The organism is Agrobacterium sp. BT-220-3, assembly GCF_025910175.1.
In the GTDB taxonomy this organism is placed as follows: Bacteria; Pseudomonadota; Alphaproteobacteria; order Rhizobiales; family Rhizobiaceae; genus Agrobacterium; species Agrobacterium oryzihabitans.
The window spans coordinates 169,776-282,693 of sequence record NZ_JAPAIX010000003.1 but is presented as its reverse complement, the minus strand read 5'-3'; the positions used below and the strand labels follow the sequence as shown (position 1 = coordinate 282,693).

General features: G+C 59.4%; 104 protein-coding genes and 1 tRNA gene (2 of these 105 only partly in view). 48 read left to right on the top strand and 57 right to left on the bottom strand.

The genetic code is table 11. The annotated features are described in order from the left end of the window. From OK142_RS11720 to OK142_RS11710, 3 genes are all read right to left on the bottom strand, one after another. Positions 1-732 carry the 5' portion of a DUF4159 domain-containing protein gene (locus tag OK142_RS11720; protein ID WP_498682882.1) on the bottom strand. It extends 2,079 nt beyond the left edge of the window, so 732 of the gene's 2,811 nt are visible here — the first part of the coding sequence; it begins with the start codon at positions 730-732; the stop codon falls past the left edge of the window. Next, entirely contained in the window at positions 729-1,643 is a 915-nt protein-coding gene (locus tag OK142_RS11715) for a DUF58 domain-containing protein (RefSeq protein WP_498682880.1), read from the bottom strand. The genes OK142_RS11720 and OK142_RS11715 overlap by 4 nt, the downstream gene beginning before the upstream one ends. Positions 1,644-1,735: 92 nt before the next feature. Then, on the bottom strand, positions 1,736-2,746 hold the full coding sequence (locus tag OK142_RS11710) for an AAA family ATPase (RefSeq protein ID WP_498682878.1): 1,011 nt from the start codon (positions 2,744-2,746) through the stop codon (positions 1,736-1,738). Between the two features lie 175 nt (positions 2,747-2,921). On the opposite strand from OK142_RS11710, the gene OK142_RS11705 reads away from it, so the two are divergent. Genes OK142_RS11705 through OK142_RS11695 form a run of 3 tightly spaced genes read left to right on the top strand, consistent with a single transcriptional unit; the run spans position 2,922 to position 5,439 of the window. Continuing rightward, positions 2,922-3,551 (top strand): DUF1285 domain-containing protein, encoded by a 630-nt coding sequence (locus OK142_RS11705; RefSeq protein ID WP_498682876.1) that lies wholly within the window; start codon positions 2,922-2,924, stop codon positions 3,549-3,551. Next, positions 3,548-4,186, top strand: coding sequence for an NUDIX hydrolase (locus OK142_RS11700; RefSeq protein WP_216330071.1), 639 nt, complete (start codon positions 3,548-3,550; stop codon positions 4,184-4,186). Before OK142_RS11705 ends, OK142_RS11700 begins: the two co-directional genes overlap by 4 nt. Next, complete coding sequence (locus OK142_RS11695; RefSeq protein WP_498682874.1) at positions 4,183-5,439, top strand: CCA tRNA nucleotidyltransferase; 1,257 nt, start codon at positions 4,183-4,185, stop codon at positions 5,437-5,439. The genes OK142_RS11700 and OK142_RS11695 overlap by 4 nt, the downstream gene beginning before the upstream one ends. A gap of 26 nt (positions 5,440-5,465) precedes the next feature. On the opposite strand, the gene OK142_RS11690 is transcribed toward OK142_RS11695, so the two are convergent. The 3 genes from OK142_RS11690 to hemF form a co-directional block, all read right to left on the bottom strand. Then, positions 5,466-5,651, bottom strand: a complete 186-nt coding sequence (locus OK142_RS11690; protein WP_003513537.1) for a DUF1059 domain-containing protein — start codon at positions 5,649-5,651, stop codon at positions 5,466-5,468. Positions 5,652-5,771: 120 nt separating this feature from the next. After that, entirely contained in the window at positions 5,772-6,038 is a 267-nt protein-coding gene (locus OK142_RS11685) for a hypothetical protein (RefSeq protein WP_082182725.1), read from the bottom strand. A 122-nt stretch (positions 6,039-6,160) separates the two neighbouring features. Further along, complete coding sequence (gene hemF / locus OK142_RS11680; RefSeq protein ID WP_498682871.1) at positions 6,161-7,072, bottom strand: oxygen-dependent coproporphyrinogen oxidase; 912 nt, start codon at positions 7,070-7,072, stop codon at positions 6,161-6,163. A 129-nt stretch (positions 7,073-7,201) separates the two neighbouring features. On the opposite strand from hemF, the gene OK142_RS11675 reads away from it, so the two are divergent. Then, on the top strand, positions 7,202-7,477 hold the full coding sequence (locus OK142_RS11675; RefSeq protein WP_035242123.1) for a hypothetical protein: 276 nt from the start codon (positions 7,202-7,204) through the stop codon (positions 7,475-7,477). Positions 7,478-7,578: 101 nt separating this feature from the next. On the opposite strand, the gene OK142_RS11670 is transcribed toward OK142_RS11675, so the two are convergent. The 3 genes from OK142_RS11670 to OK142_RS11660 form a co-directional block, all read right to left on the bottom strand. Continuing rightward, positions 7,579-9,231: a Na/Pi cotransporter family protein gene (locus OK142_RS11670; protein WP_498682868.1), complete on the bottom strand. Its 1,653-nt coding sequence runs from the start codon at positions 9,229-9,231 to the stop codon at positions 7,579-7,581. A 172-nt stretch (positions 9,232-9,403) separates the two neighbouring features. Then, complete coding sequence (locus tag OK142_RS11665) at positions 9,404-9,877, bottom strand: tRNA (cytidine(34)-2'-O)-methyltransferase (RefSeq protein ID WP_498682867.1); 474 nt, start codon at positions 9,875-9,877, stop codon at positions 9,404-9,406. Positions 9,878-9,913: 36 nt separating this feature from the next. Beyond that, positions 9,914-10,138, bottom strand: coding sequence for a hypothetical protein (locus OK142_RS11660; RefSeq protein WP_139009065.1), 225 nt, complete (start codon positions 10,136-10,138; stop codon positions 9,914-9,916). On the opposite strand from OK142_RS11660, the gene OK142_RS11655 reads away from it, so the two are divergent. From OK142_RS11655 to OK142_RS11645, 3 genes are all read left to right on the top strand, one after another. Beyond that, entirely contained in the window at positions 10,112-10,987 is an 876-nt protein-coding gene (locus OK142_RS11655; protein ID WP_498682863.1) for a metallophosphoesterase, read from the top strand. The two genes, OK142_RS11660 and OK142_RS11655, sit on opposite strands and share 27 nt — an antisense overlap. Before the next feature lie 383 nt (positions 10,988-11,370). Next, on the top strand, positions 11,371-13,221 hold the full coding sequence (locus tag OK142_RS11650; protein ID WP_498682861.1) for an ABC transporter ATP-binding protein: 1,851 nt from the start codon (positions 11,371-11,373) through the stop codon (positions 13,219-13,221). 332 nt (positions 13,222-13,553) lie between these two features. After that, positions 13,554-15,422 carry an ABC transporter ATP-binding protein gene (locus OK142_RS11645; RefSeq protein WP_498682858.1) on the top strand — a complete coding sequence of 623 codons (1,869 nt, stop codon included), beginning with the start codon at positions 13,554-13,556 and terminating at the stop codon, positions 15,420-15,422. A 9-nt stretch (positions 15,423-15,431) separates the two neighbouring features. On the opposite strand, the gene OK142_RS11640 is transcribed toward OK142_RS11645, so the two are convergent. Beyond that, positions 15,432-16,364 (bottom strand): endonuclease/exonuclease/phosphatase family protein, encoded by a 933-nt coding sequence (locus OK142_RS11640; protein ID WP_498682856.1) that lies wholly within the window; start codon positions 16,362-16,364, stop codon positions 15,432-15,434. Positions 16,365-16,672: 308 nt separating this feature from the next. Here OK142_RS11640 and petA point away from each other — a divergent pair, with 308 nt between their 5' ends. The 4 genes from petA (at position 16,673) to OK142_RS11620 (ending at position 20,215) form a co-directional block, all read left to right on the top strand. Continuing rightward, positions 16,673-17,251, top strand: a complete 579-nt coding sequence (petA, locus tag OK142_RS11635) for a ubiquinol-cytochrome c reductase iron-sulfur subunit (RefSeq protein WP_216330064.1) — start codon at positions 16,673-16,675, stop codon at positions 17,249-17,251. A gap of 14 nt (positions 17,252-17,265) precedes the next feature. Beyond that, entirely contained in the window at positions 17,266-18,549 is a 1,284-nt protein-coding gene (locus OK142_RS11630; RefSeq protein WP_035220197.1) for a cytochrome b, read from the top strand. 22 nt (positions 18,550-18,571) lie between these two features. Continuing rightward, positions 18,572-19,456, top strand: coding sequence for a cytochrome c1 (locus OK142_RS11625; protein WP_035220199.1), 885 nt, complete (start codon positions 18,572-18,574; stop codon positions 19,454-19,456). Between the two features lie 216 nt (positions 19,457-19,672). Continuing rightward, positions 19,673-20,215 (top strand): adenine phosphoribosyltransferase, encoded by a 543-nt coding sequence (locus tag OK142_RS11620; protein ID WP_003494623.1) that lies wholly within the window; start codon positions 19,673-19,675, stop codon positions 20,213-20,215. A 273-nt stretch (positions 20,216-20,488) separates the two neighbouring features. Here the strand turns inward: OK142_RS11620 and OK142_RS11615 are convergent, their stop codons facing one another. From OK142_RS11615 to ychF, 3 genes are all read right to left on the bottom strand, one after another. Then, positions 20,489-20,956 carry a MaoC family dehydratase gene (locus tag OK142_RS11615; RefSeq protein WP_498682853.1) on the bottom strand — a complete coding sequence of 156 codons (468 nt, stop codon included), beginning with the start codon at positions 20,954-20,956 and terminating at the stop codon, positions 20,489-20,491. After that, complete coding sequence (locus tag OK142_RS11610; protein ID WP_498682851.1) at positions 20,953-21,426, bottom strand: MaoC family dehydratase; 474 nt, start codon at positions 21,424-21,426, stop codon at positions 20,953-20,955. The genes OK142_RS11615 and OK142_RS11610 overlap by 4 nt, the downstream gene beginning before the upstream one ends. Positions 21,427-21,650: 224 nt before the next feature. Next, positions 21,651-22,754, bottom strand: coding sequence for a redox-regulated ATPase YchF (ychF, locus tag OK142_RS11605; protein WP_137038030.1), 1,104 nt, complete (start codon positions 22,752-22,754; stop codon positions 21,651-21,653). Between the two features lie 253 nt (positions 22,755-23,007). Here ychF and clpS point away from each other — a divergent pair, with 253 nt between their 5' ends. After that, positions 23,008-23,319, top strand: a complete 312-nt coding sequence (gene clpS, locus OK142_RS11600) for an ATP-dependent Clp protease adapter ClpS (RefSeq protein ID WP_035242132.1) — start codon at positions 23,008-23,010, stop codon at positions 23,317-23,319. A 221-nt stretch (positions 23,320-23,540) separates the two neighbouring features. Here the strand turns inward: clpS and OK142_RS11595 are convergent, their stop codons facing one another. The 5 genes from OK142_RS11595 to OK142_RS11575 all read right to left on the bottom strand — a co-directional run bounded on the left by OK142_RS11595 (position 23,541) and on the right by OK142_RS11575 (position 28,783). After that, positions 23,541-23,993 (bottom strand): GNAT family N-acetyltransferase, encoded by a 453-nt coding sequence (locus OK142_RS11595; RefSeq protein ID WP_498682848.1) that lies wholly within the window; start codon positions 23,991-23,993, stop codon positions 23,541-23,543. Between the two features lie 7 nt (positions 23,994-24,000). Continuing rightward, positions 24,001-24,717 (bottom strand): aminoacyl-tRNA hydrolase, encoded by a 717-nt coding sequence (gene pth / locus OK142_RS11590; protein ID WP_498682846.1) that lies wholly within the window; start codon positions 24,715-24,717, stop codon positions 24,001-24,003. A gap of 99 nt (positions 24,718-24,816) precedes the next feature. Next, positions 24,817-25,530 (bottom strand): substrate-binding periplasmic protein, encoded by a 714-nt coding sequence (locus tag OK142_RS11585; protein ID WP_498683229.1) that lies wholly within the window; start codon positions 25,528-25,530, stop codon positions 24,817-24,819. Positions 25,531-25,546: 16 nt separating this feature from the next. Then, positions 25,547-27,934: a putative bifunctional diguanylate cyclase/phosphodiesterase gene (locus OK142_RS11580; protein WP_498682843.1), complete on the bottom strand. Its 2,388-nt coding sequence runs from the start codon at positions 27,932-27,934 to the stop codon at positions 25,547-25,549. Between the two features lie 240 nt (positions 27,935-28,174). Beyond that, positions 28,175-28,783 (bottom strand): 50S ribosomal protein L25/general stress protein Ctc, encoded by a 609-nt coding sequence (locus tag OK142_RS11575; protein ID WP_004430287.1) that lies wholly within the window; start codon positions 28,781-28,783, stop codon positions 28,175-28,177. A gap of 305 nt (positions 28,784-29,088) precedes the next feature. On the opposite strand from OK142_RS11575, the gene OK142_RS11570 reads away from it, so the two are divergent. The 3 genes from OK142_RS11570 to adh all read left to right on the top strand — a co-directional run bounded on the left by OK142_RS11570 (position 29,089) and on the right by adh (position 33,982). Further along, on the top strand, positions 29,089-31,170 hold the full coding sequence (locus tag OK142_RS11570) for a putative bifunctional diguanylate cyclase/phosphodiesterase (protein ID WP_498683226.1): 2,082 nt from the start codon (positions 29,089-29,091) through the stop codon (positions 31,168-31,170). Positions 31,171-31,278: 108 nt separating this feature from the next. Further along, positions 31,279-32,238: a helix-turn-helix domain-containing protein gene (locus tag OK142_RS11565; protein ID WP_137038685.1), complete on the top strand. Its 960-nt coding sequence runs from the start codon at positions 31,279-31,281 to the stop codon at positions 32,236-32,238. A 226-nt stretch (positions 32,239-32,464) separates the two neighbouring features. Then, entirely contained in the window at positions 32,465-33,982 is a 1,518-nt protein-coding gene (gene adh, locus OK142_RS11560; RefSeq protein WP_498682841.1) for an aldehyde dehydrogenase, read from the top strand. Positions 33,983-34,167: 185 nt separating this feature from the next. Here adh and OK142_RS11555 read toward each other — a convergent pair whose 3' ends face one another. Continuing rightward, a complete protein-coding gene (locus OK142_RS11555) occupies positions 34,168-36,429 on the bottom strand; it encodes a methyl-accepting chemotaxis protein (RefSeq protein WP_498682839.1) in 2,262 nt (753 codons plus the stop codon). A gap of 191 nt (positions 36,430-36,620) precedes the next feature. On the opposite strand from OK142_RS11555, the gene OK142_RS11550 reads away from it, so the two are divergent. From OK142_RS11550 to OK142_RS11535, 4 genes are read left to right on the top strand one after another with little or no spacing between them, the layout of a single operon-like run. Further along, positions 36,621-37,460, top strand: a complete 840-nt coding sequence (locus OK142_RS11550) for a glycosyltransferase family 2 protein (RefSeq protein WP_498683223.1) — start codon at positions 36,621-36,623, stop codon at positions 37,458-37,460. A gap of 20 nt (positions 37,461-37,480) precedes the next feature. Further along, positions 37,481-37,768, top strand: coding sequence for a lipid-A-disaccharide synthase N-terminal domain-containing protein (locus tag OK142_RS11545; RefSeq protein WP_003494659.1), 288 nt, complete (start codon positions 37,481-37,483; stop codon positions 37,766-37,768). Beyond that, complete coding sequence (locus OK142_RS11540) at positions 37,743-39,251, top strand: ArnT family glycosyltransferase (RefSeq protein ID WP_498682837.1); 1,509 nt, start codon at positions 37,743-37,745, stop codon at positions 39,249-39,251. The genes OK142_RS11545 and OK142_RS11540 overlap by 26 nt, the downstream gene beginning before the upstream one ends. Further along, complete coding sequence (locus OK142_RS11535; protein ID WP_003494663.1) at positions 39,241-40,089, top strand: phosphatase PAP2 family protein; 849 nt, start codon at positions 39,241-39,243, stop codon at positions 40,087-40,089. The genes OK142_RS11540 and OK142_RS11535 overlap by 11 nt, the downstream gene beginning before the upstream one ends. Positions 40,090-40,318: 229 nt before the next feature. Here the strand turns inward: OK142_RS11535 and OK142_RS11530 are convergent, their stop codons facing one another. The 6 genes from OK142_RS11530 to lgt form a co-directional block, all read right to left on the bottom strand. After that, positions 40,319-41,251 carry a ribose-phosphate pyrophosphokinase gene (locus OK142_RS11530; RefSeq protein WP_035220711.1) on the bottom strand — a complete coding sequence of 311 codons (933 nt, stop codon included), beginning with the start codon at positions 41,249-41,251 and terminating at the stop codon, positions 40,319-40,321. A 220-nt stretch (positions 41,252-41,471) separates the two neighbouring features. Next, positions 41,472-42,221, bottom strand: coding sequence for a hypothetical protein (locus OK142_RS11525; RefSeq protein WP_498682835.1), 750 nt, complete (start codon positions 42,219-42,221; stop codon positions 41,472-41,474). 90 nt (positions 42,222-42,311) lie between these two features. After that, the gene (locus OK142_RS11520) at positions 42,312-43,463 is read right to left on the bottom strand and encodes a M24 family metallopeptidase (RefSeq protein ID WP_498682832.1); all 1,152 of its coding nucleotides are present in this window, start codon (positions 43,461-43,463) and stop codon (positions 42,312-42,314) included. Further along, positions 43,464-44,258 carry a peptidoglycan editing factor PgeF gene (gene pgeF / locus OK142_RS11515; protein WP_498682830.1) on the bottom strand — a complete coding sequence of 265 codons (795 nt, stop codon included), beginning with the start codon at positions 44,256-44,258 and terminating at the stop codon, positions 43,464-43,466. Between the two features lie 150 nt (positions 44,259-44,408). Then, positions 44,409-45,509 carry a class I SAM-dependent methyltransferase gene (locus tag OK142_RS11510; RefSeq protein WP_498682826.1) on the bottom strand — a complete coding sequence of 367 codons (1,101 nt, stop codon included), beginning with the start codon at positions 45,507-45,509 and terminating at the stop codon, positions 44,409-44,411. A 15-nt stretch (positions 45,510-45,524) separates the two neighbouring features. Next, positions 45,525-46,337, bottom strand: a complete 813-nt coding sequence (gene lgt / locus OK142_RS11505; protein ID WP_318283592.1) for a prolipoprotein diacylglyceryl transferase — start codon at positions 46,335-46,337, stop codon at positions 45,525-45,527. Positions 46,338-46,467: 130 nt separating this feature from the next. On the opposite strand from lgt, the gene OK142_RS11500 reads away from it, so the two are divergent. The 5 genes from OK142_RS11500 (at position 46,468) to OK142_RS11480 (ending at position 49,018) form a co-directional block, all read left to right on the top strand. Continuing rightward, positions 46,468-46,626 carry a hypothetical protein gene (locus tag OK142_RS11500; RefSeq protein WP_003494678.1) on the top strand — a complete coding sequence of 53 codons (159 nt, stop codon included), beginning with the start codon at positions 46,468-46,470 and terminating at the stop codon, positions 46,624-46,626. A gap of 20 nt (positions 46,627-46,646) precedes the next feature. Further along, a complete protein-coding gene (locus tag OK142_RS11495) occupies positions 46,647-46,910 on the top strand; it encodes an accessory factor UbiK family protein (protein WP_216330051.1) in 264 nt (87 codons plus the stop codon). A 433-nt stretch (positions 46,911-47,343) separates the two neighbouring features. Next, entirely contained in the window at positions 47,344-47,844 is a 501-nt protein-coding gene (locus OK142_RS11490; protein WP_003494682.1) for a type III secretion system chaperone family protein, read from the top strand. Between the two features lie 2 nt (positions 47,845-47,846). Beyond that, a complete protein-coding gene (gene proC / locus OK142_RS11485; RefSeq protein ID WP_082182704.1) occupies positions 47,847-48,665 on the top strand; it encodes a pyrroline-5-carboxylate reductase in 819 nt (272 codons plus the stop codon). 11 nt (positions 48,666-48,676) lie between these two features. Then, a complete protein-coding gene (locus OK142_RS11480) occupies positions 48,677-49,018 on the top strand; it encodes a tRNA-binding protein (RefSeq protein ID WP_035242149.1) in 342 nt (113 codons plus the stop codon). A gap of 125 nt (positions 49,019-49,143) precedes the next feature. Here the strand turns inward: OK142_RS11480 and OK142_RS11475 are convergent, their stop codons facing one another. From OK142_RS11475 to OK142_RS11460, 4 genes are all read right to left on the bottom strand, one after another. Then, complete coding sequence (locus OK142_RS11475; protein WP_003494688.1) at positions 49,144-50,523, bottom strand: ATP-binding protein; 1,380 nt, start codon at positions 50,521-50,523, stop codon at positions 49,144-49,146. Between the two features lie 30 nt (positions 50,524-50,553). Further along, complete coding sequence (locus OK142_RS11470; RefSeq protein WP_003494691.1) at positions 50,554-51,267, bottom strand: response regulator; 714 nt, start codon at positions 51,265-51,267, stop codon at positions 50,554-50,556. 2 nt (positions 51,268-51,269) lie between these two features. Continuing rightward, positions 51,270-51,797, bottom strand: coding sequence for a MarR family winged helix-turn-helix transcriptional regulator (locus tag OK142_RS11465; protein ID WP_035242756.1), 528 nt, complete (start codon positions 51,795-51,797; stop codon positions 51,270-51,272). Between the two features lie 213 nt (positions 51,798-52,010). Continuing rightward, positions 52,011-52,616 carry a DUF1236 domain-containing protein gene (locus OK142_RS11460; RefSeq protein WP_003494694.1) on the bottom strand — a complete coding sequence of 202 codons (606 nt, stop codon included), beginning with the start codon at positions 52,614-52,616 and terminating at the stop codon, positions 52,011-52,013. Between the two features lie 233 nt (positions 52,617-52,849). Between OK142_RS11460 and OK142_RS11455 the strand changes: the two genes are divergently transcribed. Next, positions 52,850-53,494: an MBL fold metallo-hydrolase gene (locus OK142_RS11455; protein ID WP_035242151.1), complete on the top strand. Its 645-nt coding sequence runs from the start codon at positions 52,850-52,852 to the stop codon at positions 53,492-53,494. An 88-nt stretch (positions 53,495-53,582) separates the two neighbouring features. Here the strand turns inward: OK142_RS11455 and OK142_RS11450 are convergent, their stop codons facing one another. From OK142_RS11450 to OK142_RS11435, 4 genes are all read right to left on the bottom strand, one after another. After that, complete coding sequence (locus OK142_RS11450; RefSeq protein WP_003494703.1) at positions 53,583-53,798, bottom strand: cold-shock protein; 216 nt, start codon at positions 53,796-53,798, stop codon at positions 53,583-53,585. Positions 53,799-54,242: 444 nt separating this feature from the next. Next, complete coding sequence (locus tag OK142_RS11445; RefSeq protein ID WP_082182702.1) at positions 54,243-55,145, bottom strand: DMT family transporter; 903 nt, start codon at positions 55,143-55,145, stop codon at positions 54,243-54,245. Positions 55,146-55,328: 183 nt separating this feature from the next. Beyond that, positions 55,329-55,640: a hypothetical protein gene (locus OK142_RS11440; RefSeq protein WP_080600265.1), complete on the bottom strand. Its 312-nt coding sequence runs from the start codon at positions 55,638-55,640 to the stop codon at positions 55,329-55,331. Between the two features lie 146 nt (positions 55,641-55,786). Beyond that, the gene (locus OK142_RS11435; RefSeq protein ID WP_498682819.1) at positions 55,787-56,716 is read right to left on the bottom strand and encodes an EAL domain-containing protein; all 930 of its coding nucleotides are present in this window, start codon (positions 56,714-56,716) and stop codon (positions 55,787-55,789) included. 210 nt (positions 56,717-56,926) lie between these two features. On the opposite strand from OK142_RS11435, the gene OK142_RS11430 reads away from it, so the two are divergent. Beyond that, on the top strand, positions 56,927-58,129 hold the full coding sequence (locus OK142_RS11430) for a pyridoxal phosphate-dependent aminotransferase (RefSeq protein ID WP_004430390.1): 1,203 nt from the start codon (positions 56,927-56,929) through the stop codon (positions 58,127-58,129). Between the two features lie 217 nt (positions 58,130-58,346). Here the strand turns inward: OK142_RS11430 and OK142_RS11425 are convergent, their stop codons facing one another. Further along, the gene (locus OK142_RS11425; RefSeq protein WP_137038011.1) at positions 58,347-59,453 is read right to left on the bottom strand and encodes a calcium:cation antiporter; all 1,107 of its coding nucleotides are present in this window, start codon (positions 59,451-59,453) and stop codon (positions 58,347-58,349) included. A gap of 195 nt (positions 59,454-59,648) precedes the next feature. Between OK142_RS11425 and OK142_RS11420 the strand changes: the two genes are divergently transcribed. Continuing rightward, positions 59,649-59,915: a DUF2188 domain-containing protein gene (locus tag OK142_RS11420; RefSeq protein ID WP_003494712.1), complete on the top strand. Its 267-nt coding sequence runs from the start codon at positions 59,649-59,651 to the stop codon at positions 59,913-59,915. Between the two features lie 14 nt (positions 59,916-59,929). On the opposite strand, the gene OK142_RS11415 is transcribed toward OK142_RS11420, so the two are convergent. Then, positions 59,930-60,874 carry a LysR family transcriptional regulator gene (locus OK142_RS11415; RefSeq protein WP_003494713.1) on the bottom strand — a complete coding sequence of 315 codons (945 nt, stop codon included), beginning with the start codon at positions 60,872-60,874 and terminating at the stop codon, positions 59,930-59,932. Positions 60,875-60,963: 89 nt separating this feature from the next. Between OK142_RS11415 and OK142_RS11410 the strand changes: the two genes are divergently transcribed. Together OK142_RS11410 and OK142_RS11405 are read left to right on the top strand one after the other, a co-directional pair. After that, positions 60,964-62,001, top strand: a complete 1,038-nt coding sequence (locus OK142_RS11410; RefSeq protein WP_498682816.1) for an NAD(P)H-binding protein — start codon at positions 60,964-60,966, stop codon at positions 61,999-62,001. Next, positions 62,001-62,390 (top strand): DUF6220 domain-containing protein, encoded by a 390-nt coding sequence (locus tag OK142_RS11405; RefSeq protein ID WP_498682815.1) that lies wholly within the window; start codon positions 62,001-62,003, stop codon positions 62,388-62,390. The genes OK142_RS11410 and OK142_RS11405 overlap by 1 nt, the downstream gene beginning before the upstream one ends. Before the next feature lie 58 nt (positions 62,391-62,448). On the opposite strand, the gene OK142_RS11400 is transcribed toward OK142_RS11405, so the two are convergent. The 4 genes from OK142_RS11400 to trxB all read right to left on the bottom strand — a co-directional run bounded on the left by OK142_RS11400 (position 62,449) and on the right by trxB (position 66,479). Continuing rightward, positions 62,449-63,561 carry an alkene reductase gene (locus OK142_RS11400; protein ID WP_137038007.1) on the bottom strand — a complete coding sequence of 371 codons (1,113 nt, stop codon included), beginning with the start codon at positions 63,559-63,561 and terminating at the stop codon, positions 62,449-62,451. Between the two features lie 130 nt (positions 63,562-63,691). Beyond that, entirely contained in the window at positions 63,692-63,982 is a 291-nt protein-coding gene (locus OK142_RS11395; RefSeq protein ID WP_137038006.1) for an ArsR/SmtB family transcription factor, read from the bottom strand. 601 nt (positions 63,983-64,583) lie between these two features. Beyond that, complete coding sequence (locus OK142_RS11390) at positions 64,584-65,480, bottom strand: LysR family transcriptional regulator VtlR (protein ID WP_035242757.1); 897 nt, start codon at positions 65,478-65,480, stop codon at positions 64,584-64,586. 24 nt (positions 65,481-65,504) lie between these two features. Next, the gene (gene trxB, locus OK142_RS11385; protein WP_137038005.1) at positions 65,505-66,479 is read right to left on the bottom strand and encodes a thioredoxin-disulfide reductase; all 975 of its coding nucleotides are present in this window, start codon (positions 66,477-66,479) and stop codon (positions 65,505-65,507) included. 266 nt (positions 66,480-66,745) lie between these two features. Between trxB and OK142_RS11380 the strand changes: the two genes are divergently transcribed. After that, on the top strand, positions 66,746-67,213 hold the full coding sequence (locus OK142_RS11380) for an Lrp/AsnC family transcriptional regulator (protein ID WP_003494724.1): 468 nt from the start codon (positions 66,746-66,748) through the stop codon (positions 67,211-67,213). Between the two features lie 187 nt (positions 67,214-67,400). Here OK142_RS11380 and OK142_RS11375 read toward each other — a convergent pair whose 3' ends face one another. Further along, positions 67,401-68,456: a glycosyltransferase family 4 protein gene (locus tag OK142_RS11375; RefSeq protein ID WP_498682811.1), complete on the bottom strand. Its 1,056-nt coding sequence runs from the start codon at positions 68,454-68,456 to the stop codon at positions 67,401-67,403. A 93-nt stretch (positions 68,457-68,549) separates the two neighbouring features. Beyond that, a complete protein-coding gene (gene greA / locus OK142_RS11370; protein ID WP_010972123.1) occupies positions 68,550-69,026 on the bottom strand; it encodes a transcription elongation factor GreA in 477 nt (158 codons plus the stop codon). Positions 69,027-69,247: 221 nt separating this feature from the next. Here greA and OK142_RS11365 point away from each other — a divergent pair, with 221 nt between their 5' ends. The 3 genes from OK142_RS11365 to OK142_RS11355 all read left to right on the top strand — a co-directional run bounded on the left by OK142_RS11365 (position 69,248) and on the right by OK142_RS11355 (position 73,217). After that, positions 69,248-70,480, top strand: coding sequence for a putative DNA modification/repair radical SAM protein (locus OK142_RS11365; protein WP_498682809.1), 1,233 nt, complete (start codon positions 69,248-69,250; stop codon positions 70,478-70,480). After that, the gene (locus OK142_RS11360) at positions 70,480-71,928 is read left to right on the top strand and encodes a UdgX family uracil-DNA binding protein (RefSeq protein ID WP_003494732.1); all 1,449 of its coding nucleotides are present in this window, start codon (positions 70,480-70,482) and stop codon (positions 71,926-71,928) included. Before OK142_RS11365 ends, OK142_RS11360 begins: the two co-directional genes overlap by 1 nt. A gap of 149 nt (positions 71,929-72,077) precedes the next feature. Further along, positions 72,078-73,217, top strand: coding sequence for a GGDEF domain-containing protein (locus OK142_RS11355; protein ID WP_498683221.1), 1,140 nt, complete (start codon positions 72,078-72,080; stop codon positions 73,215-73,217). A gap of 39 nt (positions 73,218-73,256) precedes the next feature. Here the strand turns inward: OK142_RS11355 and OK142_RS11350 are convergent, their stop codons facing one another. From OK142_RS11350 to OK142_RS11340, 3 genes are all read right to left on the bottom strand, one after another. Then, positions 73,257-73,469 carry a type II toxin-antitoxin system antitoxin gene (locus OK142_RS11350; RefSeq protein ID WP_137038000.1) on the bottom strand — a complete coding sequence of 71 codons (213 nt, stop codon included), beginning with the start codon at positions 73,467-73,469 and terminating at the stop codon, positions 73,257-73,259. A 307-nt stretch (positions 73,470-73,776) separates the two neighbouring features. Next, positions 73,777-77,265, bottom strand: coding sequence for a carbamoyl-phosphate synthase large subunit (gene carB, locus OK142_RS11345; protein WP_498682806.1), 3,489 nt, complete (start codon positions 77,263-77,265; stop codon positions 73,777-73,779). Positions 77,266-77,421: 156 nt separating this feature from the next. Then, positions 77,422-78,243: a LytTR family DNA-binding domain-containing protein gene (locus OK142_RS11340; RefSeq protein ID WP_498682805.1), complete on the bottom strand. Its 822-nt coding sequence runs from the start codon at positions 78,241-78,243 to the stop codon at positions 77,422-77,424. 85 nt (positions 78,244-78,328) lie between these two features. Between OK142_RS11340 and OK142_RS11335 the strand changes: the two genes are divergently transcribed. After that, on the top strand, positions 78,329-78,817 hold the full coding sequence (locus OK142_RS11335; RefSeq protein ID WP_498682803.1) for a DUF2306 domain-containing protein: 489 nt from the start codon (positions 78,329-78,331) through the stop codon (positions 78,815-78,817). 87 nt (positions 78,818-78,904) lie between these two features. After that, positions 78,905-79,837, top strand: coding sequence for a KPN_02809 family neutral zinc metallopeptidase (gene ypfJ / locus OK142_RS11330; RefSeq protein ID WP_498682801.1), 933 nt, complete (start codon positions 78,905-78,907; stop codon positions 79,835-79,837). Positions 79,838-79,873: 36 nt separating this feature from the next. Here the strand turns inward: ypfJ and OK142_RS11325 are convergent, their stop codons facing one another. Both OK142_RS11325 and mcpU read right to left on the bottom strand, forming a co-directional pair. Next, positions 79,874-80,353 carry a DUF2938 domain-containing protein gene (locus OK142_RS11325; RefSeq protein WP_082182688.1) on the bottom strand — a complete coding sequence of 160 codons (480 nt, stop codon included), beginning with the start codon at positions 80,351-80,353 and terminating at the stop codon, positions 79,874-79,876. 276 nt (positions 80,354-80,629) lie between these two features. After that, positions 80,630-82,720 (bottom strand): methyl-accepting chemotaxis protein McpU, encoded by a 2,091-nt coding sequence (gene mcpU, locus OK142_RS11320; protein WP_498682798.1) that lies wholly within the window; start codon positions 82,718-82,720, stop codon positions 80,630-80,632. Between the two features lie 341 nt (positions 82,721-83,061). On the opposite strand from mcpU, the gene OK142_RS11315 reads away from it, so the two are divergent. Then, positions 83,062-84,462 (top strand): MATE family efflux transporter, encoded by a 1,401-nt coding sequence (locus OK142_RS11315; protein ID WP_498682796.1) that lies wholly within the window; start codon positions 83,062-83,064, stop codon positions 84,460-84,462. Between the two features lie 129 nt (positions 84,463-84,591). Here the strand turns inward: OK142_RS11315 and carA are convergent, their stop codons facing one another. Next, a complete protein-coding gene (gene carA, locus OK142_RS11310; RefSeq protein WP_035242183.1) occupies positions 84,592-85,797 on the bottom strand; it encodes a glutamine-hydrolyzing carbamoyl-phosphate synthase small subunit in 1,206 nt (401 codons plus the stop codon). 336 nt (positions 85,798-86,133) lie between these two features. Between carA and OK142_RS11305 the strand changes: the two genes are divergently transcribed. From OK142_RS11305 to OK142_RS11285, 5 genes are all read left to right on the top strand, one after another. Beyond that, positions 86,134-86,586 carry a GatB/YqeY domain-containing protein gene (locus tag OK142_RS11305; protein ID WP_035242758.1) on the top strand — a complete coding sequence of 151 codons (453 nt, stop codon included), beginning with the start codon at positions 86,134-86,136 and terminating at the stop codon, positions 86,584-86,586. A gap of 241 nt (positions 86,587-86,827) precedes the next feature. Continuing rightward, a complete protein-coding gene (locus OK142_RS11300; protein ID WP_082182686.1) occupies positions 86,828-87,337 on the top strand; it encodes a GNAT family N-acetyltransferase in 510 nt (169 codons plus the stop codon). A gap of 425 nt (positions 87,338-87,762) precedes the next feature. Continuing rightward, positions 87,763-89,748 (top strand): DNA primase, encoded by a 1,986-nt coding sequence (gene dnaG, locus OK142_RS11295; RefSeq protein WP_003494759.1) that lies wholly within the window; start codon positions 87,763-87,765, stop codon positions 89,746-89,748. Positions 89,749-90,142: 394 nt separating this feature from the next. Next, the gene (gene rpoD, locus OK142_RS11290; RefSeq protein WP_003494761.1) at positions 90,143-92,197 is read left to right on the top strand and encodes an RNA polymerase sigma factor RpoD; all 2,055 of its coding nucleotides are present in this window, start codon (positions 90,143-90,145) and stop codon (positions 92,195-92,197) included. A 195-nt stretch (positions 92,198-92,392) separates the two neighbouring features. Beyond that, positions 92,393-93,307 carry a DUF930 domain-containing protein gene (locus OK142_RS11285; RefSeq protein WP_498682793.1) on the top strand — a complete coding sequence of 305 codons (915 nt, stop codon included), beginning with the start codon at positions 92,393-92,395 and terminating at the stop codon, positions 93,305-93,307. A 168-nt stretch (positions 93,308-93,475) separates the two neighbouring features. Here OK142_RS11285 and OK142_RS11280 read toward each other — a convergent pair whose 3' ends face one another. Then, complete coding sequence (locus OK142_RS11280) at positions 93,476-96,028, bottom strand: HWE histidine kinase domain-containing protein (protein WP_498682791.1); 2,553 nt, start codon at positions 96,026-96,028, stop codon at positions 93,476-93,478. 254 nt (positions 96,029-96,282) lie between these two features. Here OK142_RS11280 and OK142_RS11275 point away from each other — a divergent pair, with 254 nt between their 5' ends. Both OK142_RS11275 and OK142_RS11270 read left to right on the top strand, forming a co-directional pair. Continuing rightward, positions 96,283-96,705: a secondary thiamine-phosphate synthase enzyme YjbQ gene (locus OK142_RS11275; protein WP_498682790.1), complete on the top strand. Its 423-nt coding sequence runs from the start codon at positions 96,283-96,285 to the stop codon at positions 96,703-96,705. A gap of 128 nt (positions 96,706-96,833) precedes the next feature. Next, positions 96,834-97,175, top strand: a complete 342-nt coding sequence (locus tag OK142_RS11270; RefSeq protein WP_003494768.1) for a hypothetical protein — start codon at positions 96,834-96,836, stop codon at positions 97,173-97,175. A 177-nt stretch (positions 97,176-97,352) separates the two neighbouring features. Here the strand turns inward: OK142_RS11270 and OK142_RS11265 are convergent, their stop codons facing one another. Beyond that, positions 97,353-98,096, bottom strand: coding sequence for an SIMPL domain-containing protein (locus OK142_RS11265; protein WP_313609851.1), 744 nt, complete (start codon positions 98,094-98,096; stop codon positions 97,353-97,355). A gap of 181 nt (positions 98,097-98,277) precedes the next feature. Here OK142_RS11265 and OK142_RS11260 point away from each other — a divergent pair. Beyond that, positions 98,278-98,353: transfer RNA gene (locus tag OK142_RS11260), tRNA-Ile, on the top strand. Between the two features lie 156 nt (positions 98,354-98,509). On the opposite strand, the gene OK142_RS11255 is transcribed toward OK142_RS11260, so the two are convergent. Then, positions 98,510-98,881: a hypothetical protein gene (locus OK142_RS11255; protein ID WP_003494773.1), complete on the bottom strand. Its 372-nt coding sequence runs from the start codon at positions 98,879-98,881 to the stop codon at positions 98,510-98,512. A 214-nt stretch (positions 98,882-99,095) separates the two neighbouring features. Further along, a complete protein-coding gene (locus OK142_RS11250; protein WP_003494775.1) occupies positions 99,096-99,728 on the bottom strand; it encodes an outer membrane protein in 633 nt (210 codons plus the stop codon). A 409-nt stretch (positions 99,729-100,137) separates the two neighbouring features. On the opposite strand from OK142_RS11250, the gene OK142_RS11245 reads away from it, so the two are divergent. Together OK142_RS11245 and OK142_RS11240 are read left to right on the top strand one after the other, a co-directional pair. Next, on the top strand, positions 100,138-100,590 hold the full coding sequence (locus OK142_RS11245; protein WP_137037992.1) for a hypothetical protein: 453 nt from the start codon (positions 100,138-100,140) through the stop codon (positions 100,588-100,590). Between the two features lie 212 nt (positions 100,591-100,802). Beyond that, positions 100,803-101,363, top strand: a complete 561-nt coding sequence (locus tag OK142_RS11240; protein ID WP_003494778.1) for a dual specificity protein phosphatase family protein — start codon at positions 100,803-100,805, stop codon at positions 101,361-101,363. Between the two features lie 155 nt (positions 101,364-101,518). Here the strand turns inward: OK142_RS11240 and OK142_RS11235 are convergent, their stop codons facing one another. Further along, positions 101,519-102,778, bottom strand: coding sequence for an AGE family epimerase/isomerase (locus tag OK142_RS11235; protein WP_498682785.1), 1,260 nt, complete (start codon positions 102,776-102,778; stop codon positions 101,519-101,521). Between the two features lie 179 nt (positions 102,779-102,957). Here OK142_RS11235 and metH point away from each other — a divergent pair, with 179 nt between their 5' ends. Continuing rightward, on the top strand, positions 102,958-106,731 hold the full coding sequence (gene metH, locus OK142_RS11230; protein ID WP_498682783.1) for a methionine synthase: 3,774 nt from the start codon (positions 102,958-102,960) through the stop codon (positions 106,729-106,731). 71 nt (positions 106,732-106,802) lie between these two features. Here the strand turns inward: metH and OK142_RS11225 are convergent, their stop codons facing one another. Together OK142_RS11225 and OK142_RS11220 are read right to left on the bottom strand one after the other, a co-directional pair. Next, complete coding sequence (locus OK142_RS11225; protein WP_498682781.1) at positions 106,803-108,134, bottom strand: MFS transporter; 1,332 nt, start codon at positions 108,132-108,134, stop codon at positions 106,803-106,805. Between the two features lie 79 nt (positions 108,135-108,213). Next, a complete protein-coding gene (locus OK142_RS11220) occupies positions 108,214-108,990 on the bottom strand; it encodes an AAA family ATPase (RefSeq protein WP_313617295.1) in 777 nt (258 codons plus the stop codon). A 333-nt stretch (positions 108,991-109,323) separates the two neighbouring features. On the opposite strand from OK142_RS11220, the gene OK142_RS11215 reads away from it, so the two are divergent. Next, complete coding sequence (locus OK142_RS11215; RefSeq protein WP_498682779.1) at positions 109,324-109,998, top strand: hypothetical protein; 675 nt, start codon at positions 109,324-109,326, stop codon at positions 109,996-109,998. A 47-nt stretch (positions 109,999-110,045) separates the two neighbouring features. Here OK142_RS11215 and OK142_RS11210 read toward each other — a convergent pair whose 3' ends face one another. The 3 genes from OK142_RS11210 to OK142_RS11200 form a co-directional block, all read right to left on the bottom strand. Next, complete coding sequence (locus tag OK142_RS11210; protein ID WP_498683218.1) at positions 110,046-111,089, bottom strand: zinc-dependent alcohol dehydrogenase family protein; 1,044 nt, start codon at positions 111,087-111,089, stop codon at positions 110,046-110,048. Positions 111,090-111,184: 95 nt separating this feature from the next. Next, complete coding sequence (locus tag OK142_RS11205) at positions 111,185-112,243, bottom strand: ABC transporter ATP-binding protein (RefSeq protein WP_082182675.1); 1,059 nt, start codon at positions 112,241-112,243, stop codon at positions 111,185-111,187. Positions 112,244-112,256: 13 nt separating this feature from the next. Then, a protein-coding gene (locus OK142_RS11200) for an ABC transporter permease (protein WP_003494794.1) crosses the window boundary here: on the bottom strand, positions 112,257-112,918 show its 3' portion. It continues 121 nt past the right edge of the window; only the last 662 of its 783 coding nucleotides appear in the window; the start codon falls outside the window, past its right edge; it ends in the stop codon at positions 112,257-112,259.

Sequence of the window (112,918 nt, the reverse complement as noted above, 5' to 3'; positions counted from 1 at the left end):
TGTGTCGAGCCGCGAGAGTGTGACGCTCATCGCATCGGCATTGTTGGTGGCGCCGGTAATGGCGGCGATGGATTTTCCGTCGCCCTTGACGATGCGGAATTCGGCAGGGGAGAGGCTGGCGAGCGTTCTCATCGCGTTTTCATCCTGCGCGGTGGCAACGCCGTCGGCAATATAGGCGAGCGTGCCGGGGGCCGCGCCGTTCAGCGCTTCGGTGATCGCTTCGGCCGTGCGCACGCGGTCGGGCACAAGCGGCTTCGGCTTGGCGGCGGCAAGCTTGTCCAGCGCCACTGCGGTCGTTGCCGGCACGGCGTCATGTTCGACATCGGCGGTGAAGCTGATGGAGACGGGACGGTCGGCCCTTTCCGCATCGCCGATCAGGGCCTGCGCCGTCGCCACGCGTCGCTCCCAATCGGTTGCGGAGGCCCAGCTATTATCGACCACGAGCACCAGCGGGCCGGTGCCGGCAATGCTGTTGTTGCGCGGGTTCACCACGGGGTCAGCAAGCGCAAAAATGACGGCAGCGGCCAGCGCCATGCGCAGCAATGTCAGCCACCACGGGCTTTTGGAGGGCGTTTCCTCGCGCTTCAGCACAGTTGCCAGAATTTTCAGCGGCGGAAACACTTCCGCCTTGGGGCGCGGCGGGGTGAGCCGCAGCAGCCACCAGATGGCAGGCAGCGCCAGAAGGCCGAAGAGAATATAGGGGCTGGTGAAAACGAAGGGCAATGCGCTCATCGACGGCCACCGCCTTGCGCGGGCGCGCCGGACAAATACATGTGAACGGCGACGAGCGCCTCGGAGGCGAGATGATCGGTGCGGTGGAACACGAAGTTCCAGCCGAGACGGCGCAGGGACGAAGACAGCGCCTCGCGCCGGGCGAGATAGGCGCGGGTGTAATCCTCGCGAATGGTTTCGGCACGGCCGGACACCAGTTTTTCACCGGTTTCCGGATCGGTGAATTCGGTGCGGCCGGAATAGGGGAAGGTTTCCTCGGCCGGGTCGGCGATTTCCACCACATGGCCGCGTAAGCCCCGCCGCGCGAGCGGCGAAATCCGCTCCATCACATTTTTCGCATCATCGAGAAAATCACCGATGAGGACGATATCGCTTGCACCACGGATCATGCCTGTTTCCGGCATGCCTGTCGTGAGCGGCGCGTGCATGATGGCGGCAGCCAGCCGTTCGGCGGCGTTTCTGGCCGAGACCGGCTCCATGACGCCCGGACAACCGATGCGCTCGCCAGAGCGCGCCAGGATTTCGGCCAGCGCCAGCATCAGCACCAATGCGCGGCTTTCCTTTGAGACCGAGCCAAGCGTGGATTTGAACATCATCGACGGCGACATGTCGGCCCAGAGCCAGATGGTGTGGGCGGCTTCCCATTCGCGGTCACGCACATAGGTATGGTCATCGCGGGCCGAGCGCCGCCAGTCGATGCGCGAGAGGCTCTCGCCTTCGGCATAGGGGCGGAACTGCCAGAAATTCTCGCCGATGCCGCGCTTGCGGCGGCCGTGCCAGCCGGCGGTAACGGTATTGGCGATGCGCTTTGCCTCGACCATGCAGTCCGGCACCAGGGCGGCACGCTGGCGCGCGCGCGCCAGAACTTCGCTACCGGGCGTCTTGTCTACGATCTGGCCGATGGATGCCACATGCACTCCTTTCGCGACGCTCTTCTGGTTTTACGCATGTCCTTGTCCCAAAACTGCTCACATTTTTGGAAGACATGCTCCGGGCCGTCTTTTTAGTTCTTCGCCTGCTCCACGAGGGCTGCGATGACATCGCGCACCGACATGCCTTCGGCGCGGGCCACGAATGTCAGCGCCATGCGGTGTTCCAGCACGGGCTCCGCCAGCGCGTAGACATCGTCGAGCGACGGCGCGAGCCTGCCTTCGTAAAGCGCACGGGCGCGTGCCGTCAGCATCAGTGACTGGCCGGCGCGGGGACCCGGTCCCCAGACAACGTGTTTGTCGGTCAATTTGTTGCCATGGCCGGGGCGGGCGGAGCGCACGAGTGACAGAATGGCGTCCACAACCTTGTCGCTGACCGGCATCTGGCGGATGAGCGCCTGGATTTCCATCATGCGCTCCGCGTCGATCACCTTGCGTGCCTCACCGGATGCGATGCCGGTGGTGTCGAGCAGGATCTGGCGTTCGGCGGCAAGCTCGGGATAGTCGACATCCACCTGCAGCAGGAAGCGGTCGAGCTGGGCTTCGGGCAGCGGATAGGTGCCTTCCTGCTCCAGCGGGTTCTGGGTAGCAAGGACGTGGAAGGGTTTCGGCAGCTCATAATGCTGGCCCGCCATGGTGATGTGGTATTCCTGCATGGCCTGCAAGAGCGCGGACTGCGTGCGCGGGCTGGCGCGGTTGATTTCGTCGGCCATCAGCAATTGCGCGAAAACCGGACCCTTGATGAAGCGGAACGAGCGACGCCCGTTTTCATCCTGATCCATGACTTCGGAGCCGAGAATATCGGACGGCATAAGGTCCGGCGTGAACTGGATACGGTTGGCATCGAGGCCGAGAACCGTTCCAAGCGTGGTGACCAGCTTGGTCTTGGCAAGGCCGGGAACGCCGACGAGCAGCGCATGGCCGCCCGACAGGATGGCGAGAAGCGTGTTCTGCACCACTTTTTCCTGGCCGAAGATGACCTTGGACACCTCCGCGCGGATGGCTGCAATATCCGAAAGCGCCTTTTCGGCCGAGGCGACGATGGCTTTTTCGTCGAGGGTTTCGCCGGTATTCATCACGCCCATGTCGCTCTCCTCATACCTTCGCCGCTCTCTGATCCCCACCCGGGTGCTGCTGGTTATCAGCCGGGACGGATTTTGCGCTGCATATAGCTTATTGCTCTCTTGGCCGCTGACAAGCGCCATTCGAATGACTATGTCGTGACTTAGTATTTCCTTATCGGCAAAGCGAGACTCGAATATGGCAGCGGAGACGATAAATTCGGCAGGCGATGCGGCGGGGCTGGCGGCGATGATTTCCCGCGCTGCCGAACAGACCGGCGACGCCAAGCGCGGACCGGCTCCGGTGGATCGCTGGAATCCGCCCTTTTGCGGCGATCTCGACATGGAAATCCGCGCCGACGGCACCTGGTTTTACCTCGGTACGCCCATCGGTCGGGCACCGCTGGTGCGGCTGTTTTCGACGGTTCTGCGCAAGGACGAAGACGGCAGGACCTATCTCGTAACTCCTGTGGAAAAAGTCGGCATCCGGGTGGTCGATGCACCTTTCGTGGCCGTCGAGATGAAGGTAACTGCGGCAGAAAAGGATGGCGAGCCGCTGCTCACCTTCCGCACCAATGTCGGCGATATCGTGGAGGCGGGGCCCGAGCACCCGCTGCGGTTCGAAATTTTCGGTGAGAACCGCGAATTGAAACCCTATCTTCTGGTGCGCGGCAGGCTGGAAGCGCTGGTCTCGCGGGCGGTGATGTATGATCTCGCAGCACTCGGCGAAGTGACCGAAGTGGACGGCGTCGATATGTTCGCCGTGCGCTCTGGCGGGATTGTCTTTCCCGTGATGCCCGCCAATGAACTGGAACGTCTTTCGCAATGACCATGACGACAACAGATTTCAAGGCTTTCACCGCTGCCGATTTCCGCCGCCGGGTACTGCAGGATGGCGAGGGCGTGGCAGAGCGGGAGAATGGCGACCATGTGCTCAATCCGGGCGTGGTTCTCTCGGGAAACGGCATAAGGCTGAAGGATGCCGCCGTACTGGTGCCTGTCATCGACGACGGTAACGAAGCGCGGGTGATCTTCACCCAGCGCACCGCAACCCTGCGCAAGCATTCCGGCCAGATTTCCTTTCCGGGCGGTGGCATCGATGCCGAAGACCGCACACCGGAAGAAGCGGCGCTGCGCGAGACTGAAGAGGAGATCGGCCTTTCCCGGTCATTCGTCGAAACGGTCGGGCGTCTGCCGGACTATATTTCCGGGACGGGCTTTCGCATCAAGCCGGTACTGTCGGTCGTTCGTCCCGGTTTCGATCTGACGCTCAATCCAACGGAAGTGGATGAGGTTTTCGAGGTGCCGCTGTCTTTCCTGATGGACCCGGCCAATCACGGGCGCGGCAGCCGTATCTTTCAGGGGAAGGAGCGGTTTTTCTACGAAATGCCCTATGGCGAGCGCTACATTTGGGGCATTACGGCGGGCATCGTCAGGACGATTTACGAGAGGTTTTATTCATGAGCAGCCTTGCCGGGCGGGACTGGTTCGAAAAACCGGCGCTGAAGCGCATATTCGCGCTTCTCAATGCCGATGGCGGCGAGGTGCGGATCGTCGGCGGTGCCGTGCGCAATGCGCTGATGGAACAGCCGGTCGTCGATGTCGACATGGCGACGACGCTCACACCCGATGTGGTGGTGGAGCGGGCGAAGGCGGCGGGTATCAAGTCTGTGCCAACAGGCATCGAACACGGCACGGTGACGCTGGTGATCGATGGCGAAGGTTTCGAGGTGACGACGCTGCGCCGAGATGTCGAAACCAATGGCCGCCACGCACAGGTGGCTTTCGGCACTGACTGGCAGACCGACGCCGAGCGGCGTGACCTCACCATCAACGCGCTTTACGCCGACGAGAAGGGCGAAATCATCGACCTCATCGATGGCCTGCCAGACATTGAAACCGGCACGGTACGCTTCATCGGCGATGCAGCGATGCGGATTTCGGAAGATTATCTGCGGATCCTTCGGTTTTTCCGGTTTTTTGCCCATTATGGTTCAGGCCGCCCTGATGCCGACGGCTTGCGCGCCAGTGCACGGGCGAAGGACAAACTTGCGACGCTTTCGGCCGAGCGGGTCTGGAGCGAACTGAAAAAGCTGCTTGCCGCCCGCGACCCCTCCCGCGCGCTTCTATGGATGCGGCAATCGGGCGTTCTGACGGAAATTCTTCCCGAAACGGAAAAATGGGGCATCGATGCCATTCACGGGCTGGTGGCGACGGAACAGGCTCTCGGCTGGGTGGTGGACCCGATGTTGCGGCTTGCAGCCATCGTGCCGCCGGACAGGGACAGGCTCGCGGCCCTTGCCGTGCGGCTGCGGCTGTCCAAGGCCGAAGCTGCATATCTGGCGCAATGGGCTTCCGCCCCCGTGATCGATCCCGAAATGAAGGAGACGGCGCTCGACCGGCTGCTTTACCGGCAGGGCGTTGAAGGTGTGAAGACGCGGCTTAGACTGGCACTTGCTTCGGCCCGCGCCGACATTTCCGCTGGTGACGCGGCGATGCAGAAGGTGGCGCGGCTTTCGACGCTGCTGACGAGAGCGGAAAAATTCCACAAGCCCGGTTTTCCGCTGAGCGGCGCGGATGTAATGGCCGCCGGTGTCGAGGCGGGTCCCAAAGTGGGCGAGGTGCTGAAAAGCCTAGAGGAAAAGTGGATCGACGTCAATTTCTCACTGGACCGGGCAGCGCTGACCGCCCGGCTGAAGGATATGCTGGAGAATTGAGATCGCAGCGATGAAGTCATTGCGGCTCAGGCCGCATTTGCCTCGTCGCGGATGCGGGATTTGATGTTTTCGATCATGTTCTCGCGGATGATGGTTTCGCCGTGGGCCGATCGCATATGCTCCACCGTGCGCCGCACGACTTCCGCGTCGTCGTCCGCGCGGGTGTGCCAGGCGCAGCCGGGCACAAGCGTTCCACATTCAAACAGTCTCATGGTCTTGCCTCCCTGTTTTAGACAGAGGGACAGCGTGCAAATGCCTGCTGTCCCTCTGACAAGAAACGAACGTTCGCCGCTTATGTTCCAGAGCGGCGTCCGCCGACCCTATTACGGGCCCTATTCGGGCATAGCCCAGCACTGGAAAACAGAGGATGTGCCGGCTGCCGGGATTTTTGTACGAGGCATTTCGTCATTGTCGGCGCGCTTCACCGTTTTTCCGGCAAGCGTGCGTTTTACCTGTTCGACATAAAAGGAATGTGGCAGTTCGCGATCACCCGTGGCACGCATTTCCGCGGCCAGGCGGTCGATCAGATCAGGGGTATCGATGGAATGCGGAGCCTCCTCGGCGGAAGCAGATATAGGCATGCTGTTCGAAGTAATCATGACGATAGCTCCTCCAGTACGTCTGCGGGAGGAGACTACCATTGCCTTGATTTTTCCATAAGTCCTAATTTGCGCTATTTGCGACGAAATGGCTGACGAGCGTCAAATTTGCGTGAGGTTTTTTAAGGCCAGCGCACCACGGGCGGCAGGGAGGACAGGATCGATTCGACGTTGCCGCCGGTCTTGAGGCCGAAGATCGTGCCGCGATCGTAAAGCAGGTTGAATTCCACGTAACGGCCGCGGCGGATGAGCTGCTCGTCGCGATCCTCTTCCGTCCAGGGCTGGTTGAAATTGGACCGCACGATTTTCGGGTAGACCAGATTGAAGGCGCGGCCGACATCCTGCACGAAGGCGAAATTGGCGTCCCAGCCGCCTTTCTCTTCCTCCGGGTGCAGCCAGTCGAAAAAGATGCCGCCGGTGCCGCGCGGTTCGTTGCGGTGCTTCAGGAAGAAATAATCGTCGCACCACGCCTTGTAGCGCGGATAATCGGCGACCGGATGGCGGTTGCAGGTGATCTGGAAGGCGCGGTGGAAAAGCTGGGTGTCCGGGTCCTGTTCGTCACGTCTGCGCCCCAGCACCGGCGTCAGATCCGCGCCGCCGCCGAACCAGTGGCTGGTGGTGACGACCATACGGGTGTTCATGTGCACCGCCGGCACATTGGGATTGACGGGGTGGGCGATCAGCGAAATGCCCGAGGCCCAGAAACGCGGGTCTTCTTCCGCTCCCGGTATCTGCTTGCGGAATTCCGGCGAGAATTCGCCATAGACGGTGGAAGTGTGCACGCCGACCTTTTCGAAGACACGGCCTTCCATCATCGACATCTTGCCGCCGCCGCCCTCGCCATTGTCGCGCAGCCAGTCCTTCTGCACGAATCGTCCGGGCTCCTGGTCGGACAGAGGGCCGGTCAGATCGTTTTCGAGGGTTTCAAAGGAGGTGACGATGGTGTCGCGCAGATGCTGGAACCAGGCTTGGGCAACGGCCTTCTTGTCTTCGATGTCCTCGGGCAAGCCCTTCGGCAAGATTGGCCGTTCCATGCATAGTCTCCTTGGGTGAAGTCGATTCCCTGTCGCGTCTAGCAGGTGCCGGCTTCATGCACAAATTCGACTCGCCAAGTTCACATGCGGACACTATCTTTATCGATGTAGGTGCCAGAGGTGAATATCATGACGAAATTTGCCGGACCGCCGCCCCTTGATGGGCTGAAGCGCAGGATCGCCAATCACCGCAAGGCGCGTGAAGGCTCAGGCGGCGACCAGACGCGCAATGGCATGTTCGTGCGACAGACCTTCTGTCTTGGCCGTGAAGAGGCCCGCGCCAAGGCGCGCGAATGGTTCGACAGCTTCCCGAAAGCCGCCTACTGGACGGAAGTGGAAAGCTGGCGGCAGCTGGAAGGCGACCGCATCGAATTCACCATGCGGCGGCTTCCTTCCGCCGATTGAGTTTTAGAGCGTCTTCGCTGTTCTTCGAATGGCGAAAACGCTCCAACTCTTTGTTTGTCGTATTTCCGGACGGAAAACGGACCACTTTCCCTGGAAATGCTCTAGGCGCGCGGTTCTGCGTAACGCAGGCGGCTTTCGATCAGCACGCCGCTTTCATCCAGAATGGGGTGGGCCACCGAGACGATATGGGCGTTGATGCGCTTCAGATCCCTGAGCATGTCGAGATGCAGCGAACTGGTCTGCATGCTTTCCGTCAGGCCGTCGCGCAGCCGCTCCAGGTGGCGGTTGGAGGACTGTTTTTCGAGGCGGCGTATATCCACCTTGCTTTCCATCAGCCGGCGGGCAAGATCGAAATCGCCGGTCACCAGAATGCTCTGGGCGGCCCGCAGGTTTTCGATTGTCATGTCGAACAGCGTCTTCAGCTCCTCATAACCGTCGTCGGAAAATTTGAAGCTGTTCAGCACCTTCTTGCGGATCTGCTCGCAAATGCCTTTTTCGATGATGTCGCCGATGTGCTCGAGATTGATCGCGTAATCGATGATGGCGATCGAACGGCGCGCTTCTTCGTCGGTTAGCCCCTTTCGCCCCAGTTGCGAAAGATAGACCTTCACCTCCTGCTGGCGGCGATCGACCTTCTTTTCGAGCAGGGAAACTTCCTGAAGGGGCGCCAGATCATTGTGCTTGAAGGCGTTTTCGGCGCGGATCAGCATGCGTTCGATGCTGTCGCCGACGCTCAAGACCTCACGGGTGGCATTGGCAAGCGCTACGACCGGCATATCAAGCGCCTGCTGGTCGAGGAAATTCGGGCCGTCTTCGGTTTTCGGATCGCCCGGTACCAGTTTGGCCATCAGATCGGATATGAGGCCGGAGAAGGGCCAGGCCAGCGCCGCCAGAATGACGTTGAAGATGAGATGCGCATCAACAGGCAATTTGGCCGGCGAAAGCGGCAATTGCTGCAGCATCGCCGCGCCGTAGGAGGCGAGGGGCATGGCGATAAGGCAACCGATGGTGCGCACGACAAGGTTGCCGATGGTGATGCGCCGCGCCGAGGCGGGGCCGGAGAGCGTGGCGATGACGGGCGGAATGGCGCCGCCGAGATTGGCGCCGAGAATGAGAACGATGATGAGGCCGGCGGAAAGCGTGCCGGTTGCGGCCAGCGACAGGATAAGCACCACGACGGCGAGGCTGGAGGAAGACACGAAGGCCAGCACGGCGGAGAAGATCAACGCGACGGGCCACGCGCCATCCAGCAGGCCGATGAAGACGCCGAGAGCGGGCGAGGCGCGCATCGGTTCGGTCGCGCCGCTCAAGAGATGCAGCGACAGAAGCATCAGGCCGATGCCGATGACCGCGGTTCCGCCGCCCTGTCTCGCATTGGAGCTGCCTTTTTTGAGCACGATGCCCGACAGGATGAGAAGCGGCGACAGCCATTCCACACCGGCGGCGACAATCCAGGCCGTGACGGCGGTGCCGACATTGGCGCCAAGCAGCACGACCTGCGCCATGCGCGGCCTGATGAGATCGCGTTCGGCGAAAGAGGCGACGGTGAGTGCCGTCGCCGTCGAGCTTTGCAGGGCGACGGTGGCGAAGAAGCCGGAAAAGAAGGAACGCGGCCCGTTCTGGGTGCCGGTCGCCAGTACACTTCGCAGTTTCATGCCGAAGGCGCGGGTCACCCCGTCCTTGACCTGGGCAAGACCAAAGAGCAGCAGCGCGACTGCGCCGAGAAGGTTGACGATGACAATGGTGGATTGCATGCGACGTCTCCTCACACCCGCCGGCGGATGGTTCCGGCGAGGGCGATTTTTGTTGTCCGGCTAATAAGTATAGGAGCCTGAACGCCTTCGGTACAGGCCGGGTTGCGACAGTTTTGAAGCAAAAACGGTCAATTTTTGTATTTGCACGAAAAAATGGCGTTAAAAAAGGCGCTCACGACCATATGGTCTGGCGCAGGGCCTCGCCGGTGATCATTGCCGCCGACATGGCGACGTTGATGGAACGCTGCCCTGTCATCATCGGGATGATGATTCGCTCCTGCGCCTTCTCATGCACGTGGTCGGGCACACCCGCACTTTCACGGCCGAAAAGCAGGACATCATCGCCGCGATAGGCGATCTGCGTATAGGGCAGGGCGGCCTTGGTGGAGGCGAGAACGAGGCGGCGGCCGGTGGTTGCGCGCCACTTCTCGAAACGGTCCCAGCTAACGTGGCGCGTCAGCGCCGCCGCCGCAATGTAGTCCATGCCCGCCCGTTTCAGGTTGCGGTCGGAAATATCGAAGCCGGCCGGTTCGATGATATCGACGCCGAGACCGAGACAGGCCGCCAGCCGCAGGATAGTGCCGGTATTACCGGGAATATCGGGCTGATAAAGGGCGATCCTGATGTTGGGCCTGGTCTCTTGCATGGTTTTCTCGTCGCAATTGGAATGTCGGACCGATTATCACGGGCAGGCGGTGCGCGACAGATGCAGCATGAAAACGCCGGTTCGACGGGCTTGGCACAACGGATATTCATTCGCGTGACACACAGGCAGGCTACCCATTAACCAATGTGTCATCAGGCTGATCGGAACGTTCGCTTGGGCCGTGATGGCGTTATCGAGCCGGATTTCTGCGCGCCGCAAAAACAGGAAGATATCATGTCCGAACGGGTGAATTTCGTCCATCTGACCGATCTGCATATTGGCAATCCGCAGGTGCAGGATGATGATCTTTATTCCGATACGTCGGCCACGCTGTCTGCGACACTTTCGCAAATCAAGGCGCTTATGCCGCCGCCCGAATTCATCGTCGTCAGCGGCGACCTGACCAATCGGGGCGATGCCGGCAGCTATGAGGAGCTGAAGCGGTTGATGGCCGAGGCGGAACTGGATGTCCCGGTGCTTTTTGCGCTCGGCAATCATGACCGCCGCGACGGATTTTATCCCGTGATGCTCGGCCGTCATGAGGATCTGGATGAACCTTACGACCATGCGGAGGTTGTCGCCGGCATTCATATCATCGTCATGGACACCAGCGTTCCCGGTAAAGTCGGCGGGGCTTTCGAACCCGGGCAGATCGAGTGGCTTGAGGAGGAACTCGAAAACCATCCCGACCTGCCGAAGCTTCTGGTGATGCACCATGCGCCGGCGCTCGATTTTGATCGTGCCGACGCAGAGTGGGAATCTCTTTCCTTCGTCGACACCGAGGCTCTGGACGAGGTGCTGTTCGAATACGATGTCATGGGCATCCTGGCGGGTCATATCCACTATGACCGCATGGCTCACTGGCAGGGCATCCCCGTCGTCGTCGGCATCGGCCAGCATTTCGCCACCGATCCGCTGTGGCTGCATGAGGGTGTGCGCATGTTGTCCGGCGCGTCTTTCATCATCGGCACGCTGCGGGATACGGGGTTGAGCGTCACTTTCGCACCGCAGCCCAGCGATCGGCGGGAACTGAAGCGCCACACGCAGGATGCCATGGCCGAACTGATCGCCGAATATGAAGAGGGGCAGGCGCAGGACGCTGCCGAGTAGGTCAATCTACCCGCATATTTCGGCCGGCGGGGACCTTGCACGGCAATCTCCGCCCGTCCGGCTTCGTCGGTCGCATTCTGGCGTTTTTCTGGCGCATCTGGTATCTTTCCGGCTGGTCAACGATTAATTTTTGCGCTACAAGGCCACATCTTCAACACCAGCTAGGGAGGTTCTCATGCAAAATGACATTCGTATTCACCTCCCGGCCCCAGTAGTGCTGCTGCTGGCCTAGGTGTTACTCCGCGGTTCGACCGCGTTTCCCATACTTCGATTCGTCATGTGGCTGTCACGGCCATATCCAAAGACTTTTCCGTTCCGTCGTGAGCCATATTTGTGTTTGCTCACCTGTCACGATGGGGCGATTGATTGCCGGAGCTTGGCCTATGTTTGGCTGGTTTGAAAAACGCCTTGATCCTTTTCCCTCTTCGACGCCGTCCGTGCCGCCGAACACGCTTTTGCCGTTCCTGTGGCACTATGTGAAGCCCGCATGGCCATGGCTGCTGCTGCTCGGCCTGATGTCCATGGGTATCGCGGTTGCGGAAGCCATGCTCTACAAATTCCTCGGCAACATCGTCGACTGGCTTTCCACGGCCAATCGCGAGACGTTTTTTGCCGATGAGGGCTGGCATCTGATCGTCATGGCCGGACTGGTGCTGATCGTGCTGCCCTTGATGGGTGCGGTCCATACCATGACCATGCACCAGACGCTTGCCGGCAATTTCGGCATGATCGCACGCTGGAAGATGCATCGCTTCCTGCTGCGCCACTCCATGAACTTTTTCGCCAACGAGTTTGCGGGCCGGGTTTCGACCAAGGTGATGCAGACGGCGCTGGCGATCCGCGAAGTGGCGCTGAAGGTGATCGACGTCTTCGTCTACGCCATCAGCTTCGTCGTCTCGATGCTGTTCATGGTTGCGGCGGCCGACTGGCGGCTGGTCATTCCGCTTCTGGCGTGGCTCGGCATCTATATGTGCATTCTCGCCTATTTCGTGCCGAAACTCGGCCGGCTGGCGCAGGAGCAGGCCGATGCGCGCTCGATGATGACGGGGCGTATCGTCGACAGCTACACCAACATCTCGACGATCAAGCTGTTTTCGCATGCGGGGCGTGAGGAAAGATATGCGCGTGAGGGCATGAACGTGTTTCTCGGAACCGTTCACCGCCAGATGCGCAAGATTTCCGGCTTCAACATCCTGATCGACCTCAACAATGCCGTGGTTCTGTTTTCCACGGCAGCACTTGGTCTCTATTTCTGGATGCAGGGTTCGGTCACGGCCGGCTCGGTTGCCATCGCCATCAGCCTTGCCATGCGCGTCAACGGCATGTCGCAGTGGATCATGTGGGAAGTCACCTCGCTGTTTGAAAACATCGGCACGGTCTATGACGGCATGTCGATGATGACGAAGCCGCACGATATCGTCGATGTCGCGAAGGCTCCGGAGCTTGCGGCACCCCAGGGCGCCATCCGTTATGACAACGTCCGCTTCCACTACGGCAAGAACAAGGGCGTGATCGACGGTCTGACGCTCGACATCAAGCCGGGCGAGAAGGTTGGCCTCGTCGGGCGTTCGGGTGCGGGCAAAACGACGCTGATGAACCTGCTTCTGCGCTTCTACGATCTGGAGGCGGGCAGGATTACCATCGACGGGCAGGACATCTCCAAGGTGTCGCAGGACAGCCTGCGTGAGCTGATCGGCGTCGTGACGCAGGATACTTCGCTGCTGCACCGTTCGATCCGCGACAACATCGCCTATGGCCATCCCGAGGCCACGGACGAGCAGGTGATCGCGGCGGCAAAGCGGGCGAATGCCTGGGACTTCATCGAAACGCTTGTCGACATGCATGGTCGGCAGGGCCTCGATGCGCAGGTTGGCGAACGCGGCGTGAAGCTTTCCGGCGGCCAGCGTCAGCGCATCGCGATTGCCCGTGTATTTCTCAAGAATGCGCCGATCCTGGTGCTGGACGAGGCGACCTCGGCGCTCGACAGTGAAGTCGAGGCGGCGATCCAGGAAAACCTGTTCTCGCTGATGGAAGGCAAGACGGTGATCGCGATCGCCCACCGCCTGTCGACGCTGACCGAGATGGACCGGCTGATCATCCTCGACAAGGGCCAGATCGTGGAATCGGGCAGCCATGCGGAACTGGCGGCGATGGGCGGCATCTATGCCGATCTGTGGCGGCGCCAGTCCGGTGGCTTCATCGCCGACCATGAGGCTGAAGTGGCCGCGGAGTAAGGATAATGTGAGGGCGGGGGTATTCCCCGCCCTTTTCGTTGAGGGCTTAAAGCCTCTCTCCCGTCATGCCGGCCTTGAGCCGGCATCCAGCCATGGCGCGTCTGCGCCGTGAGAAGAATCTTTTGCGATCAAGGACTTGATCACGCTGGACCCCGGATCCAGTCCGGGGTGACGGTGTGAGGATGCTGCCGATGCGTAAAATATCGATAGGTTGATTTAAGGACGGGGAACATTTCCCGCCCTTTCTCATTCCCCCAACGTTACCGAAATATAATCTCTTCCCCAAGGCTCTGCGGCTGTTCCGTCAACGGGAATCCGCCTATATCCGGATCATGGTCATTACGCGCATCTTCGAGTTCTTCGAGAACTGGATCAAGCCCTTCGCCCGCAAGGACGACCTGCGGCCGCCTGAAAGCACATTCGCTTTCATCTGGTTCTATATCTCCCAGGCCAAGGCGCCGTTTTTTGCGATGCTGGTGCTGGGCGGGCTGACGGCCGCCATTGAGGCGGCGCTGTTCTGGTTCGTCGGGCGGCTGGTGGATATTCTCTCGACCGTGAAGCCGGATGAAGGCTGGGCCGGGTTGCTTGCCGCCCATGGCGGCGAGCTGGTCGGTATGCTGGTATTGATCGGTGTCGTGCGCTTCATCGTCACGATGATCACCGCGTTGGTGGACCAGCAGATCATCACGCCCGGTTTTTACAATCTGGTGCGCTGGCAATCCTACATGCATGTGGCGCGGCAATCGCTGACCTTCTTCCAGAACGATTTTTCCGGCCGCATCGTCACCAAGGTCTGGTCGGGCGGGCAGGCGGCGGGTGATCTCGTCACCTCGCTTATGGAAAGCGTCTGGTTCGTCGGGATTTATTCCGTCTCGATGCTGTTTCTGATCGGCGGGCTGGACTGGCGGCTTGCCGTTGTCGTGCTTGTCTGGGTGCTGATCTTTTCGGCGCTGGCGCGTTATTTCGTGCCGCGCATTCGCTACCATTCGAAAGAGACGGCGGAAGCGGCCTCCATGCTCTCCGGCCGCATGGTGGACGCCTACAGCAATATCCAGACGCTTCGGTTATTTGGGCGCGACGACGCCAATGACCGCTACATGCGGCAGGGCTTCGATATTTTCCAGAACGCCACCATGACGTTTACGCGCTTCATCACCGGCGTGCGCGCCTCCATGGCGCTGCTGTCGGGCGTGATGATCACGTCAATGGCCGCCCTCTGCATCGACCTGTGGCTGTCCGGCAGGATCAGTTCCGGTGCGGTCGCCTTTACGCTGGCTCTGGTGCTGCGCCTCAACTTCCTGCTCGGGCGGTTGATGACGCAGTTCAACGGCATCATGCGCAATTTCGGCACCGTGCAGAATGCCGCGGAGCTGATTTCGCAGCCGATTGGTCTCGTCGATACGCCGGATGCGACGGTGCTGGAAGTGAAGAAACCGAGCATTCGCTTTGAGAATGTCAGCTTCCATTACGGGCGGGCGAATGGCGTCATCGATCATCTCAATCTCGATATCAAGGCGGGGGAAAAGGTCGGCATCGTCGGGCGCTCCGGTGCTGGCAAATCCACGCTCGTCAACCTGATCCTGCGGTTTTACGATGTCGAGAAAGGCCGCATCCTGATTGACGGGCAGGATATCGCCGGAGTGACGCAGGAATCGCTGCGCGCTCATATCGGCATGGTCACGCAGGATACGTCGCTGCTGCATCGTTCTATCCGCGACAACATCATGTTCGGCCGCACGGACGCCACCGAAGCGCAATTGCTGGAGGCGACGCGCCGGGCCAAGGCGGATGATTTCATCACAAAACTGGTGGACCAGCGCGGCCGCTTAGGCTTCGACGCGCATGTCGGCGAACGTGGCGTGAAACTGTCCGGCGGTCAGCGGCAGCGCATCGCCATCGCCCGCGTGATGCTGAAGGACGCCCCGATTCTCGTGCTCGACGAGGCAACCTCGGCACTCGATTCGGAGGTGGAAGCCGCGATTCAGAGCAATCTCGACGAATTGATGCATGGCAAGACGGTGCTGGCCATCGCCCACCGGCTATCGACGATCGCCGCTCTCGACCGGCTGATCGTGATGGATCAGGGCCGGATCGTCGAACAGGGCAACCATTCCGATCTGGTCTCGAAGGGCGGTCTATATTCGGAGCTTTGGGCACGACAGTCGGGCGGTTTTCTTGCCGCCGATGAGGCCGCCCAATAAGACCGGCGATTATTTTACGATCATGAAATCGGCCATCAGCCCATAGTGATTGGAGCCGAGGCGGTTGGGCAGGCGGGTGGTTTTCATCAGCGTCGCCGGTTCGCGGGCGAAGATGTGGTCGATGGCGATGCCGAAGTGGCCTGCTCTGGTTGGCCATGTGGCAGGCTCCCAGGCGGCTTTCTTCAAGTCGTTGGCGGCAAGAAAATCACGCATGTCGGGGGCGATGCTTGCCGAATTGAAGTCTCCGGCCAGAATGAGCGGCCCGGTGACGCGAAACAGAATCTCGCTGACTTCGTCCAGCTCGTCGCGGTGATAATCGTCGAAATAGGGTTTGGTGATATGTCCGGCGGCGAGCGTCAGTTCCGTGCCGTCGAAATCGATGCTGGCGATGGCGAACCGGTCTCGGCGCAGATCGCTGAGGCTGTGGAAACGGCCTTCCAGCAAAGGCCGCTTTGACAGGATCAGCAGGTCGCAGGTCGGCGTGCCGGAAAAGCAGCCGAGCCTGTATGGGTAGGTTTGCTGCAGGCGCGGCAGAACCGATTGCAGCGCCGTCGCCTCGAACAGATAAACCGCGTCGGCGTCCGATTCGAGGATCGTATCGGCAATCGCATCCGCATTGGCGGCATTGTCCATCAGCACGTTGAAGGACAATAGTCGAAAGGGCTTGGCCCCGGGTGCAGCGGTGGCGGAGGTGGAAAATTCCATAAGCATGGCGACGCCATGGATGGCGAGCGCAAGTGACCAGACGACCAGAACAGCGGAAATCGCGTCACGCGTGAGCCAGAATATCAGGCACGACAGCAGGATACAGACAATGGCGATGTGAAGCTGAAAGCTTGTGACGAAGGCTAAAAGCCAGAAATCGGTCACATAACGCAGGCTGGCAATGAAAAGAACGGCAGCCACCACGGTGGAGACCATGCAAGCGAGCTTCGCCGTCATCCGAATCCCTGCTTTCCAAGCTCTCCCTTCGCGTCTCCTAACATGGCGCAAGGGTGCGCACAATGTTGCCCGCCTGCCAAGGCCCGCGAAAAATGAGAAACAAATCGGGCCCCTCAGGCAGAATTACGGCAGCTTTGTGTGCTTTGCTCTTGCCAAGTCAGTCAATATTTTGCGATCAAACAGAATGACGCGGTTTCTTTATGCCGCAGGTGTGTCCAGGACGATGGGACGGAGTTTGTCCTGGATCAAATCATAGCGGGAGGACTCATGCGATTTACGGCAAAAACAGCGCAGAGGATGGTGTAGCGGTGAGCGAGCACGTAACCAATCACGACGCCTCGGGTGAACCGACCCGTCGCGATTTTCTATATCTAGTAACCGGAATGGCGGGCGCCGTTGGTGCCGCCGCCGTCGCATGGCCCTTCATCGACCAGATGCGCCCAGACGCATCGACGCTGGCGCTTGCCTCCATCGAGGTAGATGTCGCGGCGGTCGAGCCGGGCATGTCGCTCACCGTCAAGTGGCGCGGCAAGCCGATCTTCATCCGCAACCGCACGGAAAAGGAAATCGAGGAAGCCAAGGCCGTCGCTCTTGGCGATCTCAAGGATCCGGTGGCACGCAATGCCAATATCGCGGCCGACGCGCAGGCGACGGATATTGACCGCTCCGCCGGTCAGGGCAAGGAAAATTGGATCGTCATGATCGGTTCCTGCACCCATCTCGGTTGCGTTCCGCTCGGCCAGGCCGGCGATTTCGGCGGATGGTTCTGTCCCTGCCATGGCTCGCACTACGATACGGCGGGCCGCATACGTAAGGGTCCGGCGCCGCAGAACCTCGCCATCCCGACATTTGCATTCACATCCGATACCGTGATCAAGATCGGATAAGGGGACAGATATTCATGAGTGGCCATTCCAGTTATCAGCCGTCCACCGGCATCGAGAGGTGGATCGATTCGCGGCTTCCCTTGCCGCGCTTGATCTATGACAGCTTCGTTGCCTATCCTGTCCCGCGTAACCTGAACTACGCCTATACCTTCGGTGCGATGCTTTCGGTGATGCTGATCGTGCAGATCCTCACCGGCGTCGTGCTTGCCATGCATTATGCCGCTGAAACGACGGTTGCCTTCAATTCCGTCGAAAAGATCATGCGTGACGTCAACCACGGCTGGCTGCTGCGCTACATGCATGCCAACGGTGCGTCCTTCTTCTTCATCGCGGTTTACCTGCACATCGCCCGTGGCCTCTATTACGGCTCCTACAAGGCGCCGCGCGAAATCCTCTGGATTCTCGGCTGTGTGATCTATCTTTTGATGATGGCGACGGGTTTCATGGGCTACGTTCTGCCCTGGGGTCAGATGTCCTTCTGGGGCGCGACCGTCATCACCGGCTTCTTCACGGCTTTCCCGCTCGTGGGCGAATGGATCCAGCAGTTCCTGCTCGGCGGCTTTGCGGTGGACAATCCGACGCTCAACCGCTTCTTTGCGCTGCATTACCTGCTGCCCTTCATGATCGCGGGTGTCGTCATCCTGCATATCTGGGCGCTGCATGTGACCGGCCAGACCAACCCGACCGGTGTGGAAGTGAAGAGCAAGACCGACACGGTTCCCTTCACGCCCTATGCGACGCTGAAGGATGCGCTCGGCGTTTCGGTGTTCCTGATCGCTTATGCGTGGTTCATCTTCTACATGCCGAACTTCCTCGGCCACCCTGATAACTACATCATGGCGGACCCGCTGAAGACGCCGGCGCATATTGTGCCGGAATGGTATTACCTGCCGTTCTACGCGATGCTGCGCGCCATCACCTTCAACATCGGGCCGATTGATTCCAAGCTCGGTGGCGTTCTCGTGATGTTCGGCGCGATCATCGTGCTGTTCTTCCTGCCCTGGCTCGATACGTCGAAGGTTCGCTCCGCCGTCTATCGTCCCTGGTACAAGATGTTCTTCTGGCTGTTCGTGGTCAACGCCATCCTGCTCGGCTGGCTGGGTTCGCGCCCTGCGGAAGGCCTCTATGTCGTCATGTCGCAGATCGGCACGCTCTACTATTTCGGCTTCTTCCTCGTCATCATGCCGATCCTCGGTCTGGTCGAAACGCCGCGGCGTATTCCGAATTCGATTACCGAGGCCGTTCTTGAAAAGAACGCCGCCAAGAAGGGTGCCGCGCCAGCGGCCGCCCAGATCTGAGCGCGAAGGAAGGATGACGACAATGAAGACGCTTCTCACGAGCATCGCGCTTATCGCTGCCATTGGCTGTTCCGCCGCCGCTTTTGCGGCGGAGGAGAGCCATGATCTTGCCACCAAGACGGAACACGCGATCGCCGGCGGTCACTTCCCGGTCATCAAGCCCGAGGAGCAGAGCTGGTCCTTTGCCGGACCATTCGGCAAATATGACAAGGGCCAGCTGCAGCGCGGCCTCAAGGTCTACAAGGAAGTCTGCTCCGCCTGCCATTCGATGAGCCTTGTTTCCTTCCGCACGCTCGGGGATCTCGGTTATTCGGAAGAGCAGGTGAAGGCTTTCGCCGCTGAATATGAAGTGCAGGACGGGCCGAATGCTGAAGGCGAAATGTATAATCGCAAGGCCGTGCCTTCCGATCATTTCCCCTCGCCGTTCCCGAACCATGAGGCGGCGGCAGCCGCCAATGGCGGGGCGGCTCCTCCCGACATGTCGCTGCTTGCCAAGGCACGCGGCGTTGAACGCGGGTTCCCGCAATTCATCATCGACATGATCCCGATCATCGGCGGTTATCAGGAAGGCGGACCGGACTACATCCATGCGCTGCTGACCGGATATCAGGATGCACCTGCCGGCGTTGAAGTGTCGGAAGGCACGCATTTCAACCCGTATTTCGTCAGCGCCGTGGCGCTGAAGATGGCGCCCCCGATCAGTGCCGATCAGGTGACCTATGACGATGGCGCGCCGCAGACGGTGGACCAATATTCCAAGGACGTGTCGGCATTCCTGATGTGGGCCGCAGAGCCGCATCTGGAACAGCGCAAGCGCACCGGCTTCATGGTCATGGTGTTCCTGTTCATCTTCACGGCGCTGATCTATCTCACCAAGAAATCGGTTTACGCCCGCAAGGAGCATTGAGCCGGTTTTAAATGGCTGCAATCACTGGCCCCCATGGTCTTACCCTGGGGGCCTTTTCATGTGTTGAGGGATGTCATGACGGTGATCCGTATCCCGCTATCCGCCAGTGGCATCGCGCGCTGACGGTCGTTGGTCCTTTTTAGTTGGTCCGCAGCCGTCAAGTTGATAGGGTGCCCCGAACCTTCTGATCCATTTCCCATTGTAACTGGAAATACCATGACCGTTATCGCTTCGGAGCTTTCCGCTGCCATCCGCTCCATTCCCGACTATCCGAAGCCGGGCATCATCTTCCGGGACATCACGACGCTGCTCGGCAATCCGCGCGCTTTCCGCCGGGCGGTGGACGAGCTTGTGCAGCCCTATGCGGGCACGAAGATCGACAAGATCGCCGGCATGGAAGCACGCGGCTTCATTCTGGGTGGGGCCGTGGCGCATCAGCTTTCGGCCGGTTTCGTGCCGATCCGCAAGAAGGGCAAGCTGCCACATACCACCGTGCGCGTGGCCTATAGCCTTGAATACGGCGTCGATGAAATGGAAATGCATGTGGACGCCGTGCAGCCGGGCGAGAAGGTCATTCTTGTCGATGATCTGATCGCGACCGGCGGCACTGCCGAAGGCGCGGTGAAGCTGTTGCGGCAGATGGGTGCGGAAATCGTCTCCGCCTGCTTCGTCATCGATCTGCCCGATCTTGGTGGGCGCAAGAAGCTGGAAGACCTCGGTGTCGAGGTGCGGACACTGGTGGAATTTTCGGGGCATTGAGGCGTGTGGGGCGCTACCCCCCTCTGCCCTGCCGGGCATCTCCCCCTCAAGGGGGGAGATCGGCAAGACGCTCTTCCACCACTTTATTCGCAAAGGCTGAGATGGGCGAAACGTCGCCGCATATCGATCTCCCCCCTTGAGGGGGAGATGCCCGGCAGGGCAGAGGGGGGTAACGCCCCCGCACGCCTCAGAGCGCTCTCGCTTTTTCGGATCGGGAAAACGCTCTGGGGTCGGTCCGGGGCAATCGGCAGCAGCCATTTTGCCCCGGTGGGTTTATTCGAACTCCAGAACTCCGCTCTGAAAGGTCATCACGGTTTGGCCCGACTGGTTCACGCCTTCATTGAAGGTGGTGTTCAGCCAGACACCGGCCCTTGATTCCAGCGGGCGGGCATCGAGCAGGGTGACGAAATAGGTCACGTCGTCTCCGGCAAAGACCGGTTTTTTCCACTTCAACTCGCGAAAGCCGGGAGAGGGGCCGAGTTTCGGCGGTTCTAGGCCCTGTTGTTTCAGCCTCTTCACCTCTTTTGCCCAGTGGGAGAGGAAACATTTCATCCAGCCCGCTCCGGTATGCCAGCCTGAAGCGCAGAGCGCGCCGAAAACGCTGTTCTTTGCGGCTTCCGCATCGAGGTGGAAGGGCTGCGGATCGAAATCGCGGGCGAAACGGATGATGTCTTCGGCGGAAAAATGCAGCGTGTCGAGGGTGACGCGTTCGCCGATGGGAGAGAGTTCTGCCAGTCTCATGCTGCAACGCCTCCATCCGCGCGCATGCGGAACATCACGGTGTTCTCTCCGTGCGATACCAGAACGCCGCGCTGGTTATAAAGCTCGTGGCGGAATTTTACGAGGCCGATGCCGGGCCGTGAGCCCGAAGGCCGCTGCTCCAGCACGATTGATTTTCCAGAAAGCGTGTCGCCCGCCAGAACCGGCTTCTTCCAATCGACATAATCGATCCCTGGGCTGCCCTGCGAGGTGGAATGGGTGATGTAGCTGTCTGCCATCATCCGCATCAGCAGGCTGCAGGTGTGCCAGCCGGAAGCCGCCAGTCCACCAAGAATGCTCTGCCGGCCCGCCTCTTCGGAAAGATGCATGGGCTGGGGGTCGAACTCGCTGGCAAAAGCGATGATCTGCTCTGCGGAAAGTGATTGCGGTCCAAGCGGAAATTCCCGCCCGGCGGAAAAATCCTCATAGGCATATGTCGCGACCGGCGCCATGGTTTCCTCCCTTCGTACAGTCAATATCGCCGGCATCTAAAATGATTTTTCCCTTTACGTAAAGGTCAAATCTAGGGCGCGATGCGGAGCAGGGACATACCGTGACGCGAGTGGGTGCGTCTTTCGCCTTCTCCCCGCCGGGGAGAAGAAACAAGCGGCCAGATCTGCGCCCACTGATCGCCTTCAAAGGAATTGACCTGACCGCAAGCAGGCTGCGTTTCAGATCAGGTATTGAAGCGGAAATGGATGACGTCGCCGTCCTGAACGACATATTCCTTGCCTTCGTCGCGTCCCTTGCCGGCTTCCTTGGCGCCGACTTCGCCTTTGTAGGCGATGTAGTCGTCAAAGCCGATGGTGAAGGCGCGGATGAAGCCGCGTTCGAAATCGGTATGGATGACGCCGGCGGCGGCGGGAGCCTTGGTGCCGCGGACGATCGTCCAGGCGCGGGTTTCCTTCGGGCCGACGGTGAAATAGGTGATGAGGTCAAGCAGGTGATAGCCGGCGCGGATCAGCCGGTCGAGACCTGCTTCGGTAAGCCCCAGCGCCGAGAGGAATTCTTCGGCTTCATCGGCAGGAAGCTGCGCGACTTCGGCCTCGATCGCCGCCGAGATGATCACGCATTCCGCGCCCTGTTCCTTTGCCATCGCCGCGACGGCTGCCGTGTGCTCGTTGCCGGACGATGCATCGGCTTCCGAGACGTTGCAGACATAAAGCACCGGGTGCGACGTCAGAAGGTTGAGGCCCTTGAGGATTTCGATCTCCTCGGCCGCCAGCGTCTTCAAAAGCAGGCGTGCCGGCTTTCCGTCGTTGAGCAGCGCGATGACGGCTTCCATGACAGGCAGCTGGGCGAGGGATTCCTTGTCCTTGCTGCTGGCGCGCTTGCGGGTCTGCTCGACGCGGCGTTCCAGGCTTTCAAGATCGGCGAGCATCAGCTCCGTCTCGATCGTGTCGGCATCGCCGACCGGATTGATGCGGCCTTCCACATGGGTGATGTCGTCGTCCTCGAAGCAGCGCAGAACGTGCACGACGGCATCGACTTCGCGGATATTGGCCAGGAACTTGTTGCCGAGACCTTCACCCTTCGACGCGCCGCGCACCAGGCCGGCAATGTCCACGAAGGAAATGCGGGTCGGAATGATTTCCTTCGATCCGGCGATGGCTGCAAGCTGCTGCATGCGCGGGTCCGGCACGGCCACTTCGCCGGTGTTGGGCTCGATGGTGCAGAAGGGATAGTTGGCGGCCTGTGCGGCCGCCGTTTTCGTCAGCGCGTTGAAGAGGGTGGACTTGCCGACATTCGGCAGCCCGACGATACCGCATTTGAAGCCCATGGCTTGAAACCTGTCCGTTTGAAAGAATTCGTTGAGGAGCCTTTTGCGGAAAGGGCCGGGCAAGGTCAAGCCCGTGGGCCGATTTGGGCGGGCAAAGCCCTGCGAATGGTGCGGAATTTCGCGCGGATGCGGCGCCGGGGTTGTCGATGCTGCGGTTGCGGCGCAATATGTATCGGTCGAGCAACCGATCTTTCGTCATCAACGGGGATTTTCCCCATGGGCTACAATTGAGTGACAATCACGGGCGACAATGATGAGTGACAGTCCTGTCGATCTCAAACCGAAACCGAAAGTCAAACCCAAGCTGGAACGGCCGAAACTTTACAAGGTCATCCTGCTGAATGACGATTATACGCCACGCGAATTCGTGACCGTGGTGCTGAAGGCCGTGTTCCGCATGAGCGAGGACACCGGCCATCGCGTGATGATGACGGCGCATCGTTTCGGCAGCGCGGTCGTCGTGGTCTGCGAGCGCGATATTGCCGAGACCAAGGCCAAGGAGGCGACCGATCTTGGCAAGGAGGCGGGCTTTCCGCTGATGTTTACCACGGAGCCGGAGGAGTGAACTCTTTTATGGCGCAGCGGCAGGCTGATGTGTTCCCTGTTCACCGCACTCCCGGTCGATCCTCATTCCTGTGCTTGTCACAGGAATCCAGCCAGCCCAAGTCTTTGGGCTGAAAAGAGTCGCCCCACCGCACAGACGTGCGTCGACTGGATTCCTGTGACAAGCACAGGAATGAGGGAGTGAGAAGCAATTGCAGGTCAATTAATATGCAGTGCTACGGCCTAGTCCTGCCGCACCTGAAAGCCCGTCTTGTTCTGCACAAAGCCGCAGCTTTCGTAAAAGGCCTGAACCTCGGGACGCTGGCGACCGGTCAGCAGCATTACCTTGTAGCAATTTGCGGCAAAGGCCACCTCGATGGCATGGCGTACGACCGCGCGGCCATATCCCCGGCCGCGATGGCTCGCCAATGTCACCACATTTTCGATGAGGGCATAGGGGCGGGCGGAGCGCGTCAGGTTCGGAACCACCAGAAGCGTGGCCGTCGCGACGGGTTCTCCGCCCTCCGTCGCCAGAAACACGGTGAGGCCGGGTTGGCCGAGCATTGCGGTGAAAGCGGCTCTTGCCTCTTGTGCCGTCAATTGCGGGTCAGACGGATTGAGCGCCTGGTAAAGTTCAAGCAGGCCGGGCAGATCGGCGGAGCCGGCTTCGCGCAGGACGACGGTTGCTGAAGACATGAGAAACCTAGTCCTTCTTGCCGAACATCCGCTTCAGCATTTCGGCCATGGGTCCGGTTTCAGGCAGCTTTTTCGGCTGGGCGTTGTTGCGTGCCTGATGGATGTGGGATTGCGCGGCGGGCTTGGCAGCCTTCGCCGGTTTTTCCGCTTCCGGCTTGCTGCCGGTGGCAAGCGCCAGCTTGTTCATTAGCTGGGAATCCTCTGATTTCACCAGCATGGCGGCGTTGTCGGCGATGGCGTCCAGCAGCGGCTCCAGCCAGACCCGGTCGGACTTGGCAAAATCGCCGAGCACATGGCCATGCACGCGCTCCTTGTCGCCGGGATGGCCAATGCCGAGACGCAGACGGCGGTATTCCTTGCCGCAATGGGCATCGAGCGACTTCAGGCCGTTATGGCCGCCATGGCCACCACCCGTCTTGATGCGCGCGCGGCCGGCGGGGAGATCGAGTTCGTCATGGATGGCGATGATTTCCGCCGGGGTGAGCTTGAAGAAGCGCATGGCCTCGCCGACGGATTCGCCGGAAAGGTTCATATAGGTGAGCGGCTTCATCAGCAGGACCTTTTCGCCGCCAATCTCGCCTTCGGAAATCTCCGCCTTGAACTTTCTCGCCCAGGGCGAGAAGGAGGGCAGGCGCTGCAGCGCATCGACGGCCATGAAACCGATATTGTGGCGGTTTCCCGCATATTGCGAGCCGGGATTACCGAGTCCTGCGATGATCTTCATGGAGCATGTCCGCGTTTTGCCTGACGATGCTGTTGTCACCACCCCGAAATCGGTCGGCTGTCAATCATTTTATGAGTTTATGGAGACACTGAAAGGTGTTCAGGGGCTGACGAGTTTGTAGCGGTCGAATATGCGCTGTTGTGTTCCATCGGCGATCAGCCTGTCCAGCCGGGCCTGCAATTTCGCAATGACCGCGTCGGGTACGCTTTTGTTGCAGGCAAGACCCAGCTGCTGGCGCGTGAAGGTTATCACTTCCTTGAATGTGTCGGCGGGCAGGCTTTTGAAGGTGCTCTCCGACATGGGCATCAGGTCGATTCTTCCCGCCCTCAGCTTGTGAAGCGTGATCTGGAAGTCCGCACCGACATCCACCTGCGGGAAACCGAGCCTTTCCAGAAGGGCTTCGGTATAGTCGCCGCGCTGGGTGCCGACCCGGTATTTCTTGGCGTCCTCAAGGCTTGAAACATCGATATCCGCCTCGCGACGCGCCACGAGGATGTTGCGGTCGCTGTGGATCGGCGAGACCCATTTGAAGAGCTTTTCGCGTTCGGCGGTTCTTGCCGTGGCGAAGACGCAATGCATGGGCTGCGTCGTCGCCATGGCGATTGCCCGCGCCCAGGGCATGACGGTGACCTCGTAGTCGGTGCCGCTTTCCTCAAGCACGATCTTGAGCTGTTCAATATAGACGCCCCGTACGCTGCCGTCGCTCGCCTGCAGATTGTAGGGCGGGTAGACCTCGGTCGTCAGGAAAAGCTTGGCCGCACAGGCCGGATTAGCGAAAGCAAGAAAGACCAGACAAAAGCGGATCAATCCCATCATCGCTCCCACCGGCTCACGCTTGCCGCGCCACGGGGCGGCTTGCTTCCGAAGCCGCGTCCAATGCGTCCATCAGTCTTTCGATGGGTTGCGGGCGTGCAAAGAGATAGCCCTGTCCGTAATCCGCACCGATCTCCGTCAGAAGTTCCTTCTGCTCTGCCGTCTCGACGCCCTCGGCAATGACTGCGCAGTTCATCTTGTGGGAAATGGCGGCAATGCCCTCGACCAGCATGCGGTTGCGCTGCCTTATCTCAATCGCGTCGTCGCAGATGGAGCGGGTGAAGGACTGGTCGATCTTGACGATATCGACCGGAAAACGGCTGAGATAGCTGAGCGAGGAATAACCCGTGCCGAAATCGTCCAGCGCGATGCGGCAGCCTAGCTGATGAATGGCGTTGAGGATCGCCCGGATTTGCGGGTCGTCCTTCATGATGACGGCTTCGGTTATCTCGATGACCAGCCGTTTGGGAAGAATGCCGTGTCGATGCAGCACGCCGGCGATCCGCGTCGGCAATCCCGGTTCGAACTGCAGCGGCGAAAAATTCACCGCCACATAGGTGTGCTCCATGCCGGGCAGGAGCGACAACCTGGCAAGATTGGCAATCGACTGATCGAGGATGATATTGCCGATGCGATTGATGGTGCCGTTTTCTTCCGCAAGGCTGATGATGGCGGCGGGGGAGAGCAGACCTTTTTCCGGATGGTTGAGACGCAAAAGCGCCTCGAAACCGGCCGTCCTGCCGCTTGCAAGATCCTGAATAGGCTGGAAATACGCCTCGAACCAGTTTTCGGAAAGCGCCTGCGCGATATCCCGTTCCAGCTCCGCATGTTCGCGTGCCCGGTCCATGATCGAACTGTCGAAAATCTGTGAGCCGTTCCTGCCCGTTCTTTTGCGGCTATACATGGCCATGTCGGCATTCTGCAGCAGTTCGGAGGCACTGGAGGCGTGCAGAGGGTAGATCGCCATGCCGATGCTGGCGCTGAGACGGATGCTGTTGTTTTCGATCTCGAAGGGCGTGTCCAGCATGGTGCAGATGCGCTCGCAGAATTGCAGGGCGCGCTCTTCCACCTTGTCGCCGGCAAGCAGAATGGCGAATTCATCGCCGCCCAGACGTGACGCGCTGTCCAGCGGCGTCAGCAGGGGTTCGAGTTTCATCGTGAATTCGCGGAGTACCGCATCGCCCGCCGCATGGCCGAGATTGTCGTTGATGGCCTTGAACCGGTCGAGGTCGATGAACAGGCACGCCAGTTCGCTGCCGTTTTTGTCCGCGTCGCGGATCTGCAGATCGAGGATTGCCTCGAAGCCCTGGCGATTGAAAAGACCGGTCAGATGGTCGGAAATGGCCTGCTGACGGTTACGTTTCTCCGACTGGCGCAGTTCGGTCACATCCGTCATGACGCAGAGGCAGGTGCTCTGCTGCGTGGCATCGCCGGAATCGAGGGCTTTTTCGAGGATGAGGGCGTCCATGGCATCGCCATCCATGCAATGGAAGCGAACGGTGATGCCCGTATGCGGCGCGTCCGGCGACTGCTGGGCTGCCTTGCGCCTCTGGAACAGGGGGCGATCATCCGGGTGGATGAGATCGACGAAATTCAGGCCGAGTATTTTCGCCCGGTCGTAACCGGTCGCCTGCACCCAGTAGTCGCTGACGGCGGCAATCCGGTCGTGCCTGTCGAGCGAGAACAGCATGGCGGGCGTGCGGTTGTAGATTTCGGTCTTCCGCTCATGGGCGTTCTTGATCTCCAGCTCTTCCTTTTCGAGCTGGGTCTGCATCTCGTTGAAGCTTTTCGCCAGCCGACCGATCTCGTCCTTGGACCGCCAGTCGACATGGTGGCGCGAGCCTAGACGTCGTGTCGCCTCTATGGCGGCCGTGAGTCGCATAAGCGGGCGGATGACCATGAAACGGTTGCCGGCGATGGCCGCAAGAACCATGGTGACAATGGCGAGGATGAAAATCGTGATGAAGGACAATTCGGTGCGGCTGAGGGATGTCAGCAGGCTGACGTCGTCATAATAGATCGTCAGTTGCCCGACCGTAACGGACCCCTTCGTGGTCTTGTAGGTCACTTCGCGTATCGTCGACGAGGCATCCTGAATGATGTCGCTGCCGGCTGTCTGGACGATATCGAGCTGGCCGGAGGTATCCTTGACCTCGACCATCTTGATCATGGGGTCGGAAACGAGGGTTCCGGTAATCTGGTTTATCGTGTCGTCGTCGAGATCCCATAGAGGACGGGCAAGCGCCTGAGAATTTGTCGACAGCAGGATTTCAAGATGATTACGCTGGCTGCGAACGGCCTCATGATAGGAGAGCGTGAGCAAAAGCGTGAATAGCGGAGCGACCACTGTAAGAAGTGCGCCGGAAACAATCGCGATGAAGCGGCTTTCGACGGAATGAGCCATGTTCGACTGCAGTTACCCTTTGCCCCTGAATTGCTGCGTCCCGTTTTTCCACCCGTCCGGTGGTTTTACGAAAACGCAGGGGCATCGTTTCATGGAATTGTTAATCGACGCTGAAACAGGCCCGGCATCATGTGCGGGGCAGAAGGGTTTCTGTCTTTAAAGTTCATAAAAACTAAAAAGCCCGTTCCGAAAACGGAACGGGCTTCAATATTCAAAGCTGTCGGGCCTTGCGGCCGCCGATTATTCCTCGGAAGCTTCTTCGGTCGTTTCTTCTGCAACGCCGCCAGCCGGAGCGACGATCGTTGCGATCGTGAAGTCACGGTCAGCGATGACAGGCGTGATGTTCTTCGGCAGCTTCACATTCGAAATGTGAACGTTGTCGCCGATCTTCAGGCCAGCGAGATCAACCGTGATGAACTCCGGAATGTCGTTGGCCGGGCAGTGGAATTCCACCGTGTGGCGAACGATGTTCAGAACGCCGCCGATCTTGATGTCCGACTTTTCTTCGTTGACGAAGTGAACCGGAACTTCAACGTTGACGAGCGTGTTGCCCGAAACGCGCAGGAAGTCGACATGCATGGTGAAGTCGCGGACCGGATCAAGCTGGTAGTCCTTCGGGAGAACCTTGATCTTCTTGCCGTCGACGTCGATGATCGCAACCGTCGTCATGAAACCGCCGGCGTGGATACGCTTGGTGACTTCGTTGGTCGACAGGGCGATGGAAATGGGGGCCTGCTTGTCACCATAGATGACAGCGGGAATCAAACCGTTGCGGCGAAGTTCACGAGAGGACCCCTTACCAACTCGTTCGCGCGCCTCGGCCTTGAGCTCATACGATTCTTTGCTCATGGCAATTCCTTTCGAGGTTATATGGAGAGTTCACGCCAAACAGAGCGGCCTGAACTGGAGAGGCTTGAAAGCCATCCCGCCCGCGTTGCCTCCAAGGGTGTCTACACGGGTGCGGGCGCTATAATACAAACGGGACATAAAGACAAGGGCCGCGTCTTCACCGGAATATCATGCTTTGATTTAATTAGATTATTCTAATTCAAGCATGTGGTGAAAGTTTTAATCTATGCTTATCCATGCATATAAACCGGCTGCAAACTTGGCAAATGATAAAGCGTTCCGGAATTCCAATTGTGTAGATGACAATGCTCAAAGTTCTGCAATGCCTCGCCGTCGATCACGACTATCGATATACCGCCGCAGCGGTCTTCGTCTGCATGCTCGGAAGCTTCGTTACAATGCGTCTTTTTTCGAGGGCGCGTCTGGCAACGGGGGTACAGAAGATCAACTGGCTGTTTCTGGCGGGTGTGAATGGCGGCGCGGCGATATGGACGACCCATTTCGTGGCGATGCTGGGTTATGTCGCTGCCGGTGACGTGGGTTACGACCCCTATCTGACGGGGCTGTCGCTGCTCATCGCCATTGTGACCACGACCGCCGGTTTCGGCATTTCCGCCTATGGCGGGCGTAGCGTGCTGGTGGAAGCGGGCGGGATGATACTCGGTCTTGGCATTGCCGCCATGCATTATACCGGCATGGCTGCCTACAATGTTCAGGGCATGATTTTCTGGAGCCAGGCCTATGTCATCGCCTCGCTGGTGCTGGGTGCGGTGCTGGGCGCTGTCGCGATCAATCGTGTCGCCCGCCCGGTCAACTGGTTCTGCCAGTACAGCGCGGTCACCTTCCTCATCCTCGCCATCGCCTCGATGCATTATACCGGCATGGCCTCGATGTCGTTCGCGTTTGATCCGCGCATCGTTATTTCGGAAAATCTTCTGCCGCCGGCCGTCATGGGCGGGGGGGCCATTGCAGTCACGCTGCTGTTACTGGCGCTCGGACTTTCCACCTATGTCATCGATGCCCAGTCCACCCAGCAGGCTGTTGCCCGCTATCGCCACCTTTCGCTGCATGATCCGCTGACGGGCATTCCCAACCGGGCGGCCTTTATCGAGCATCTCAATCGCCGCACGCGTCATGTTTCCATGGGTGCGCATACCGCACTTCTGTCGATCGATCTCGATCGTTTCAAGGAGATCAACGACGTGCATGGTCATGCGGCGGGCGATGCCGTGCTGCGCGCCATTGCCGACCGGGCGAGTTCCGTCCTGAAAGCCGGAGAATTTCTGGCGCGCATGGGCGGCGACGAGTTCGTGGCGATGACCCATTCCTATTATACCCGCGCCGACGGTGCGGAATTTGCGCAACGTCTGATCGAGCAGATCAGCAGGCCGGTCGAATGGAGCGGGCAGACATTCTGCGTGGGTGCGAGCGTTGGCATATCGGTGCGCAATACCAGCGCCATTGACGCCGATACGCTGATGGCGCAGGCCGACGTCGCCATGTACCGCGCAAAAAGCGGGACGTCGGATACGATCTGCTTTTACGACAAATCCATGGATGAGGCCGCCCGCGAGCGCAACGTCCTTGCGATCGCCATGCGCAGCGGCCTCGCCAATAACGAATTCGAGCTTTATTATCAGCAGCAGAACGACACCAGAAGCGGCAGCATTGTCGGTTTCGAGGCGCTTTTGCGCTGGAACCGACCGGAGCGCGGCATGGTATCACCTGCCGAATTCATTCCGATCGCCGAGCAGACCGGATTCATCGTAGACCTGGGCGAATGGGTTCTGCGGGAAGCCTGCGCGCAGGCGGCTCTCTGGAAGAAATCGCTTTCCATTGCCGTCAATGTCGCGCCGCAGCAGCTTGCGGACAATGATTTCCCCGAAAAGGTCGAGAGAATTCTCGTTGATACGGGGCTTGCGCCGGAAAGGCTCGAACTGGAAATCACGGAAGGCAGCATTATCGCCGACCATCGCCACGCGCTCGTCACCATCCGCAAACTCAAGGCGCTCGGCGTCAAGATCGCCATGGATGACTACGGCACAGGCTATTCTTCCCTGTCCACCCTGCAAAGCTTCCCTTTCGACAAGATCAAGATCGACCGTGCCTTCATCGATGGCCTGTCGACCAACGTGCAGTCGGAGGCAATTGTCCGCTCGACGCTCATTCTCGCGCACAGCCTCAATATCCCGGTGCTGGCGGAAGGGGTGGAGACCAAGGCCCATATCGAATTCCTGCGTCGCGAAGGTTGCCTGCAAGTGCAGGGCTTCTTCTTTGGCCGGCCGAGGCCTTTGACCTCTATCGCCAATCTCGTTGACGACACCTTCCTGACGGTGGATGACGAGCCGGAAATCGCAGCCGGCCGGCGTTACTTCAAGGCTGTCTGATCGTCCGGCGCAGCCCGCGGTTGCGCCGGGGAGTAACGGTCGCGAAGTTTTTAGTTGAAACGTGAACGCTTCCAGCGCACCATCGCCGAAAAGCTTTGGGAGGAGCGAATGCCGACAGACATCGCCCATGCAGAACGCGTGTATGAGACCGCGCGACAGCGTTCCGCAGCCGCAAGTTCACCGATTATCGCTTCATGGCGCCGTTGCATGGTCAAGCATCGTCTTGCGCCCGAAGAAAATCGCAAGCCCATCTTCTTGAGCGAGTTCGAATTTCGCCGCGCCCGCGAAAGTGCAGCCGGCCTGATTGCCGAAAGCACTGATGAACTCGACCGTATTTTTCACAGCGTCGGCAAGTCCGGCTGCTGCCTGCTTTTGACCGATGCGCAGGGCGTTGCGCTGGAACGCCGGGGTGCCGCCGGCGACGACCGTGATTTTCGCGCGCTCGGCCTCTGGTCCGGCGCTGTCTGGAGCGAGGCGAGCGTCGGCACCAACGGTATCGGCACGGCGCTCGTCGACGAGCGCTCGGTGGTGGTCTATCGCGATCAGCACTTCTTCACATCGAATACCGAGCTTTGCTGCACCACCGCACCTATCCGCGACCATACCGGCAGAGTGACGGGCGCGCTCGATATTTCCACGTGCCGTGACGACATCAACGAGATGACCTTCTCCTTCGTCACCCAGGCGGTGAGGGATGCGGCACAACGCATCGAGGGCAATCTTTTCCGCCGAGCCTTTCCCGGTGCGCGCATCGTCGTGGTGCCGACGAGCTTTGGTGCTGCCCTTTCGCTGCTTGCCGTGGATCAGGACGATCTCGTTCTAGGGGCAACACGTGCGGCACGTCTTGCGCTGAAGCTCGATGATCATGCCATCGCGCAAGGGGTACCTGCCGCCGATATTTTGCAGGAACAGCGCCACGACGGCGGTTCCGACCTTGCGGAAGCGGAGCGTTCGGCGTTGCGCCGCGTTCTTTCGCGCACGAATGGCAATGTCACGCAGGCCGCATCCCTGCTCGGCATCAGCCGGGCCACACTTCACCGCAAGATGAAGAAGCTTGCCGTGCATTGAGAGTGCAGAACCCTTGAAATAGAGGGCTCTGGCCGAATTCGAGCATCATTTCAGGCGAAAAACGGCTCGATTGGCTGCCAGACCGATCTGTCGCGCGGGTTTGTCGCAGATGTGAGACAATGTGCGATGCGGAACCACGCCGCCCCACTACCCGCCGTTGCCATCTAGGCCCACCTTCCTCCCATGCGGTCCGTCGCGGACCGTTTTCATCAGGGAGGATGAAATCATGAATATTCAGGTTCAGCAGAAAGCCGGCGAAGCGCCCTTCAAGCTGAAATACGGCAACTACATCGGCGGCAAGTGGGTGGAGCCGAAATCCGGCCGCTACATGGACAATCTTTCACCGGTGACGGGTCACAAGATCTGCGAGGTTCCGCGTTCCGATGCGGCCGATATCGAGCTAGCACTGGATGCGGCCCACAAGGCACGCGAAAAATGGGGCAAGACGAGCGTAACGGAACGCTCCAACATCCTGCTCAGGATCGCCCAGCGCATCGAGGACAATCTCGACCTCATCGCGCGGGCCGAAACCTGGGATAACGGCAAGCCGCTGCGTGAAACCACCAATGCGGATATTCCGCTGACGATCGATCATTTCCGTTATTTCGCGGGCTGCATCCGCGCACAGGAAGGCACGATCGGTGAAATCGACAACGACACGGTTGCCTATCATTTCCATGAACCGCTCGGCGTTGTCGGCCAGATCATACCGTGGAACTTCCCGATCCTGATGGCCGCCTGGAAACTCGCGCCCGCTCTTGCCGCCGGCAATTGCGTCGTGCTGAAGCCGGCCGAACAGACGCCTGCCTCCATTCTGGTCGTCATGGAGCTTATCGAAGATCTCCTGCCGCCCGGCGTTCTCAACATCGTCAACGGTACCGGCCTTGAAGCCGGCAAGCCGCTGGCGCAGAGCAATCGCATCGCCAAGATCGCCTTCACCGGCTCTACCTCGGTCGGCAAGGAAATCATGCGTTATGCGGCTGACAACGTCACCAACATCACGCTGGAGCTGGGCGGCAAATCGCCAAACATCTTCTTTGCCGATGTGATGAACGAAGACGATGCCTTCCTCGACAAGGCGCTCGAAGGTTTCGCCTTCTTCGCGCTCAACCAGGGCGAGGTCTGCACATGCCCGTCACGTGCGCTGGTGCATGAATCGATCTACGACCGCTTCATGGAAAAGGCCATCAAGCGCGTTCAGGCCATCAGCCAGGACGACCCGCTCAATCCGTCGACCATGCTTGGCGCACAGGCCTCGCAGGAACAGTTCGACAAGATCATGAGCTATCTCGATATCGGCAAGAAGGAAGGTGCCAAGGTTCTGACCGGCGGCGACCGCAAGACGCTCACGGGCGACCTGAAGGATGGCTATTACATCCAGCCGACGGTGTTCGAAGGCAACAACAAGATGCGGATTTTCCAGGAGGAAATCTTCGGCCCGGTTGTTTCCGTCACCACCTTCAAGACGGTGGAGGAAGCGCTCGAAATCGCCAATGACACGGTTTACGGTCTGGGTGCAGGCGTGTGGAGCCGCGATACCAATGTCGCCTATCGGGCGGGCAGGGGCATCGAGGCGGGCCGCGTGTGGACCAATTGCTATCACGTCTATCCGGCGGGTGCCGCTTTCGGCGGTTACAAGCAGTCGGGCATCGGTCGTGAGACCCACAAGATGATGCTCGATCACTACCAGCAGACCAAGAACCTGCTCGTATCCTACAGCCCGAACAAGGTCGGCTTCTTCTGAGTTCCTCCCCGGAAGCCGGCGACGGATCATCATGATCAAGCCGGCGTGTTCCCAGGGGCTTCGGCCCCTGGGAGCCCGGATCGGGTTTTCAGGCAAAATAAAAGGCCGGAGGTTTTGCCTCCGGCCTTTTTGATGACGGGGAGCGGAAAACTTCTCCTCCGTCATCCTCGCTCTTTTTGTGCCGATCAGGCCGCGTAGCGCTGGTCCCGCTGTCGGGCTTCACCCACCGAGAATTGTCCCACCTGCTCGGTCAGGCCATCCGCCTCGTTCGCCAGCGAGAAGGCCGCAGCCGTCGTTTCCTCAACCATGGCCGCATTCTGCTGGGTCACATGGTCGAGTTCGTTGACGGAGGCATTGATTTCGCTAAGGCGGCCGGACTGCTCGCGCGACGCGGTGGCGATTTCGCCGATCTGGTCGTTGACCGACTGGATGCGCTTCTGGATCTGCTCGAGGCTTTCGCCGGTCTTTAGCACCAGCGCCACGCCGCTTTCCACGTCGCCTGCGGACGTGGCGATCAGCGTCGTGATGTCACGCGCGGCGGCCGCCGATTTCTGGGCGAGTTCGCGCACTTCCTGCGCCACCACCGCAAAGCCCTTTCCGGCTTCGCCGGCGCGGGCGGCTTCCACACCGGCATTCAGCGCCAAAAGATTGGTCTGGAAGGCGATCTGGTCGATGACGTCGATGATCTGGCGGATCTTCGCCGACGACGTTTCGATGCGCTCCATGGCGACGATCGCTTCTTTCACGACGGCCGTGGATTTATGGGCGTCCTGCATCGTGCCCGCCGTTGCCTCGACGGCGACGTTGCAGCGTGAGAGGGAGACATTGACGGCCTGCGTCATGTCTCCGAGTGCGGCAGCCGCCTCCTCAAGTGCCGCAGCCTGGCGTTCCGTGCGCCGCGACAGATCTTCCGATGCGCTTTTCAGCTCACCGGAGCCGGAGCGGATGGCATTGGCGCTCTCGCCGATGCTGGAGATCGTTGCATCCAGCCCCGCGATGGAGTTGTTGAAGTCGATGCGCAGATGGTCGAGCGACGGCACGAAGGACTTTTCGATGCGCAGATCGAGCCTGCCGGCCGCAAGATTGGCAAGACCGGTTGCAAGGGCGTCGACGGCCTCTTCCAGCTCCTGAGCGCTTCTGGCCTTTTCCATTTCACGCTGGGCGCGTTCTTCGTCCAGTTCCTCGCTCTTGCGATGGGACTCGGCTTCCATGTGCTGCTTGTCGAGAATGCCCTGGCGGAAGGATTCCAGCGCGCGGGCCATGGTGCCGATCTCGTCGCCGCGGGAAACCGCCTTGATCTCGATATCGTTTTCACCGCCGTTCAGACGTTCCATCAGCCCGGCAAGGCCGGTCAGCGGCTTGGTCAGGCTGGCGGAAACGAAAATACCGATGAGCGTCATGATGGCAAGGACCGCCAGTGTCGCAAGCGTTGCCCAGAAGGCCAGATCGTTGGCGGCGGCGAGAACCTTGCTCTCCTGCTGGCCGATCGCGAGAAGATGCTTCTGTCCGAAGACGGAGACCGGGCGATAGGCGTAAAAGATGTTGCCGGCAGGCGTCTGCGCCATAACCGTTCCGGCTTCGCTGGTGTTCGAAAGGGCCACGAGGCTTTCGGAAACGGCGGCATCCGTCCCGCCCGAGAGCACGCCCGCCCTGAGTTTGCCCTCGGCGCTCAGAAGAACGGCGTCGTCGATGGACTTGCCTGTCTCCTCGGGCGTCACCACCGCGCCAATGCGGTCGGGCGAAATGCGCATGATGACAGCGCCCTTGCGCTGCAGCTGGCCCCAGTTCGAGACCGCGAGCGGCATGCCGATCATGGCCGAATCATTGCCACTGCTGAACCCGGTGTTGCTGACGACGCCGTCCTTGCCGGCTTCGATGCGATCGAACAATTCCTTGATCGCGCTGTTTTGCGGTTCCGTCACATTGGTCAGGAAGTTTTTGCCCTTGGTCACGGAATAGATAATGAGACCGGTCTTGTCGATCACATAGATGTCGCTGACCCGGGTGTTGCGCCAGACGCTGGCAATGGCCGCGTTGATCGTCGCGTGGCGGATGGCGTAGAGCAGCCGTAATCCTTCGCCGTTGAAGGAGGCGCGCTCTTCCTCGGATACGCCTTCGCGGCGGAAAGCCTGGATGATCGCATCCTTTTCCGTCGGCACGACGTTGGTCATGGTTTCCAGCGCCTGTGCGATCGCGGCATTTTGCGACAGTTCTGAAATGCTTTGTTCTACGCGCAGCGTATAGGCATCAAGCTGCTTGGACTGGTTTCCCGCAACCGTTTCGAGCCTGATTTCGCTTGCGTCGATCAGGCCAGACTTGCCCATCTCATAGGACAACAGCCCCACGGCCAGGCATGAAACCAGCGTTGCGCCCGTGACGAGCGCTGCAAATTTGGCCTTGATTGACAATGCTTTAGCTTTGACAGCAGTCGGATTTACACCCGGCATCCTGTTTCCTCCCCCCAAAAAAAACGTGGCCGCAGGTTCGCAACAATTGTTTACGGTCGCGTTAAAGCGCTTGAGAATTGTATGATTATTTCCCGCATACCGCGAGAAAATCGCCCCTCGCTGCCGCACAGTAAACCGTAATAAAACTGCAATAGAACGGGCGCATACCGTGCGAAGTTCAACGGCTGTTCATATTCATGCAAGCTTTTCGCGCTCCTTCTCCTGCCACTATCGACGATGTTTGCGGCACACGCGCAGACGGATATGACGGAGCCCCTGTGAGATCGACCCCGGATTTCGCCGTTGTCGTGCCCATGCACAATGAAGAAGCGAGCGTCGAAACGCTTGTCGCGGAGATCGTTGCGGCCTGTCAGCCCGTTGGCCGGTTTGAGATCATCGTGGTGGACGACGCCTCCTCCGACCGTACGGCGGATGTCGCACTTTCGCTTGGCGGGCGTTATCCCATGCTGCGGCTGGTCAGGCACGACCGTCAGGGCGGGCAATCGGCGGCAATCCATAGCGGTGTGCAGGCGGCGCGGGCGCCGATCATCTGCATGCTGGATGGCGACGGCCAGAACCCGCCGGACAATCTGCCGGTGCTTCTCGCGCCCCTTCTGGCCGCTGGTGCCCCGGGCCGCCTCGGACTGGTGGCCGGCCAGCGCGTCGGCCGGCGCGATACGCTTGGAAAACGTCTTTCCTCCCGCTTCGCCAATGGTTTGAGGGCGCGGATATTGAAGGACGGCACGCGGGACACCGGCTGCGGCCTCAAGGCCTTCCGTCGCGACGCCTATCTTGCCTTGCCCTATTTCGATCATCACCACCGCTATTTCCCGGCGCTGTTCAACCGCGACGGCTGGCAGGTGGCCCATGTCGACGTCACGCATCGGGCGCGCCTGCATGGCAATTCCCATTACACCAATATCGGCCGCGCGCTTGTCGGCATCCACGATCTGATCGGCGTTGCCTGGCTGTTGCGCCGGCGCAAGCGGGCAAGCTGGGCTGAAACCTTCAAAACGGAGACATCGCCGTGAATACACCGGCCTTATGGTCCATGCTGCATGTGGACAGCTGGAAGGAATTTCTCTGGGTCTGCATCGGCTTCATGGGTCAGATGCTGTTCACCATGCGGTTTCTGGTTCAATGGATTTCGTCGGAACGGGCGAACCGTTCGGTCATACCAGTGGCCTTCTGGTATTTCTCCGTTCTCGGCGGTCTGGTGCTCTTGTCCTATGCCATCTGGCGCCGTGACCCGGTTTTCGTCATGGGGCAGGCGTCCGGCCTCTTCATCTATGCCCGTAATCTCTGGTTGATCCATGCAGAACGCCGCCAGCATGCATGATGCGGCGGCGTTGCCCCATGTGCAGGCAAGCGAGCAGCGCCAGTGGATGACACTTGCGCTTGCGGCAATCGTGCTTGTGACGCTGCTGCGCATCCTTGGGCTTGCCTTCAACCGAACCGATCTTTTTGTAGATGAGGCGCAATATTGGCTATGGGGCCGGGAGATGGCCTTCGGCGCCTATTCCAAACCGCCGCTGATCGGCTGGCTCATTCGCGCCGCCAGCATTCTGGGCGGCGGCGAGGGCACCTTTCAGGTGCGGCTGGCAGCACCCGTGGTGCATGGCGCAGCAGCGGTGGCAATCCTTGCTCTCGGGCGCATGATCTATGATAGCAGGCTCGCCGCACTGGCCGCCGTCATCTATTTGACGTTGCCCGCCGTGACGCTTGGCAGCCTGCTGATCTCGACCGATACGCCGATGATGCTGTTCATCGCGCTCTCGATGATCTCAGTGCGCAAACTGGCGCTGGCACGCGCCGAAGGCAAGGCGGCGGTGCTATGGAGCGTTGCGCTCGGTCTCTGTTTCGGCCTCGGGCTGATGTCGAAATATGCGATGATCTATTTTCTGCCCTGCTTCATCGCCGCCGGCTGGCTTTGCGTGGGCTGGCGCATACGCCTGCGTGACGCCGCGATCGCCCTCGTGGTCTGTGCCGCCGTCATTGCTCCCAATCTGTGGTGGAACGCGGCGCATGATTTCATGACGGCCCGGCACACGGCCGATAATGCGAATTGGCATGGTATCCAACTGAAAATCGGTCCGGCGCTCGAGTTCTTCTTCTCGCAGGCGGGCGTTGTCGGCCCCTTCGTTTTTGTCGCCATGATCATCGCGACGTTCCGTGCGAAAACCGCCGAAGCCCGGGCTCTGGTCGCGCTGTCGGTACCGATCGTGCTGCTGATCACGGCGCAGGGGCTGATGTCGCGGGCACTCGCCAATTGGGCGGTGGGAGCCTATGCGGCGGGCGTGCTTCTGGCGGTGCCGGTGCTGGCATCCCGGCGCTGGCTCACCGTTTCCACCCTTGTGCTCGGCGGCATCGTTGCCATCGCCCTGCCCATGATGACGATTGCCGGAACGGAACTGCGTCTGCCGAGCGGCGAGTTGGCGATGAAGCGTTATCTTGGCCGCTCGGAGCTGGTGTCGACAGGCTTTGCGCGGGCGCAGGAAGCTGGTGCAGATGCCATCGTCGCTTCCGATCGTTCCATTCTGGCCGAGCTTTTTTATCAGTTGCGGGACGAGAAGCAGGTCTTGCTGCGGGCGCTGCCGGAAACCGGCGTTCCTTCCAGCCACTATGCGCTTCTTTATCCGCTGAAATCAGGCGAGGCGAAAAACCCGGTGTATTTGGCAATTGCGGATGCCCTGCCGTCCTGCCTTGCCGGCGAAACGCCGCTTTCCCGCTGGGTCGCCGGGCCGGGCTTTCTGGAGGGCAGGGAAATCGGGATCTGGCGCCTGCCGCCGCAATGCATTCCGGGGGGCGCCAATGGACAATGATCTTGCGCATATGCGGATCACGATCTGGGTGACATTCGCCACATTGGCGCTCGTCATCCTGTTTGCGACCTTCCCCTCCGTCGATCTCTGGGTTTCCTCGCTGTTTTTTTCCCCCGAGGGGCGTTTGTGGTCGGGCCGGGAGCCGCTTCCCGAATGGCTGCGCGACACATTGCGCGAGTTGACGGAACTGGCCACTCTGCTTGCCTTCATCGTCTTTATCGGCAACATCCGGCTGGGCTCCTTGCAGCGCACCGGCTGGCGCGTCTGGGCCTTCCTCTGCGGGCCTGTGGTTCTCTGCGCCGGACTGCTGGTGAACGGGGTGTTGAAAGCCAATATCGGCCGCGCGAGGCCATTCAGCGTCAGCGATTTCGGCGGGCAGCAGCTTTTCACGCCGCCTTTCCAGTTCAGCACGCAGTGTTATTCGAACTGTTCGTTTTCTTCAGGCGAAACCGCGCTCATCGCGAGTTTTTTCCTGCCGCTCTGCGTGCTTCTCTGGCACCGCCTGCAATGGCGCGGGCGTGTCGTCATGGGCGGTAGCGCTGCTGGCGCCATCATCCTCATGTCCGGCTTGCGTATCGCGGCCGGCGGGCATTTCCTCAGCGATGTGGTAATGTCGGTTCTGTTTTCCGCCCTGACGACGCTGTTTCTTTACAAGGCGCTGGCGATCTCCCGTCACCGCCAGGTGTTTACTGGCGATGCGGTCACGGCCGATGCGATCAGCCTGTGGCGCAATGGCAGCCATGCCGTGCGTGCCCGCGCCCGGCGCTGGTGGCCGAAAATCAAGGCTGCCGCCACACGCCTGCAACGGCCACCGGATGCGGGTACGGCGTCATCCTGAGCGGTGCGGAATGAATTGTGCTATCTCTGCGGGGGCCGAGATTGCTGGTAAAGTTGATAGGCTCTCTTCTCGTCATGCCGGTCTCGAACCGGCATTCAGCCATGGCGCATCTGAGCCGCGAGAAACCAGTCTTTTGCGATCAAGGACTTGATCGCGCTGGACCCCGGATTAAATCCGGGGTGACGGTGCGGATGCATTGATTTTGCAGATGCGCGAGAGAAACGCTGCTTCAGTCGAACAGGCCGGAAACCGACTGTTCCTGCGCTGTGCGGTTGATCGCTTCGCCGAGCAGACCTGCGGTGCTGACCACGCGGATATTATGCGCGGACTGGACGGCAGTGGTGGGCTGGATGCTGTCGGTGATGACGAGTTCGCGCAGCTTCGAGGAGGCCACGCGGGCAACTGCGCCGCCGGAAAGCACGCCGTGGGTGATATAGGCGGTGACGCTGGTCGCGCCCTTCTTGAGAAGTGCTTCCGCGGCATTGCAGAGCGTACCACCGGAATCGACGATGTCGTCGATGAGAATGCAATCTTTGCCGGAAACGTCACCGATGACGTTCATGACTTCGGATTCGCCCGGACGGTCACGACGCTTGTCGACGATCGCCAGCAGACAGTCGAGGCGCTTGGCCAGTGCACGGGCGCGGACAACGCCGCCGACATCGGGTGAAACGACCATGACGTTGTTGGTGTCGTAGTGGTCCTTCACGTCGCGGGCGAGGATGGGCGCTGCGAAGAGGTTGTCGGTGGGGATATCGAAGAAACCCTGAATCTGACCGGCATGGAGATCGAGCGTCAGGACGCGGTCGGCGCCGGCTTCGGTAATCAGATTGGCAACGAGCTTGGCGGAAATCGGGGTGCGGGGGCCGGCCTTGCGGTCCTGGCGGGCGTAACCGAAGTAAGGAAGCACCGCCGTGATGCGCTTTGCCGAGGAGCGGCGCATGGCATCGATCATGATGAGCAGTTCCATCAGATGATCGTTTGCCGGAAACGATGTGGACTGGACGAGAAAAACGTCCTCGCCGCGCACGTTTTCACTGATTTCTACGAAAATTTCCTGGTCAGCAAACCGCTTTACGGTGGCATTTCCCAAGGGAACGTTGAGATACTTGCAGATCGCTTCGGCAAGGTGCCGGTTCGAATTGCCTGCGAAAACCTTCATTGCGGCCGCCTGTTTCCATGCCATCGCCTTGCGCCACGGAAAAGTGTTTGCCGTAACCAAGCGTCGTTCAAGGGGAGGAACATCCGGCCGAAAAGCCTTTGCCGGATACGCCTTGTTGCCATGCGCGCCTTAATAGCGCTGTTGCTTCCGATTGCAAGAGGACTCCGCGCTTTCGCAATGATTTTCGTGAAATCTCTGTGACTTCTCCCGTCGTTTCACCTCATCCGCGTTGAGACTGCTTCCATGATGTATAGTCGTTGAGTGTTTTTGCCGCGATATCCTGCATGACCCTGTCGGTCACGGCGGCCCATGGATCGCTGCCTTTGGCTGCTACCGTTTCCTGCCCCTGCAGGCGGTGAAGCCTGACACCATTGGCATCCAGCACATCCCAGACGTAAATGACATTAACCTTGCTGCCGTCGGCGAAGGCGGAGAAATATCCCTTCAGGATGTTTTCAGCCGAATTGTCGTTGGAAGCGCGGATGGTCAGCCCCTTTGCCCGTGCCTCGGCGCCCAGCTGGCGCGAAAGCGGCGTGACGGCCTGAACGGGCGCGCCGATGATCGGCAGGAAGCGGATGGTGTTGCCGGAAGTGGCGGGGGCAAGAGCCGCCGTCTGCTGTGCCGGCTGTGGCTGGCTGGCAGGCAGGGATTGGGCGGGTGGCTGGCCTTGGCCGAGAGGCTCGCCATATTGGTTGCCGTTGGAAAGCGCCTGTGCCTGCGCCTGCAGGGAATTCTGCGGCGCATAAGCGGGCACGGAAGAGGCTGTTGCCGGAGCGCCCACAGGCGCGCGGTCGGCGGCGGCGGCCATCTGGTCGAGATCGCCCTGCGTCACCGGGCTCGATTGTGAGCCATTGTGGCCGACATCAACCTGCGGCGTCAGCGCCTCAGTCGTGTTGCAGCCCGACAGGGCCAGCACCAGCGCCGGAACGACGAGGGCTGGGAAAAAGGGGGTGAGCCGTGTCCGGCTCATGCGACGTTCCCTCTCATGTTCCGCTCCTTCTTGCCCAAGGTGGCGGCAATGTAGGGCCGGTTTTCCCGCTCTGTCAAACCCGGTGGCGATTTAAGCTGTGAGAAGATCGAGGCTATGACGCGAGAGCGGCTCCGGAGCGCCGTCCGTGGTCAGATAGGTCTGGCCGAGCGTCATGGCGGTGCCTGAATCGGAATCCATCACGATCATGTGCACGAACAGCGTCATGTCGCTGGTTATCTCCTGCGGATTGCCGGCGTGGAACATTTGGTGCTCCATCCAGGACGGGGAAAAACGTGCGCCAAGCGAATAACCGCAGGAATTCAGCCGGTGGCGGGTCAGCCCGCGTTCATCCATGACACGGGCATGTACGTCGAAGACGTCGCCGAAGGTCTTGCCCGACTGCAATACGTCCTCGATGGCGGTGAGGTTTTGCAGGCAGGCGCTGTAAAGCTCCTTCTGCCGGAAATCCTGTTCACCGATCACCACGGTGCGCATCATGGCGGCATGGTAATGGGCGCTGACACCCGCCCATTCCAGCGTCAGCTGATCCTTGTCGTCGAGCCTGCGTCGTCCGGCCTTGTAACGGCACAGCAGCGCGTCGGCCCCGGAGCCGATGATGAATTCATTGGCGGGATAATCGCCGCCGCCCGCCAGAACCGCGCCCTGCATCGCTGCAAGGATAGCGGCCTCATCCGCACCCGGCTTGATGAGTTCCAGCGCCGCATCCAGTGCCTCATCGGCCAATTGGCCGGCTCTCCTGGCATGGGCGATTTCGGCGGGACTTTTAACCAGCCGAAGCGTGCTGACCAGATAGGAGGCGTCGATCATCTGGCAGAAGCTGGCAAGCTGGTTGTCCAGCAGGCGGGCGACGCGCCCGGTCATGCCGTGGGTGTCGTATTCCACGCCGATCTTGGCACCGAGCAGGTCAAGATCGCTCAGGAGGTTTTTGAGATCGAGCGTGGGGTCGGCATTGGGCCGGTCGACCCAGACGAGAATATTTTCGATGGTAGATGTATTGCGCGCCTGGCGCAGATCCGCCGAACGGGTCAGAAGCGTCATCGAACCGTCCGACTTGACCACCAGCGTCTGGAAGAAGCAGTAGCCGAAAGTGTCGTAACCGGTCAGCCAGTACATGCTTTCCTGTGCGAAAAGCAGCACGGCGTCCAGCTTCTCTTCCGCCATCTTCGCAATCAGCCGTTCGCGGCGGGCATCGAATTCCGAGAGCTCGAAGTGCAGGGCCATTTAGTCCTCCAGAATTGCGATTGCGGAAATTTGCCGCCCGTAATCGGGCTCGGCCCGGTGGGTCGTGCGGCGGTAGGAATAGAAACGGTCTTCATCTGGATAGGTGCAGAGGCCGAGATTTTCCGCCCGCACACCCGTCTTGACCAGACGGTCAATTGTAAACTGCTTGAGGTCGAACAGTGCGTGGCCGTCTTTTTCCGAGGCGGTGAAGTAGGCAGCATAGGCGGGATCGAAATCGGTGAAGCGGGCCATATATTCCGGTCCGACCTCGTAATTGGCTTGGCTGATAGAAGGACCCAGCGATGCGGCGATGCGGTCGCGGTTCGCGCCCAGCTTTACCATGGTCTCGATGGTGTTTTCGAGCACGCCGAACAGGGCGCCCTTCCAGCCGGCATGGGCGGCCCCCACAACGCCCGCTTGCGGATCGGCAAAAAGGATCGGGCCACAATCGGCGCTCAGCACGCCAAGCACGAAGCCCGGTGTCGTCGTCACCATCGCATCGGCCTGCGGGCGGCTGCCGTCATAGCTTTCATCGACCACGAGGACATCCGGGGAATGGACCTGATGCACGGTCGCGAGACGTTCCGGCGACAGGCCGAACCATTGCGTGACGCGCCGGCGGTTTTCCTGCACCAGCTCCGGCTCGTCATGGGAGCCGAGGCCGACATTGAGACCCTGATAGAGACCTTCCGAGACGCCGCCCTGCCGGGTGAAAAAACCGTGACGGACGCGGTTTTCACTGAAGGCGGCGAGCAGGGGGCTCTGGATCGGGAGCGGCAACGTGTCGTTCTGCATAGTGCGGGAGTTCCTTGGAGAATATCGCCTTTGGCCAGTGGGATGGGTCAAGCGAGATGTTTCCTGTTGCCGCTTCGTTGCGCGGCGCGTGTGATGCAGTGTGCCTGCTTCGTGTGTCGCGGCGATGTTGGCCCAGAGGTGATTGCGCTGTCAATCCACCGCGCGAAACGGCAGGAGATGGAGCGCGGGACTTGAAACGGCGATGACCTTGAAAAGTTCCCCCATCTTGCCCGCGCCTTCGCCGGCGAGACGGTTCACGGCTTCGGCGATTTCAAGCGTCTGGTCGGGCGTCGCCTTTGCGGCCAGAGCGGCTGCCCGCTCCTTGAGGCCGAGCCCATAAAGAAAGTCGCCCTGTCTCAAGGTGCCATTGACATGCACGCCGGTTGCCTCGGCAGTCCTGACGAGACTTTCGAAATCGACATGGCTGGTGAGATCCGCTTGTCCCGGATGGGCAAGTGGCGGATCAAAGGCATGGTCGCGCATGGCCTGCAATGTGTCACCAAATCCGGCAACCAGATGGCCGTAATCGATGGCGAGCGCCGTGCCGCCATGGATCGACAGGCGCTGGCAGATCGCCGTCATGACGGCTTCGCGGGCGGGAGAAATCTCGAATATGGTACCGATCGGCTGCCGCTCTGGCAGGGGCGGCAGCAGCGTCGGATCGATGCCGGCGAGGCCTGTGGAGAAGACGAGTTCGTCATTAACATCGAGGCTGACGACGCGTTCGCGAAAACCCTGCGGCGTCCTGACGAATTGCCGGATCGGGATGGCATCGAAAAGCTCGTTTGCGACGACGAGCAGGAAGCCTTCCGGCACATCGTCGAAGCTTTCATACCATGCCAGCCGGTCGGCGTGGGCGGTAAGCGTTTCCTTCTGGATGGTGGAAAGGCGAGGGCTGGTCTCCACCAGATGGACTCGCATCGTCTCGTAGAGCGGTGGCGCTATGCGGCGGATGACGCGCAGCATGTCGGACATCATCGTGCCGCGACCGGGGCCGATTTCCACCAGTTGGGTCCCTGCGGGCGCACCATGCCGCTGCCAGGCATGAACCACGAAAACGCCGAGCATCTCGCCAAAAAGCTGGCTTACCTCCGGCGCGGTGATGAAATCACCTGAGCGGCCGAAGGGTTCGCGGCTCTTGTAATAACCGTGTTCAGGATCGGCGAGGCAAAGCGAGAAGTAATCGGTGACGCTGAGCGGACCGTTGAGCCGGATAAGGGATTTGATACGTTGCGCAAGCGGTGTCGTCATGGCAGGCCATACCGCTTAGGCGCTTATTTTCGCGCTGCGTGCGCGCAGGACTGCCCAGAGGCCCAGAAGGAACATCGGCGTGGAAAGCACCATGCCCATGGTCAGCCAGTTGCCGGCGAGATAACCGATCTGGGCGTCCGGCTCGCGGAAGAACTCCACGAAGATGCGCGAGAGCGCATAACCACAGACGAAGATGCCGGTGACGATGCCGGGTGTCTTCAGCGCCCTGAAGGCATAGATGGCGACCGCCAGAACGGCGACGAGCACGAGGCCCTCAAGGGCGGCTTCGTAAAGCTGGCTCGGGTGCCGGGCAAACGGGCCACCGGTCGGGAATACGACCGCCCACGGAACGTCGGCGATGCGGCCCCACAATTCGCCATTGATGAAATTCGCGATGCGGCCGAACAGCAGGCCGATGGGCGCGACGGCGGCAATGACGTCGAACATGCTCCAGACCGGGATGCCGTTCCTGCGGGCAAACAGGATCATGGCGATGGTCGTGCCGATGAGGCCGCCATGGAACGACATGCCGCCGTTCCATATCTCCAGCGCCCTTATGGGATTGGCGGCGACGGCGCCAAGATCGTAAAACAGGATATAGCCAATGCGCCCGCCGAGCACGATGCCGCCGGCCGCCCACAGGATGAAGTCGTCAAGATGCTGCGCGGAGATGGGCGAGGTATCATTTGGCCAGAGGCGATCCGTACGGGCAAGGCGGCGGGCATAAAACCAGCCGAGCATGATGCCGGCGACATAGGCAATGCCATACCAATGGATCGCCAGAGGCCCGATTGACAGGGCGACGGGGTCGATATTTGGAAATGGCATGATGGCTAGTTGGGTGGGAGCGGCTATCAATCCGTATATTCCGTCATCGTTGCTGGGCGGACAACAGAATGATCCATTGCCTCAAGGGGCCGGGCGATGATGCTCACCGGTCTCCCTGACGCCAAGGAAAATGGCGATTGCCGAGGCGGTGGTCAAGGCTAATCTTCGTGAGCGGATTGCAATGCCCGAGCCCCTGCCGAAAGGCCGTCATTTTTCGATTTCGCTTGCAAGGCGGCTGTCGAGTGCCTACCTGAAAGGCATCAACAGCGGGGAGCGGAATGCTCCCTGAACCGACGAAGGAACAGCGCCATGAGCACGACAGGCACCAATCGTTTTCTGGATGAATTCGCAAAGCTGATGACCGATGCGGCAGGCGCGGCGCAGGGCGTGCGCAAGGAAGCGGAGGCCGCCTTCCATGCGCAGGCAGACCGCTGGCTGAACAGTCTCGATGTGGTGCGGCGCGAGGAATTCGACGCGGTGCGCGAAATGGCCATCAAGGCGCGTGACGAAAACGACGCGCTGCGTGCGCGCATCGAGGCTCTGGAAGCAAAGCTTTCTGCCACTAACAACTGATTTTTTAAGCGCTTTTTCCTGATGGGTCCCGGATCGCCTGCGATACCGGGACTTTTTGTTTGTGGAGTGATGCAACCCGGAATGGTTCCCGGTTGTCCAAATATGCCTGCGCCCGCGAATTTTTTGAGGCCTGTGGACACTTCCAAAAAACGCAATTGCCAGAGTCGTTTATGTATCTCGCCTGAGGTGATGGGGGAGAAGATATCCACTGCTCAAAAAGCAAAAATGGCGACCGAGGGGTGGCAGCAGGACTCGGCCATTATACACTGATTTTAAATGATGATTCGAAACGAACCTGGTAAGCTCCAGACAGGGTGAATGTGTAACTCTTATGGTGTCGGGCAATCGTCTCAAGTGTTGAATCCGGTTTGTGTGTGCGTTTTGTGCCCGGCGTTCAAAACAGAACATTCAGTACTGGCTGAGAAGGTGCCGCATGAGCCTGATGGAATTTGAAATTGAGCGTCAGTCCAATCCAGTGGACATGATCGAGATTGTCGCCGCCTCGAACGACTGGTCGTTCGAGCGTTCCGGCGAAGACGAGATCGCCATGACGGTGGCTGGTCACTGGGCCGATTACCACGTTTCCTTCTCCTGGATGGAGGAATTCGAGGCGCTGCATCTTGCCTGCGCCTTCGACATCAAGGTACCCGATCAGCGCGTCAACGAAGTCATTCGCCTGCTGTCGCAGGTCAATGGTCAGGTCTTGATGGGTCATTTCGATCTGTGGCGGCAGGAAGACGTCGTGATCTTCCGCCAGTCCCTGCTTCTGGCAGGCGGCGCCGAACCGAACAATCAGCAGGTTGAAGTGCTGCTTTCCAGCGCGCTGGAGGCTTGCGAACAATATTACCAGGCATTCCAGTTCGTCGTCTGGTCGGGGCTGGATGCGAAAAGTGCAATCGAAGCGGTCATGTTCGAGACCGTCGGAGAAGCTTGAAGATGGTGTACAAGGCTTCCGGTCCGCTTGTCCTCGTAGGCGCGGGCAATATGGGCGGCGCTCTGCTTTCGGGCTGGCTGAAAAAGGGCGTGCCGGGATCCCAGGTCATTGTCATCGATCCTCGCCCTTCCGATGCCATGCGGACGACGATTGCCGAAGCCGGTGCCACCCATAAGGAAAGCGTGCCTGAGGGCGTCAAGGCCGGCATCCTGTTCGTGGCCGTAAAGCCGCAGATGATGGACGCCGTGCTGCCGTCTCTGAAACCTCTGCTGGGGCCGGATACGGTCGTCGTGTCGATCGCAGCCGGTACCACAATCGGTACTTTCGTCGCGCATTTCGGCCCGGTTGCCGCCGTGCGGGCCATGCCCAACACGCCGGCCATGGTCGGTCGCGGTGTGACCGGGGCCTATGCGAACGAACTGGTGACGCCGGAGCTTAAAATCGTGGTGGATGGATTGCTGAAGGTCAGCGGTCCGGTCGAATGGGTGGAAACCGAAGGCGATATCGACGCGGTGACCGCCGTTTCAGGAAGCGGCCCTGCCTATGTATTCTATCTGGTGGAATGCATGGCGGAAGCCGGTCGCAAGGCTGGTCTGCCGGCGGATGTGGCCATGCGTCTGGCGCGCGAAACCGTGGCCGGTGCGGGCGAACTGCTGCACCAGTCTTCCGATGAGGCCGCGCGGCTGCGCCAGAACGTGACATCACCGGGCGGCACCACGGCGGCGGCGCTTTCCGTGCTGATGGCCGAAGACGGCATGCAGCCCTTGTTCGACAAGGCTGTTGCTGCCGCAAAAACACGCGCTGAAGAACTGGCGGGTTGAAGGGGCAGGGCATGAGCGGTGAAATTTCCTATGCCGATTTCGAGAAGGTCGATATTCGTGTCGGCACAATCGTCGAGGCAGAGCCTTTTCCCGAAGCGCGCAAGCCGGCGATCAAGGTGAAGATCGATTTCGGTCCGGAAATCGGCATCAAGAAATCTTCCGCGCAGATCACGGTGCATTATACGCCGGAAAGCCTGATTGGCCGGCAGGTGCTGGGGGTGGTGAATTTTCCGCCACGCCAGATCGGCCCGTTCCGCTCAGAGGTTTTGACGCTGGGTTTTGCCGATGGCAATGGCGACATCGTTCTTGCCGCCGTCGAGCAGCCGGTGCCGAACGGCGAGAAAATGTGCTGAGACAGCACAATAGCACGCAACACAGATATTACACAGACGGGGTTTTCTTCGGCCATTCCGGCCTTGAACCGGAGTGACGAAAATGGGCGAAGAGGTAAACCGCGTGAGCGTTTTGCTTCGCTTCTCTACGCCGGAATTTTGACGATTACCCGCAATCCGCCCATCGGGCTTTCATCCAGCGACACGTCGCCGCCATGGCCGCGGGCGATGTCGCGCACGATGGAGAGGCCAAGTCCCGTTCCCGAGGCATTGAGGTTGCGCGCTTCATCCAGCCGGAAGAAGGGCTTGAAAACATCCTCCCGTGACGCTTCCGGAATGCCCGGCCCATCATCATCGAAGGTCATGATGATCGAGCGCGGCGCCCTGCGTATGTCGATATGGAGATTGCTGGCGTAACGGCGTGCATTCTCCGCCAGGTTGGCAACAAGGCGGGAGAGGGCATTCGGCCGCGCGATGATGTTTTCGACGTTATAGAGCTCGTAGCTGAATTTCTTGCCGTGAAGCTCGAAATCATGGCCGATCTTTTCCAGAAGCGCTGGAAGTTCGAGCGTGCCGACATCCTCCTCGACATCTGTACGGGCAAAGGTGAGATAGGCCTCCAGCATCGACTGCATGTCCTCGACATCCTTGTCGAGGCCCTCGAGGTCGGGATTATCGCCTGCCAAAGCCAGTTGCAGCTTGAAACGGGTGAGGATGGTGCGCAGGTCATGGCTGACGCCGTTCAGCATCGCCGTTCGCTGTTCCATCTGCCGCTCGATGCGTTCACGCATCAATATGAAGGCAAGGCCCGCCCGCCGGACCTCGTCTGCGCCGCGCGGTGAATAGGCGCTGACCTTCTGGCCCCTGCCGAAATTCTCGGCCGCCTTGGCCAGCGCTTCGATGGGCTTGATTTGCCCGCGCAGGAACAGGATGGAAATGGCGATCAGGACCAGCGATGCGCCGACCATCCAGACGAGGAAGATATGGGTGTTGGAGGCATAGGCAGCACTGCGGCTGGTAAAGACGCGCAGGGTCTTGTCTTCCAGCTGGACGCGGATCTCGACCAGCGAACCGTTGCCATAGGTATCGATCCAGAACGGTCTGCCGATCTGCTGGGTCAGTTGATTGGCGAGGATTGTATCCAGGATGGAAAACAGCGGCTCGGGTCTCGGAGCCGGCAGATCCGCCTTCGGTTCGATATAGACGCTGAGATCCAGTCTTTCGCGCGCGATGCGGATGACGCGCTGATAATCGTCTTCTTCCGGATCGGTTTGCAGAAGCTCGATGATCGCGGCGATATCGCGCGTCACCGCGGCGGAGAGGCGTTCTGTCACAAGCTGCCAGTGACGCTCCATGAAGACGGCCGCGACCACGGCCTGAAGCAGGATCATCGGCAGGATAATGATCAGCAGCGAACGCGTGTAAAGCCCGGTCGGCAGCCAATGACGCAGCCATCTGCCGGACAGGCGCCACGCTTTCGCTATGCCGCTTTTCCTGACCGTGCTGAGAAAATCGAGGCTCGCCATGCCGTCAGCCCGCCTTTCGTTTGGTGCTCGTCAGTCCACGCTCAGGCGGTAGCCGATGCCGCGCACAGTTTGCAGATAGACCGGGTTTGCAGGGTCGTCCTCGATCTTGCGGCGAAGACGGTTGATCTGCACGTCGATGGTTCTTTCACCCACTTCCGACTCCGCCTCGACCAGTTCATGCCGTGGAATGGTGTCACCGGCGCGGAGCGCAAAAAGCAGCATGATCTCCTGTTCGCGGTCCGTCAGGCGGATGGTTTCCGGGCCACGCCGCAATTCCTTTTTGGGAATGGAGAAGCTGTAGGGGCCGAACATGATCTGTTCGATCTTGGGCGTATCGGGCGAGGTGTTGCGCCGCAGGATGTTGTTGATGCGCAGGACCAGTTCACGGGGATCGAAGGGCTTGGCGAGATAATCATCCGCGCCTGCCTCCAGTCCCGCGATGCGGGAATCCGCTTCCGAGCGGGCTGTCAGAAGAATGACCGGTACGGATTTGTTTTCGTTCAGCGAGCGGGTCAGTGACAGCCCGTTTTCCCCCGGCATCATCACATCGAGGATGAGCAGGTCGAAACGGATGCCCATCATCTTGCGCCGGGCTTCGGCGGCATCCGCCGCAACGGAGATGCGGTATCCCTTGTCGCCGAGAAAACGCTGCAGGAGATCGCGGATGCGGGCGTCGTCATCGACGATCAGGAGGTGAGCGGCGTCGTCATCAGCCGGCGGGCGTTTTGTCTGTGCTGTCGCCATTGTCAATCGCCTTCCCCTGGTACCGGGCTTCGCATCTGCGCCAGGAACTTGCGCACGCAGGCGCGGGCCTCGGGTCCAAGCCCTTCCAGCGCCCGGTCGATGCGGCGCGATTGCGGCTCGCTCAGCGCCAGAGCCAGTTCGCGGCCCGTCAGCGTCGGATAGAGCCTGCGCTGGCGACGGTCTTCCGGGCCTGCCATCTGGCGGATGTAACCGTCGTCGATCAGTTGTTTCAGCACGCGGGCAAGGCTTTGCTTGGTGATCTGCAGTGTGTCGAGCAAATCCGCCACCGTCATGCCGGGCTGTCTGCTGACGAAATAGACCACCCGGTGATGCGCCCGGCCATATTCCAGTTTCGACAGAATGACGTCGGGATCGGAGACGAAATCGCGATAGGCGAAGAACAGCGCCTCGATCGTGTCGAAGTCAATCTTGCCGTCGTCAACCTTCGGGAGTGCCGGTGTCTGCCTGGTGGCTGCGGTTTTGAGCGATTGCGGTGGCACTGCGGTTCCTTCATATTCTGCGGCTGACATGCGTCGATGCGCCAATATTCTGTAAACATAGCCGAAAATGCGTCCGCTCGGGAGAATGCCGCCGATCATTTTCTGTTGCGGTGGATAATATGCTGCGGGTGCAGGTGCAACTGGAATCCTGAGCGGCCTACCGGAAATAGAAAAGAGCGCGGAAAGCCCGCGCTCTTCATTGGTTGGATACCATCTATCCGGCTTCGTGAGTGCCGGCCGGTTCTACTGATAGACGTAGACGATCCGGTGCGTTGATGGTTCGACCAGAACCGGCACGTCGTTCACCCGGACATAACGATACTGGTAGTCGGGGACTTCGACCAGCCGGGTGTCGGAGGGCAGGGTCGTGCCGACGACGACGTCGCCATCGAAGGTGACGGTGTCCGCAGGGTGCTCGTCCATATAGGTGATGACGGCTTCGGGCGGGGTAATGTCCACATCGCCAACACGGCCGAGGTTCGGGTCGCCGGGATTGGGTTCCGCCTGCACGCTCGAGGTTTTCTCATATGTCACGACCGGCACGCTGAGTTCCGAGCGGCGCTGTTCGAGAACGACGGGCGAGCCCTCATACATGACATTCAGATAATCGGCATGGGCCCAGCCGCGCAGGCCGTTGACTTCGATGCGGCACCAGCTGCTGCCTTCCATGCAGCCGTCCAGAACCGCATTGCTGCCACGGGTGGCAAGGCCGAGTTCGGGATAGTCTTCACCCGGGCCTGAGCGAACGGAAATATCCGATGCGGTGGTGGCGACCATGGCGGCGTTTGCATAACCGGCCATGAGGGCGAAAGCGCCGCCAGCCATGAGCATTTTAAGCGTCTTGTCCATGTGTCTCACTCCTTTTAAGACTGGAGCTACAACGTCGAAGCCACTCGCGCGTTCCACGTTTTTCGTCGGAAACTCATCAAAGCATCCTGGGAATTTCCGGTATATAATTGAATTATATTAATATTTTTGGAGAGATAAAGGTTGCTGGAAAGCAATGGGTTTCCGTCGCCATTGTGCCGAAACCAGCCGCAGGCTATAGGAAGCAGGATTTGTCAGACAAGGAGATGCGAGAAATGGGAAAGTTGCAGGCGGGCATTATTCCGGTCACCCCGTTCGAACAGAACTGCACCATTCTCTTCGATCAGGATACCAAGGAAGGGGTCGTGGTTGATCCCGGCGGGGACGTGGACGTTATCCTTCAGGTGGTCTCCGAAAACGGCATCACCCTCAAGGAAATCTGGCTGACGCACGGGCATCTCGACCATGCCGGCGGCGCCGATGAATTGCGTGAAAAGCTCTCCTTGCCGGTGATCGGTCCGCATGAGGACGATCGACCGCTGCTCGAGAGGGTCGAGGCGCAGGCCGAAAAATACGGCATCAGCGGCCTTCGCAATGTTTTGCCGGACCAATGGCTGAAAGAGGGCGACAAGGTTTCCTTCGGCGATCATGTGTTCGAGGTCTATCATTGCCCGGGTCACGCTCCGGGCCACGTCATCTATTACAATCGCGACCAGCAATTTGCCCATGTCGGTGACGTGCTGTTTGCGGGATCGGTCGGCCGCACGGATCTGCCGGGTGGAAACCATGAGCAATTGATGGCATCCATTCGCGACAAGCTGCTGCCGCTCGGCGATGATGTCGGTTTTATCTGCGGGCATGGGCCGGGCGGGCGGCTGGGTGAGGAGAGGCGCACCAATCCCTATCTCAAGGGTATCTGAGTTACGGCATCTTGGTGCCTGTCAGCTGCGCGCAAAAAAACCCGGCATTCCTGCCGGGCTTCAACTAGAAAAGAAAGCCGTTTTAGGGTCAGCCAGCAATCTGCAGATTGACTGCCTTCGGGCCCTTGCCGCGACGATCCGGTTCCGTGTCGAAGCTCACTTTCTGATTTTCTGAAAGTCCGGACAGGCCGGAAGCCTGTACAGCAGAGATGTGAACAAAGATATCAGCGCCACCATTGTCTGGCTTGATGAAGCCGAAGCCTTTGTCTGTATTGAAGAATTTTACGGTGCCAGTTTCGGCCATGCATCAGGTCCTTTTCGCTCTGCCCGCGTTCAGCTACAGGCAGCATTACAGTTTTGCCCCGCGAGGGCGTTGGCAGGCAGTTCTTGACTATTGAGAAAAAGGACCTTCACAGCGGGAAGTAATGGCGTTCTCATCCAACGTTTTTCGTCCCACCGCCCGAGGTTTATAGCGTCCCCAGTGCGCAAATTTATAGGCCTTCCCATGCTCGCAAATTGCCCGAACCGCGGTAGAGTGATGCGTTTATTTAAAATTGGCAAGCAAAAGTTTTCACGGGCTTTTTGTCAGATAAAAAACCTGCGGTAGAATTACTGCGTGGAATCGCATATTTTTTCCGCATAATCGATTGTTGATGAAATAATTGCCGTTCACCTTTGGTTTTCCCGGCAAGATTTGAATATCCAGCCTCGATTTTTCAGCGAATGAGAAAAATACGTTCTTTTGGCGTCACGCCGTTCCAGCCATGGATTTTTGCCGCTTTCGCGTCAGTTCCGGCACCAGTTCGACGATCAATATGGCGACGAAAATGATCAGGCAGCCGACATAACCTGCGTTGGAAATGGTTTCCTTCAGGAAAACCGAGGCCAGCAAAGCGCCGAAAAGCGCCTCCGAGGACAGGAATATCGCCGCCTGCGGCGCCGTCGTGTAACGCTGGCCGATGACCTGCAGCACAAAGGCGAGGCCGGAGGAAACGAGGCCGACATAGAGAATTTCCGCCAGCGATGCCTCGATGGATGCCATGCTGATGGGTTCGAAGACCACCCCGATCATGCAACTCAAAAGGGAGCAAACTGCAAACTGGGTGCAGGAAAGCGCCAGAGGCCGCTCGCTTTCGGAGACGAAACGGCCGGCGAGCGTGATCTGGATCGCCCAGAAGAAGGCGCAGATGATGCTGAGAATATCGCCGCGCGTCAGCGTTTCGAACGCGCCGCCGGAGAGCAGGAAAATGCCACCCAGCATCATCAGGGCGCAGGGCCAGACGATCCAGTGGGGGTGGCGCCGGTAAAGGACGACGGCGATGACCGGAACGAAGATGACGTAAAGCCCGGTCAGGAAGCTGGAATTGGTGACGGTCGTGGTCAAAAGCCCGACCTGCTGGGTGGTGGCGCCGCCGAACAGCGCGAGGCCCACGAGAATGAAGCTGCCAATCTCCCTGCGGCGCGGCGGCGATTTTTTCGAACGGGTCTCCATCATCGCAAATGGCAAAACGGCGATGGCGGCAATGGCGAAACGCAGGCCGACGAACCAGAACGGGCCGATCGAGGCCATGGCGGAGGACTGGGCGACGAAACCACCTCCCCAGATCGCTGCGGCGAGCAGAAGCAGCATATTGGCCTGAATACGCGTCATGATTGGCACCAGCACAGCAGGGGCCGGAAGATCATTCAGTCACGGCCTTGGAAATTCGGGGATTTTTTGAAATGTCTATCCGACGGTTTCGCTGGTGCTTTAGCAGCAAGCTGCCGATGCCGCAAGTCAGGGGAGATGGCCGTAGCGGGTGCGGGAGCTGATGCCGCCCTTTATGGTGGCGGCCTATTTGAAGCGGCGGGCTTCATCCTTCAGGCTTCGCCGGGTGAGTGTCAGGCCGCCTATGCCGAGGCCGATGAAGGCTGCGGCCGACAGAATCATAAGCAGCATGTGAGGACCGGCCTGCGATGTTGTCGCCACCTGCGGGATAGCGGATGTGTGCAGGGTATCGACCGCCTGAGCCGCTGCATTTGCCGAGGTTGCAATGCCGGCTGCCATGGTGACAATGACAAGAAACGCCGCGACCGCCATCCAGAGCGAGAACAGCGTTCTCTGCGCCCTCAACCTTTCAACGGAAGTCCGATCGTTGGTAAACATGGCGATTGCCTCTTGTCCCTGTTCCTGAAGGATAAAAGAGGCTTCGAAATGGACGGCTTGGAGACCGAATTCTGGCGTTCCAGAGTATTTATTGTGGCGATATTGCGGCAAGGCCGATTATGGGGCCGTTGCCGCCGCCAATGGCGTCAGAGGCCACGTTTTCCGAAGGTCCGGGTCTGGCGCAGCGGATGCGCTTCAGGCGTGCGTTCTTCCCGGGAAAATGCCGGTGCGGCCGCGTTCCTGTCCGCTCTCGGCGAAGGGGAAAAATACTCGCTGCCGAGTTCGGGAAAGCGTGCGTCGAATGTTGTCGGCGCGAGCTCGGGTTTCGCCAGAACGTAACCCTGCATCAGCAGGACGCCCAGTTCCTCGCACAGTTCGACCTGCCAGCTGGTTTCCAGCCCTTCGAAGACTGGCTCTATTCCATCGTTGCGGAACTGGCTGACGATGACGCGCAGAAGGGCGGCGCCCGCCGAATTCTGCATGAAATCGCGCACCCAGCCCGCTTCGAATTTCACATAGTCCGGCTTGATGAGTTTCACCCGGTCGATGTCGGAATCGCCGGCGCCGTAGTCGTCCAGCGCCACGCGAAAGCCGATATCATGCATGTGGTAGGCGAAATCGGCGACTATCTGCGTGTCAGACGCCTTTTTCTCGGAGATTTCGCAGACGATGCGGTCCGCCGTCATGCCGGCTTCGTGGGCGGCCAGCCGCATGCGTTCCACCTCCTGCCGCATCTTGGCCGGGGTCTGGAACAGGCCCGGATGGAAATTGACGAAGATGCGGGCGCGGGACCGGTTGAGCCTGCCGGTATTGAGGATGTGGATGGTGCGCAGGATGCTGTCGATATTTTCGATATCGTCAGGCGCCACCAGGGAGAAGAATTCACCCGGCGTCACCGGCTCGCCGTTGCGGTGGGGTCGCACCAGACCTTCGAAGGAATCGATGTCGAGCGCGCCACTTGTCGTTCGGCGAAAAATGGGCTGCAGGGCCGATTTCAGGTTGAAGGGGCTATAGGCCGTGGACCATGTGCCATCGACCTCGCGGACAAGACTGGAAAAGATGCTTTTGGGCGCCATTTTTCAACCAGCTCTAGAGACACGTCCTCTAAGCTCGCGATTGTAGAGCATTAAGCGTTACTTCCGGGTTAAGCAGGGTTTAAATTCTCCGCTATGTCACATATGCCGCTTTTGGCCTTGAAAGAGCGTCTGTCTTTCGACATAGAAAATGCCACAGAAGATGGGATTTTCTGCCTCTGCCGATGTCAACCACAACAGGACCGATTAAAAATGGCCTTCCTTGCCGACATTCTCTCCCGCGTAAAGCCATCCGCCACCATCGCTGTTACCCAGAAAGCCCGTGAGCTTAAAGCGAAGGGCCGTGATGTAATCAGCCTTGGCGCGGGCGAGCCGGATTTCGATACGCCCGAAAACATCAAGGAAGCGGCCATCGACGCCATCAAGCGCGGCGAAACGAAATACACGCCTGTTTCCGGCATTCCGGAACTGCGCAAGGCCATTGCCGACAAGTTCAAGCGCGAAAACGGCCTGGACTACAAGCCGGAGCAGACGATTGTCGGCACGGGCGGCAAACAGATCCTTTTCAACGCCTTCATGGCCACGCTCAACCCGGGTGATGAAGTCGTCATTCCCGCCCCTTACTGGGTCAGCTATCCGGAAATGGTGGCGATCTGCGGCGGTACGCCCGTATTCGTCGACACCACGCTCGAAGACAATTTCAAGCTGAAGCCGGAAGCGCTTGAAAAGGCGATCACGCCGAAGACCAAGTGGTTCGTGTTCAACTCTCCGTCCAACCCCTCGGGTGCTGCCTATTCGCATGACGAGCTGAAGGCGCTGACGGACGTGCTGGTCAAGCATCCGCATGTCTGGGTGCTGACGGACGACATGTATGAGCACCTGACCTATGGCGATTTCAAATTCGTCACGCCGGTCGAAGTGGAGCCTTCGCTCTATGACCGCACGCTGACGATGAACGGCGTCTCCAAGGCCTATGCCATGACCGGCTGGCGTATCGGCTATGCGGCCGGCCCGCTGCCGCTGATCAAGGCCATGGACATGATCCAGGGCCAGCAGACCTCGGGCGCCAGCTCCATCGCGCAATGGGCGGCTGTTGAAGCGCTGAACGGCACGCAGGATTTCATTCCGACCAACAAGAAGATCTTCGAAGGCCGTCGTGACCTCGTCGTCTCCATGCTCAACCAGGCCAAGGGCATCAATTGCCCGGCACCGGAAGGCGCGTTCTACGTCTATCCGTCCTGCGCCGGTATGATCGGCAAGACCGCGCCGTCGGGCAAGGTCATCGAGTCGGATGTGGATTTCGTCTCCGAGCTTCTGGAAGCCGAAGGCGTTGCCGTCGTGCAGGGATCGGCCTTCGGCCTTGGCCCGAACTTCCGCATTTCTTACGCCACGTCGGAAGCGCTGCTGGAAGAGGCCTGCAAACGCATCCAGCGTTTCTGCGCCGATTGCCGCTGATCGGTCGTTGCGATTTTGACGGAAGCCCGGCAGCGACGCCGGGCTTTTTTGTTTCTGATAGATGCCCGCACATTCGACGTCATCCTCGGGCTTGACCCGAGGATCCACAACCCGCGGCGATGGATCTTCGGGTCAAGCCCGAGGATGACGGAGGATAGGTTTCGACGCCTCGGTCATATGCTTGAAATTCCGGCGGCAATGCCTGGCTTCTTTTCGTTTAAAGCCCGAGAAACAGCAGCATGATGAACGTGGCGAAGAGAATGAAATGGGTCATTCCCTCGATCGCGTTGGTTTCACCGTCATTGAGATTGATCGCGGCGGCGATGAGGGTGATGAAGACCATGACGGTCTGAACCGGCGTCATCGCCATGATGAAGGGCTGGCCGGTGTAAAGCGCGATGCCTTCCATGACCGGGACGGTGAGGATGACCGTCGACAATGACGCGCCCATGGCGATATTGACGACGGCCTGCATGCGGTTGCGCAATGCGGACCGGAGGGCGGTCAGGATTTCCGGTGAGGCGGAGATCGTCGCTACCACGACCGCCATCAATGCCGGTGGCGCGCTCGTGCCTTCGAGGCTCTGGCTCAGGAAGGCCGCCATGAATTCCGCCAGAACACCGATCAGCACCACGCCGGCGATGATGAGGCCGATGGAGAGGGAGACGCTGCCTTCTTCCTCCTCATCCGCATGGCTGTCGGACGGTTGGCCGGTCGGGTGCGCCTTGCGGGGATAGGCGTAGCTGAAGAAATAGCTGTGCGGGCCGACCTGCATTTTCAGGAACAGTGCATAGAGCGCGATCATGGCGACGATGGTGAAGGCGGAATAGACATGCCAGCTTTCATCGGGAATGAACTCCGGCACGATCATCGAAATACCCATGGCAGTCAGGATCATGACGCCATAGGTCTTGCCGGAATCGTCATTATAGGGCTGCTCGCCGTGGCGCAGGCCCCCGAGCAGGGCGGCGAGGCCCAGAATGCCGTTGATGTCGATCATCACGGCGGAATAGATCGTGTCGCGCACCAGGGTTGGTGAGCTGGATTCGCTCATGATGATGGCGAGGATCAGCACTTCCACCGCCACCGCCGACAACGTCAGGATCATGGTGCCATAGGGATCGCCGACCTTGGCGGCAAGAATTTCGGCGTGATGGGCAACCCGCATCGACACCAGTATGATCATCCCGATGAGTGCGATGGCGGCTATGAGAGACGCCGTTTTGCCGGCCTCGAATATTGCATGTTCGGCCATATAGGCGACGATTGCCGCCGGTATTGCCAGGAGCAGCATGCGCTCCTGTTTCAGAATAGAACCCGCCATCGATTTCCCTTCCCCGTGCCAGTCCCAGGCTGTGACGTATCGTCTTTCAGATCAAGCAGGATTTGCGCTTGAGTGCTTTTGGTAGGATAGTGGTGTTGCAGGACATGCTGCTCATGCCGTGGTGTCCCCGTCGGATGCAATGCTTGAAACGCGGTTGTGGTTGCCATGTCACCTACCAAAACAGGAGGAACATGCATGACCAAAGTGGTCTATGAAATCGTTGAGCATGACGGAGGCTTCGCCTACCGCATGAACGGCGCTTATTCAGAAACCTTCCCTTCTTATGCCGATGCCGTCGAGGCGGCGCGCATCGTCGCTGCCGAGCAGCAGGTGGGGGGCGATGACGAGGAAATCAGCTATCAGGACGAGCGTGGCCACTGGCATGAGGAATACAGCCAGGGCGGCGACCGGCCGGAAGCAGAGGTGGTCGACAAGACTTCACCCCCCGCCAGACCGTTTTGATGCGTGGAACGGTGCTAGCGCCGTTGCGGCGGAGCGCCCGGATCGGTTTCCTTGAGATGGGCCTTGAGGCCATCGACAAGGGCGCTGAACACGGCACGGCATCGCGGCGAGGTCTTGAGATTTTCGTGCATCGCGACCCAGGTGTGCAGTGGAATGTCGATTTTCGGAAGGACCTGGACGAGACGCGGATCCTTGCGCGCCAGACCGATCTGGCAGACGCCGATGCCTGCACTGGCGCGGATCATGGCAAGCTGGGCGAGGTTGCTGTCGGCGCGGATTTCGAAGGAAATCTCTTCAATATCGGGTATTTCCGGATCGAGCGAACGCATCCGCTGAATAGCCGCCCGGATAAAGGGCGTCTTGCGGTCGAAACCGACCATGCGGTGGTGGTTGAGGTCTTCCATGCTTTCCGGGGCGCCGGCTTTTGCCAGATAATCGCGCGTCGCATGAAATCCCAGACGAAAATTGCCGATGTAGCGCATGACGATCGCATCCTGCTGCGGTTCGGTCATACGAATGGCTATATCGGCCTCACGCCGTAAAAGGTCTTCCAGCGTATCGGAGAGCGAAAGCTCGATTTCAAGCCGCGGATGAACTTCCTGCATGGCTGCGATGATCGGCGGCAGCATTTCCACACCGATAATATCCGATGCGCTGATACGCACGGTGCCTTCGATCTTGCCCACCTCGCCCGAGGCCGCGCGCATGAGGGCTGCGGTCGTCGCTGCCAGATTTTCCGCATAGGGCCGCAGTGCCAGCGCTGCTTCCGTCGGCATCAGGCCGTGCGGCGAGCGGATGAAGAGCGGAAAGCCGACAGCCTCTTCCAGCGCGCCGATATGGCGTCCCGCCGTCGGCTGGGTGATGCCGAGTTCGCGGGCGGCGGCGGAAAGCGAACCGTCGCTTAGCACGCTGAGGAAGGTGCGATAGAAATCCCAGCTGATGTCACGGCTTCTGGTCATAATATTTTGTATAGCCGCTCCACTGATTTCGATAATTTCGTATACCGCGGAACGGGACGATACTCCAGCCCATAACAAGGAGTACGGCGATGATATATGAAAACCAGGCAAATGCGGCTGAGAATGCCACGCCACTGGCCCTGATCGTCGGGGCGAATGGCGGTGTCGGCAGCCAGATTTCGAAGATGCTGCTGCAGCGCGGCTGGCGGGTGAGGGCGATGACACGTCAGCCGGCACAGACTGCTTCGGCGGACGGTGTGGAGCGCGTGACTGGCGATGCCATGAACAGGCAGGACGTGGTGGGGGCCGCAAAGGACGCGAAACTTATCGTCCATGCGGTCAATCCTCCCGGATATCGCAACTGGGACAGGCAGGTGCTGCCAATGCTCGACAATACCATTGCCGCCGCCGAGGCCAGCGGTGCGAGGATCGTATTTCCCGGCAGCGTCTATAATTTCGGCCCGGACGCCTTTCCGCTTCTGACGGAAGACAGCCCGCAAAAGCCATTTACCCGCAAGGGCACCTTACGTGTCGAAATGGAGCGGCGGCTGAAAATGGCGTCAATGCGCGGCATTCCCGTTCTGATCGTCCGCGCGGGTGATTTTTTCGGCCCGGACGCGAAAAACAACTGGTTTTCGCAGATGCTGGTGCGGCCGGGCAAGCCGGTTCGCAGCGTCCAGAATCCCGCAGCGCCCCATGCCGGGCATCAATGGGCGTACCTGCCTGATGTGGCCGAGACGATCGGGCGGCTGCTTGACCGCGCCGAGGAGCTTTCGACCTTTGCGGTCTATCACATGGAGGGTTTCTGGGATTTCGACGGGATGCAATTGACCGGTGCGATCGAACGGGCCGTTGGCCATCCGGTCAAGTGGCGGCGACTATCCTGGTTGGGCATAAAGCTGGCGGCGCCCTTCGTTCCCCTGTTCCGGGAGGTGCTGGAAATGCAATATCTCTGGCAGATGCCGATCCGGATGAGCAACCGCAAGCTTACGGATTTTCTCGGAACGGAACCGAAAACACCCATCGATATAGCGGTATCCACGACATTGGCGAGCCTCGGCTGCCTTGAAGAGGCGCCGAAAGCGGCGGGCCTTCACCATCCGGTCGATGCCAGGGGCAGGGTGTGATGGCGACCGCAGTGAACGGGATGTCCGCTCGGCGCCGGCTATTCGCCGTGATTTCGACGATCGTGCCGGTGCTGATTTTTGCGCAGGTGCTGCTGGCCGGACTGTCGATCTATTATGACGGATCGCTGATTTCGCTGCACAAAGGGCTTGGCATGTTGATCGCCATTCCCATCATGTCGCTGGTGGTTCTTGCCCTGCGTTACGACGAGGTGCGGCCGAACCTTGCCCGTGCGGTCGCGCTGCTGGCTCTCTACTGCCTCCAGGTGGCACTGATGAGCATCGGGCAGGAAACCGGAAATGGCCTGCTGCAGGCGCTGCATGTGGCCAACGCCTTCGTCATGGGTGCGTTTTCTGATTTTGCGGCGCGGCAGGCGCGCAGCCTGTCCTGAAACGGCAAACGCCGCACTGCTTTGAAGCAGTGCGGCGTTTTGGATTTGTCGATGATTATCAGCCAAGAGCCGGATAGTCGGTATAGCCTTCAGCCCCGCCACCATAGAAGGTCGGCTGATTGGGCTCGTTCAGCGGCGCGTCGTCCTTCAGGCGGCGCACCAGATCCGGATTGGCAATAAAGGCCTTGCCGAAGGCCACGGCATCCACCCTGCCGCTTTCCACCGCCTCGATGGCGCTCTGGCGGTCGTAGCCGTTGTTGGCGATCCAGAGGCCCTTGCCGCCGGCATTGCGATAGGCGGCCTTGAAGGCGGCGTAATCGAAGGGTTTGTCGCCCTGCTTGAAGTCGCGGGGACCACCGGTTGCACCTTCAACGACATGGATGAAGGCGAGGCCCCGCTTGCCAAGCTCTTCCGCCACATAGTTATAAAGCGGCTGCGGATCGGCCTCGAAAATGTCGTTGGCCGGGGTGACGGGAGAAAGGCGGATGCCGGTGCGGCCAGCGCCAATCTCTTCCGCTACCGCGTCGACGACTTCGAGCAGGAAACGGGCGCGATTTTCGATCGAACCGCCATATTCGTCGGTGCGCTGGTTGGTGCTGGATTTCAGGAACTGCTCGATCAGATAACCGTTGGCGGCATGGATTTCGACGCCGTCAAAACCGGCCTCAAGTGCTGCGCGCGCGCCGGTGCGGTAATCTTCAAGGATAAGGCCGATATCGTCGATGGTCAGTGCACGCGGCTCGGAGGTTTCCGCAAAGGCGCCGGTGCCGTCATCATTGATGATATAGGTCTTTGATTTGGCGGGGATGGCCGAAGGGGCGACAGGCTGGCCGCCATGCGGCTGGAGCGACGTGTGGGAAATGCGCCCTACGTGCCAGATCTGCGCGACAATCTTGCCGCCTGCCGAATGCACGCCGTCGGTGATCTTTTTCCAGCCTTCGACTGCTTCCTGCTTGTAGAGGCCCGGAACATCCGCATAACCCTGACCCTGCTGGGAAATCGGTGTGCCTTCCGTGACGATCAGCCCGGCTGTCGCGCGCTGTTCGTAATAGGTGGCGTTGAGGTTGTTGGGAATTGCCCCCGGCGAACGGTTGCGGGTGAGGGGAGCCATGACGATACGGTTGGCGAGTGCGATATCGCCGGCCTGTGCCGGTTCGAAAAGACTTGTCATGCGACTTCACTTTCTTGTCGGTTGGCGAATTGCGCGGGGGACGCGCTCTCTATTTGGTGCGGGCATCGAACCTTTAGAAAACCGAATGACAGTTTTCGGTTCGATGCCCAGGTCTTGAAGCTTGGGAGGCTCAAAGATTGGCTTGCAGATAATTGCGGAAGTCGTCGATGGTTTCCTCGTTGCGTTCGAAAAACACCCATTGCCCAACTTTCTTCGACCTTATCAGGCCAGCCGCCTGCAGAACCGCCAGATGCGACGACACGGTCGATTGCGACAGGCCGCTGATCTGAAACTGGTTGGCGCATACACCCATGCTGAGCGGATGATCCTGGCAGAAGTGATTTTCCGGACACTTCAGCCATTCAAGGAACTTCAGCCTTGCAGGGTGGGAAAGGGCTTTGAGGATTTCCTCCGGGTTCATCTACGCTTCTCTAATATCTGGTGTGATCGATATGTATATCGATGTTTTTCGATATACAATTCACGTATCCGTGAAGGCCGGTCTGTTGCCGCCTTACAGCTTCCAAAAAAGAAGGCCGCTGGATTTCTCCGCGGCCTGACAAGTTTGAAGGTCAAAACCTCCAGAGGGGAACAGCTGTCGCGTGCATAGGCAAGCGTGACAGCTGATTGAAATATGGGAGTAGCAATAATGCAAAACAAGGTTGCATCATGCGATATTTCGCCAAATTGGGGAAAATTCTTGCGGGTAAAAAAAGAGGGCCGCCGGATAGATCCAGGGCCCTTTAAGTGTGAAGGTCAAAAACCTCCAGAGGGGAACAGCTGATGCGGTGGAACTGGGAGGAAAAGCCACCGTGTGCATCAGCTGAGTGCGATATGGTGCTTTTTTGTGCACGAAACAACTCTTTTTTGTGCAGGTCAGGCATGCGCACCGCGCAGGTCTGCATATTTCCGGTATATTTTCTGTGCAAAGCTGGCGTGGAGCGCCCCCGGCGCATGGCTGCGCCAGACAGGCCAACTCCATGAATTAGTATGATGTTTTGTGGCGTTGGCCTATTTAAACGTCAGAAATTCCAGTTTCGTGCTTTTGCCACGACGAAGTCCCTGAAGGCTTTCAGTTTCGCTGCGTTTTTCATCTCGTCCGGGTAACAGAAGTAGGTATCGAACGAGGGAATATCTGCGGCGAGGGACAACTGAATCAATCCCGGATCGCGCCCGACGATGTAATCCGGCAAACAGGCTATACCGATTCCCAGCAGGCAGGCGCGCTTGATCGACGTCTGGCTGTTGATCTGCAGATGCGGCGTGCGCGTATTGTCGGAGGAACGCCCGGCATTTTCCAGCCAGTTGACATCAAGCAGATAGTTGGGCGCGGGTTCGCCGAAGGAGATGATGCGGTGGTTGTCCAGATCCTCGATCGACTGCGGCTCGCCATGGCGGTTGATGTAGGACGGTGCGGCATAGACGTGCATGTGGACCGTGAACAGCTTGCGCTGGATGAGGTCCGATTGCTGCGGCTGACGCAGGCGGATGGCGCAATCGGCGTGCCGCATGTTCACATCCAGCTCCTCGTTGTCGAGGATGAGCTGGATCGACATTTCCGGATAGAGTTGCAGGAATTCCTGCACCTTGTCCGTGAGCCAGCCCTGGCCGAGACCAACGGTCGTCGTCACGCGCAGCTTGCCGCTCGGCTTCTCCGTCGTCTCGGTCAGTTGCATCTTGACGGTTTCGAGCTTCAGCAGCACGTCATGGGCGGTGCGATACAGCAGTTCGCCCTGCTCGGTGAGGATGAGACCTCTGGCGTGGCGGTGAAACAGCTTCACACCGACATCCTGTTCCAGCGCGCTGACCTGGCGGCTGATGGCCGACTGGGACAAATGCAGCTTGTCGGCAGCGTGGGTAAAAGACCCCGCTTCGGCTGCGGCATGAAAAATGCGCAGTTTATCCCAGTCCAATGGCATTGCCATGCCTATCCTGCCTTTCGGTTATTCCGCTGCGACCGCGAGCGGTTGTTGCGCGGTGAGATAACGTTCGGCCTCCAGGGCGGCCATGCAGCCCATGCCGGCGGCGGTGATCGCCTGACGGTAAATGTCGTCGGTGACGTCGCCGGCCGCGAAAATACCTTCCACGTCCGTTGCCGTGGAATCGGGCGCGGTCCACATGTAACCGTTGTCCTTGAGCTTCACCTTGCCCTTGAACAATTCGACAGCCGGAGCATGGCCGATGGCGACAAAGACGCCGTCGATGGGCGTATCGCTGATCACACCGGTCTTGGTGTCACGCAGCCGCACACCCGAGACGGAGGGCGGCATCGGCGGCTTGGCCGGAGCGCCGGTGATTTCGGCGATTTCCGTGTTCCAGAGAATCTTGACGTTTTCCTTGGCGAAAAGCCGTTCCTGGAGGATCTTCTCCGAGCGGAAGCTGTCGCGGCGGTGCACGACGGTCACGGACTTGGCGATATGGGCGAGATAGAGCGCTTCCTCCACGGCGGAGTTTCCACCGCCGACTACGATCACATCCTTGTTGCGATAGAAGAAACCGTCGCAGGTAGCGCAGGCCGAAACGCCGAAGCCCTGGAAATGTTGTTCGCTTTCGATGCCGAGCCATTTCGCCTTGGCGCCAGTGGCGATGATCAGCGTGTCGGCAGTCCAGACCTCACCGGAATCGGTCTTGACCACGAAAGGCCGTACATCGGTCTCAACTTCGGTGACGAGGTCGCTGACGATTTCCGCGCCCACATGGGTCGCCTGCTTCAGCATCTGGTCCATCAGCCACGGACCCTGGATGGGATCGGCGAAACCGGGGTAATTTTCGACATCGGTGGTGATCATCAGCTGGCCGCCCTGTTCCATGCCGGCGATCAGCACGGGTTTCAGCATTGCGCGGGCCGCGTAGATCGCCGCGGTATAACCGGCGGGACCAGAGCCTATGATCAATACCTTCGTATGGCGGGCAGACATGGAAACATTCCTTTCAACAGCGGGGACTTTGCGTAACGGTGCCTTTCGGCACCAGGCCTTCCAGCCGCAAGACGGCGGACAGGCCACAACCCCTTCATTGCCCGGTATTTAAGGTTGTCTAGTGTCTTTATTCAAGGGCAGCCTTGCGTTACCAACAAGGCAGTTGTGGATGCGCGCGCAATTTTGTGACCGGCCGGCGGCATATTGTTGCGAATCCTGCGCCGAATAGTACAAGGAAGTTCCCCAGCTTAACGAGGAACGTCTCCGTGACCAGCGTCGAACTCGATGCCATCGATCTGAAAATCCTGCGCGAATTGCAGCGCGACGGGCGCATGACCAATGTGGAGCTGGCCGAAAGGGTCGGAATTTCGGCTCCGCCGTGCCTCAGGCGCGTCCGCAAGCTGGAAGAAGCCGGCGTGATCGAGGGTTATCACGCCATGTTGAACGCGCCGAAGCTCGGTTTCGATCTCGTGGCCTTCTGCATGGTCGGCCTCAAGCGCCAGTCGGACAGCAATCTGAAGGCGTTTGCGGCGGCGACAGCCGGGTGGTCGCTGGTGCGTCAGGCCTGGATGGTATCAGGCGAAAGCGATTTCCTGCTGCATTGCGTTGCGAGAAACCTGACCGAGTTCCAGGATTTCGTGATCGAGGTTCTGACGGCCGACGAGAATGTCGATACGGTGCGCACCATGCTCACCATCCGCCAGGTCAAGCGCGTCGGTCTCGTGGAAATCTGACCCTTCCGTCATTCCGGCCTTGAGCCGGAATCCAGCCAGCCCAAGTCCTTGGGCTGAAAAGACTCTCTCCGCCGCGCAGACGCGCGTCGGCTGGATTCCGGCTCAGGGCCGGAATGACGGAAGGAGGGAGATGCCTGCATATGGAATTTTGTTGGGTATCGTGGCGCTCAAAAGCGCGCACGGCGTTTTATCCGAGCCGCAGCGCTTCATAGACTTCGCCGAGGCTTGTCGCCTCTTTTTCCAGGGGAAAAGTGCTGCGCACATGCACAAGTCCGGCATTTGCGTGGCTTTTGGCCAGAGCCGGATTGGCAAGGTAGGTCTTTATCGCATCCTGCAGGGACGTGTAGTCACCGGCTTCGACGACCGCGCCGGTCTCGCCTTGAACGATCATTTCCTCGTATGCGCCGGCATTGCTGGCAACGACGGCGGTTTCGGACGCCATGGCTTCGAGCGGTGTCAATCCGAAACCCTCGTTGCGCGACGGTGCGACATAAAGCGTCAACCGCCGATACCACGGCTTGATGTCGTCGACTTCGCCCTGAAACACGATCCGGTCCGAAAGGCCGGCCGCCGCAACATCGGCGATGAGCTTGTCGGCGAAAGCCTTGTGCTCCGCTGTCACGCGGCCCGAAACGACTGCTGTCCATTCGGGATAGTCAGGCAAAAGCTCGATCATGGCCCGCACGAAGAGGTCAGTGCCCTTCTGGTGGCGTACTCGGCCGAAGCAGCCGATCAGATATTGCCCCGGCAGACCGGTCGAAGCGATCGTATCCTCGGGGCCGGTTGCCGGATGAAACAGGTCGGTGTCGACGCCATGCATGACGACGCGATGGGGAACCTGCAGAAACGAGCCGGAGCGGCCGTTTGTCGCGACAACCGCATCCATCTTCGAAATCAGAAAGCGGGTATAGGCGGAATGCCGCCTCTGTGCTGCCGAAGTAAACAGCAGCTTGACCTTCATGCGCAGCACGTCACGCATGAGAATGCCGGGCAACATTTCAAGATTGCGACGGGCGTGCCAGATGCGGGGGGTGCCCAGAGGGCCGTTTTGCCAGAGTTGCCACAGATCACGGAAGCGCACATGTGGCAGGTGCTGCGGCAGGCCGGGCCCGATGACCGCCACCTTCTGGCCCAGCCGGTTCTGCACCGGAATAAGCTGCACGATGGTGGAGGTGACGCCGGAAAGCCTGCGCTTGAAGTTCGGCGCAAGCACCTGCACATCTTTCAGACTGGCATGGGGCAAGATGGGCTTCCGTCTTTACGGCTGGAGCGTATTTGGAAATTCAACACGTCAGAAAGCAATGCGCCCGCAAGGGCGCACCGCATGTCAGGGCAATCAGCCCCACTGTACCGCGAGAATTTCATAGCCCTTTGCGCCGCCCGGCGCGTTGACTTCGATACTGTCGCCAACTTCCTTGCCGATGAGGGCACGGGCGATGGGTGAGGAAATGGAAATGCGGCCTGCCTTCACATCGGCCTCCTGGTCGCCGACGATCTGGTAGGTCTTTTCCTCGTCGCTATCCTCGTCGATCAGCTTTACCGTGGCACCGAACTTGATCTTGGAACCGGACATCTTGGAAAGGTCGATGACTTCCGCGCGCGCGGTCAGGTCTTCGAGCTCGGTGATGCGGCCTTCATTATGGCTCTGAGCTTCCTTGGCAGCGTGGTATTCGGCGTTTTCCGAAAGGTCGCCATGGGCGCGCGCTTCGGCAATCGCCTCGATGATACGGGGACGTTCCTCCTGCTGGCGAAAGCGCAGCTCCTCCTGCAGCTTGACGAATCCACCCTGAGTCATCGGTACTTTTTCTACCATTTTTTTATCCTTCGCATTCCGGTCGCTTTACTTGCAGACACAAAAAGAAACAGGTTCCGGAGAGGAACTCCGGAACCATGCCAAAATCAGAACTGAGCCGACTATATCAGAAGACGACAGCGAAATGCCAGCAAATTTGAGACGGGCATATTTCTCCATTCATTCAGGACTTTAACCGATAAGATTGACATTTTTCAATAGAACATATAGTGAACATTGTCATGAAGAAGTCAATCAGGCAACGGCTGGCCATTCTCTCCGATGCGGCCAAATACGATGCGTCCTGTGCCTCCAGCGGCACGACGAAACGCAGCTCTGCCGCATCGGGCGGACTTGGGTCCACAGAGGGGTCCGGCATCTGCCATGCCTATGCACCGGATGGGCGCTGCATTTCGCTCCTGAAGATCCTGCTCACCAATTTCTGCATCTATGATTGCGCCTATTGCATCAACCGTTCCTCCAGCAATGTGGAGCGGGCGCGGTTTACCGCCGAGGAGGTGGTGTGGCTGACGCTGGAGTTCTACCGGCGCAATTATATCGAAGGGCTGTTTCTCTCCTCCGGCATCATCCGCTCGTCTGATCACACAATGGAAGAGATGGTGCGGGTGGCGCGGGAACTGCGTGTCACGCATGGTTTTCGCGGCTATATACATCTGAAATCCATTCCGGAAGCATCGCCAAAGCTGATTGAGGAAGCGGGGCTTTACGCCGACCGGCTGTCGATCAACATCGAATTGCCGACCGATAGCGGCGTCAGCCGTTTTGCGCCGGAAAAGCAACCCGCCAATATTCGCCGCTCGATGGCCGATATCCGCTTGAAGATTGAGGAGGCGGGGGAACCGACCGTCAGAACGCGAAAGACCAAACGCTTTGCGCCTGCCGGACAAAGCACGCAGATGATCGTGGGGGCGGATGGGGCTGATGACAGCACCATTCTTTCCACCAGCGCCCGGCTTTATGGCAGCTATGGTTTGCGGCGTGTCTATTATTCGGCGTTCAGCCCCATTCCGGATTCCTCCAAAAACCTGCCGCTTATCAAGCCGCCCTTGATGCGCGAGCACAGGCTTTATCAGGCGGACTGGCTCTATCGTTTTTACGGCTTCGACATTGGTGAAATAACCGCGATCGGCGGCGACGGCATGCTCGATCTCGATATCGACCCGAAGCTTGCCTGGGCGCTCAAAAATCGCGACCGTTTTCCGGTGGACGTCAATGCTGGGGATCGCGAAATGTTGCTGCGCGTGCCCGGCTTCGGCACCAAGACGGTCGCTTCAGTCCTGTCATCGCGCCGGTTTCGGCGGTTGCGGCTGGAGGATATCGCCCGCTTCGGCGTTTCGCTGAAAAAGGTGAAGGCCTTCATTGTCGCCGAAGGCTGGACGCCGGGCAAACTGACCGAGCGGCCCGATCTGCGGGCGATGTTTGCCCCGCAGCCCGAACAATTATCGCTGTTGTGATGTATGGCCCGGTTCTGGAAGGGCGGGGCGATTTCGGCGAGTGGCGTGATGCGGCACGCGCGGCGCTCGCTGCCGATGTGCCGCCGGAAGCGATTGACTGGCGGCTGCGAGATGAGGGGGGCGGGTTTCTCGATTTTGCCGGAGAGCCGTTGCCCGTGTCCGGTACAGGGCGCGCGCAGGTGTCCGTTCCGGCCTCTTTCGTGGCTTTGGCGCAAGCCATTATCTGTCACAGTGATCCAGGCCGTTTCGCACTGCTTTACCGGCTGCTGTGGCGGCTGAAGCGGGATCGCGCGCTCTTGCAGTTCAAGTCCGATGCGGATGTTTCCGAAGCCCGGCGGCTTGAAAAATCCGTTCGCCGCGATTGTCACAAGATGACGGCCTTCGTTCGCTTCAAGGAAATACCCTTGCCGCAGGGGCAGGGCGGGCGGCGGCGTTTCGTCGCATGGTTTGAGCCGGATCACTTCATCGTCGAGCGCACAGCGCCGTTTTTCCAGCGCCGGTTTACAGATATGGACTGGCTGATCGCCACACCGAACGGGTCCGCGCGGTGGGACGGGCGCGTGTTGCAAACATCCCGCGAGGCTGCGGTAAAACCCGATCTGACGGATGAGACGGACGAGCTCTGGCGGACCTACTATGCCAATATATTCAATCCGGCGCGTCTGAAGATAAAGGCGATGACGGCGGAGATGCCGAAGAAATACTGGAAGAACCTGCCCGAAGCCGACCTTATTCCCGGTCTCGTTCTGGGGGCCGAGGCGCGGGTGCTGGAAATGGCGGCAAAGGCGGCAAGCCAGCCGCAACCGTTTCACCATCGCCTGCAGGCTGCAGCCTCGGCGCGGGAAGAGCCGCAACCGGTGCCGGACGGCACGCTCGCCTCGCTGGCGCGGGAGGCTGGCCAATGCACGCGGTGCGCCCTGCATTGCAAGGCAACGCAGACGGTTTTCGGTCAGGGGCCGGAGAATGCGAAGGTCATGATCGTCGGCGAACAGCCGGGGGATCACGAGGATCTGGCCGGAAAACCTTTCGTCGGTCCCGCCGGCCAGCTGTTCGACCGGACGCTGGCTGAAACCGGCATTGACCGCAAAAAGCTTTATGTCACCAATGCCGTCAAACACTTCAAATATGAGGCCCGCGGCAAACGGCGCATTCACCAGCGGCCGGATGCGGGCGAAGTGCAGCAATGTCGCTGGTGGCTTAACCAGGAAATTGCGCTGGTGCGACCGAAGCTCATCGTTGCCATGGGCGCCACGGCGCTTTACGCGCTGACCGGCGGCAAGGAAAAGGTCTCTGATGTCCGGGGCCGCCCGATACCGATGCAGGAGGAGCGGACGCTCTTTGTCACGGTGCACCCATCCTATCTTCTTCGCCTTCCCGATTCACAGCAAAAGGATGCGGAAATGCAGAATTTCAGGAAAGAAATTGAGTTTATAAGGTTATTTGAATAGATTATTTTGTATGTTCGTATATTATTATAGATGATCATTTTAATTTGCGTGAATGTAATTTACTTTTTGTTTATTGGTTATTTTTATTGAAATTTTATACTTAATACTATAATTGCATCCGTTCTATTTATTTATTGTGTGGGCGTATGATGCTTGGCGAACTGGATCTTGCAACAGTGATACTGATGCAAAAGTGTTCTTACATTGTTGGGATGCTGAGTTTTATATATCTGAAGCTCACAAACCGCGGTTTGCGCGGTCCGACGGCGCTTGCTGCGGGTTTTGCAGCCATGACGATCGGCTCGACGCTCGCCGGTTACGGTGAGTGGGGCATCATGTCGCCGGCCTTATGGCAACTCGGCAGCATCATCTTCGGTATTTTGGGTTATGCACTGATCTGGCTCGGCCTTAAAATCCTGAGTAACGGACGCTCTGCCGGCAGGAGGACCATATTTGTCGTCTGCCTCATTGCCCTGCTGGCGATTGTCCTTGCGCAGCAGGTGGCTGACAACAACACATATCGTGCGGCCCTGTTCAACGGTTGTGCCGCTCTGGCCTATCTTGCCGGGGCGGGCGGGCTTTTCGCAAGGTGGCGCAAGGAGCCGCTCCTGTCCCGTCTGGCGCTTGGTGCGATCACCGGTGTTTCGGGCCTGATTTCGCTGTCGGTGGTGAAGAGCGTGCTTTTCCCCGACTACGCCACCATCAATCTGGTCGATGCGTTTTTCTTCATCATCATGTTGAACTTCGCGATCGCCCTGTTCGTGATGATGCTGGTGGCCGAGCGGTCCGAGCGGAAATTGCTGGTTCTCGCCAACACCGATCCGCTGACGGGCGTGAAGAACCGCCGCTTCTTCTTCCAGGCCATGCCGGCGGTGCCCGATCCCACCGATGCGGCCATGTTGCTCGACGTCGATCACTTCAAGTCGATCAACGATCGCTTCGGACACGCCGTCGGCGACAGCGTTCTTCAGGAAGTGGCAAAGCGCATTGGCGGCAGCATTCGCGGCGGCGATGTGCTGGCGCGTTATGGCGGCGAGGAATTCATCATCTTCCTGCCCGGTGCGGGCGTCCAGAAGGCCTGCATGATCGGCGAACGCATTCGCGATGCGGTGTCTGTAACCGAGGTCGATTGCGGTGGTTTGCGTGTGGGCGTGACCATCAGCATCGGCGTCGCAACCACCGGCGAAATGCGCTGCGATCTCCAGACATTGGCGGAGATGGCGGATCGCGCGCTTTATCGGGCAAAGACCGAGGGGCGCAATTGCGTTCGCGAGGCGCTCGCGGCCTAGCACAAGCTGCAGCGGCGCATCGCATACACCGGCGTCTCCTCAGCCGCTGGCAGCTCCGTCAGGTCGGGTTGGCGGATCGTTCGCTTCATTCGCCGTGGCGCGCTGGCAGAGGGCTTCTTTCAGCAGAATCTCGATCAGCGCGTTGATACTGCGCAATTCATCGCTCGCCGCGTGCCTGATCCTGTTCAATAGAGCGGGTTCGATCCGCAGCGGAAAGGCCACCCGCTCCGGTCCCGGGGGGCGCCCTGCCATCGCTCAACTCCGCCGAGCGATGTTGACCACCGACGGAGCGTTCCCGTCGCCCGTTGGCATGATCAGCAGGTCCGAGATCACGGCGGTGTCTGGCCGCGGCAGGAGGGCGCCGGTGATTTCGCGCACATCGCCATGGCTACCAATGGCTGAGGACGGTTTGTCGGTTATGGATAAGGACATCATGGGTCTCGCTGAAGGATGATGTCTTTTTGCTAACGGACCGGGATTGCAGCCCGATTACGCAAAACAAAAACGCCGCAGGCATTTGAATGACCTGCGGCGTTTGTTTTGTTCTCTTGCGATCAGCTTACTGGAAATAGCTCTGCAGCGGCTTCACTTCCAGATTGCCGGCCTTCAGCGCCTTGATGGCAAGGGCTGCGGCTTCCGCACCGGCCATCGTGGTGTAATAGGGCACCTTCTGCATCAGCGTTGCGCGGCGAAGCGACTTCGAGTCGGAAATCGCCTTGTTGCTGTCGGTGGTGTTGATGACGAGCTGGACCTGACGGTTGCGGATGGCGTCCTCAATGTGCGGACGGCCTTCCTGCACCTTGTTGATCTTTTCGGCGTTGATGCCCTTTTCGGCGAGGAAACGCTGGGTGCCGCCGGTTGCCAGCACCTTGAAGCCGCTTTCCACCAGAATGCGGATGGCCGGCAGAACGCCTTCCTTGTCGTCGTCACGCACGGAGACGAAGACCGTGCCGGAGCGCGGCAGGTCGACGCCGGCGCCAAGCTGGCTCTTGGCAAAGGCCAGCGCGAAATCCGTGTCGAGGCCGATGACTTCGCCGGTCGAGCGCATTTCCGGTCCGAGCAGAATGTCGACGCCGGGGAAGCGGGCGAAGGGGAAGACCGCTTCCTTGACGGCGATGTGCTTCAGGTTGCGCGGATCGGGCTTCTGGCCATAGGCGGCAATCGCCGGCTCAAGCTTCTCGCCGGCCATGACGCGCGCGGCGATCTTGGCAATCGGCGCGCCGATGGTCTTGGCGACGAAAGGCACGGTACGCGAGGCGCGCGGATTGACTTCGAGAACGTAGATGGTGCCGTCCTTGATGGCGTATTGAACGTTCATCAGGCCGCCGACATTGAGCGCCTTGGCCAGCGCCGTCGTCTGGCGCTCCAGCTCGTCGAGGGTTTCCTTGCTGAGCGAACGCGACGGCAGCGAGCAGGCCGAGTCGCCCGAATGGATGCCGGCCTCTTCGATATGTTCCATGATGCCGGAGACGAAGACGTTTTCGCCGTCGCACAGCGCATCGACGTCCACTTCGACGGCGTTGGTCAGGTAGCTGTCGAACAGCAGCGGGTTCTTGCCGAGCAGGGTGTTGATCTGGCCGGTCTTGTCGTTCGGATAACGCTGCTTGATGTCCTCGGGCACCAGGCCCGGAACCGTGTCGAGCAGATAAGTCTGGAGCTGGCCTTCCGAATGGATGATCTGCATGGCGCGGCCACCCAGAACGTAGGAAGGACGCACGACCAGCGGGAAGCCGATTTCGGACGCGACGAGGCGTGCCTGCTCGACCGAATAGGCGATGCCGTTGTTCGGCTGGGCGAGATCGAGCTTCATCAGGAGCTTCTGGAAGCGGTCGCGGTCTTCGGCAAGGTCGATCATGTCAGGCGCAGTACCGAGGATCGGGATACCGTTCTTTTCCAGCGCTTCGGCGAGCTTCAGCGGGGTCTGGCCGCCGAACTGCACGATGACGCCGACCAATTCACCCTTTTCCTGCTCTGCGCGCATGATCTCGATCACGTCTTCGGCCGTCAGAGGTTCGAAATAGAGGCGGTCGGAGGTGTCGTAGTCGGTGGAGACGGTTTCCGGGTTGCAGTTGATCATGATCGCTTCGAAGCCGGCGTCCTTCAGCGCGAAAGCGGCGTGGCAGCAGCAATAATCGAACTCGATGCCCTGGCCGATGCGGTTTGGACCGCCACCGAGGATGACGACCTTCTTGCGGTCGGAAACCTGCGCTTCAGAGCGGGCAGCACCGACGAAGGGAATTTCGTAGGTCGAATACATATAGGCGGTCGGCGAAGCGAATTCGGCCGCGCAGGTGTCGATGCGCTTGAAGACCGGACGGACGTTCAGGCTGTTGCGCAGTTCCGCCACTTCCTTCGGGCGCTTGCCGGTGAGACTTGCGAGGCGGGCGTCCGAGAAGCCCATGGCTTTCAGCATACGCAGGTTTTCGGCATCCTTCGGCAGGCCATGTTCGCGGATGCGGGCTTCCGTATCCACGATGGCCTTGAACTGGTCAATGAACCAGGGGTCGATCTTGCTGTTTTCGTGAACTTCTTCCGCCGTCATGCCCATGCGCAGAGCCTGTGCGACCATGCGCAGGCGATCCGGGGTCGGCGTGCCGATGGCGGCGCGGATGGCGTTCTTGGAGCCTTCGCCTTCTTCAAAGCCGGGGATTTCGATTTCATCGAGACCGGTGAGGCCGGTTTCCATGCCGCGCAGGGCCTTCTGCAGCGATTCCGCGAAGGTGCGGCCGATGGCCATGACTTCACCGACCGACTTCATGGCGGTGGTGAGGATCGGCGAGGCGCCGGGGAATTTCTCGAAGGCAAAACGCGGGATCTTGGTGACGACGTAGTCGATCGACGGTTCGAACGAGGCAGGTGTCGCGCCGCCGGTGATGTCGTTTTCCAGCTCGTCCAGCGTGTAGCCGATGGCAAGCTTGGCGGCGATCTTGGCGATAGGGAAGCCGGTCGCCTTGGAGGCGAGAGCGGACGAGCGCGAAACGCGCGGGTTCATTTCGATGACGACGAGACGGCCGTCCTTGGGGTTGACGGCGAACTGCACGTTCGAGCCGCCGGTTTCCACGCCGATCTCACGCAGCACCGCGATCGAGGCGTTGCGCATGATCTGGTATTCTTTGTCGGTCAGCGTCAGCGCCGGCGCAACCGTGATCGAGTCGCCCGTGTGGACGCCCATCGGATCGATGTTTTCGATGGAGCAGATGATGATGCAATTGTCCGCGGTGTCGCGGACCACTTCCATCTCATATTCCTTCCAGCCGAGAACAGACTCTTCCACCAGCACTTCGGTGGTCGGCGAAGCGTCGAGGCCGCCGGAGACGATGTCGAAGAATTCCGAGCGGTTATAGGCAATGCCGCCGCCGGTGCCGCCGAGCGTGAAGGACGGGCGAATGATGGCGGGCAGACCGACATGGTCAATGGCCTGAGCGGCAATCGCAATAGCATGCGCCATGTAACGCTGCTTGCGGTCGGTCTCGCCGAGGTTCCACTGGTTTTCCAGATCGTCCAGCGCCTTGTCCAGCTCCGCGCCGGAAAGTTTCGCCTTGAGTTCGGCACGCGCGGCTTCGTGCTTCTTGCGGTCGGCGTCCTTGATTTCGGTCGCATTGGCGAGCATGGACTTCGGCGTTTCGAGGCCGATGCGGGCCATGGCTTCGCGGAAGAGGGCGCGGTCTTCAGCCATATCGATGGCTTCGGGCTTCGCGCCGATCATTTCCACATTGTAGCGGTCGAGAACGCCCATGCGCTTCAGGGAAAGCGCGGTGTTGAGCGCCGTCTGGCCGCCCATGGTCGGCAACAGCGCGTCCGGGCGTTCTTTGGCGATGATCTTGGCTACGACTTCCGGGGTGATAGGCTCGACGTAGGTAGCGTCGGCAAGGCCCGGATCGGTCATGATGGTGGCCGGGTTGGAGTTGACCAGGATGACCCGGTAACCTTCTTCCTTCAGCGCCTTGCAGGCCTGTGTGCCGGAATAGTCGAATTCACATGCCTGACCGATGACGATCGGTCCCGCGCCAATGATGAGGATGGACTTGATATCTTGGCGCTTCGGCATGGCTCTCTCGTTCCGCGTTTTGGTTGCGCAAAACACCAGCCAGGGTGAAAGATCACCGGCCGGGGCGCGCAATTCAAAGTTTTCAGGCTAGAAGCGGCTTATAGGCAAATGTTTTTGAGAACGGAACCCCATAAATTCCGGAATCGACAGAAACTCTTAACCGGCAGGGGCATGCGCGGCGAAACGGGCCTGGACTGCAGCACTATGGGAGCGGCTGACGGGGATTTCCGAACCATCCCTTGTCATGACATGCAGACGACCCGCCTGTTTACGCAATGAGACGACGTCGGCATCGGCAATCCAGTGGGACCGATGCACCTGCAAGCCTTGCGTCTGGCCAATTTCGTTCATCGCATCGGCAAAACGCAACAGAACCAGCTGACGTCCCCGCGTCGTCACCACCTCGGTGTAGTGATCCCGCACGGAAAGACGCAGCAGATTTCCGCGCCGTTCCGGCCCGAGGCGATCAAGAATGGCGGGACGCTCCTTTTCGGACGGCAGTGACGCGGTTTCCGCTCCCGTCACTTGCGTCGCATCGGCCGTGTTTGCGGTGCCGGCTGTCAGGTAGCCGAGGAAACAGAATATCAGGCAAAGCGGCAAGGCAGCCTGCGCATCTTCACCAATCGAGGCGATATCGACGGATTGTTCGAGAAATAGATAGTTGGCAAGAGTTATCATGGCGCCGATCGGCAAGGCAGCGACGATTGCCCCCACCATTGCCCGCGCCAGGGAACTTGAAAGCGTTCGTGTCAACGCGGCATTGGCGAAGGCGGAAAAGACGGTGGTGATGATCCAGCCAGTGCCAAGCAACAGCGTCCAATAGGCAGCCCTTGGCCAGAAGGTCATTTTCTGGCCCGTGCCGTATGGGCCGGTCAAAATAAAGAGAACGACGATGGCAAAAAAGGTGCTCCACAGCGAGCGGGAGCGCACCTTTGCCCGCAATTGGCGAAGCGTGGATTGCACGACAGTGCCGTTCACGAAATTCTCCCGCTGTTTGCGCCATTCCGGTTGAGCCGCGTCATGTTTCGCTGAAATTGCCGCCGAGTTCAACCGGGTGAGAAAAATGTCCCTTCAACCTCTTCTTGACGCGCCCTTCGCCGTTCAGCTGCATGTGGCGACAGTCACCCCCGCCGCCATCATCGGCGCGGTGGTTTTGTTTTTTCCGAAAGGCACGCCTCTACACCGGCTGCTCGGCAAGATCTGGGTGGTGCTGATGGTTGTCACGTCGTTCTCGACATTCTTCATACATGAGCTGAATGTTTTCTACGGCTTCAGCCCGATCCACCTCATGTCGCTTTTCACCATATATGGCTGTCTGCAATCGGTGTATTTCGCACGCCGGGGTGACATCAAGCGCCATATGCGGATCATGCAGGGTGTCTATCTCGGTGGCATCGTCATTGCGGGCGGCTTTACCTTCCTTCCCGGGCGTATCATGAATGGCGTTGTTTTCGGCAATGGCGGGCAGGATTTTCTGACGCTATCACTTGGGCTGCTGCTGTTTGTTTTCCTGTTCGTTGTGGTTTTCAGGCAAAGGCGGCGCGCCGCCTGAGACAGGCCAAGCTTTCTTCCGGAACAAGATGTATTATAGTGCCGTTATAAGGCAGCTTGTTGAGGCGACGTTCGCCGGGAGAAAAGCATGGAATGGAGAGGGCGTCGCCAGTCGGACAATATCGAGGACCGGCGCGGCATGTCAGCGGGATCGGGACCTTCGGGTAACGATCCTTTTTCCCGTGGCGGGATGCGCGTGCCGATCGGGCGTCGCGGTGGCGGCATTGGCATCGGTGGTATTCTGGTCATTCTGGTGATCAGCTGGGTGCTTGGCATCAACCCGCTGACGCTGCTTTCCGGCGGCGATATTTCACTGGATGGCGGCGGCACGACGCAGCAATCCGGCACCCAGCAATCCGGTACGCGCCCGCAGGGTCAATCGACCGATGAGACGACGGCGTTCGTGCGGACCGTGCTGGCTGAGACCGAAGATACCTGGAGCGGCATTTTCCAGTCCGCCGGCGAGACCTATCAGAAACCGACGCTGGTGCTGTTTTCGGGCCAGGTATCTTCCGCCTGCGGTTATGCTTCGGCCGCCAGCGGTCCGTTCTATTGCCCGGGTGACCGGAAGGTTTATCTCGACACCAGCTTCTTCAAGGAATTGGACCAGCGTTTCGGCGCGGCCGGCGATTTTGCGCAGGCTTACGTGATTGCGCATGAGGTGGGCCACCACATCCAGAACCTGACCGGCGTCCTGCCGGAGTTCAACCGCCGCCGCCAGTCGATGAGCCAGGTGGATGCCAACAAGATGTCGGTGCGTGTGGAGCTTCAGGCGGATTGTTATGCCGGCATCTGGGGCAAGTTCACCGAACAGAAGGGTATTCTGGAAACCGGCGACCTCGAGGAAGCGCTGAACGCCGCTCACCAGATCGGCGACGACACCCTGCAGAAGCAGACCCAAGGATATGTGGTGCCTGACAGTTTCAACCACGGTACCTCGGCGCAGCGCATGGAATGGTTCAAGCGTGGCTTCCAGAACGGACGTGTCGAGGATTGCGACACCTTCTCGGCGAATATCTGAGCATACGAAAAGGGGGCTTTCAGCCCCCTTATTTGTTCAGCGCATCAGCAACGCCACGGCATACATGCCGAGTGCGAAGATCGTGTGTGCAACGAGGTTGAGAACACGAACCTTGGTGGGATTGGGCGTTTTCGACGCTGCCCAGCCGATGCCGAGACCCGGCTGCAGCAGGAACCAGCCCGCGCCGACCGTCACGATGCCGACGATCCATGGCTGAATGAAGGATGGTTCGGCAAACCATGCGGCCGGCACTATCAGTGCCAGAAGGATGCCGTAGAGAATGCCGACGGCATAATGCGAAATCCAGCCGAGCGCCAGTTCATGCTCGTAAGGCGCGGCTGTCGCGATGCTGTCGTGAAATATCCTGCCCTTCGGCACGTGCCAGAACCAGCGACCGACCGGCGCCCAGTTGGGCGCAGACTGGCCGAAAAAGCGGTGCAGCACGATTGCCCATATATCCATAAACACGGTGCCGCCAATGCCCATGGCAATGCCGCGCCAAATCAGTTCCAGCATAGATCCCTCCGAAAATCATGATCGATCAAGCTCTATCGGATCGAGCCGGTAGAGAGAACCGCGTATTGTTCGCGCGGCAAATAAAAATGGCCGGATCGCTCCGGCCATAAGAGAGGTTGAAACCTCTCCTCCGTCATCCTCGGGCGTGACCCGAGGATCCATCTCCCGGCGGCACTCTGGATCCTCGGGTCAAGCCCGAGGATGACGTCGAGTGTGCAGAGACGCGGTCAATGCACGGATGGCCGGGATTGCTCCCGGCCATCTCTGTCCTTGCTATCAAGCCGCGCGCCCATATTCCGCCTGCCGCCGCGTTGCCGTGGCGAGCTGGAATTGCGCAAGCAGATCGTTGAGCGCCGCCGCTTCCGAGGCGAGGCCATGGCTTGCCGCCGTCTGTTCCTCGACCATGGCGGCATTCTGCTGTGTGCCCTGATCGATGGTGTTGATGGCGGTGTTGATTTCCTGAAGGCCGGTCGACTGTTCGCGCGACGATGTCACAATGGCGTCGATGTGGCGGTTGATCTCCTGGACTTCGCGAACGATGGTTTCCAGCGCCTTGCCGGCATTTCCGACGAGATCGACGCCGGACTGCACCTGCGATGTCGAGGCGTTGATCAGCGTCTTGATCTCCTTCGCCGCATTGGCGGAGCGCTGGGCGAGTTCGCGCACTTCCTGTGCGACGACGGCAAAACCCTTGCCCGCTTCACCGGCGCGCGCGGCTTCCACACCGGCGTTCAGGGCCAGAAGGTTGGTCTGGAAAGCGATTTCGTCGATGACGCCGATGATGTTGCTGATCTCGGACGATGATTTTTCGATACCTTCCATCGCGCGGACGGCGTCTCCAACGATGACACCCGACTGTTCCGCATTGTTTCGCGTGCGGTCAACGAGACGACCGACTTCCTCGGCCCGGCGGGCAGAATCCTTCACCGTCGTGGTGATTTCCTCAAGTGCCGCCGCAGTCTCCTCCACCGAGGCTGCCTGCTGCTCGGTGCGTCGAGCGAGATCATCGGCGGACTGGCGGATTTCTCCAGCGCCGGCATCGATTGCCCGCGCATTCTGGCCGACGGTGCTCAAGGCCGCATTCAGCTTGGCGACGGAATTGTTGAAATCGTCGCGCAGCCGGTCGATACGGGTCACGAAAGGTGTGTCGATGCGGTAATTCAGATCGCCATTCGAAAGATGTGTCAGTCCCTTGGCGAGCGAATCCACCGCGAACTGGATGTCTGCCGCATCTTTCGCAGCCAGTCTTTCGCGGTCGTTGCGCTCCTGTTCGGAAAGCGTGCGGTTCTGTTCGGCGTCCCCTTCGAGGCGCAGGCGTTCCACGGCGTTCGACCTGAAAACAGCAACTGCCGCGGCCATCGAGCCGATCTGATCGCTGCGTTCCTGGCCCGGAATGGCAACATTGAGATTGCCGGCGGCCAGACCTTCCATGGCGGCGGTCATCTGCGTGACGGGGCGAACGATGAAACGGCTGAGAACGGTCGCGAGCAGGCCGATCATGATCGCAGCGGCGAGAATCGTGGCGATGGTTGCTGCAAGGCGAAATTGGCCGATTGCGCTATAGGCAATATCGGAATCGACGACGAAACCGAGATACCAGTCGACCGAAGGCAGGCCGGCGACGGGGATGAAGCTGGTGATCTTGCCCTTGCCGTCGATCTCGGTTTGCGAAATCGCGGAGGAAATCGCCGGCGTGTTGACCTTGAAGAGATCGGTGAGCGGCTTGTCGACAAATTTCGGATCGGGATGAATGAGGATCTTGCCGTCCTTGCTGACGAGGAAGGCGTATCCGTCCGTGCCGGCATCCACGGCCTTGATCATGGTTACCAGCGAATCCAGCGAAAAGTCGCTCCCCGTCACGCCGGCCAGCTTGCCGTCGACGGAAACGGGAATGGCGGCGGTGATGATGAGACCACCGGTCGATGCGTCGCTATAGGGCTCGGTCAGCACCGGCTTTCCGGCCTTGACGGCATCCAGATACCAGGGGCGCTTGCGCGGATCATAACCTTCCGGCAGCGATGTTTTCGGGAAGGTGGTGAAGCTGCCGCTTTCGGCATTGCCGAAATAGGTGGACATGAATTGCGCCGTCAGAACATCGTTCTGCAGGAACTGCACCTTGGCATCGTCGTCGGAAAGCTTGGCAAATGTCTTCGCCACCGTGTCTGTCAGCATGATACGGCCGTTCAGCCAGTTGGCGATGCTCTGCGCCGCCTGCTTGCCAGACGAATCGATGTTTTCCGCCACGGCTTCCGTTGTTACCCGGTGCTGAAGACTGTCGATGTAGAAGGAAAAACCTGCAAAGGCGGCGACGACGAGCGATGACGCCGCAAACAGGATGCGCGTCATGAGATTGGTTTTTTTGGGCAAGCTACACGTCCTTGGGGCCAGATGCGCCCATTCGGCTCATCTTGGAAAATGGTGGGAAAGACATGCCTCAATGGCGGGAATATTCTGCGTCATGCAGCTTATGGTTTGAAAGAACTTCGCGATATTCTAATGGGTAAAGTGAAATGGTAAAATTCGGCTAAATTTGTTTTATGTCATGTCATTTCAGCTGATCTTGAGCCGATGGCGGGCTCAAGGTTCCGGTTTGCGTAAATTTTGATCATTGATCCGCAAAGGTTGCGTGCAGGAAGGGAATATTTTATTCATCAGCCTGCTGCCGTTGCGCAATTCGCGGGCAACGGCCAAAATTCAGGTGAATTACAATGTCTTCGTCGGTTGTTGCAGAAACCGTTCCCTCCGGATCGGGGTCGTGGCTTTCGCATTTCAAGGCTACGCTTGCTCTTGGAATTCCGCTTATCGGTGCGCAGCTCGCGCAGCTTGGCATCCATACCACTGACATGGTCATCGTCGGCCAGCTGGGGGCGGAAAAACTGGCGGCCATGGTGCTGGCCGGGCAGTTCTTCTTCGTCGTCTTCATTTTCGGCTCGGGCTTTTCCGTGGCCGTCGTGCCGATGGTGGCGCAGGCTTACGGGCAGGGGGATGCGACGGCGGCCCGCCGTTCGCTGCGCATGGGCATGTGGGTGGCAATCGCCTACTGGGTCCTCGCTCTGCCGATATTCTTCAATGCCGAGCGCATTCTGATCTATCTCGGGCAGAACCCCAATGTCGCGGCGCTGACCGGCCACTATCTCGCCATCGCCAAATTCGGCCTGCTGCCGGCGCTGCTTTTCTATGTGCTGCGCGGCCTTGTCAGCGCCATCGGGCGTGCCGGCATCATTCTTTATGTCACCATCATCATGCTGTTGATGAATGGCGTGCTCGCCTATGCGCTGGTGTTCGGCCATTTCGGATTGCCGGCGATGGGCATGAATGGTGCGGCCGTCGTTGCCGTCATCGTCAATGCTTTCAGCTTCATCTTCATTGTCGCTTATGTCCAGACGCGTGAGGAAACGAAGAAATACGAGTTGTTCGTGCGCTTCTGGCGGCCGGACTGGCATGCGCTGTTCGAAGTGCTGCGCCTTGGCCTGCCTATCGGCATCACGATCCTCGCTGAAGTGACGCTGTTTGCCGCCGCCTCCATCCTGATGGGGCAGATCGGCACCGTGCAGCTGGCGGCACACGGTATCGCGCTCCAGCTTGCGTCCATTGCCTTCATGATCCCGCTTGGTCTCGCCCAGGCGGCAACCGTTCGCGTGGGCATAGCGCGCGGTCAGGGGGATTTCAAAAACCTCATTCGCGCCTCCATCATGATTTACGCGATTGCCTGCGGCATCGCGATCTGCGGCGGCATCCTGTTTGCGGCCGTTCCGGAATTTCTGGCGAGCTGGTTTCTGGATGCGAAATTGCCGGAAGCGGCGGAAGTGCTCGCCTATGCCAGCAGCCTCGTTGTCATTGCCGGCATATTCCAGCTGGTTGACGGCATTCAGGCCGTGACGGCAGGCTTGCTGCGCGGATTGAAGGATGCGCGCATTCCCGCGATGCTGGCGCTGATTTCCTATTGGCCGATCGGGCTGGCGCTTGCCTGGACCATGGCCTTTCCGCTCGGGTTTGGCGGGCGCGGCGTCTGGTTCGGCTTCGTGATCGGACTTTCCACGGCGGCGGTTCTGTTGACCGTGCGCTTCGTCATTCTGGTGAAGCGTGAAATGAAAACGGCCCGCTTTTAGCGGGCCGTGATCGTTCTGCATGTAACTCTGTGTCGTCATACTCGCCCTTGAGGCGAGGATCCATTCCCTCCGGGTCCCGATGGATCCTCGGGTCAAGCCCGAGATGACGCGGAGTATGGGGATGGTCTATCAGCGCTCGGCGAGCGCTGCCTCGCCTTGTCTCTCGCGCAGCAGGTTGACGAAGCGGCGGAAGAGATAGTGGCTGTCCTGCGGGCCGGGCGATGCTTCCGGGTGATGCTGGACGGAGAAGACCGGCTTGCCGACGATGCGCAGACCGCAATTCGTGCCGTCGAACAGCGAGATGTGGGTTTCCTCGACGCCATCAGGCAGCGACTTGGTGTCGACTGCAAAACCGTGGTTCATCGAGACGATTTCCACCTTGCCGGTGGTGAAGTCCTTGACCGGATGGTTGGCACCGTGGTGGCCCTGGTGCATCTTTTCGGTCTTTGCGCCGACGGCGAGGCCGAGCATCTGGTGGCCGAGGCAGATGCCGAAGATCGGCAATTCGCTCTCGATGAGGTTCTTGATGACCGGAACGGCGTATTCGCCTGTCGCGGCTGGGTCTCCCGGGCCGTTGGAGAGGAACACGCCATCCGGCTTCAGCGCCAGAATGTCTTCGGCCGAAGTCTGCGCCGGAACCACCGTCACCTTACAGTCGAGACCGGCGAAGAGGCGCAGGATGTTGCGCTTGACGCCGAAATCCACGCAGACGACGTGATATTTCGCATCGGCTTCGCCGAGCGTGCCGTAACCCTTGTTCCAGACCCAGGGCGTTTCCGTCCAGGTGGAGGACTGGCCGGAGGTCGCTTCAATGGCGAGGTCGAGACCGACGAGGCCGCTCCATGCCTTTGCTTCCGCCTTCAGCGCCTCGATGTCGAAGACGCCGTTCGGGTCATGGGCGATCACCGCGTTCGGCGCGCCGTTTTCGCGGATCCATGCCGTAAGCGCGCGCGTGTCGATGCCACAAAGGCCGATGACGCCGCGGGCCTTCAACCAGGCGTCCAGATGCTTGACGGCGCGGAAGTTCGAAGGGTCGGTGATGTCGGCCTTGAAGATGACGCCGACGGCGCCGCGGCGGGCTGCGGGCGTCAGGTCTTCGATGTCTTCTTCATTGGTGCCGACATTGCCGATGTGGGGGAAGGTGAAGGTGACGATCTGGCCGAGATAGGAGGGATCGGTCAGGATTTCCTCATAGCCGGTGAGCGCCGTGTTGAAGCAGACTTCGGCCTGTACCTTGCCGGTTGCGCCGATACCTGTTCCCTCGATCACTGTGCCATCGGCAAGAACAAGCATTGCGGTCGGTTTGCGGGTAGTCCAGGGCGCTGTCTCGGTCATCTCGTTCCGTTTCTGCCGCTTCGCACCCCGCCTCTTGAAAGGCAGGGGGTAAGGGGCCATTTTTGTCGCAGGCTTCGTGACATAAAGGGGCGCGCGATAAAGCTCGCGTTCCGACCCTTCGTTAAAATCTCGTGCAGGTGCCGGAAAATAACGAAAGCTGCTTTGGCGGTCAACCGCAGGCTCAAGATTTACGCGGAATTAAACCTTCGTACATTCAAGGGCTTATGCATTTGATTTGCTTGAGCGGGTTTGCTCGGATATGTCGTTTCGAAAAATAAGGTGGAAAGTTTCCGTATCAAGAAGCTGCGGAACGTGCTTTCCCAAGGAGAAGAAGAAATGCTGCGCGACGTGTTCGCTAATACTTTGAAGGAATCGCTGAAGGCTCGTGATGCGCGCCGCACATCGACTGTGCGCCTCATCCAGACGGCCATCAAGGACCGTGACATTGCCAATCGCGGCGTGGGCAAGGATCCCGTCAGCGATGAGGATATCATGCAGATCCTGACCAAGATGGTGAAGCAGCGGGAAGAGTCCGCCAGCATCTATGACGGCGCCGGCCGGCCCGAGCTTGCCGCTCAGGAACGCGAGGAAATCGTCATCATCAAGGAATTCATGCCGGAAGAGATTCCGGCCGAGAAGGTGCGCGAACTGTGCCAGGCCGTCATCAGCGAGACCGGCGCGTCCGGCCTGCGTGACATGGGCAAATGCATGAATGCGCTGAAGGAACGCTATCCCGGCCAGATCGACTTCGCGAAGGCCTCCGGCGTCGTCAAGGATCTGTTGAAGTAAGGATTTGCTGAAGCGGGCTTTTGCCATTCAGAAGAATTAAAGGCGGGGCAGCCACAGGTGCCCCGCCTTTTTTGTGCTGACGACGATATATCGCGGCAGATCAAATGCTGTCATGCGCAGGTATCAAGGGCCGCGTAGAACCCGGTCCGGACGCGTCAAAGGGGCATCGCGATAGCGCCTTCTGCCTGTCACATCCCGTAAGGCCTCCTCGGCGCAGGACATCAATAACGGAGCACTTTTTTTGAATTTCAGCCTCGATGTAGCATCGCCAGCCGATGCATCCGTTTTCCAAAACCTGATGCAGTTATATACGCATGATTTTTCCCAGTTCTGGGCGGGGACGCCGCGTGGGGAACTTGAGCAAAATGGCCGATTTCCCGACTATCCACTCGATGCTTATTTCGATCGTCCTCACTGGTCGGCCTTCTTGTTAAAGGCAGATGAAAGACCTGTTGGCTTTGCACTCATAAATGACGCGAGCCATTCGACGTTGCCTACCGACTATTCCGTCGCCGAGTTCTTCATCGTGCGTAAGTATCGTGGTCAGGGATTTGGGCTGATTGCGGCGCAAAGACTTTTTCAACAGCATCCGGGAGCCTGGGAGGTCGCTGTCGCCAGAAAGAACGTTGCTGCACTGAGATTCTGGCAAGGTGCGATCCGCAAAAGTGCGGTTGAAAACAGCATGTCCGAGTTGGACTGGGATCGTCCCGAATGGAATGGCGCCATCATCCGATTTCATGTCGCGGCATAGGACGGAGCATTGCTAGTCTGGCACCGAAGGACTGCAAACGGATGCTTCCGCATGTTGAGAAAAGTAAAGGCAGGGTAGCCATGGCTACCCTGCCTTTTTTCTGCCGACGAAAGCGCATTCCGGCGGATCAAAATGCGGTCCTTCACAGGCTTTTTTCGGGGGACGTGCCTGCGGGCGTCGGCAGATTTATGCGGAGGTTCAAGCGCTGCCTTCAGGTATGTTTTTACATTGCCGCAGCGGGCGGCTCAAATTACAAAAACATAATTTTTAGTGATGGTGCGCTGCCACAAATTTGCCGAAAGCGGCGGCAATGGCGGCTAGGGTTTCATCGTCATGGCCTGTGAATATCGGGTATTGTCTTTCTTTGGGTTGGTGCTCACGCCTTTCTGCGCTTATATGAAAGACTGGCCTCGAACAGGTAACCCATGCGCTTTTCCAATTCTTTTCTCGATGAGATACGCGACCGCGTGAACATCTCCGATGTGATCGGCCGACGTGTGTCCTGGGACAAGAAGAAGACCAACACGCCGCGGGGCGATTATTGGGCCTGCTGCCCGTTCCATGGCGAGAAGAGCCCGAGCTTTCACTGTGAGGACCGTAAGGGGCGCTACCATTGCTTCGGCTGTGGCGTTTCCGGGGATCATTTCCGGTTTTTGACTGATCTTGAGGGCCTGAGTTTTCCAGAAGCCGTTCAGCAGATCGCCGATATGGCCGGCATCTCCATGCCGCAGCCCGATCCGCAGGCTGAAAAGCGAGAACGCGAACGCACGTCCTTGCAGGACGTCATGGAAATGGCGACGCTGTTCTTTCAGGACCAGTTGCAGACGGCACTTGGCGCGCGGGCGCGGGCCTATCTGCGCGATCGCGGGCTGACCGGGCGCACCATCGAAACATTCCGGCTCGGCTTTGCACCTGATAGCCGCAACGCTCTCAAAGAACATCTGGCGAGCAAGGGTGTGGCGCGCGAACAGATGGAAGCCTGCGGACTGGTGGTGCATGAGAACGTGCCGGTCTCCTACGACCGGTTTCGTGACCGCATCATGTTTCCGATCCTGTCGTCACGCGAAAAGGTGATCGCTTTCGGCGGCCGCGCCATGGCGGCGGATGCGGTGGCCAAATATCTGAACTCCAACGAGACCGAGCTTTTTCACAAGGGCAACGTCCTTTATAATTTCGCCCGGGCGCGGCGTGCCTCGCAGGCCGCCGGCGGCACGGTCATCGCCGTTGAAGGCTATATGGATGTCATCGCGCTCTATCAGGCGGGCGTTGAAAATGCCGTTGCGCCGCTCGGCACGGCGCTGACGGAAAGCCAGCTCGATCTCCTCTGGAAAATGTCGCCGCAGCCGATCCTCTGCTTTGATGGCGACGGTGCCGGCATTCGCGCCGCCAATCGCGCGGCGGATCTCGCCCTGCCGCATATCAAGCCTGATCGCTCCGTCAGCTTCGCGCTTCTGCCTGATGGCAAGGACCCGGACGATCTCGTGCGGCTGGAAGGCCGCGCGCCTTTCGACAGAGTGCTTTCCGAGGCAAAGCCGCTCGCCGCGATGATCTGGAGCCGCGAGACCTCCGGTGTCAGCTTCGATACGCCGGAAAAACGCGCCCAGCTTGAAAGCCGCCTGCGGCAGATCGTGGCCGTGATCGGCGATGAGGCCGTGCGGCGGTTTTACCAGCAGGATATGCGCGACAGGCTGAATGGTTTCTTCCAGCCGCGTTTCCAGTCATCCGGGTCGCAGGGTGGAAATTTCCGCCGCGATGGCGCTCAGGGAGCCGGTCGCGGTTTTCAGCGCAACACGTCTGGCAGGGGTGGGGCGATGGCCGCGCCGGCGAGCAGCATCTCGGACCGGCTGGCGCAGTCTGGTCTCGTCAAGGGACATCAGACCAAACCCTCGCTCAGGGAAAGCGTTCTCGCCATCACCATCGTCAATCACCCCGAGCTGCTGCTCGAGGAATATGACGAGATCGCCGCGATCGATTACGAAAACCGCGATTTGCAGCGGCTGTGGTCCACGGTGCTGACCTTTGCGGCGGAAAGTGCGGCCGACATATCTCGGGCAGGCCTGATCGAACGCCTGTCGCTGCAGGGCTTCGAGGTGCTTTTGAAGACCATGGATCAGCAGGTGCGCAATGCCCGCCTTTGGACGGCCACCGAACAGGCCGCAATGGAAGATGCGCGGGAAGGATATGTGCAGGCGCTTTCGCTGCATAAAAGGACGAAGTCCCTGCTCTGGCAGAAAAGGGAGCTGGAGCGGGAAATAGCCGAGGCGACGGATGACGAGCGCGGTACACTTCTGGTGCGGGCGCTGGCCGAAGTTCAGCTGGAAATCGGCCGCATGGAAAATCAGGAGGCGATTATCGACGGTTTCGGGGTCATGTCCGGGCGGGTGAAGGGGCCTGCCTTCGGCCATGGGTAGGGGCGGTCGGGAATAATTGAAAGACGTGTGGGGTTGCCTTTTGCGGCAGGCGTCCTAAATAGGGGGTAGTCTGGTGATAACCCGCAAAATGCGGCCTTTTTTACGAATTTCCTTGGCTGTCTCGCCCGCAAAGGCTTGACGCGACGGGAAATAGCGGGAATCACCATTTCAGGAAAAGTAAGGTGGAATGGGCCTTGGCGGATAGAAATTGCATGAGCAAGCATTTCCGGGTGCACTGTCTTTGCATTCTGCCTGAGGCTGCCGTGGTTAATCGGCAATTAAAGATCACTCCGTTAGGTGTCTGACAGTGATTCGCGGCAATCCGCCGGATGCTCAAGGGGCGGACGGCGATGCGGCGGAACAGGTGTTAGCGTCAGGGAAAGCGACGAGATAGATGGCAACCAAAGTCAAAGAAAACGAAGAAGCAGAAAACGAACGCGACGGTGCGACGGACGGTCCGCTTCTCGATCTTTCGGATGACGCGGTCAAGAAAATGATCAAGGCCGCCAAGAAGCGCGGCTATGTGACGATGGACGAGCTGAATTCCGTTCTTCCGTCCGAAGAGGTAACGTCCGAGCAGATCGAAGACACGATGGCGATGCTGTCCGATATGGGCATCAATGTCATCGAGGACGAGGATGCCGAGGAAGCAACCGCCAGCGACGACGACAGCGATTCCGACGGTGAAGAGTCCGAAGGCGGCGAACTGGCCCCCTCCGGCGGCACCGCACTTGCGACCGCAAAGAAGAAAGAACCGACCGACCGTACCGATGACCCGGTGCGCATGTATCTGCGCGAAATGGGGTCCGTCGAGCTTCTGTCTCGCGAAGGCGAAATCGCCATCGCCAAGCGTATCGAGGCCGGCCGCGAAACAATGATTTCGGGCCTGTGCGAAAGCCCGCTGACGTTCCAGGCGTTGATCATCTGGCGCGACGAACTCAACGAAGGCACGACGCTGCTGCGCGAGATCATCGATCTCGAAACCACCTATTCCGGCCCGGAAGCGAAGGCTGCGCCGCAGTTCCAGAGCCCGGAAAAGATCGAGGCGGATCGCAAGGCTGCCGAAGAGAAGGAAAAGACCCGCAAGCTGCGTGCGCCGACCGGCGACGAGGATGTGACTGACGTGGGCGGCGACGGCCTTCCGCCGGAAGAGGAAGAAGAGGACGACGACGAGTCCAATCTTTCGCTTGCCGCGATGGAAGCCGAACTGCGTCCGCAGGTCATGGAAACGCTCGACACCATTGCCGACACCTACAAGAAGCTGCGCAAGCTTCAGGACCAGCAGGTTGAGGCGCGCCTTGCCTGCACGGGTACCCTGTCTTCCGGCCAGGAGCGTCGTTACAAGGAACTGAAGGATCAGCTGATCACGGCCGTCAAGTCGCTGTCGCTGAACCAGAACCGTATCGACAGCCTCGTCGAGCAGCTCTACGATATTTCCAAGCGTCTGATGCAGAACGAAGGCCGTCTGCTGCGCCTTGCCGAATCCTACGGCGTCAAGCGCGACAGCTTCCTCGAGCAGTATCACGGTGCGGAACTCGATCCGAACTGGATGAAGTCCATCGCCAATCTGGCCGCGCGCGGCTGGAAGGAATTCGCCCGCGAAGAAAGCAACACGATCCGCGAAATCCGTCAGGAAATCCAGAACCTCTCCACGGAAACCGGCATTTCCATCGCCGAATTCCGCCGCATCGTATCGATGGTGCAGAAGGGCGAGCGTGAAGCGCGTATCGCCAAGAAGGAGATGGTCGAGGCCAACCTGCGTCTGGTGATCTCGATTGCGAAGAAATACACCAACCGTGGCCTGCAGTTCCTTGATCTCATTCAGGAAGGCAATATCGGCCTGATGAAGGCGGTGGACAAATTCGAATATCGCCGCGGTTACAAGTTCTCGACCTATGCGACCTGGTGGATCAGGCAGGCGATTACCCGCTCGATCGCCGACCAGGCCCGCACGATCCGTATTCCGGTGCACATGATCGAGACGATCAACAAGATCGTTCGCACTTCGCGCCAGATGCTGCACGAGATCGGCCGTGAGCCGACCCCGGAAGAACTGGCGGAAAAGCTGGCCATGCCGCTTGAAAAGGTGCGCAAGGTTCTGAAAATTGCCAAGGAGCCGATTTCGCTCGAAACCCCCGTGGGTGACGAAGAGGATTCGCATCTCGGTGACTTCATCGAGGACAAGAACGCGCTGTTGCCGATCGACGCCGCCATTCAGGCGAACCTGCGCGAAACGACCACCCGCGTTCTTGCCTCGCTGACGCCGCGTGAAGAGCGCGTTCTGCGCATGCGTTTCGGCATCGGCATGAACACCGACCATACGCTGGAAGAAGTCGGCCAGCAGTTCTCGGTTACGCGCGAACGTATCCGTCAGATCGAGGCGAAGGCGCTGCGCAAGCTGAAGCATCCGAGCCGCTCGAGAAAGCTTCGCAGCTTCCTCGACAGCTAAGCTTTTGCTTCTTTTAAAATTGAACCCGGTCAGTCACCTCTGGCCGGGTTTTTTGTTTCACGCACTGGCGAACTCTGCGACAAGCCTTATGTGTGAAAACAGGGATTCCGCTTTTATCGGAAATGCTCCGGTTCGATTTGGTTCGATGAGATGCAACAGGTGTCTGTAAGTAGATGGCGTGGGAAAGGATGGGCAGTGCCCGTCTCCGTGCTGCTGCATCTTGCCGTTGTTGCGATTTTCCTTTTCGAACTGCCCGAGCGGATAGCCGAGCCGCAGGAGCCGGAAAGCATCAGCGTCGATCTGGTGCCGCCGCCCGAGGAGAAGAAAGCGGAGGAAGGCAAACCGCCCGGTGCGGAAGAGGCAAAGCAGGAGGAGAAGCCGCAACCTCCGCCACCACCGCCGGCCGAGGAATCAAAACCTTTGCCGCCCATGCCGGCAACGTTGCCCGCCATCGCCATGAGGCCGGAAGAGGCGCAGTCGGACCCCGAGGACAAGCCCGGAAAGGCGGAAGAAGCGGAAAAGACCGAGCCCTCCGAGCAACCGGAAAGCCAGCCGGAAAAAACGGCAGATGAGAAGCCCGCGCCCGCTGCCGCCAACAGCGATCTTCAGGCCTCCGCCGATCAGGGGGAAATTGCGGTTTCGCCCGTCAGGCAAGAGGCTGAGCCGGATCAAGCACCCGTGCCGCAAGCGAAGCCCACAGAGGAAAAGCCAGCTGACGTGGCGGAAGAAAAGCCCGCTAAACTTCCTGCTGCCAAAAGTCTGCTTTCCTCGTCGCTGCTTTCCCCCGCCCAGAGACGTCAGATGTTCGGTGATCTGCCGCCCCGCCGCCGTATTGTTAATCTTTGCAGCACAGAAGCTCTGGCCCAAATTCAAAATGCGGGTTTTGCTGCCAGAGGCATGATACCGACATCGGATACCGGCCGTAAGATTTCCGGAAGTTCGATCGACGCGACTGGTGGTGCATTCAACGTTGGTGGAACCTGGTATGATGTGTCGTTCCAGTGTGACGTCGATCTTGAAAACTACGCGGTCACGGAATTCAGGTTTAAAATCGGGAACGCCATCAGCGCGGAGGATGCGAAAAAGCGGGGTTTCACGAGATTTCAGTGAGGGATTAAGTGCTGCGTCCGCATGGCTTCCAATCTCTCCGACGTTATCCTCGGGCTTGACCCGAGGATCCATGATCGTGCTGGGTTGTGGATCCTCGGGTCAAGCCCGAGGATGACGTCCAGTATGGGGAGGCGTTTAGCGAACGTTTTGTTACCGACGCCCGCGCCTTTAAGCCCGCTCCGTATCGCCCACCAGCAACCCAATGCCCGCCATCAGCGCATCCTCATCATAGGGCTCCCTGATAACCGGCACGTTGCCGAATTCATCCGGCACCATGCTGCCATCCGCATAACCGGTGGCGAAGAGGAAGGGGATGCCGCGGCGGTGGAGCTCGCGGGCAACGGGAATGGAGGTGTCGGAACCGAGATTGATGTCGAGGATGGCCACATCCGGCACGTAGTTCTTCAGCTTTTCAATGGCCATGGCGGAGGAGGTTGCCGTTTCGATCGTCTTGATGCCGTTGTCTTCCAGCATGTTCTCGACATCCATGGCGATCAGCATCTGGTCTTCGACAAGTAATATTTTCAAACTTTCCTCCCGGTTGTAGCGTCTGGGCTGCGGCGCGGTTTCGTCCTCGGTTTTCGCGTCGGAGGCTGTCATCGTTGCCGAAACGTGGCGGGATGGCAGGAGAATTTCCGCCTCCAGCCCATCCGGCAGATATCGCATCGTGCTGCGCCCGCCGAGATCGTAAGGGATGCTGCGGCTGATGAGTGCGGTGCCGAAACCGGCGCGCGACGGTGTCGGGAGTTTGGTGGGCAGAATTTCGCGCCATTGCATGGTGCAGTCGCGGTTCTCGTTGATTTCCCAGTGCACATGCAATTGGCCTCCGGTCTGCGCCAGCGCGCCGTATTTGGCCGCATTCGTCGCCAGCTCATGCAGGACCAGAGCCATGACGGAAAATGCGCGCGAATCGAGCGTTACCTGTGGTCCGGCAAGCTTCACCACGGTTTCGGGCGAACGATGCGGCGACAGTTCGGCATCCAGCAGATCGCGCAGCGAGCCGCCGCCTTCACCGCGAATGATCTGGTCATGGGCAAAGGACAATGCCTGAATGCGGCCCTTCAGCGCACCGACATATTCCTGCAGGGTCTTGCCTTCCTGCGAGGGATTGCCGACCAGCGACTTGATGATGGCGAGAACGTTCTTGACGCGGTGGTTGAGTTCCTCGTTCAGCATGCGCTGGCGTACTTCTGCACGCTCCCTTTCGCCGGCCATCAGCTCGCTATGATGGAACGCGACCTCGACGAGCGCAATTCTCGCCGCTTCGGCTATTTCCCGGTCCGCTTCCGACCATGGCTGCGCCTGCAGGCGAACGGTTTCCTTCCAGATAGCAAAACTCTTGCGCGGGGTGAGACGATCGCCCATCGGGCCGGTCTCATAGGATTTTTCCGGATTTCCGGCCCAGTTGAGGTTTTGCACGATCTCCTTGCGGAAAAACAGGAGATAGTCGTTCTTCACCTGCGATAGCGGAATGGCGAGCATTCCGGCCGCGGTATCCGCATAGATTTCCGCTTCAGGAATGGCTTGGGACAGCGCATGGGTGGCCCAGACCTTTCCTTCCGAAGCCGAGGCGACAAAGCGCGCCAGTCTTGGAATTGCCTCATGCGGGGGCGTCGCGCCGTGGCTGTGCCAATTGTTGCCAACCCAGAGCCCAACACCGTCGCACGGCATCAGATCGGCAAAATCCTGGAAACTGTCGACGAGCAGTTCTTCTATGTGGGAATGATGCGCGGCAAGCCGCAGAAAACGGTCCAGCGCGGCATGAGCCTGGTTGACCGTATCGAGCCTGCGTTTCTGTTTCAGCACCTGCAAATGCATGGAGAAGAACTCTCCAAACATTTCGGCGGCGATCCTGACCGGCATTGTCAGAACGCGCGGTGAATAGTGGTGGCAGGCGATGAGGCCCCAGAGCGCGCCATCGACAATCACCGAAATCGACATGGAGGCGCCAACGCCCATATTGCGCAAATATTCGCAATGGATGGGCGAAACGCTGCGCAGATGCGCGAAGGACAGATCGAGCGGTTCACCGGAGGCATCGAGCGCAGGCAGCACCGGCACCCGCGCCCCGCTGGCGTCTGAGATGATGCGCAGCGTATTCTTGAGATAGAGCGCGCGGGCCTGCTGCGGTATGTCGCTGGCGGGAAAATATTGCCCGAGAAAGCTTTCCAGTTCCGGCTGCTTCGCCTCCGACACCACCTTGCCGGCGCCGTCTTCCTCGAAACGGTAGATCATCACCCGGTCGTAACCCAAGGTCGCCTTTATCAGCCGGGTCGTTCGTGAAATCAGGCTTTCGACGCTGTCCGCCTCGCGGATGCGGTCCACCATTTTGCGTGCCGTGCCGAGCGGCTGCGTCTCGCTGCGGGATGGTTCGAATTCGATGATCGTGGTGGATTTGTAGCGGTGGAGGGAAATATCAAAATTGCGCCCATCGCGCATTTCCATGTTCGGCAACATGGCGGGACGCGTGGTCCTGCCTGTCACCGTGAGGGCGTTGCGAAGATCATGGACGACGTCTTTGCCCAGCACCTCTTCGGCGGTCTTGCCGTTGATATCGCCATCGAAGCCTAAAAGATCGAGGCAGTTTTCCGAATGCCGCACGATCATGCGCAAGGCGTTATCACACGCGATCAGACAGCCATGCGGCTGGATATAGCCTGGAATATGAATGGGTTCGCGGTCGCAATTCGTCAGGTCGACATTATAGTCAGTGGGTGCCATGAATCAGTCTTTCGCACCCTGTGCCTGTCTTGCGATGGATATTTCGTGTCCGCGGAAAGATGAGCAAGCCTGAATAATTCATTATGATATTGCCAACCCTTCCCCGTTTCTTGCAACCGTGACGTCGGTTTTCCGTTCTGCTGTTATAGGCCGCAGTCATTTGATTGTCGTATTCCTATCGTCATCGGACACAATTTGACATGGCACAACGTTCTCAGTGACGATTTTGTTCCAAATTATTTGAAGGAAAAAATGTGCCGCAGAAGAAAATGACCATCGCCACGCAAGGGCAGGGCCTCTACGAATTTACAGCCGAAGCCAGTCGTTTCGTAAGGGACACCGGTATGGATGAAGGCTTGCTCACCATCTTTGTCCGCCACACATCCTGCTCTCTGCTTATCCAGGAAAATGCCGATCCGGATGTAAGGCGCGATCTCACAATGTTCTTCTCCCGCCTCGTGCCGCCATCGGATGATGCCTCCATGCGCTGGGTGGTCCATACGCTTGAGGGTCCCGACGATATGCCCGCCCATATTAAATCGGCGCTCACGGCAGTTTCCATCGGCGTGCCGATCAGTGGTGGCAGGCTCACACTTGGCACCTGGCAGGGCCTTTATCTTTTCGAACACCGCGATCAACCGCATCGCCGTGAAGTCGTGCTGCATATCTCCGCCTGATTTCCCGTTAACATCCATGAACGTATGCTGAATATGCGGTTCGGTCCGCGTTCAGGCGGGCGGGTCTAGGGTCTCGTCAATCGCCGGGGGACATTCCCTGCCGGCGCAGAAACAAACGGAGTGAGTTCATGTTCAGCACCTTTGCAAAAGCCGGCCTGGCTGCCCTCATCGCCCTTGGTGGAATTTCGGTCACGGCTCCCGCCGCATCAGCCGGCTCGGATGTTCAGTTCAGAGTTCAGGTTCAGGATGGATATGGCCACGGCCACCGTCCCGGCTGGGGACGCCCGGATCGCCCGCGTTTCGGTTGCTCGCCGCGGTTTGCGGAAGAAAAGGCAAGCCGCATGGGTCTTCGCCGTGCGCGCGTGGTTGACGTATCGCCGCGCCGTGTCGTGGTAGCGGGTTTCGATCGTCACGGCCGTGACCGCATCGTTTTCGCCAATGAGCGCGGCTGCCCGGTAATCCGCCGCTAAAAACGGCCGATATTGATCCGCCGAAATCCCCCGCCCTTCGGGCGGATCAAAAAAATGCCCCTCGCTCGTCCGGAAGGACAGGCGAGGGGCGTTTCTTTTTGTGCATTGCCCACGGCAGCTTTACGCCACCTTGGCGGCAAATGGCGGGCGACGGGTAATGCCGCCGCCCGCTGCGATTTATTCGCCGAGCGCGAAGGTGACGTTAACGACCACGCTGTAGCTGTTTTCGCCAGAGGCGATTGGAACGCTGTCGGCTTCCTTCGCCATTGCGGCGCGCATCATGCCCTGCGGCACCGGCATCGGGCGCTGCATGTTCTCGCTGATCTGGATGACGCGGCCAAGCTTCACGCCTGCTGCTTCCGTCAGCGTTTTCGCCTTGGCCAGCGCATCGGCCACGGCCTGCTTGCGGGCTTCGGTGACGGTTGCTTCCGGCTTGTCATTGGTGAAGCTGATATCGCCGCCCTGGTTGATTCCGAGCTTGACGGATGTATCGAGGATCGTGCCGAGCTTTTTCAGGTCGCGCACGCGCACGGTCAGGCCGTTGGAAACCTGATAGCCGGTGATCTCAGGCGCGACATAGACACCGTCCTTTGGCTCATAGTGCTTGTAAAGCGGCTGCACGGAGAAATTGCTGGTCTGCAGATCCCGGTCTTCGATGGCGGCCTCTTTCAGCGCCTTCAGAACATCGGCGAGCGCCTTTGAATTTTCGGTCAGAGCCGCAGCCGCCGTTTCCGCCTGCTTGACAACGCTGAAGGACAGGATCGCCATGTCCGGCGCGATGGCCGCCTGGCCTTCACCGGTAACGCTGATGGTGGCTTCGCGCGGGTTGGCGTCCTGCGCAAGCACCTGGCTGGAAAGCGGCATGATTGCTGCTGCGGCCAAAGCTGTGAGTGCGAAAAGGCGGGCCTGTTTTGTCTTCATGGTGTTTCCTCGTTGATTGTGTCCCTTTAGAGGGTATTGCCTTAGATTGTGTAGCTAATACGGCAGCGCCCACTCGCGATAGCATCAATGGCTTGTCGGGCTCAAAAAATTACGTTAGAGCGTGACCCACCGGATTCGAACCATTGCGAAGCCGGTATTTCGGATCACCTTGTTCCGATAGGGGCCTGTAGCTCAATGGTTAGAGCCGGCGGCTCATAACCGCTTGGTTGGGAGTTCGAGTCTCTCCGGGCCCACCATTTTCCTCATATTTCGAGTGAATTAGGGCGATTCGGCACGGCAAGCCGGTGCTCCGATCATTGCCGTATTCGGGATTTCTCTTTCGCGTATCCCATAAAAAATCCGACCAGCCTTCGACTGATCGGATCATCACGTGCGAATTTTCAGCTATGCGGTCAGTTGCAGACCCGCATGCTTTCGGTGTGCCAGCCGCCGTCATAGGAATTGGGAACGCGGCGATCTTCGAACCAGCAGCGCGGGCGGGGCGGCGGTGGCGGCTCGTAGTAGCGGGGGCCGTTATTGCTGTTGGCGATGGCGCCGCCGATCAGGCCGCCGATGACGCCTGCGGCGAGGCCGCCGGCAATCGCTGCGCCATCATTGTGGCGGCGATGTTCGCGGTAGGGCGGCGGGGGTGGGCCGCCACGGTCGTAACCACGGTCATAGCGCGGACGATAGGGATAGTCCTGAGCCGAGGCTGTGCCGTAGGATGCGAAGACGCTGCCGGTGGCGACCAGCGCGGCAATGGTGGAAAGAATTATCTTTTTCATCGAGGGCTACTCCATAAGCCTGCCTTGGGAATAGAGGCTCATTATGCCCGCATGATGGCATGGGCCTGCTGAACGGTCCGTGAATGTTTCATTTCTGCGGGGTTCATATTTTTCGTCCCGCTAAAATCAATATGTCTGAAACAATACGAGCTTCCAGGCGTGAAAAAGCCCGGCGAATGGCCGGGCTTTTGGGGATGATATTGCTTGGTCGGGATCAGAATTTCACGCCGAGACCCACCTTGACGGTATGCTGGTCGAAATCGGTGTTGACGCCGAAGATGTCCTTGTCGCCATAGTCATTGTAGCGATATTCCAGCCTGCCGAACACATTGTCGGTGAAGGCATAGTCCAGACCCGCGCCGACCGTATAGCCGTTGAACGTGGTGCTGTCCTTGCCGGCGCCGGGCGTTTCGATGAAACCGCGCGTGGCTGTCCAGCCGGCGGTACCATAGAGCAGGGCACGGTCGAAAGCATAACCGACGCGGCCGCGGACGGAGCCCTGCCAGTCGGTGCCGATCTGCACGCCGGCATAGTCATTATCGTTCCAGTTATAATCGACGTCACCCTCGATGCCGAGGACCAGATTATTGTCGAACTGGTAATTGTAACCGGCAAAAGCGCCCAGAACGCCGCCGTCGAAACTATCCGACGCGACGGGGCCGCCCGCCGAAAAATCGCCATTCGCCCAGCCCGCGCCGCCCTGGATACCAAGATAGGGACCAGACCAGGTGAAGACCGGCAGGGTTTCCTGCGCGACCGGAGGCGCCGGCGTTTCGTAGACGGCATCCGCAGCCATTGCGGTGCTGGCCGAAAGGGCCAAGAGTGACGTTACGATCAGCGTTTTCATTGTGTTTCTCCCTGAGCTGATTGACCTTCATAGCATATATTAGGTGCATTTAATATGGGTTGGGGTTCAGCGGTTCCAAGAGGTGTCCTGTCCTCGTTGAATGCCGGCCAATCCCACCGTGATCGCGGCGTTTTTTATCGCCCCGCCATGGTGTTCTGATGCGGCGAACGTGTTGAGCGGTGTTTGGTTCCCTTTGCGGTTTCGCCGAATATCCGGCTGCGCAGTGAGTTGGTGTCACGCTTGGTTGTCTTGACAGAGGGGGGCACGACCATAGAGTTGTGCATGTCTGCCGCGATGCGGTTGCTTCGGCGCGGCAATTGCGCCGCGCCCGAAACGGTATTTTTGCCGGGCAGACGCGCAAGGGAGGACGGGATCGCATGAGGGTTAGTTTTTACCGGGGAGGGACGACGTGATCGTCGGAGCCGTTCTCAGTGCCATTCTTCTTCTTACTCTCATCGCATTTCCGCGGCATCTCAAACCCGTCGTCATCTGCCTGCTGCTGATCTGGGCGACCACGGCCGCTTTCGTCATTTATGACTGGTGGCGCGGCAGCCAGCGGCTCGATCATGTCGTTGCAACAGCCAGTTTCGATGCGGCTTGCCCGGATGCGGCGTTGCCCATTCGCGTCAGCTTTCGCAATGACAATGATGTCGCCGTGCAGCGCCTAACTTACACGCTGGAAGGGTTCGAACCGGCCTTCCGCGCTTCCGTCGCCTTCGATCCCTATCAGGTAAGCGAAAGGCGGATCGAGGCTGGCGAAACATTTGCCGCATGCCGCGCATTCCGGCTGCGCAACAATGAAAGGGTGGAACCGCAACGTCTGGAATGGCGCGTCACCGTCATTTCCGCCGAGTTCGATTGAGCGGGGCCACCCGGCTTCCGGCCATCACGGTATTTTGAGAATTTCCGCGCTGTCGCGCAGCCTTCTGAAAAGGCTTGCAATGCAAAGGGTTCATGCGGCAGGCGGATCTCCTGTCTGCCGCGTCAGGGCGGTGGTGGCCGCTGCCTGACTTGTTTTCGCCCGTTTGCGATGCCATCTGCCACCCCGTCCGATGAATATCGCGGGTTGACGTTTTGCGTATTGTTCTGAAGTTTTTGAAAATCACGGCCATCGGCCTTGTCGCCCTGCCGGTTCTGGCGGGCGCGCATATGGGCATCGGTCAGCTGACCGGAAATTTTCACGAAGTCATACCCGGTGAGCTCTACCGTTCGGCTCAGCCGAGCGGCAAGGACATCACGGCCTATGCCAAGGCCTATGGCATCAAGACCATTATCAATCTGCGCGATGAGAAACGCGAAGGCTGGTATGACGCTGAAAGCCAGGCGGCAAAGAACAACGGCATCCGGCTGGTGGATTATCCGCTGAGTTCAAGCGAAAAGGTCTCGGTGGAAGATTCCGAAACGCTGGCGGCCGTGCTGCGCAACGCGGAAAAGCCGATCCTCATTCACTGCGAACACGGCGCCAACCGCACCGGACTTGCGTCGGCGATCTATGTGGGTGCCGTTGCCGGAAAGAGCGAGGCCGCCGCCGAGTTTCAGCTTTCGCCCTATTACGGCCATGTGCCGATCCCCGGCATCGGGCGTTATGAAATGTACCAGTCGTGGGACGATTTCGAGGAAACCATCGGTTTTTGAGGGTTTTGCGATACGCCTGCTTACCCCGTCACCCCGGACTTGATCCGGGGTCCAGCGTGATCAAGTATTTGATTACGTAAGGCTTTTTTTCACGGCGCAGACGCGCCGTGGCTGGATGCCGGATCAAGTCCGGCATGACGGAGGCGTCAGGCGCTTCAATAAGCCCCGCCACTTTCCTTGATCACCTTCGTCAGACTTCCCGTTGCCGGGAAAAGCGGGATAAGGCACGCCTGAAGCGCGTGGTAGATATCGCCCTTGCCGGGGAACAGCGTATGGGCGGGAACCAGATCTTCCGTCAGTTCCTCATGCCACCCGCCATTGTCGTGATCGATGAAGTTGTTGGCGATCGTGCTCCAGATACGACGGTAGCTGTCCTCGTAGAATTCGTCCGCCGGCAGGTTTTCGTTGAGGAAGTGGGCTGCACCCGCCGCCTCGCACATGGGCCACCAGAGCTTTGCCGTCTTGTCCGGATTGTCGTTCCAGTCGAGCGTGTAAAAGAAGCCGCCCTTTTCCCGGTCCCAGCCGAGCGTCATGGATTGCACGAAGAGCGATTTGGCCGCCACCGGCATCCAGTCGTGGCGACGTTCACCCAGCACCCATAATTGCAGGATGAGACGCGCCCATTCCAGCCAGTGGCCGGGGGTGGAGCCGGAGGGGCGGAACATTTCGTTGCCGCGATAGTCCTTGTCGAGCGTCCAGTTTTCGTCGAAGTGCTCCGGCACGCGGAAATCCAGTTCACCGGCGCGGCGGCGGATGACGAGGTCGGCGATGCGTTCGGCCTTGGTCAGATAATTGCTGTCGCCCGTCGCCTCATAGGCGGCCATCAGCGCCTCTGTCAGGTGCATGTTGGAGTTCTGGCCGCGATAATTGTCGATGGGCGACCAGTCGCGATTGAATTCCTCGGCAATCGCGCCGTGTTTTTCTTCCCAGAAACGGGTTTCGAGCACCTCGGTGATGTCGGCCAGCATCTTGTCGGCAAGGGGGTGGCCGACGGTCTTGGCGGAAGAGGCGGCCAGAAGCACGAAGGCGTGGCCGTAACCCTGCTTGGTGGAATCGAACGGGCCGCCATCATTGACCTGCCAGAAATAGCCGCCGTGCTCGCTGTCGCGATGTTTGTTCCAGAGATAGGTCATGCCATGGTCGACAATATCGCCGCAGCCGGGCCGGCCGAGCAGGTGGCCGATGGAGAAGCAGTGCACCATGCGCGCCGAGGCGTGGATGCCGCGCACGGGATCTTTTCTTTGCAACGGTGCGCCCCTGGCGTCGAGATCGAAGAAGCCGCCGGCGGCATTAACGGCGCGGTACTGGAAGAAATCGAAAAGGCCCTCGGCCTGTTTGACCAGCCATTGGCGATGCCACGGCAGGGCATTCCAGTTCCGGTTGTTATGGTCGTCCTCGGGCATTTCGTCCTCCATACGGTTTGCTGCTTCGGCTTATATCCTTGCCGTATAAACCTGTCATCTGTCAGTGAAATTTCGTAGTCTGCCGCAACGACGCAAAGCCATGTCTGTCCCTTGAAGATATATTGACATAAACATATCTTTATGTGACTTGACGGTTTGCGATCTTGCAAATCGAAATGAGGAGTGTGCCCGTGTTTGACGATCTGTTTGGCCCTGAAGGGGCAAAGCGCGACGGCGCGGAAATCTTGCAAGCGCTGCGCGCCGCCGCGAGCGAACGCATCCTCATTCTCGACGGTGCCATGGGCACGCAGATCCAGGGTCTCGGTTTTGACGAAGACCATTTTCGTGGCGATCGTTTTATCGGCTGCGCCTGTCACCAGAAGGGCAATAACGACCTTCTGATCCTGACCCAGCCGGATGCTATCGAGGATATCCATTACCGCTACGCTATGGCGGGTGCGGATATTCTCGAAACCAACACGTTTTCGTCGACGCGTATCGCGCAGGCCGATTACGAGATGGAGAATGCCGTCTACGACCTCAACCGCGAGGGCGCGGCGATTGTTCGCCGTGCGGCCCAGCGCGCCGAGCGGGAAGATGGCCGCCGCCGTTTCGTGGCGGGCGCCATCGGCCCGACCAATCGCACGGCCTCCATTTCGCCTGACGTCAACAACCCCGGTTATCGCGCCGTCACCTTTGACGATCTGCGTATCGCTTATGGCGAGCAGATCGACGGCCTGATCGACGGCGGCGCCGATATCATCCTGATCGAGACGATCTTCGATACGCTGAACGCCAAGGCGGCGATCTTCGCCTGCGAGGAGCGTTTCGAGGCCAAGGGCATCCGCCTGCCGGTGATGATCTCGGGCACGATTACCGATCTTTCCGGCCGCACGCTTTCCGGCCAGACGCCTTCGGCGTTCTGGAACTCGGTGCGCCACGCCAATCCCTTCACCATCGGCCTGAACTGCGCGCTGGGTGCCGACGCCATGCGTCCGCATCTGCAGGAGCTTTCGGATGTAGCCGATACCTTCGTCTGCGCCTATCCGAATGCCGGCCTGCCGAATGAATTCGGCCAATATGACGAAACGCCGGAGATGATGGCGCGTCAGGTGCAGGGTTTTGTCCGCGATGGTCTCGTCAACATCGTCGGTGGCTGCTGCGGCTCCACGCCGGAGCATATCCGGGCGATTGCGGAGGCTGTCAAAGGCTACAAGCCGCGCGAAATTCCCGAGCACAAGCCCTTCATGTCGCTTTCGGGCCTCGAGCCTTTCGTGCTGACCAAGGACATTCCCTTCGTCAACGTGGGCGAACGTACCAACGTCACCGGCTCGGCCCGCTTCCGCAAGCTCATCACCGCCGGCGATTACACGGCGGCGCTGGCTGTTGCCCGCGATCAGGTGGAAAACGGCGCGCAGATTATCGACATCAACATGGATGAGGGCCTGATCGATTCGCAAAAGGCGATGGTCGAGTTCCTGAACCTCATCGCCGCCGAGCCGGATATTGCCCGCGTGCCTGTGATGATCGACTCATCCAAGTTCGAGATCATCGAAGCCGGTCTGAAATGCGTTCAGGGCAAGTCGATCGTCAATTCGATTTCGCTGAAGGAAGGCGAGGAGAAGTTTCTCCAGCAGGCGCGGCTCGTCCACAATTATGGTGCGGCGGTCGTGGTCATGGCCTTTGACGAGGTCGGGCAGGCGGACACCTATCAGCGCAAGGTGGAGATCTGCTCGCGCGCCTACAAGCTTTTGACCGAGAAGGCGGGCCTGTCGCCGGAAGACATCATCTTCGATCCGAACGTCTTTGCCGTTGCGACGGGTATCGAGGAGCACAATAATTACGGGGTGGACTTCATCGAAGCCACCAAGACCATCCGCGAAACCATGCCGCTGACGCATATTTCCGGCGGCGTTTCCAACCTGTCCTTCTCCTTCCGCGGCAATGAACCGGTGCGTGAGGCGATGCATGCCGTGTTCCTCTACCATGCCATTCAGGTCGGCATGGATATGGGCATCGTCAATGCCGGGCAGCTTGCCGTTTACGACAACATCGATGCCGAACTGCGCGAGGCCTGCGAAGACGTGGTGCTGAACCGCCGTGACGACGCGACGGAGCGGCTGCTTGAGGTGGCCGAGCGTTTCCGTGGAACGGGTGAAAAACAGGCGAAGGTGCAGGATCTCTCCTGGCGCGAGTTTCCCGTTGAAAAGCGGCTGGAGCATGCATTGGTCAACGGCATTACCGAATTCATCGACGCCGATACGGAAGAGGCGCGCCAGAAGGCCGCCCGTCCGCTGCACGTTATCGAAGGGCCGCTGATGGCGGGCATGAACGTGGTTGGCGACCTGTTCGGCTCGGGCAAGATGTTCCTGCCGCAGGTGGTGAAATCCGCCCGGGTGATGAAGCAGGCCGTTGCCGTGCTGCTGCCCTACATGGAAGAGGAAAAGCGCCTGAATGGCGGGTCCGAGCGGAGTGCTGCCGGCAAGGTGCTGATGGCGACCGTGAAGGGTGACGTGCACGATATCGGCAAGAACATCGTAGGCGTTGTTCTCGCCTGCAACAATTACGAGATTATCGATCTCGGCGTGATGGTGCCGACGACGAAAATCCTTGAAACGGCGATTGCTGAAAAGGTCGATGTTATCGGTCTTTCCGGTCTCATCACGCCTTCGCTTGACGAGATGGTGCATGTGGCGGCGGAAATGGAGCGGCAGGGTTTCAACATTCCGCTGCTGATCGGTGGCGCAACGACGAGCCGTGTGCATACGGCGGTGAAAATCCATCCGCGTTACGAGCAGGGGCAGGCGATCTATGTCACCGATGCCTCGCGCGCGGTGGGCGTCGTGTCAGCACTTCTCTCCGCCGAGCAGAAGCCCGCTTATATCGATGGTATTCGCAGCGAATATGCCAAGGTGGCGGAAGCCCATGCCCGCAACGAGCGCGAAAAGCAGCGCCTGCCGCTTTCCCGTGCCCGTGAGAATGCGCACAAGATCGACTGGTCGAGCTATAGCGTCGTCAAGCCGCAATTCTTCGGCACCAAGGTTTTCGAGACCTATGATCTTGAGGAGCTGTCCCGTTACATCGACTGGACGCCATTCTTCCAGACCTGGGAGCTGAAGGGCCGCTACCCGGCGATCCTCGAAGACGAGAAACAGGGCGAGGCCGCGCGGCAGCTTTACAGCGACGCGCAGGCGATGCTGAAGAAGATCATCGACGAAAAGTGGTTCCGGCCGCGTGCGGTGATCGGCTTCTGGCCTGCCAATGCGGTGGGCGATGATATCCGGCTGTTTACGGATGAGAGCCGCAAGGAAGAGCTTGCGACCTTCTTCACGCTTCGCCAACAGCTTTCCAAGCGCGATGGACGCCCGAATGTGGCGCTTTCCGATTTCGTGGCGCCGGTCGATAGCGGCGTTGCCGATTATGTCGGTGGCTTTGTCGTGACGGCGGGCATCGAGGAGGTGGCGATTGCCGAGCGCTTCGAGCGGGCCAATGACGACTACTCGTCCATTCTCGTGAAAGCGCTGGCCGACCGTTTCGCGGAAGCCTTTGCCGAGCGCATGCATGAGCGGGTGCGCAAGGAATTCTGGGGTTACGCGCCGGACGAGTCTCTTGCCGGCGAAGAGCTGATTGGCGAGGCCTATGCCGGTATCCGCCCTGCGCCGGGCTATCCCGCGCAGCCTGATCACACTGAGAAGAAAACCCTGTTCTCCCTGCTTGACGCCACCAATGCGGCGGGCGTGGAACTGACGGAGAGCTACGCCATGTGGCCGGGCTCCTCCGTCTCCGGCCTCTATATCGGCCATCCCGAGAGTTATTATTTCGGTGTCGCCAAGGTGGAGCGCGATCAGGTTCTCGATTATGCGCGGCGCAAGGACATGCCGGTGGAAGAGGTGGAGCGCTGGCTTGGGCCGGTGCTGAACTATGTGCCGACGAATGGCGCCGAGGAAATAGACAGCGCGGCGTGATGTTCCGGCCACCGTTGTTGCAATAAAAAAGCGCGGGTCTTGCCCGCGCTTTTTTTATTTCGTCGTTGGGCTTACGACCTCAACGCCGCCAGTTCCTCGATGCCGACATGGCTTTCGATCTCGCTGCCGCGCAGATAGAGATAGAGGCCGATGCAAAAGGCGAGGACGGCGATGAACACCAGATACCATGCTTGCGCCATCGGATTGACCGCGAGCGCCGTCGTCACCGCAATCGGCGTCAGCCCGCCGAAGATGGCGTAGGAGACATTGTAGGCGAAGGAGAGGCCCGAGAAGCGGACCGATGCCGGGAAGGCGCGCACCATGACATAGGGCACCGCACCCGCCATGCCGACCGACAGGCCCATGACGCCATAAAGCACGAACATGGTCTCGAGCGATTCGCCGGCATAGCTGTAGAAGGTGAAGGTGGCGATGCCGAAGAAGATGCTGGCGGCCATGAAGAAGATGCCGGAGCCGACACGATCGATCAATGCGCCGGCGATGATGACGCCGAAGATCAGGAACAGCGTGCCGAAGCTGGTGCCGGCCAGCGCCTGTGTCGGGGTATAACCGTAGAGCTTCTGCAGGAAGGTGGCCGTCATCAGCGTCGTGACGACGATGGCGGCCGAGAGAACCCAGGTCAGCAGGGCGGAAATGACCACGCCGCGCATATGGTGTTTAAGCACCAGCCCGAGCGGCAGCTTGTCTGTCAGCGATTTCGACTTCTTCATCTCCATGAAGATCGGTGTTTCTTCCAGCCACCGGCGCAGATAGACGGCGATCAGGCCGAAGATGCCGCCGAGCAGGAAGGGAATGCGCCATGCATAGGCCGCCACATCTTCTGCCGAGAAGAGGGAATTGATGGCGAAAGCGATCAGCGAGCCGAGCATGATGCCGAAGGAGAGGCCCGACGTCAGAAAACCGCAGGCGAGCCCGACGCGGCGAAAGGGCACGTGCTCTGCAACGAAGGTCCAGGCCCCCGGCACTTCGCCGCCGATGGCCGCGCCCTGGAGCATACGCAGGATGATGAGCAGGATGGGTGCCGCCACGCCGATCATGGCATAGGTCGGCATCAGCGCCATGCCGAGGGTCGATAGCGCCATCAGGAGGATGGAGAATGCGAAGACGCGTTTGCGGCCGTAACGGTCGCCATAATGCGCAAGAATGATGCCGCCGAGCGGCCGCACCAGATAACCGGCGGCGAAGATGCCGAAGGTCTGGATCATCACCAGCCAGTCAGGCATTTCCGGCGGGAAGAACAGATGGCCGATGACGGTGGCGAAAAACACGAAAATGATGAAATCGTAAAATTCCAGCGCGCCGCCGAGGGCCGAAAGGCCAAGAGTTCTGTAATCCTGGCTGTTCAGGGGCCGGGCTGCCGCCGGCGTAGTGGTGGGAGACATAAGCCTGCTTCTTTTTCTAATTCACATGTTGCTAATGGGAATGCGGCAAGCGCGGCGCGATTTCAAGCCTTATCGATGTTCAATCGCTGAGGTATTTCGACGGACGATCGAGGAAGCGGCGAAGGAAGGTGATGTTCTCCAGCTCGTCATAGAGGCGCTCGGTGACGCCATCCTCGTCGAAATAATAAATCGTCGCCTCGGGAATGGCCAGGAGGACCGGTGAGTGGGTGGCGATGATCAGTTGACCGCCACTATCAGCCGTGTGACGGACGATTGCCGCGAGCTCCAGCTGCTTTTGCGGCGAAAGCGGGCTTTCGGGTTCGTCGAGAAAATAGAGGCCTGCGCCATGCAGCCGCTGCTGCATGATGTCGAGAAATCCCTCGCCATGCGAACGCCGGTCTATGACGTTGTTTCTGACGATATGCCTGAAAGTGTCCGGCGTTTCCTCCGGAAAATCCTCGCCTCTTTTTAGGGCTTTTTCCCGCTCCCAGCGAAAGTCGTCCAAGGTCTCTTCATTCTGCTTGCGGATGTAGCCAAGCACATCTTCCGCACGCATGAACATGCGGATTTTCGGATATTTCTTGCGGGCAAAATAGAATGCCTTCGCCACCGTTTCCGCGTGCTGGAGGTAGAGGTCGCCGGCAACCTGGCCATGATTGCCGATGGCATAGGCCGTCATTCCCGCTGCCAGCCCTTCCAGCAGCGTCGATTTGCCGGAGCCGTTATTGCCGGCAAAAAAGGTGATCGGTGTTTTGAATTCGAGGCGTTCCAGCTTGCGCAGCGCCGGAACGGAAAAGGGATATTCGTCCCTTCGGTCCGGCGCTTCCTTCATGGTGACGCTGTCGAGAAACAGCATGTCGCGTTCCTTGCTTCGTCGTTGATTTGAGACGAGGGTTTCGAGCAAAAACCGCTTACGCTTTTCCAATCCCGGTGTGAAGAGTGGCACCTTGGCGGAGCGGCCATGTTTGAGCCTGGTGCGGCTGCCTGTGTTTGGAGTGCGACGCGGCGCTGTATCAATGCACAATGAAAGTCGCCATTCTTATGTATAAATCATGAATATTAATTTTGAATATTATAATATAATTATTCTTCTGTATTTTTCGTGTCGATTTTTATTTTTGTAAGATTCGTTTATTACTTAAAGTATTTACAAATATATTTTCGATATAAACTTTGTATTAATATAGACATGGCAATTGTTATTCATTATCGTTATTGTTGCGAGTTGTGGATGAATTACATTGCATTGTTTTTTGCCGTTGCTCTATTTTCTTCGATGGCATCCACGCATGCGCAGGCTCGAAAAGCCAGACTATTTGCCATTCCCGGATTTGGTAGCGGTGAAACGATCGATCTCGTCTATGATCTACCGGACACTCCGATGTTCCTTCGAGATGGAAAAGCGTTTGATCTCGGCTATCTGAACAGCAGCAATGGCAACTCTTATGTTCTTTATAACGGTGACCGCTACACGAAGCTCAGCGACGCGGACATTGCGAAGCTGAAGGCGACGCTGGGTTTCGACCCAACGACCAAACACCGCATGGAACGGGTGGAACGTGATGCCGAAAATACTCGCTGGGGCTTCGTGATTTTGATATTGGTGTGGATTGGCGGTCTTTTTGCGCTTCTCCGTCTGGCCCTGCTTATCTACCGATGGGTTGTGCGATCATTGACGAGCCCCGCGATTACTGGAAATGGCTCAACGGAGGCGGTTGATACGCCGCTTGAGATCCGCAAGAAGCAACTGGTCAATCGTCACTGGAGCGATACCCAGACCAATCACGATGGGCGCACCTTGGCGGCTTCCGCATCTTCTCACGCAGGCACTGTGGTCAAGACTTTCGGACGCAGGAGCGGGTGACCTGCGCCGAGACTCCGGAATCCGAAATCGCCGCGAAGATCTGACGGTTACTCGAACCGATCAATAATGCTGATGCCACTTTCCTGGAAGCTGTTCATGGCGGGCAGGGCGGTGGCGGCTTCTGTCAGGGAGATGTGGCGGCCGATCAGTTTTTCGGGCGCAAGCTTGCCGCTTTCGATCATCGCCAGCATGTCTTCGTAGCGCCATGCCTGCATGCCGTGGCTGCCGTAAATCTCCAGTTCGTGGGCAATCACCCTAGCCATGGGGATGGCGGGCATGGCGTGATCGGCCAGCATCAGCCCCACCTGCACATGGCGCCCACGCCGGCGCAGATTGCTGATGGAATTGCAGCAGGTCTGCGGGTGACCAAGCGCATCAATCGACACGTGCGCGCCGCCGCCCGTCACCTCACGCACCGCCTCGGAAACATCGGCAACGGAGCGGCTGTTGATGGTGGCGGTCGCGCCGAGTTGGCGTGCAAGTTCGAGCTTGTCTTCGGCAATGTCGATGGCGACGACCTGCGCGCCAAGGCCAGCACCGATCATGATGGCGGAGAGGCCGACGCCGCCACAGCCGTGCACCGCCAGCCATTCGCCGCCCTTCAGGCGGCCCTGAGCGGTGACGGCGCGGAAGGAGGTGGCGAAACGGCAGCCGAGACCGGCGGCGGTGGCATAGCTCATCGTATCAGGCAGATGCACGAGATTCTGATCGGCATAATCGATCGCGACATATTCGGCGAAGGAGCCCCAATGGGTGAAGCCGGGCTGGAACTGCGTTTCGCAGACCTGCTGGTTGCCGGAGCGGCATTCATGGCAATGGCCGCAGCCGGAAACGAAGGGCACGGTAACGCGGTCGCCGGTCTTGAAGCGGGTGACGTTTTTGCCGACTGCGGCGATGACGCCGGCAAATTCGTGGCCGGGGACATGCGGAAGGCGGATATCCGTGTCATGCCCCATCCAGCCGTGCCAGTCGCTCCGGCAGAGGCCGGTTGCCTTTACTTCGATGACCACGCCGCCATCGGTCGGTTCCGGATCGGGCAGGGATGCGACAATTGGGGTCTCGCCGAACAGTTCGTAAAAAAGCGCACGCATCATGGCCTCACATAGTTGGTATGCAGGTTCGAAGTCATACCTGCTCTACCATGTCCCGCAAATGGGCGGAGCGGTTTTGCGTCTGGAAAAGCGCTTTAGTCCTTGATCACCATAAGATCGCCCGCTGCGAATTTGAGCGTCACCTGTTCGCCAAGGGCGGGTGGTGCTGTGCCGGGATCATTGAACATGTCGAAAGACAGGGTCGAACCACCGAGATCAAGACGGGTGCGGATGACGGAGCCGAGGAACTGGCTTGAGGTGACGACGCCCGAAATAGCGACATCGCCCTTCGCATCGGCTCCGAGCGCGCCTGCTTCCGGGCGAAGCGCGAGGGTGATTTTTTCACCGTTTGCCGCATCGACAGGTTTGTGGAGGGTGATCTGCTGCTCTCCGACACGGATGGCGTTGGTCGAGGAATCGATGACTGTGGCGTCGATCAGGTTCAGCGTGCCGACGAAGGAAGCGACAAAGCGGGTTGCGGGTTTGTTGTAGATTTCAAAGGGCGAACCGATCTGGTCGGCGCGGCCGGAATTCATGACGACGATGCGGTCGGAGATCGACAGGGCCTCTTCCTGATCGTGGGTCACGAAAATGGTGGTGATGCCGAGCTTCTGCTGAATCTGGCGGATTTCCTCGCGCAGCGACACGCGGATCTTGGCGTCGAGCGCGGAGAGGGGCTCGTCAAGCAGAAGCACTTCCGGCTTCGGGGCAAGCGCGCGGGCAAGCGCCACGCGCTGCTGCTGGCCGCCCGACATCTGATAGGGGTAGCGGTCCGCGAGATGCTCCAGATGGATAAGCTGGAGCATTTCCTTCACGCGCGCATCGATCTCGGCTTTCGGCTTGCCGGCGACTTTGAGCCCGAAGGCGACGTTCTCGTAGACATTCATGTTGGGGAACAGCGCATAGGCCTGAAAGACCATGCCGATATTGCGCTGGTTTGGTCTGAGCGTCGTCTGGTCCTTGCCATTGATGACGATTGATCCGCCGGTCGGGATTTCAAAACCGGCGATCATGCGCAGCACGGTGGTCTTACCGCAACCCGACGGCCCGAGAAAGGAGACGAACTCGCCCTTTTCGATGGCCATGTCGAAATCATGCACGACCTGCACGGAACCGAAGGATTTCTTGATGTTGCTAAGTGTCAAAAAGCTCATGAAAATCTTGTCCTCAGGCCTTGGGAGGCGCGCCCTTCTGGTAGCGTGAAACGAGTTGGATCAGACCGAGGCAACCCCAGGTGATGCCGAAGGAAATCACGGCAAGTGCGGCCGGTTCATAGGCGCGGTTGGCGCCGAGCAGCTGCATGTAGGGGCCGAAGGCCGGGCGGTTCAAAAGGGCTGCCATGGTGAATTCACCGATGACGATGGCGAAGGTCAAAAATGCGCCTGACAGCACGGCGACCAGAACATTCGGCAGGATGATGCGCGACAGGATGGTGGTCCAGCCCGCGCCGAGGCTCTGCGCCGCTTCCGTCAGCGTCGCTACGTCGATGGTTCGGAGACCGGTATCGACGGCGCGGTACATGTAGGGCAAGGCGAGCGTGGCATAACCGAACATCAGAAGCAGGTTGGTGCCGAAGGTCGTGCCGGTCAGCGGCAGCCAGCTGGAGGTGTTGTAAAGCCTGATGTAACCGAAGACGATGACGATGGCCGGGATGACCAGCGGCAGGAGCGTGATGAATTCGATATAGGGGCGCAGGTGCGGCAGTTTCAGGCGTACCCAATAGGCGGTGGGCACGACCAGCAGAACCCCGAAAACGATGGTGAACAGCGCCATCACCACCGAATAGCTGAAGGTTTCCTGAAAACGCGGGTCGGTGAGCACCTTGCCAT

What these genes read in the sequence shown, in the direction of transcription:
- OK142_RS11510 (WP_498682826.1), bottom strand. Translation starts at nt 45,509, where the DNA reads ATGACGACACCGCTTGCGCAACGTATCAAATCCCTTATCCGGCTCAAC.
- OK142_RS11555 (WP_498682839.1), bottom strand. Translation starts at nt 36,429, where the DNA reads ATGCCGGGTGTAAATCCGACTGCTGTCAAAGCTAAAGCATTGTCAATC.
- OK142_RS11475 (WP_003494688.1), bottom strand. Translation starts at nt 50,523, where the DNA reads ATGGCGAGCCTCGATTTTCTCAGCACGGTCAGGAAAAGCGGCATAGCG.
- lgt (WP_318283592.1), bottom strand. Translation starts at nt 46,337, where the DNA reads ATGCCATTTCCAAATATCGACCCCGTCGCCCTGTCAATCGGGCCTCTG.
- OK142_RS11360 (WP_003494732.1), top strand. Translation starts at nt 70,480, where the DNA reads ATGTATGGCCCGGTTCTGGAAGGGCGGGGCGATTTCGGCGAGTGGCGT.
- OK142_RS11490 (WP_003494682.1), top strand. Translation starts at nt 47,344, where the DNA reads ATGAGCCTGATGGAATTTGAAATTGAGCGTCAGTCCAATCCAGTGGAC.
- OK142_RS11430 (WP_004430390.1), top strand. Translation starts at nt 56,927, where the DNA reads ATGGCCTTCCTTGCCGACATTCTCTCCCGCGTAAAGCCATCCGCCACC.
- OK142_RS11205 (WP_082182675.1), bottom strand. Translation starts at nt 112,243, where the DNA reads ATGAGCTTTTTGACACTTAGCAACATCAAGAAATCCTTCGGTTCCGTG.
- dnaG (WP_003494759.1), top strand. Translation starts at nt 87,763, where the DNA reads ATGCGCTTTTCCAATTCTTTTCTCGATGAGATACGCGACCGCGTGAAC.
- OK142_RS11265 (WP_313609851.1), bottom strand. Translation starts at nt 98,096, where the DNA reads ATGAAGACAAAACAGGCCCGCCTTTTCGCACTCACAGCTTTGGCCGCA.
- OK142_RS11355 (WP_498683221.1), top strand. Translation starts at nt 72,078, where the DNA reads ATGCTTGGCGAACTGGATCTTGCAACAGTGATACTGATGCAAAAGTGT.
- pgeF (WP_498682830.1), bottom strand. Translation starts at nt 44,258, where the DNA reads ATGCAGAACGACACGTTGCCGCTCCCGATCCAGAGCCCCCTGCTCGCC.
- OK142_RS11530 (WP_035220711.1), bottom strand. Translation starts at nt 41,251, where the DNA reads ATGAAGGTTTTCGCAGGCAATTCGAACCGGCACCTTGCCGAAGCGATC.
- OK142_RS11620 (WP_003494623.1), top strand. Translation starts at nt 19,673, where the DNA reads ATGACCGTTATCGCTTCGGAGCTTTCCGCTGCCATCCGCTCCATTCCC.
- carB (WP_498682806.1), bottom strand. Translation starts at nt 77,265, where the DNA reads ATGCCGAAGCGCCAAGATATCAAGTCCATCCTCATCATTGGCGCGGGA.
- OK142_RS11595 (WP_498682848.1), bottom strand. Translation starts at nt 23,993, where the DNA reads ATGTCTTCAGCAACCGTCGTCCTGCGCGAAGCCGGCTCCGCCGATCTG.
- pth (WP_498682846.1), bottom strand. Translation starts at nt 24,717, where the DNA reads ATGAAGATCATCGCAGGACTCGGTAATCCCGGCTCGCAATATGCGGGA.
- ypfJ (WP_498682801.1), top strand. Translation starts at nt 78,905, where the DNA reads ATGGAATGGAGAGGGCGTCGCCAGTCGGACAATATCGAGGACCGGCGC.
- OK142_RS11665 (WP_498682867.1), bottom strand. Translation starts at nt 9,877, where the DNA reads ATGCAAGAGACCAGGCCCAACATCAGGATCGCCCTTTATCAGCCCGAT.
- OK142_RS11535 (WP_003494663.1), top strand. Translation starts at nt 39,241, where the DNA reads ATGGACAATGATCTTGCGCATATGCGGATCACGATCTGGGTGACATTC.
- proC (WP_082182704.1), top strand. Translation starts at nt 47,847, where the DNA reads ATGGTGTACAAGGCTTCCGGTCCGCTTGTCCTCGTAGGCGCGGGCAAT.
- OK142_RS11650 (WP_498682861.1), top strand. Translation starts at nt 11,371, where the DNA reads ATGTTTGGCTGGTTTGAAAAACGCCTTGATCCTTTTCCCTCTTCGACG.
- OK142_RS11250 (WP_003494775.1), bottom strand. Translation starts at nt 99,728, where the DNA reads ATGAAAACGCTGATCGTAACGTCACTCTTGGCCCTTTCGGCCAGCACC.
- OK142_RS11675 (WP_035242123.1), top strand. Translation starts at nt 7,202, where the DNA reads ATGACGAAATTTGCCGGACCGCCGCCCCTTGATGGGCTGAAGCGCAGG.
- OK142_RS11445 (WP_082182702.1), bottom strand. Translation starts at nt 55,145, where the DNA reads ATGACGCGTATTCAGGCCAATATGCTGCTTCTGCTCGCCGCAGCGATC.
- OK142_RS11645 (WP_498682858.1), top strand. Translation starts at nt 13,554, where the DNA reads ATGGTCATTACGCGCATCTTCGAGTTCTTCGAGAACTGGATCAAGCCC.
- OK142_RS11280 (WP_498682791.1), bottom strand. Translation starts at nt 96,028, where the DNA reads ATGGCACCCACTGACTATAATGTCGACCTGACGAATTGCGACCGCGAA.
- OK142_RS11685 (WP_082182725.1), bottom strand. Translation starts at nt 6,038, where the DNA reads ATGATTACTTCGAACAGCATGCCTATATCTGCTTCCGCCGAGGAGGCT.
- trxB (WP_137038005.1), bottom strand. Translation starts at nt 66,479, where the DNA reads ATGTCTGCCCGCCATACGAAGGTATTGATCATAGGCTCTGGTCCCGCC.
- hemF (WP_498682871.1), bottom strand. Translation starts at nt 7,072, where the DNA reads ATGGAACGGCCAATCTTGCCGAAGGGCTTGCCCGAGGACATCGAAGAC.
- OK142_RS11440 (WP_080600265.1), bottom strand. Translation starts at nt 55,640, where the DNA reads ATGTTTACCAACGATCGGACTTCCGTTGAAAGGTTGAGGGCGCAGAGA.
- OK142_RS11390 (WP_035242757.1), bottom strand. Translation starts at nt 65,480, where the DNA reads ATGCCATTGGACTGGGATAAACTGCGCATTTTTCATGCCGCAGCCGAA.
- OK142_RS11350 (WP_137038000.1), bottom strand. Translation starts at nt 73,469, where the DNA reads ATGGCAGGGCGCCCCCCGGGACCGGAGCGGGTGGCCTTTCCGCTGCGG.
- OK142_RS11465 (WP_035242756.1), bottom strand. Translation starts at nt 51,797, where the DNA reads ATGTCAGCCGCAGAATATGAAGGAACCGCAGTGCCACCGCAATCGCTC.
- OK142_RS11235 (WP_498682785.1), bottom strand. Translation starts at nt 102,778, where the DNA reads ATGGAGGACGAAATGCCCGAGGACGACCATAACAACCGGAACTGGAAT.
- OK142_RS11500 (WP_003494678.1), top strand. Translation starts at nt 46,468, where the DNA reads ATGGCGATTGCCGAGGCGGTGGTCAAGGCTAATCTTCGTGAGCGGATT.
- OK142_RS11710 (WP_498682878.1), bottom strand. Translation starts at nt 2,746, where the DNA reads ATGGGCGTGATGAATACCGGCGAAACCCTCGACGAAAAAGCCATCGTC.
- OK142_RS11670 (WP_498682868.1), bottom strand. Translation starts at nt 9,231, where the DNA reads ATGCAATCCACCATTGTCATCGTCAACCTTCTCGGCGCAGTCGCGCTG.
- ychF (WP_137038030.1), bottom strand. Translation starts at nt 22,754, where the DNA reads ATGGGCTTCAAATGCGGTATCGTCGGGCTGCCGAATGTCGGCAAGTCC.
- OK142_RS11695 (WP_498682874.1), top strand. Translation starts at nt 4,183, where the DNA reads ATGAGCAGCCTTGCCGGGCGGGACTGGTTCGAAAAACCGGCGCTGAAG.
- OK142_RS11450 (WP_003494703.1), bottom strand. Translation starts at nt 53,798, where the DNA reads ATGGCCGAAACTGGCACCGTAAAATTCTTCAATACAGACAAAGGCTTC.
- OK142_RS11225 (WP_498682781.1), bottom strand. Translation starts at nt 108,134, where the DNA reads ATGTCTCCCACCACTACGCCGGCGGCAGCCCGGCCCCTGAACAGCCAG.
- OK142_RS11270 (WP_003494768.1), top strand. Translation starts at nt 96,834, where the DNA reads ATGTTCAGCACCTTTGCAAAAGCCGGCCTGGCTGCCCTCATCGCCCTT.
- OK142_RS11460 (WP_003494694.1), bottom strand. Translation starts at nt 52,616, where the DNA reads ATGGACAAGACGCTTAAAATGCTCATGGCTGGCGGCGCTTTCGCCCTC.
- carA (WP_035242183.1), bottom strand. Translation starts at nt 85,797, where the DNA reads ATGACCGAGACAGCGCCCTGGACTACCCGCAAACCGACCGCAATGCTT.
- rpoD (WP_003494761.1), top strand. Translation starts at nt 90,143, where the DNA reads ATGGCAACCAAAGTCAAAGAAAACGAAGAAGCAGAAAACGAACGCGAC.
- OK142_RS11615 (WP_498682853.1), bottom strand. Translation starts at nt 20,956, where the DNA reads ATGAGACTGGCAGAACTCTCTCCCATCGGCGAACGCGTCACCCTCGAC.
- OK142_RS11660 (WP_139009065.1), bottom strand. Translation starts at nt 10,138, where the DNA reads ATGGACGAAATTCACCCGTTCGGACATGATATCTTCCTGTTTTTGCGG.
- clpS (WP_035242132.1), top strand. Translation starts at nt 23,008, where the DNA reads ATGAGTGACAGTCCTGTCGATCTCAAACCGAAACCGAAAGTCAAACCC.
- OK142_RS11630 (WP_035220197.1), top strand. Translation starts at nt 17,266, where the DNA reads ATGAGTGGCCATTCCAGTTATCAGCCGTCCACCGGCATCGAGAGGTGG.
- OK142_RS11545 (WP_003494659.1), top strand. Translation starts at nt 37,481, where the DNA reads ATGCTGCATGTGGACAGCTGGAAGGAATTTCTCTGGGTCTGCATCGGC.
- OK142_RS11520 (WP_498682832.1), bottom strand. Translation starts at nt 43,463, where the DNA reads ATGGCCCTGCACTTCGAGCTCTCGGAATTCGATGCCCGCCGCGAACGG.
- OK142_RS11405 (WP_498682815.1), top strand. Translation starts at nt 62,001, where the DNA reads ATGGCGACCGCAGTGAACGGGATGTCCGCTCGGCGCCGGCTATTCGCC.
- adh (WP_498682841.1), top strand. Translation starts at nt 32,465, where the DNA reads ATGAATATTCAGGTTCAGCAGAAAGCCGGCGAAGCGCCCTTCAAGCTG.
- OK142_RS11540 (WP_498682837.1), top strand. Translation starts at nt 37,743, where the DNA reads ATGCAGAACGCCGCCAGCATGCATGATGCGGCGGCGTTGCCCCATGTG.
- OK142_RS11210 (WP_498683218.1), bottom strand. Translation starts at nt 111,089, where the DNA reads ATGCGTGCGCTTTTTTACGAACTGTTCGGCGAGACCCCAATTGTCGCA.
- OK142_RS11700 (WP_216330071.1), top strand. Translation starts at nt 3,548, where the DNA reads ATGACCATGACGACAACAGATTTCAAGGCTTTCACCGCTGCCGATTTC.
- OK142_RS11395 (WP_137038006.1), bottom strand. Translation starts at nt 63,982, where the DNA reads ATGAACCCGGAGGAAATCCTCAAAGCCCTTTCCCACCCTGCAAGGCTG.
- OK142_RS11425 (WP_137038011.1), bottom strand. Translation starts at nt 59,453, where the DNA reads ATGGCGGGTTCTATTCTGAAACAGGAGCGCATGCTGCTCCTGGCAATA.
- OK142_RS11455 (WP_035242151.1), top strand. Translation starts at nt 52,850, where the DNA reads ATGGGAAAGTTGCAGGCGGGCATTATTCCGGTCACCCCGTTCGAACAG.
- OK142_RS11495 (WP_216330051.1), top strand. Translation starts at nt 46,647, where the DNA reads ATGAGCACGACAGGCACCAATCGTTTTCTGGATGAATTCGCAAAGCTG.
- OK142_RS11335 (WP_498682803.1), top strand. Translation starts at nt 78,329, where the DNA reads ATGTCCCTTCAACCTCTTCTTGACGCGCCCTTCGCCGTTCAGCTGCAT.
- OK142_RS11220 (WP_313617295.1), bottom strand. Translation starts at nt 108,990, where the DNA reads ATGCTGTTTCTCGACAGCGTCACCATGAAGGAAGCGCCGGACCGAAGG.
- OK142_RS11415 (WP_003494713.1), bottom strand. Translation starts at nt 60,874, where the DNA reads ATGACCAGAAGCCGTGACATCAGCTGGGATTTCTATCGCACCTTCCTC.
- OK142_RS11325 (WP_082182688.1), bottom strand. Translation starts at nt 80,353, where the DNA reads ATGCTGGAACTGATTTGGCGCGGCATTGCCATGGGCATTGGCGGCACC.
- OK142_RS11215 (WP_498682779.1), top strand. Translation starts at nt 109,324, where the DNA reads ATGGCAATTGTTATTCATTATCGTTATTGTTGCGAGTTGTGGATGAAT.
- OK142_RS11255 (WP_003494773.1), bottom strand. Translation starts at nt 98,881, where the DNA reads ATGAAAAAGATAATTCTTTCCACCATTGCCGCGCTGGTCGCCACCGGC.
- OK142_RS11625 (WP_035220199.1), top strand. Translation starts at nt 18,572, where the DNA reads ATGAAGACGCTTCTCACGAGCATCGCGCTTATCGCTGCCATTGGCTGT.
- OK142_RS11435 (WP_498682819.1), bottom strand. Translation starts at nt 56,716, where the DNA reads ATGGCGCCCAAAAGCATCTTTTCCAGTCTTGTCCGCGAGGTCGATGGC.
- OK142_RS11410 (WP_498682816.1), top strand. Translation starts at nt 60,964, where the DNA reads ATGATATATGAAAACCAGGCAAATGCGGCTGAGAATGCCACGCCACTG.
- OK142_RS11690 (WP_003513537.1), bottom strand. Translation starts at nt 5,651, where the DNA reads ATGAGACTGTTTGAATGTGGAACGCTTGTGCCCGGCTGCGCCTGGCAC.
- OK142_RS11365 (WP_498682809.1), top strand. Translation starts at nt 69,248, where the DNA reads ATGAAGAAGTCAATCAGGCAACGGCTGGCCATTCTCTCCGATGCGGCC.
- OK142_RS11420 (WP_003494712.1), top strand. Translation starts at nt 59,649, where the DNA reads ATGACCAAAGTGGTCTATGAAATCGTTGAGCATGACGGAGGCTTCGCC.
- OK142_RS11575 (WP_004430287.1), bottom strand. Translation starts at nt 28,783, where the DNA reads ATGAGCAAAGAATCGTATGAGCTCAAGGCCGAGGCGCGCGAACGAGTT.
- OK142_RS11480 (WP_035242149.1), top strand. Translation starts at nt 48,677, where the DNA reads ATGAGCGGTGAAATTTCCTATGCCGATTTCGAGAAGGTCGATATTCGT.
- OK142_RS11580 (WP_498682843.1), bottom strand. Translation starts at nt 27,934, where the DNA reads ATGGCTCATTCCGTCGAAAGCCGCTTCATCGCGATTGTTTCCGGCGCA.
- OK142_RS11655 (WP_498682863.1), top strand. Translation starts at nt 10,112, where the DNA reads ATGTCCGAACGGGTGAATTTCGTCCATCTGACCGATCTGCATATTGGC.
- OK142_RS11470 (WP_003494691.1), bottom strand. Translation starts at nt 51,267, where the DNA reads ATGGCGACAGCACAGACAAAACGCCCGCCGGCTGATGACGACGCCGCT.
- greA (WP_010972123.1), bottom strand. Translation starts at nt 69,026, where the DNA reads ATGGTAGAAAAAGTACCGATGACTCAGGGTGGATTCGTCAAGCTGCAG.
- OK142_RS11525 (WP_498682835.1), bottom strand. Translation starts at nt 42,221, where the DNA reads ATGAGCCGGACACGGCTCACCCCCTTTTTCCCAGCCCTCGTCGTTCCG.
- OK142_RS11610 (WP_498682851.1), bottom strand. Translation starts at nt 21,426, where the DNA reads ATGGCGCCGGTCGCGACATATGCCTATGAGGATTTTTCCGCCGGGCGG.
- OK142_RS11570 (WP_498683226.1), top strand. Translation starts at nt 29,089, where the DNA reads ATGCTCAAAGTTCTGCAATGCCTCGCCGTCGATCACGACTATCGATAT.
- OK142_RS11705 (WP_498682876.1), top strand. Translation starts at nt 2,922, where the DNA reads ATGGCAGCGGAGACGATAAATTCGGCAGGCGATGCGGCGGGGCTGGCG.
- OK142_RS11585 (WP_498683229.1), bottom strand. Translation starts at nt 25,530, where the DNA reads ATGGGATTGATCCGCTTTTGTCTGGTCTTTCTTGCTTTCGCTAATCCG.
- OK142_RS11640 (WP_498682856.1), bottom strand. Translation starts at nt 16,364, where the DNA reads ATGACGGCGAAGCTCGCTTGCATGGTCTCCACCGTGGTGGCTGCCGTT.
- OK142_RS11565 (WP_137038685.1), top strand. Translation starts at nt 31,279, where the DNA reads ATGCCGACAGACATCGCCCATGCAGAACGCGTGTATGAGACCGCGCGA.
- OK142_RS11305 (WP_035242758.1), top strand. Translation starts at nt 86,134, where the DNA reads ATGCTGCGCGACGTGTTCGCTAATACTTTGAAGGAATCGCTGAAGGCT.
- OK142_RS11400 (WP_137038007.1), bottom strand. Translation starts at nt 63,561, where the DNA reads ATGACAAGTCTTTTCGAACCGGCACAGGCCGGCGATATCGCACTCGCC.
- OK142_RS11315 (WP_498682796.1), top strand. Translation starts at nt 83,062, where the DNA reads ATGTCTTCGTCGGTTGTTGCAGAAACCGTTCCCTCCGGATCGGGGTCG.